The 104,492-nt window shown below is 54.7% G+C and carries 91 protein-coding genes and 5 pseudogenes; 37 read left to right on the top strand and 59 right to left on the bottom strand.

Annotation, left to right across the window (positions count from 1 at the left end):
* A partial coding sequence (gene lldD, locus P3C52_RS12095) for an FMN-dependent L-lactate dehydrogenase LldD (protein WP_275555247.1) occupies positions 1 to 1,152 on the top strand: 1,152 nt, incomplete at its 5' end.
* Between the two features lie 214 nt (positions 1,153 to 1,366).
* Here lldD and P3C52_RS12100 read toward each other — a convergent pair.
* From P3C52_RS12100 to P3C52_RS12110, 3 genes and pseudogenes are all read right to left on the bottom strand, one after another.
* On the bottom strand, positions 1,367 to 3,310 hold the full coding sequence (locus tag P3C52_RS12100) for a methyl-accepting chemotaxis protein (RefSeq protein WP_275555248.1): 1,944 nt from the start codon (positions 3,308 to 3,310) through the stop codon (positions 1,367 to 1,369).
* Between the two features lie 305 nt (positions 3,311 to 3,615).
* Entirely contained in the window at positions 3,616 to 4,527 is a 912-nt protein-coding gene (locus tag P3C52_RS12105; protein WP_275555249.1) for a bestrophin family ion channel, read from the bottom strand.
* Positions 4,527 to 5,761: pseudogene (locus tag P3C52_RS12110) on the bottom strand (MFS transporter). Before P3C52_RS12110 ends, P3C52_RS12105 begins: the two are co-directional and overlap by 1 nt.
* A gap of 429 nt (positions 5,762 to 6,190) precedes the next feature.
* Here P3C52_RS12110 and P3C52_RS12115 point away from each other — a divergent pair.
* Both P3C52_RS12115 and P3C52_RS12120 read left to right on the top strand, forming a co-directional pair.
* Positions 6,191 to 6,888, top strand: a protein-coding gene (locus tag P3C52_RS12115; RefSeq protein ID WP_275553408.1) for an IS1 family transposase whose coding sequence is annotated in 2 segments (ribosomal slippage) — positions 6,191 to 6,440 and positions 6,440 to 6,888 — 699 coding nt in all. Because the reading frame shifts where the segments join, the coding sequence is not laid out codon by codon here.
* A gap of 198 nt (positions 6,889 to 7,086) precedes the next feature.
* Positions 7,087 to 7,437: a YebF family protein gene (locus P3C52_RS12120; RefSeq protein WP_275555250.1), complete on the top strand. Its 351-nt coding sequence runs from the start codon at positions 7,087 to 7,089 to the stop codon at positions 7,435 to 7,437.
* Between the two features lie 500 nt (positions 7,438 to 7,937).
* Here P3C52_RS12120 and dnaC read toward each other — a convergent pair whose 3' ends face one another.
* From dnaC to P3C52_RS12135, 3 genes are all read right to left on the bottom strand, one after another.
* Complete coding sequence (gene dnaC, locus P3C52_RS12125; protein WP_275555251.1) at positions 7,938 to 8,678, bottom strand: DNA replication protein DnaC; 741 nt, start codon at positions 8,676 to 8,678, stop codon at positions 7,938 to 7,940.
* Positions 8,678 to 9,220, bottom strand: a complete 543-nt coding sequence (dnaT, locus tag P3C52_RS12130) for a primosomal protein DnaT (protein ID WP_275555252.1) — start codon at positions 9,218 to 9,220, stop codon at positions 8,678 to 8,680. Before dnaT ends, dnaC begins: the two co-directional genes overlap by 1 nt.
* A gap of 101 nt (positions 9,221 to 9,321) precedes the next feature.
* Positions 9,322 to 9,969: a hypothetical protein gene (locus P3C52_RS12135; RefSeq protein ID WP_275555253.1), complete on the bottom strand. Its 648-nt coding sequence runs from the start codon at positions 9,967 to 9,969 to the stop codon at positions 9,322 to 9,324.
* A 221-nt stretch (positions 9,970 to 10,190) separates the two neighbouring features.
* On the opposite strand from P3C52_RS12135, the gene P3C52_RS12140 reads away from it, so the two are divergent.
* The 7 genes from P3C52_RS12140 (at position 10,191) to ghrB (ending at position 17,088) form a co-directional block, all read left to right on the top strand.
* Entirely contained in the window at positions 10,191 to 10,757 is a 567-nt protein-coding gene (locus P3C52_RS12140) for a DNA-3-methyladenine glycosylase I (RefSeq protein WP_275555254.1), read from the top strand.
* A gap of 114 nt (positions 10,758 to 10,871) precedes the next feature.
* A complete protein-coding gene (locus P3C52_RS12145; RefSeq protein WP_275555255.1) occupies positions 10,872 to 11,534 on the top strand; it encodes an OmpA family lipoprotein in 663 nt (220 codons plus the stop codon).
* 128 nt (positions 11,535 to 11,662) lie between these two features.
* Positions 11,663 to 12,688, top strand: a complete 1,026-nt coding sequence (locus P3C52_RS12150; RefSeq protein ID WP_275555256.1) for a LacI family DNA-binding transcriptional regulator — start codon at positions 11,663 to 11,665, stop codon at positions 12,686 to 12,688.
* Positions 12,689 to 12,985: 297 nt separating this feature from the next.
* Positions 12,986 to 13,714: a sugar phosphate isomerase/epimerase gene (locus tag P3C52_RS12155; protein WP_275555257.1), complete on the top strand. Its 729-nt coding sequence runs from the start codon at positions 12,986 to 12,988 to the stop codon at positions 13,712 to 13,714.
* 3 nt (positions 13,715 to 13,717) lie between these two features.
* Complete coding sequence (locus tag P3C52_RS12160; protein ID WP_275555258.1) at positions 13,718 to 14,677, top strand: sugar kinase; 960 nt, start codon at positions 13,718 to 13,720, stop codon at positions 14,675 to 14,677.
* Between the two features lie 75 nt (positions 14,678 to 14,752).
* Positions 14,753 to 16,039, top strand: a complete 1,287-nt coding sequence (locus P3C52_RS12165) for an MFS transporter (RefSeq protein ID WP_275555259.1) — start codon at positions 14,753 to 14,755, stop codon at positions 16,037 to 16,039.
* Between the two features lie 74 nt (positions 16,040 to 16,113).
* Positions 16,114 to 17,088, top strand: coding sequence for a glyoxylate/hydroxypyruvate reductase GhrB (ghrB, locus tag P3C52_RS12170; protein ID WP_275555260.1), 975 nt, complete (start codon positions 16,114 to 16,116; stop codon positions 17,086 to 17,088).
* A 54-nt stretch (positions 17,089 to 17,142) separates the two neighbouring features.
* On the opposite strand, the gene P3C52_RS12175 is transcribed toward ghrB, so the two are convergent.
* Complete coding sequence (locus P3C52_RS12175; RefSeq protein WP_275555261.1) at positions 17,143 to 18,351, bottom strand: aldose 1-epimerase family protein; 1,209 nt, start codon at positions 18,349 to 18,351, stop codon at positions 17,143 to 17,145.
* 319 nt (positions 18,352 to 18,670) lie between these two features.
* Here P3C52_RS12175 and P3C52_RS12180 point away from each other — a divergent pair, with 319 nt between their 5' ends.
* Both P3C52_RS12180 and P3C52_RS12185 read left to right on the top strand, forming a co-directional pair.
* Entirely contained in the window at positions 18,671 to 19,924 is a 1,254-nt protein-coding gene (locus P3C52_RS12180) for a valine--pyruvate transaminase (protein WP_275555262.1), read from the top strand.
* A gap of 305 nt (positions 19,925 to 20,229) precedes the next feature.
* On the top strand, positions 20,230 to 21,144 hold the full coding sequence (locus tag P3C52_RS12185) for an EamA family transporter (RefSeq protein ID WP_275555263.1): 915 nt from the start codon (positions 20,230 to 20,232) through the stop codon (positions 21,142 to 21,144).
* 55 nt (positions 21,145 to 21,199) lie between these two features.
* On the opposite strand, the gene ibpA is transcribed toward P3C52_RS12185, so the two are convergent.
* Positions 21,200 to 21,616, bottom strand: a complete 417-nt coding sequence (gene ibpA, locus P3C52_RS12190; RefSeq protein WP_249892768.1) for a small heat shock chaperone IbpA — start codon at positions 21,614 to 21,616, stop codon at positions 21,200 to 21,202.
* A gap of 310 nt (positions 21,617 to 21,926) precedes the next feature.
* Between ibpA and P3C52_RS12195 the strand changes: the two genes are divergently transcribed.
* Positions 21,927 to 22,295 (top strand): YceK/YidQ family lipoprotein, encoded by a 369-nt coding sequence (locus P3C52_RS12195; RefSeq protein WP_275555264.1) that lies wholly within the window; start codon positions 21,927 to 21,929, stop codon positions 22,293 to 22,295.
* On the opposite strand, the gene P3C52_RS12200 is transcribed toward P3C52_RS12195, so the two are convergent.
* The 9 genes and pseudogenes from P3C52_RS12200 to yidA form a co-directional block, all read right to left on the bottom strand.
* The gene (locus tag P3C52_RS12200) at positions 22,276 to 23,538 is read right to left on the bottom strand and encodes a DUF3748 domain-containing protein (protein ID WP_275555265.1); all 1,263 of its coding nucleotides are present in this window, start codon (positions 23,536 to 23,538) and stop codon (positions 22,276 to 22,278) included. The two genes, P3C52_RS12195 and P3C52_RS12200, sit on opposite strands and share 20 nt — an antisense overlap.
* A 60-nt stretch (positions 23,539 to 23,598) precedes the next feature.
* Positions 23,599 to 24,534: a 2-hydroxyacid dehydrogenase gene (locus P3C52_RS12205; protein ID WP_275555266.1), complete on the bottom strand. Its 936-nt coding sequence runs from the start codon at positions 24,532 to 24,534 to the stop codon at positions 23,599 to 23,601.
* A 13-nt stretch (positions 24,535 to 24,547) separates the two neighbouring features.
* Positions 24,548 to 25,858 carry an MFS transporter gene (locus P3C52_RS12210; RefSeq protein WP_275555267.1) on the bottom strand — a complete coding sequence of 437 codons (1,311 nt, stop codon included), beginning with the start codon at positions 25,856 to 25,858 and terminating at the stop codon, positions 24,548 to 24,550.
* Between the two features lie 141 nt (positions 25,859 to 25,999).
* A pseudogene (locus tag P3C52_RS12215) lies at positions 26,000 to 27,336 on the bottom strand (MFS transporter).
* A 141-nt stretch (positions 27,337 to 27,477) separates the two neighbouring features.
* A complete protein-coding gene (gene dgoD / locus P3C52_RS12220) occupies positions 27,478 to 28,626 on the bottom strand; it encodes a galactonate dehydratase (protein WP_275555268.1) in 1,149 nt (382 codons plus the stop codon).
* Positions 28,623 to 29,240: a 2-dehydro-3-deoxy-6-phosphogalactonate aldolase gene (locus P3C52_RS12225; RefSeq protein ID WP_275555269.1), complete on the bottom strand. Its 618-nt coding sequence runs from the start codon at positions 29,238 to 29,240 to the stop codon at positions 28,623 to 28,625. The genes dgoD and P3C52_RS12225 overlap by 4 nt, the downstream gene beginning before the upstream one ends.
* Positions 29,224 to 30,108: a 2-dehydro-3-deoxygalactonokinase gene (locus P3C52_RS12230; RefSeq protein WP_275555270.1), complete on the bottom strand. Its 885-nt coding sequence runs from the start codon at positions 30,106 to 30,108 to the stop codon at positions 29,224 to 29,226. The genes P3C52_RS12225 and P3C52_RS12230 overlap by 17 nt, the downstream gene beginning before the upstream one ends.
* Positions 30,105 to 30,794, bottom strand: a complete 690-nt coding sequence (gene dgoR / locus P3C52_RS12235; protein WP_275555271.1) for a D-galactonate utilization transcriptional regulator DgoR — start codon at positions 30,792 to 30,794, stop codon at positions 30,105 to 30,107. The genes P3C52_RS12230 and dgoR overlap by 4 nt, the downstream gene beginning before the upstream one ends.
* 288 nt (positions 30,795 to 31,082) lie before the next feature.
* Positions 31,083 to 31,895 (bottom strand): sugar-phosphatase, encoded by an 813-nt coding sequence (gene yidA, locus P3C52_RS12240; RefSeq protein WP_275555272.1) that lies wholly within the window; start codon positions 31,893 to 31,895, stop codon positions 31,083 to 31,085.
* A 461-nt stretch (positions 31,896 to 32,356) separates the two neighbouring features.
* On the opposite strand from yidA, the gene P3C52_RS12245 reads away from it, so the two are divergent.
* Together P3C52_RS12245 and tssD are read left to right on the top strand one after the other, a co-directional pair.
* Positions 32,357 to 33,049, top strand: a complete 693-nt coding sequence (locus P3C52_RS12245) for a hypothetical protein (protein WP_275555273.1) — start codon at positions 32,357 to 32,359, stop codon at positions 33,047 to 33,049.
* A 238-nt stretch (positions 33,050 to 33,287) separates the two neighbouring features.
* On the top strand, positions 33,288 to 33,767 hold the full coding sequence (gene tssD / locus P3C52_RS12250; RefSeq protein WP_275555274.1) for a type VI secretion system tube protein TssD: 480 nt from the start codon (positions 33,288 to 33,290) through the stop codon (positions 33,765 to 33,767).
* A gap of 210 nt (positions 33,768 to 33,977) precedes the next feature.
* On the opposite strand, the gene P3C52_RS12255 is transcribed toward tssD, so the two are convergent.
* The 5 genes from P3C52_RS12255 to dnaA all read right to left on the bottom strand — a co-directional run bounded on the left by P3C52_RS12255 (position 33,978) and on the right by dnaA (position 40,739).
* On the bottom strand, positions 33,978 to 34,376 hold the full coding sequence (locus P3C52_RS12255; RefSeq protein WP_275555275.1) for a YidB family protein: 399 nt from the start codon (positions 34,374 to 34,376) through the stop codon (positions 33,978 to 33,980).
* Positions 34,377 to 34,467: 91 nt separating this feature from the next.
* A complete protein-coding gene (gene gyrB, locus P3C52_RS12260) occupies positions 34,468 to 36,876 on the bottom strand; it encodes a DNA topoisomerase (ATP-hydrolyzing) subunit B (RefSeq protein WP_275555276.1) in 2,409 nt (802 codons plus the stop codon).
* Between the two features lie 17 nt (positions 36,877 to 36,893).
* The gene (gene recF / locus P3C52_RS12265) at positions 36,894 to 37,979 is read right to left on the bottom strand and encodes a DNA replication/repair protein RecF (RefSeq protein ID WP_275555277.1); all 1,086 of its coding nucleotides are present in this window, start codon (positions 37,977 to 37,979) and stop codon (positions 36,894 to 36,896) included.
* A 251-nt stretch (positions 37,980 to 38,230) separates the two neighbouring features.
* Positions 38,231 to 39,331, bottom strand: a complete 1,101-nt coding sequence (dnaN, locus tag P3C52_RS12270) for a DNA polymerase III subunit beta (RefSeq protein WP_275555278.1) — start codon at positions 39,329 to 39,331, stop codon at positions 38,231 to 38,233.
* A 4-nt stretch (positions 39,332 to 39,335) separates the two neighbouring features.
* Positions 39,336 to 40,739: a chromosomal replication initiator protein DnaA gene (dnaA, locus tag P3C52_RS12275; protein WP_275555279.1), complete on the bottom strand. Its 1,404-nt coding sequence runs from the start codon at positions 40,737 to 40,739 to the stop codon at positions 39,336 to 39,338.
* A gap of 597 nt (positions 40,740 to 41,336) precedes the next feature.
* Here dnaA and rpmH point away from each other — a divergent pair.
* The 7 genes and pseudogenes from rpmH (at position 41,337) to P3C52_RS12310 (ending at position 46,854) form a co-directional block, all read left to right on the top strand.
* Complete coding sequence (gene rpmH, locus P3C52_RS12280; protein ID WP_003849659.1) at positions 41,337 to 41,477, top strand: 50S ribosomal protein L34; 141 nt, start codon at positions 41,337 to 41,339, stop codon at positions 41,475 to 41,477.
* Between the two features lie 16 nt (positions 41,478 to 41,493).
* Positions 41,494 to 41,851, top strand: a pseudogene (gene rnpA / locus P3C52_RS12285) (ribonuclease P protein component).
* Complete coding sequence (gene yidD / locus P3C52_RS12290; protein WP_275555280.1) at positions 41,815 to 42,072, top strand: membrane protein insertion efficiency factor YidD; 258 nt, start codon at positions 41,815 to 41,817, stop codon at positions 42,070 to 42,072. The pseudogene rnpA and the gene yidD overlap by 37 nt, the downstream one beginning before the upstream one ends.
* A gap of 2 nt (positions 42,073 to 42,074) precedes the next feature.
* A complete protein-coding gene (gene yidC / locus P3C52_RS12295) occupies positions 42,075 to 43,718 on the top strand; it encodes a membrane protein insertase YidC (protein ID WP_275555281.1) in 1,644 nt (547 codons plus the stop codon).
* 190 nt (positions 43,719 to 43,908) lie between these two features.
* Positions 43,909 to 45,273, top strand: a complete 1,365-nt coding sequence (gene mnmE, locus P3C52_RS12300) for a tRNA uridine-5-carboxymethylaminomethyl(34) synthesis GTPase MnmE (protein WP_275555282.1) — start codon at positions 43,909 to 43,911, stop codon at positions 45,271 to 45,273.
* Between the two features lie 254 nt (positions 45,274 to 45,527).
* A pseudogene (locus tag P3C52_RS12305) lies at positions 45,528 to 45,671 on the top strand (transposase); the annotation flags it as partial.
* Between the two features lie 442 nt (positions 45,672 to 46,113).
* On the top strand, positions 46,114 to 46,854 hold the full coding sequence (locus P3C52_RS12310; protein ID WP_275555283.1) for a 4'-phosphopantetheinyl transferase superfamily protein: 741 nt from the start codon (positions 46,114 to 46,116) through the stop codon (positions 46,852 to 46,854).
* Between the two features lie 19 nt (positions 46,855 to 46,873).
* On the opposite strand, the gene P3C52_RS12315 is transcribed toward P3C52_RS12310, so the two are convergent.
* Complete coding sequence (locus tag P3C52_RS12315; protein WP_275555284.1) at positions 46,874 to 48,187, bottom strand: NCS2 family permease; 1,314 nt, start codon at positions 48,185 to 48,187, stop codon at positions 46,874 to 46,876.
* 172 nt (positions 48,188 to 48,359) lie between these two features.
* Here P3C52_RS12315 and yieH point away from each other — a divergent pair, with 172 nt between their 5' ends.
* A complete protein-coding gene (gene yieH / locus P3C52_RS12320) occupies positions 48,360 to 49,022 on the top strand; it encodes a 6-phosphogluconate phosphatase (RefSeq protein ID WP_275555285.1) in 663 nt (220 codons plus the stop codon).
* Positions 49,023 to 49,078: 56 nt separating this feature from the next.
* Here yieH and phoU read toward each other — a convergent pair whose 3' ends face one another.
* The 10 genes from phoU to P3C52_RS12370 all read right to left on the bottom strand — a co-directional run bounded on the left by phoU (position 49,079) and on the right by P3C52_RS12370 (position 59,989).
* Positions 49,079 to 49,813, bottom strand: coding sequence for a phosphate signaling complex protein PhoU (gene phoU, locus P3C52_RS12325; protein ID WP_275555286.1), 735 nt, complete (start codon positions 49,811 to 49,813; stop codon positions 49,079 to 49,081).
* Between the two features lie 12 nt (positions 49,814 to 49,825).
* A complete protein-coding gene (pstB, locus tag P3C52_RS12330; RefSeq protein ID WP_275555287.1) occupies positions 49,826 to 50,593 on the bottom strand; it encodes a phosphate ABC transporter ATP-binding protein PstB in 768 nt (255 codons plus the stop codon).
* 46 nt (positions 50,594 to 50,639) lie between these two features.
* The gene (gene pstA / locus P3C52_RS12335; protein ID WP_275555288.1) at positions 50,640 to 51,527 is read right to left on the bottom strand and encodes a phosphate ABC transporter permease PstA; all 888 of its coding nucleotides are present in this window, start codon (positions 51,525 to 51,527) and stop codon (positions 50,640 to 50,642) included.
* Positions 51,524 to 52,486 carry a phosphate ABC transporter permease PstC gene (pstC, locus tag P3C52_RS12340; protein ID WP_275555289.1) on the bottom strand — a complete coding sequence of 321 codons (963 nt, stop codon included), beginning with the start codon at positions 52,484 to 52,486 and terminating at the stop codon, positions 51,524 to 51,526. Before pstC ends, pstA begins: the two co-directional genes overlap by 4 nt.
* 106 nt (positions 52,487 to 52,592) lie before the next feature.
* Positions 52,593 to 53,636 carry a phosphate ABC transporter substrate-binding protein PstS gene (gene pstS, locus P3C52_RS12345; RefSeq protein ID WP_275555290.1) on the bottom strand — a complete coding sequence of 348 codons (1,044 nt, stop codon included), beginning with the start codon at positions 53,634 to 53,636 and terminating at the stop codon, positions 52,593 to 52,595.
* A gap of 338 nt (positions 53,637 to 53,974) precedes the next feature.
* Positions 53,975 to 54,751, bottom strand: a complete 777-nt coding sequence (locus tag P3C52_RS12350; RefSeq protein ID WP_275555291.1) for a heme ABC transporter ATP-binding protein — start codon at positions 54,749 to 54,751, stop codon at positions 53,975 to 53,977.
* A complete protein-coding gene (locus tag P3C52_RS12355; protein WP_275555292.1) occupies positions 54,744 to 55,745 on the bottom strand; it encodes an iron ABC transporter permease in 1,002 nt (333 codons plus the stop codon). Before P3C52_RS12355 ends, P3C52_RS12350 begins: the two co-directional genes overlap by 8 nt.
* On the bottom strand, positions 55,738 to 56,565 hold the full coding sequence (locus tag P3C52_RS12360) for an ABC transporter substrate-binding protein (protein ID WP_275555293.1): 828 nt from the start codon (positions 56,563 to 56,565) through the stop codon (positions 55,738 to 55,740). The genes P3C52_RS12355 and P3C52_RS12360 overlap by 8 nt, the downstream gene beginning before the upstream one ends.
* On the bottom strand, positions 56,562 to 57,593 hold the full coding sequence (locus P3C52_RS12365) for a ChuX/HutX family heme-like substrate-binding protein (protein WP_275555294.1): 1,032 nt from the start codon (positions 57,591 to 57,593) through the stop codon (positions 56,562 to 56,564). Before P3C52_RS12365 ends, P3C52_RS12360 begins: the two co-directional genes overlap by 4 nt.
* 47 nt (positions 57,594 to 57,640) lie before the next feature.
* Positions 57,641 to 59,989: a TonB-dependent receptor gene (locus tag P3C52_RS12370; protein ID WP_275555295.1), complete on the bottom strand. Its 2,349-nt coding sequence runs from the start codon at positions 59,987 to 59,989 to the stop codon at positions 57,641 to 57,643.
* 490 nt (positions 59,990 to 60,479) lie between these two features.
* On the opposite strand from P3C52_RS12370, the pseudogene vapB reads away from it, so the two are divergent.
* Together vapB and P3C52_RS12380 are read left to right on the top strand one after the other, a co-directional pair.
* Positions 60,480 to 60,708: pseudogene (gene vapB, locus P3C52_RS12375) on the top strand (type II toxin-antitoxin system VapB family antitoxin).
* Positions 60,705 to 61,121, top strand: coding sequence for a type II toxin-antitoxin system VapC family toxin (locus tag P3C52_RS12380; protein WP_275555296.1), 417 nt, complete (start codon positions 60,705 to 60,707; stop codon positions 61,119 to 61,121). Before vapB ends, P3C52_RS12380 begins: the two are co-directional and overlap by 4 nt.
* Positions 61,122 to 61,199: 78 nt before the next feature.
* Here the strand turns inward: P3C52_RS12380 and P3C52_RS12385 are convergent, their stop codons facing one another.
* From P3C52_RS12385 to mnmG, 18 genes are all read right to left on the bottom strand, one after another.
* The gene (locus tag P3C52_RS12385; RefSeq protein ID WP_275555297.1) at positions 61,200 to 61,934 is read right to left on the bottom strand and encodes a molecular chaperone; all 735 of its coding nucleotides are present in this window, start codon (positions 61,932 to 61,934) and stop codon (positions 61,200 to 61,202) included.
* The gene (locus tag P3C52_RS12390) at positions 61,931 to 63,280 is read right to left on the bottom strand and encodes a fimbrial protein (protein ID WP_275555329.1); all 1,350 of its coding nucleotides are present in this window, start codon (positions 63,278 to 63,280) and stop codon (positions 61,931 to 61,933) included. Before P3C52_RS12390 ends, P3C52_RS12385 begins: the two co-directional genes overlap by 4 nt.
* Positions 63,281 to 63,294: 14 nt before the next feature.
* A complete protein-coding gene (locus P3C52_RS12395; protein WP_275555298.1) occupies positions 63,295 to 65,871 on the bottom strand; it encodes a fimbria/pilus outer membrane usher protein in 2,577 nt (858 codons plus the stop codon).
* A complete protein-coding gene (locus P3C52_RS12400; protein ID WP_275555299.1) occupies positions 65,871 to 66,566 on the bottom strand; it encodes a molecular chaperone in 696 nt (231 codons plus the stop codon). The genes P3C52_RS12395 and P3C52_RS12400 overlap by 1 nt, the downstream gene beginning before the upstream one ends.
* An 89-nt stretch (positions 66,567 to 66,655) precedes the next feature.
* Positions 66,656 to 67,204, bottom strand: coding sequence for a fimbrial protein (locus P3C52_RS12405; protein ID WP_275555330.1), 549 nt, complete (start codon positions 67,202 to 67,204; stop codon positions 66,656 to 66,658).
* Between the two features lie 1,774 nt (positions 67,205 to 68,978).
* Positions 68,979 to 70,808, bottom strand: a complete 1,830-nt coding sequence (gene glmS / locus P3C52_RS12410; protein WP_275555300.1) for a glutamine--fructose-6-phosphate transaminase (isomerizing) — start codon at positions 70,806 to 70,808, stop codon at positions 68,979 to 68,981.
* 106 nt (positions 70,809 to 70,914) lie between these two features.
* Entirely contained in the window at positions 70,915 to 72,285 is a 1,371-nt protein-coding gene (gene glmU, locus P3C52_RS12415; protein WP_275555301.1) for a bifunctional UDP-N-acetylglucosamine diphosphorylase/glucosamine-1-phosphate N-acetyltransferase GlmU, read from the bottom strand.
* A gap of 259 nt (positions 72,286 to 72,544) precedes the next feature.
* Entirely contained in the window at positions 72,545 to 72,964 is a 420-nt protein-coding gene (locus tag P3C52_RS12420) for a F0F1 ATP synthase subunit epsilon (RefSeq protein ID WP_275555302.1), read from the bottom strand.
* A 143-nt stretch (positions 72,965 to 73,107) separates the two neighbouring features.
* The gene (gene atpD, locus P3C52_RS12425) at positions 73,108 to 74,505 is read right to left on the bottom strand and encodes a F0F1 ATP synthase subunit beta (RefSeq protein WP_275555303.1); all 1,398 of its coding nucleotides are present in this window, start codon (positions 74,503 to 74,505) and stop codon (positions 73,108 to 73,110) included.
* A gap of 119 nt (positions 74,506 to 74,624) precedes the next feature.
* Complete coding sequence (gene atpG / locus P3C52_RS12430) at positions 74,625 to 75,491, bottom strand: F0F1 ATP synthase subunit gamma (RefSeq protein ID WP_275555304.1); 867 nt, start codon at positions 75,489 to 75,491, stop codon at positions 74,625 to 74,627.
* A 52-nt stretch (positions 75,492 to 75,543) separates the two neighbouring features.
* Positions 75,544 to 77,085, bottom strand: a complete 1,542-nt coding sequence (gene atpA / locus P3C52_RS12435) for a F0F1 ATP synthase subunit alpha (protein ID WP_275555305.1) — start codon at positions 77,083 to 77,085, stop codon at positions 75,544 to 75,546.
* A gap of 14 nt (positions 77,086 to 77,099) precedes the next feature.
* The gene (gene atpH, locus P3C52_RS12440; protein WP_275555306.1) at positions 77,100 to 77,633 is read right to left on the bottom strand and encodes a F0F1 ATP synthase subunit delta; all 534 of its coding nucleotides are present in this window, start codon (positions 77,631 to 77,633) and stop codon (positions 77,100 to 77,102) included.
* Positions 77,634 to 77,647: 14 nt separating this feature from the next.
* Complete coding sequence (gene atpF / locus P3C52_RS12445; protein WP_103060313.1) at positions 77,648 to 78,118, bottom strand: F0F1 ATP synthase subunit B; 471 nt, start codon at positions 78,116 to 78,118, stop codon at positions 77,648 to 77,650.
* Between the two features lie 118 nt (positions 78,119 to 78,236).
* Positions 78,237 to 78,479 carry a F0F1 ATP synthase subunit C gene (gene atpE, locus P3C52_RS12450; protein WP_038629267.1) on the bottom strand — a complete coding sequence of 81 codons (243 nt, stop codon included), beginning with the start codon at positions 78,477 to 78,479 and terminating at the stop codon, positions 78,237 to 78,239.
* A gap of 49 nt (positions 78,480 to 78,528) precedes the next feature.
* Complete coding sequence (atpB, locus tag P3C52_RS12455) at positions 78,529 to 79,347, bottom strand: F0F1 ATP synthase subunit A (protein ID WP_275555307.1); 819 nt, start codon at positions 79,345 to 79,347, stop codon at positions 78,529 to 78,531.
* A gap of 8 nt (positions 79,348 to 79,355) precedes the next feature.
* The gene (gene atpI, locus P3C52_RS12460) at positions 79,356 to 79,739 is read right to left on the bottom strand and encodes a F0F1 ATP synthase subunit I (protein ID WP_275555308.1); all 384 of its coding nucleotides are present in this window, start codon (positions 79,737 to 79,739) and stop codon (positions 79,356 to 79,358) included.
* A gap of 710 nt (positions 79,740 to 80,449) precedes the next feature.
* On the bottom strand, positions 80,450 to 81,067 hold the full coding sequence (rsmG, locus tag P3C52_RS12465; RefSeq protein ID WP_275555309.1) for a 16S rRNA (guanine(527)-N(7))-methyltransferase RsmG: 618 nt from the start codon (positions 81,065 to 81,067) through the stop codon (positions 80,450 to 80,452).
* 114 nt (positions 81,068 to 81,181) lie between these two features.
* A complete protein-coding gene (gene mnmG / locus P3C52_RS12470) occupies positions 81,182 to 83,071 on the bottom strand; it encodes a tRNA uridine-5-carboxymethylaminomethyl(34) synthesis enzyme MnmG (RefSeq protein ID WP_275555310.1) in 1,890 nt (629 codons plus the stop codon).
* Between the two features lie 265 nt (positions 83,072 to 83,336).
* Between mnmG and P3C52_RS12475 the strand changes: the two genes are divergently transcribed.
* On the top strand, positions 83,337 to 83,495 hold the full coding sequence (locus tag P3C52_RS12475; protein ID WP_275555311.1) for a hypothetical protein: 159 nt from the start codon (positions 83,337 to 83,339) through the stop codon (positions 83,493 to 83,495).
* 21 nt (positions 83,496 to 83,516) lie between these two features.
* On the opposite strand, the gene mioC is transcribed toward P3C52_RS12475, so the two are convergent.
* The 4 genes from mioC to ravA all read right to left on the bottom strand — a co-directional run bounded on the left by mioC (position 83,517) and on the right by ravA (position 87,677).
* Entirely contained in the window at positions 83,517 to 83,957 is a 441-nt protein-coding gene (mioC, locus tag P3C52_RS12480) for an FMN-binding protein MioC (RefSeq protein WP_275555312.1), read from the bottom strand.
* A 156-nt stretch (positions 83,958 to 84,113) separates the two neighbouring features.
* Positions 84,114 to 84,575, bottom strand: a complete 462-nt coding sequence (asnC, locus tag P3C52_RS12485) for a transcriptional regulator AsnC (RefSeq protein ID WP_275555313.1) — start codon at positions 84,573 to 84,575, stop codon at positions 84,114 to 84,116.
* A 148-nt stretch (positions 84,576 to 84,723) separates the two neighbouring features.
* Complete coding sequence (gene viaA, locus P3C52_RS12490) at positions 84,724 to 86,184, bottom strand: ATPase RavA stimulator ViaA (RefSeq protein ID WP_275555314.1); 1,461 nt, start codon at positions 86,182 to 86,184, stop codon at positions 84,724 to 84,726.
* On the bottom strand, positions 86,181 to 87,677 hold the full coding sequence (gene ravA, locus P3C52_RS12495) for an ATPase RavA (RefSeq protein ID WP_275555315.1): 1,497 nt from the start codon (positions 87,675 to 87,677) through the stop codon (positions 86,181 to 86,183). The genes viaA and ravA overlap by 4 nt, the downstream gene beginning before the upstream one ends.
* A 264-nt stretch (positions 87,678 to 87,941) precedes the next feature.
* Between ravA and kup the strand changes: the two genes are divergently transcribed.
* Positions 87,942 to 89,810 carry a low affinity potassium transporter Kup gene (gene kup / locus P3C52_RS12500; protein ID WP_275555316.1) on the top strand — a complete coding sequence of 623 codons (1,869 nt, stop codon included), beginning with the start codon at positions 87,942 to 87,944 and terminating at the stop codon, positions 89,808 to 89,810.
* 183 nt (positions 89,811 to 89,993) lie between these two features.
* On the opposite strand, the gene qseC is transcribed toward kup, so the two are convergent.
* Together qseC and qseB are read right to left on the bottom strand one after the other, a co-directional pair.
* On the bottom strand, positions 89,994 to 91,343 hold the full coding sequence (qseC, locus tag P3C52_RS12505; protein ID WP_275555317.1) for a quorum sensing histidine kinase QseC: 1,350 nt from the start codon (positions 91,341 to 91,343) through the stop codon (positions 89,994 to 89,996).
* On the bottom strand, positions 91,340 to 92,002 hold the full coding sequence (gene qseB / locus P3C52_RS12510) for a quorum sensing response regulator transcription factor QseB (RefSeq protein ID WP_275555318.1): 663 nt from the start codon (positions 92,000 to 92,002) through the stop codon (positions 91,340 to 91,342). Before qseB ends, qseC begins: the two co-directional genes overlap by 4 nt.
* Before the next feature lie 190 nt (positions 92,003 to 92,192).
* Here qseB and P3C52_RS12515 point away from each other — a divergent pair, with 190 nt between their 5' ends.
* Positions 92,193 to 92,588: a NirD/YgiW/YdeI family stress tolerance protein gene (locus tag P3C52_RS12515; RefSeq protein WP_275555319.1), complete on the top strand. Its 396-nt coding sequence runs from the start codon at positions 92,193 to 92,195 to the stop codon at positions 92,586 to 92,588.
* Here P3C52_RS12515 and P3C52_RS12520 read toward each other — a convergent pair.
* The gene (locus P3C52_RS12520) at positions 92,585 to 93,481 is read right to left on the bottom strand and encodes a LysR family transcriptional regulator (protein WP_275555320.1); all 897 of its coding nucleotides are present in this window, start codon (positions 93,479 to 93,481) and stop codon (positions 92,585 to 92,587) included. The two genes, P3C52_RS12515 and P3C52_RS12520, sit on opposite strands and share 4 nt — an antisense overlap.
* 104 nt (positions 93,482 to 93,585) lie before the next feature.
* On the opposite strand from P3C52_RS12520, the gene budA reads away from it, so the two are divergent.
* From budA to rbsR, 9 genes are all read left to right on the top strand, one after another.
* A complete protein-coding gene (gene budA, locus P3C52_RS12525; protein WP_275555321.1) occupies positions 93,586 to 94,368 on the top strand; it encodes an acetolactate decarboxylase in 783 nt (260 codons plus the stop codon).
* A gap of 21 nt (positions 94,369 to 94,389) precedes the next feature.
* Positions 94,390 to 96,066 carry an acetolactate synthase AlsS gene (alsS, locus tag P3C52_RS12530; RefSeq protein WP_275555322.1) on the top strand — a complete coding sequence of 559 codons (1,677 nt, stop codon included), beginning with the start codon at positions 94,390 to 94,392 and terminating at the stop codon, positions 96,064 to 96,066.
* A 31-nt stretch (positions 96,067 to 96,097) separates the two neighbouring features.
* Positions 96,098 to 96,871: a (S)-acetoin forming diacetyl reductase gene (locus P3C52_RS12535; protein WP_275555323.1), complete on the top strand. Its 774-nt coding sequence runs from the start codon at positions 96,098 to 96,100 to the stop codon at positions 96,869 to 96,871.
* A gap of 169 nt (positions 96,872 to 97,040) precedes the next feature.
* Positions 97,041 to 97,460: a D-ribose pyranase gene (gene rbsD, locus P3C52_RS12540; RefSeq protein ID WP_275555331.1), complete on the top strand. Its 420-nt coding sequence runs from the start codon at positions 97,041 to 97,043 to the stop codon at positions 97,458 to 97,460.
* Between the two features lie 7 nt (positions 97,461 to 97,467).
* Complete coding sequence (gene rbsA / locus P3C52_RS12545; RefSeq protein WP_275555324.1) at positions 97,468 to 98,979, top strand: ribose ABC transporter ATP-binding protein RbsA; 1,512 nt, start codon at positions 97,468 to 97,470, stop codon at positions 98,977 to 98,979.
* Positions 98,976 to 99,947 carry a ribose ABC transporter permease gene (rbsC, locus tag P3C52_RS12550; protein ID WP_275555325.1) on the top strand — a complete coding sequence of 324 codons (972 nt, stop codon included), beginning with the start codon at positions 98,976 to 98,978 and terminating at the stop codon, positions 99,945 to 99,947. Before rbsA ends, rbsC begins: the two co-directional genes overlap by 4 nt.
* Positions 99,948 to 99,976: 29 nt before the next feature.
* Entirely contained in the window at positions 99,977 to 100,852 is an 876-nt protein-coding gene (rbsB, locus tag P3C52_RS12555) for a ribose ABC transporter substrate-binding protein RbsB (protein WP_275555332.1), read from the top strand.
* Between the two features lie 61 nt (positions 100,853 to 100,913).
* Complete coding sequence (rbsK, locus tag P3C52_RS12560) at positions 100,914 to 101,843, top strand: ribokinase (protein WP_275555326.1); 930 nt, start codon at positions 100,914 to 100,916, stop codon at positions 101,841 to 101,843.
* 14 nt (positions 101,844 to 101,857) lie between these two features.
* Entirely contained in the window at positions 101,858 to 102,850 is a 993-nt protein-coding gene (gene rbsR / locus P3C52_RS12565) for a ribose operon transcriptional repressor RbsR (protein WP_275555333.1), read from the top strand.
* On the opposite strand, the gene mdtD is transcribed toward rbsR, so the two are convergent.
* On the bottom strand, positions 102,847 to 104,250 hold the full coding sequence (gene mdtD, locus P3C52_RS12570; protein ID WP_275555328.1) for a multidrug transporter subunit MdtD: 1,404 nt from the start codon (positions 104,248 to 104,250) through the stop codon (positions 102,847 to 102,849). The genes rbsR and mdtD overlap by 4 nt on opposite strands.
* Positions 104,251 to 104,492 lie beyond the last annotated feature (242 nt).

The following is a 104,492-nucleotide window of genomic DNA, read 5'->3' on the forward strand; positions in this document are numbered from 1 at the left end:
GCCGCAGCCAAAGCCAAAATTCCGCCATTCCTGTTTCACTATGCCGACGGCGGCGCCTATGACGAATATACGCTGCGGCGCAACAGCGAAGACCTGGCGCAAATTGCGCTGCGCCAGCGTATTTTACGTAACATGTCTTCGCTGAACCTGGAAACGCAGCTGTTTGGCGAAACGCTGTCGATGCCGGTCGCGCTGGCGCCGGTTGGGCTGTGCGGTATGTATGCGCGGCGCGGCGAAGTGCAGGCGGCAAGGGCCGCCGATAAAAAGGGCATTCCCTTTACGCTATCGACCGTTTCCCTTTGCCCGATTGAAGAAGTGGCACCCGCCATCCAGCGGCCGATGTGGTTTCAGCTTTACGTCCTGCGCGATCGCGGCTTTATGCGTAACGCGCTGGAGCGGGCACAGGCGGCGGGCTGCTCGACGCTGGTATTTACTGTCGATATGCCGGTGCCGGGCGCGCGCTATCGCGATGCCCATTCCGGCATGAGCGGCCCGAATGCAGCCATGCGCCGCTATCTTCAGTCGGCGCTGCATCCGCAGTGGGCCTGGGATGTCGGACTGAATGGTCGTCCGCACGATCTGGGCAATATCTCCGCCTACCGCGGCGAACCGACCAGCCTGGAAGACTATATCGGCTGGCTGGGCAATAACTTCGATCCGTCCATCTCCTGGCGCGACCTGGAATGGATCCGTGATTTCTGGAAAGGCCCGATGGTGATTAAAGGCATTCTCGATCCCGAAGATGCGCGCGACGCGGTGCGTTTCGGCGCGGACGGCATTGTGGTATCGAACCACGGCGGACGTCAGCTGGACGGCGTGCTTTCTTCGGCGCGGGCGCTGCCCGCAATTGCCGATGCGGTGAAGGGCGATTTGGCGATTCTGGCGGACGGCGGCGTGCGCAGTGGGCTGGACGTGGTACGCATGATCGCGCTGGGCGCGGATACCGTACTGCTGGGCCGCGCCTTTCTGTATGCGCTGGCTGCCGCCGGTGAGGCGGGCGTCACCAACCTGCTGAATCTGTTTGAAAAAGAGATACGCGTGGCGATGACGTTAACCGGCGCCCGCTCGATTGCAGAAATTACCCGCGATTCGCTGGTACAGGCGGTAGCGCCTATGCAGCCGGATGCGCTGGCTAACGCGGTAAACGGCTGAGATCAACGTATCGCCGCCTGCGTAGCAGGCAGCGAACCTGGCGACTTGCCGATGCCTGAGACGCCCCCTGAAAGCCTGGTTTTGCCGGGGCTCGCTTTACAGGCGCAAGCCGACGCGCGCATCAAGGATTATCGCGTCAGGTTTCAATGAAAGGATCGGCAGAACGGAAAAGGCGCCGTCTGGGCGGCGCCTGAGATGAAGCGGATTTCAGCGGTCAGAACTGTTCCCAGCCAGCCGTCGTTGACGACGCCGCCAGTTTAGCGGGAGCAGCGGCATAGCGCGTCTCGCTAACGGCCGCGCGAGGTGCTGACAGGCTCTGCGGCGCCGTTTTAAATACGGCTACCGTCTGCTCCAGCTGCTTCGCCTGTTCTTCCAGCGAAGAGGCCGCGGCGGAAGACTCTTCAACCAGCGCGGCATTCTGCTGCGTGGTGGTATCCATCTCCGTCATCGCCTGACCGATCTGCATGATCCCCCGGCTCTGTTCTTCAGAAGCGTGGGCGATTTCATTCATGATACTGCTCACCTGCGAAACCGAACGCACGATATCTTCCATCGCCTGACCCGCGCTGCTGACCAGCCGCGATCCGTTATCCACCTTGGTTCCGGCTTCGTTAATTAAGGTTTCAATTTCACGCGCGGCGGTGGCGCTGCGCTGCGCCAGGCTGCGCACTTCACCCGCCACCACCGCAAAGCCACGGCCCTGTTCACCGGCGCGTGCCGCTTCCACCGCCGCGTTCAGCGCCAGAATATTGGTCTGGAAGGCGATGCCGTTAATCACGTTAATAATGTCAGCGATTTTATTCGAGCTGCTGCTGATGTCCGCCATGGTGACCACCACATCCTGCACGATCTGGCCGCCGCGTCCGGCATTACGCGATGCTTCCTGCGCTAGGCTGCTCGCCTGATGAGCGTTATCCGCATTCTGCTTCACGGTGGAGGTGAGCTGCTCCATGCTGGCAGCGGTTTCTACTACCGCCGCCGACTGCTGCTCGGTACGTGAGGAGAGATCGATATTGCCTGCGGCAATTTCCGCCGAGGCGCGCGCCACGTTGTCCACGCCCTGGCGCACCTGAACGATAATCTCTTTTAGATTGTCGTTCATCCGCCCGACCGCCTGCATCAGCAGACCCGGCTCGTCAGCGCGATCGGTTTCAATGTGCGCGGTTAAATCACCGGCGGCGATTTTATCGGCCACCAGCAAGGTTTCGCGCAGCGGCTGGGTTATATTGCGGGTAATGCGCCAGGCAATGATTAAGCCTGCCAGCACGCCCAGCGCAGCGGCGCTGTACATAATGAAGTTGGCTTCGGTAATGGTTCGGCTCATCTGCGACAGCTGGAACTGATAAAGCTCGTTAACGGCGGTATTCAGCTTTTCCGCTGCGGCGGTCAGCAGGACGGACTCGCTCTCCTGCTGTTTAAAAACGGTTTGATACTGATTCAACGTGGCGCTCACGCGCGCGGTATCCAGCAGGAGTTCGGCGACCCATTCCGCTTCAGCGTCCGGCAGCATGTTTTTCAACAGCGCACCCGTTTCCGTAACTGCGCTCAGTCGGTTAACGATTTCTGTCTTCTTCGCCTCATCGGGTTTGGCGATAAAGTCGGGCCAAATCTTCATAACATGCAGGATGGCACTGTCCAGGCGAGCGGCCGTCAGCGACACGGCGGGATCGATCGCCACCTGATGGCTTAATGCTTCGCTGCGGTGACCATAATCGACCAGCGTATCGATACTGATCGCTTTTTGCTGCGCGCTACGCTGGTTCAGGGCGCGGACAAAACTGTCCCGTTGGGCGAGATAGGCTTCAATGCCCTGCTTTACTGTATCCAGCGTCGCTTTTCCCTGTGGCTGCCAGCTGAACTGATAAAGCGACTGGCCCAACTGTTGCAGCTTCTGTAAAGCACTCGCATTTTTCTCACCATAGCTGCTATCGCCCGTGTACTGAAAAAGGGTGCGGTTAAGGCGCGCCTGGTTTAGCTGACGCACCATTTGGACAGCGATTTCCTGCTTCCGGGCGTCATCATTGATATTGGAAAAACCGTGAATACCGGCACCTGCAATACTCACCATGATTAACAGCACCAACATAAAGCCGGAGGTCAGTTTTTTCCCTACGCTCAGGTTATTAAAACCGGTAATTAACGACGCCACACTGCTCATAGATCACCTTCAGATTAAAACAGGACGATAATTCTGTTATCGACATGGTTAAGCTCTGCTTTAGTGAATTTACAAAGGAACAGTGGAATATTTGAGCGGGAAGAAAAGCGTGAATCTCGTGAAAAGTCATCAACCTCGTTACTTATCAGCCTCTCTCATTTATTGCGGGAATAACAGTCGTCAGTAAGAAGGATAAATATTGTTAAACTTATTGGCAGGAAGTGACTAAAAGGTTATCGGCCCGTTTGCCTACTGAGGACGTCAGGCGAGCCGTCAGCGACTGAAGGCTGACGGCTCGGTGCGCCTCAGGTCAGAATATAATTCGCATCCGGGTGCATTTTCGGCGGGCCGGGCTGATCGATCATCTCACACAAAATAATTTCAATGCCATTGCATAACGCATTCAGCGGCAAATCGTTAGGCGAACTGCCGAAAGGCTCTTCCAGCTCCTCCGCCAGCGATTCCAGCGATAAGAAGGTGTAAGAGATAAATACTGACACCAGCGGCGTCAGATAATGCAGATCGTTAACCAGCGCGAACGGCAACAGCGTACAAAACAGGTAGACCGTGCGATGCAGAATAAGCGTGTAGGCGAAGGGAATCGGCGTGTTGGCGATCCGATCGCAGCCGCCCAGCACATCCGACAGCCGGTTAAGGTTGGCGTCGATGCTGGAGTAAAGCACATCGCTGATATGGCCCGCGCGCCGCTGTTCGCCCAGCCAGTCACCCATGCAGAGCAACAGCCGGTTAGTGGGCTGCGGGCTGTTTTCCACCTGCGATAAATAGCGTTCCGGCACCAGACGGCGAAAATCTTTTCGCCCGTCGGTGCGGCGCAACTGGTGTTTCAGGCTCCAGGCAAAGGCGATCAGCAGCCTGCTGAACTGATGGATTTGCTGCTCGTCGCTCAGCACGCTTTTTACCTGACGCAGCAGGGATCGTTGGGTAATCAGCAGCGAACCCCAAAGCTGACGCGCTTCGGTATAGCGCGCATAGCTGGCGTTATTGCGAAAGCCCAGGAAGATAGCGATAGCGATACCCAGCAGGCTGAAGGGCGCGGTAGTCAGGTGCAGCCCCATCCCTTCATACCAGTGATAGTAGATCACGGCGATTGCCGACATCGCCAGGTTGAGACTCAGGCGCAGCAGAATATCTGCCAGTACCGAGCCGTGCCAGACGAACAGGCGCAGAAACCAGTGTTGATAAGGACGGACAATCATCACGCCACCTCGTTCTCAAGGCGTTGACGACGACGCAGCCCAGAAACCAGTGCATCCATAATCCCACCACCACCAGCGTGCCGATGCCGCCAATGGCCGCCGCCGGTACTACGCCCAGCCAGGCCGCCAGCATGCCCGACTCAAATTCGCCCAGCTGGTTAGAGGTGTTGATAAATATTGAGTTGACCGCGTTAACCCGCCCGCGCATCTCATCAGGCGTATCGAGCTGCACCAGCGCGCCACGGATCACCATGCTGACCATATCGAAGCCGCCGGTGGCGAACAGCGCCACCATTGAGAGCCAGAAGCTGGATGAGAGCGCGAACACCAGCGTCGCCGCGCCGAAGCCCGCCACGCAGATAAACATAATCATCCCAACATGGCGCTCCAGCGAGCGGCGACTCAGCCAGAAGCCCACCAGCAATGCGCCTACCGCCGGCGCCGCGCGCAGCAGCCCTAAGCCGAGCGGGCCGGTATGCAGAATATCCTGCGCATAGATCGGCAGCAGCGCGGTCGCCCCGCCGAGCAGCACCGCAAAGAGATCGAGCGAAATCACGCCCAGCACATCGGGACGCTCGCGAATAAAACGCACACCCGCAAACAGGGTGGAGAGTGTGGCAGGCGTGCGCGGCGGCGGCGCCTGCTCGTAACGCAGGCGGCTCACCATAATGATAGAGATCAGATAGAGCAGGCCGGTCGCCATATAAACCACATCCGCGCCCGCCGCATACAGCAGGCCGCCCAGCGCCGGGCCCATGATCATCGCCGCCTGGCCGCCGACGGCGCTGGCGGCGGTGGCACGCGCCAGCAGACGCGGCGGCACCAGCGCGGGCAGCATCGACTGCATTGCTGGCGCTTCCATTACTTTCGCGACCGACAGCACGAAAACCAGCGCCAGAATGGTCCAGACATCGCTGTGATGCAACAGGGTCAGCAGCGTTAAGGCCACAATTGCCAGCCACTCCACCAGTTGGGAAAAAAAGACGATACGGCGACGATCGCGCTGGTCGGCAATATGCCCTGCCCACAGCGCCAGCGTCACCGACGGCAGGAACTGCACCAGGCCAATCAGGCCGAGATAGAAAGCTTTGCCGGTAATGGCATAAATCTGCCAGCCGACAATGATCGATAACATCTGAAAACCGAAGCTGGAGCAGGTACGCGCCAGCCAGAACGCAACAAACGAACGGTGCTGTAACAGCGATTCCGCCCGCGAATCAGCAGGTGAGGCCATAATCATCCCAGTTAGACAGCGAAACAGGCTGCGGAGCGAGAACGCCATAAAGGAAGCCCCTGCGATCTGGTTTTATAAGAGGGACTTCAGGCGCAGACGAAGCGGTAGCCTGGCAGGTGAGCGGCCAGTTTACAATAATTGACGAAATGGGGGCAGCACTGAGGAAGCGGAAAATATCAGTTAACCTGGCGGGAAAGCGATTTTAAGCAGCTGACCAGAAAACGGATACGAAACCTGACAGGTAAAATGGCTCAGTCTGCTGTCCAGTAAACGGTCGCAAAAACTAACCGGAATGGTCAACAGCACAGCTCCGTTCCAGCGCCATCACACGGAAACCTGGACCTCTTCAGGCAGGACAGCGCATAGTATTGGCGGGTAATGCTGCCAACTTACTGATTTAGTGTATGATGGTGATTTTAAGGTGCTTGCGTGGCTTCCATTTCCATCAGATGTCCTTCCTGCTCCGCTACTGAAGGCGTGGTGCGTAACGGCAAAAGCACTGCCGGACATCAGCGCTATCTCTGCTCTCATTGCCGTAAAACATGGCAACTACAGTTCACTTACACCGCCTCTCAGCCCGGTACGCACCAGAAAATCATTGATATGGCCATGAATGGCGTCGGATGTCGCGCCAGTGCACGCATTATGGGCGTTGGCCTCAACACGGTTTTACGTCACTTAAAAAACTCAGGCCGCAGTCGGTAACCTCGCGCATACAACCGGGCAGTGATGTGATTGTCTGCGCTGAAATGGACGAACAGTGGGGCTACGTCGGTGCTAAATCACGTCAGCGCTGGCTGTTTTACGCGTATGACAGGATACGGAGGACGGTTGTGGCGCACGTCTTCGGTGAACGCACTCTGGCCACACTGGAGCGTCTTCTGAGCCTGCTGTCGGCCTTTGAGGTCGTGGTATGGATGACGGATGGCTGGCCGCTGTACGAATCACACCTGAAGGGAAAGCTGCACGTTATCAGCAAGCGTTACACTCAGCGCATTGAGCGACATAACCTGAATCTGAGACAACATCTGGCAAGGCTGGGACGGAAGTCACTGTCGTTCTCAAAATCGGTGGAGCTGCATGACAAGGTCATCGGGCATTATCTGAACATAAAACACTATCAGTAAGTTGGAGTCATTACCGTATTGGCGTTATCGTTTCTATACGCGGAGGATCGTATTAACGTGCCTGTACGCATCGGATGAATTTATGGGTATATTCTTTTCCTGACCTAAAATAACCAAAAAGGTTGTGCTTATAAATAATTGAATTTAAAAATTATTCTTACTATATTTATCAGCGGATTTAAATTAGAGGGATTAATAATGCTGTTACGCAAGAAGCTAGCCATAATTATAACACTCGTTATCTTCGTATATATTGGGTATTCAATATATGTATTTATCAATGGTACAGGCCCTTCCTGCGATACATTGACCTACGAGCAAGCAACAAGCGTCATATCAAAAGATTACCTTGAGTACAGAATGCCGCGGTGGGAGCAAGCTTCTGCAAAATTAGGAACGAAAACGCCGACACTGGAATTCCATAAAAATAAATCACAGGTAACGAATGTTTTTTTTGTGCCTTTCACCGCAACGGGGCCAAAAGGGGCAATTGACTATTTTGCGACGTATGAATGTAAAACGAATAATATAGAGTACAGCTTTAAATAAATTTAATCCGCTATAAAAGATGGTTAAAAGAATCAACGTTTCCCTGAGCCAGAGACTTTCAACTGTCCGGGGAAGTTGTGCTTAATAATTCTCTTTTATAAACGTATGCTTTCTGCCCGCCATGTCCGCTTAAAATCATCATGTTTGGCTTATTTGCCCGTTTTTGCGACGCAGCATTGGCCTGTATTTCCAGCAGTCACCTTTTGAACATCAGGATCGCTCAAATTATGCGTTTTTACATAATTTGCCAGCCCATTCATACGGTCAATTAGCAGATCTACAGAGAACAGGACGAGTATGGCTTTGAAAGGAGTCATCAACAGGAAGCGAAAAAATGGTTTAGTCTGCCATTCGGCACACAGACGCCAGGCCAGGCAGGAAAAAGTAATAAGGCAGTAGGTTGGCAGAAAGGATCGAAATATCACCGATAAGCGGTGCGCAGGCAGCAAAAACGGTGGTACGCAGGAAAACAGACTGGCCGTTTCCCTGCGTAAACAAAATTAATATTCGTTGCCGGTAATACGGCCGCGATGGCTGTCCCAGTTAAAGGTCACCCACAGGCTTTGCCCCAAACGCATACGATCCATCACGCGCTCACCCAGCAGCTTGACCATATTGCTGTGATCGAGGTTGGTCAGCATACCGGTCGGGCGCTTCGAAGAGGAGCGGCGGTCAACGATCTGATTGATAATCACCTTTTCATAGCGCGATTCGGTCTGCATACCGATTTCATCAATCACCAGCAGATCGACGGTGCTGAAGTCGTGCAGCAGATGCTCTTCGGTGCGGTCGCTGTCGCCGCTAAAGGTGCCTTTAATGATCGACATCAGATCGGCAACCGTCACGATTAACACGCTTTTCCCGCGCAAAATTAAATGGTTGCCAATCGCCGCCGCCAGATGGTTTTTTCCGGTGCCGGGGCGCCCGGAAAAGACAAAGCTGGCGATGCTGTGATCGAACTCATCGGCATAGCGCCGCGCCTGCTCCAGCGCTTTGCGCTGTCCTTCGTTCTCCACGCGATAATTATCGAACGAGCAGTTCATATGCAGCTCGCGAATACCGGAGCGACCCAGAATACGCTGCATTTTCATGGCGCGGTTTTCACGCGCAATCGCTTCGGAACGCTGACGGCCCTGCTCCTGATTCCAGGCCAGCAGTTCTTCGCCGCTCTGAAATTTCGGCTTGATATGGGCAGGCATCATGCGTTGCAGACGGTTAAATAATTCAGCGGGCGTTTTCATTATTCACCTCGGAAACCATCAGGAATCGTGTGATCGGGTTCAGGCAGCTGATTGATGTCGCGTTGCGCCCGGCCGCCGTTAACCGCCCGGCTCTGCTGAACGCTGCGCGCCAGTTTCTGCTGCCACTGGACGTGATGAAAAGGCCGACCGTCAGCCTGCCACCAGGTGACGAAAGAGGCCAGCTCGGCAGGCGTTACCGGCTCGCTAAGCGCAATACCCCAAATCGCAGCCTGACGCTGGAAATCAGCATCAGGCCGCCAGCCAGCGTACATCATAAACTTGCCAGCCGGCACCGACATCGGTGATGACAGGGAATCGTTATAGAGTTGCTCATCCAGCGCCACATCGCTTTGCGGCTGGCGCGCCGCCGCTTCCAGCTCCAGAAGCTGAGCCAGCCGGTCAGGAGTTACCGCATACAGCACCGGCGCATTGTTATCGAATACGGCAACCGCACCCGCTTGTGCAGAAGCAAGCGCACCGAGCGGATCCTGACGGAACGCCTCAAGGCCAATGACAGTAGAGGTTAAAATCTTGACAGACATGGTAATTTCCGGGTTCTGTTGCAGGCAAAACATAACTGGCCGCCGCGGCAGCCATGATAGCCGCTATTCTAGCAAGTTTAGCGTCCAGGATCGCCTGTTGCTTAGTGTTGTGTCTGCCAGGCGATGCTTGTTTTTTCCTGTTTCAGGCGCCGTACCTCCCACAGATACTGCACGCTGGAAAGCAGGCAAAAACTGTAGCCCAGCAGCTCTGTGCCCTCTTCTGCCATGTTTTTCACCGTGCGGTTATAGCCGTCCAGCATCAGCGTTTCCCACAGTTCATGAACGCCGAACAGACGTGAAAAGACCAGAATGGTCAGCAGGCCAGCAGCCATCATGTTCCAGCTGGGATGATGCAGAAAATGAACCAGCCCGGACAGCGTGGCGGAAGGATGCAGTGCCGCACGCCACAGACAAACCGCCGCTACGGCTAACGCAAACCAGACCCAGGCGCCGTGCCTGATCTCATCAAACAGGAAATCCATTTCGCGAATCAGCATGCAGGTAAAAAAGCCGCCTATCAGCAGCAGGCTGTAGCGCAAATTCTGCTGACGAATAGCGCACAGGAAAAACATCAGCGCGATGGTGCCCAGCTGTATTTCCTGGAATGTTTCAGTAAAAGAAGTTTCATGTACCGCGTCGTGCATCCAGTAGACATCAATAAACACTAACCCCATCATCAGTGCCAGAAACAGTGCGCAGCCAAAGAAGCTGGCAAATTTTAAAGCGATAATTTTTATCTCGTCAGACATGTAATTTCCCTGAAAATTATTAGCGCGCTGATTATATGCTCACGTCTTCGCCAGATTTCTCATTTTATGCGTTAACCTCCGCGCCAGACGGCATGCCGCCTGGTCTAACGTGCCATTCGCCTTTGCGGCCAGACGGGATTGGGGGAGTCCGATGCGTTTGCCTGCAGCGGACGCATGATAAGATGGCGCCTTCATCTGCCTGAAAGGTAAGGAATATACGGATGCAACGATGCGGCTGGGTTTCAAACGATCCTCTTTATCAGACCTATCACGATCGGGAATGGGGACTTCCCCAAACCGACAATAAGGCGCTGTTTGAAATGCTGTGCCTGGAAGGTCAGCAGGCGGGACTCTCCTGGATTACCGTGTTGAAAAAGCGGGAAAACTATCGCGCCGCATTTCATCAGTTCGATCCGCAGGCGGTGGCGCAGATGACGGAAGCCGATATTGATGCGCTGATGCAGAACAGCGGGCTGATACGTCATCGCGGTAAGTTAACGGCGATTGTTACTAACGCGCGTGCTTACGGTGCGATGCAGGCAAACGGCGAAGATTTTTCGCGCTTTGTCTGGTCTTTTGTTGGCGGCCAGCCGCAGATCAATCATTTTGCCGCGCTGAATATGGTTCCGGCCCAGACGCCAGCTTCGCTTGCGCTCTCGAAAGCGCTGAAAAAGCGCGGTTTTAAATTTGTCGGTTCGACGATCTGTTACTCGTTTATGCAGGCCTGCGGGTTGGTTAATGACCATCTCACCGACTGTTTTTGCTATCCCGCGAATCAATCGCTTTAAAAGTGTACGCACCTAAGGAAATTCCTGGATATTTCCTAAAGCCAGACGCGGCATAATTGCCGACTTAAGCAGGCGCGGGTGCGCCTGTTGCAGCATTTTTTGAAGGATATAAAGATGAATAAAAGCATTATCGCCTTGTCACTTTTATTAAGCGGCACCCTTGCCCTTTCTGGCTGTACCACCAATCCCTACACCGGCGAATCGCAGGCGGGTAAATCTGGCATCGGCGCAGGCGTTGGCGCGCTGGTTGGCGCGGGCGTCGGCGTGCTTTCCTCGTCGAAAAAAGATCGCGGCAAAGGCGCGCTGATCGGCGCAGCGTCCGGCGCGGCGCTGGGCGGCGGCCTGGGTTATTACATGGATGTGCAGGAAGCCAAACTGCGTGACAAAATGCGCGGCACCGGCGTCAGCGTAACGCGCAACGGCGATAACATCACTCTGAATATGCCGAACAACGTAACGTTCGACAGCAGCAGCAGCACGCTGAAACCGGCAGGCGCGCAAACGCTGACCGGCGTGGCGATGGTGCTGAAAGAGTATCCAAAAACCGCCGTTAATGTCGTGGGTTATACCGACAGCACCGGCACCCGTGCGCTGAACATGCGTCTGTCGCAGCAGCGTGCCGACAGCGTCGCCAGCGCGCTGATCCTGCAGGGCGTCGCCAGCACGCGCGTGCGCACCGGCGGCATGGGCCCGGATAATCCGATCGCCTCCAACAGCACCGAAGAAGGCAAAGCGCAGAACCGTCGCGTTGAGATTACGCTCAGCCCGCTCTCCTGATTCCGCTTGTTCAGGGGCAGCCTGCTGCCCCTTTTTATTTCCTGCATGCGTCACTTCTCCGGCGTCAGACTAACGACCAACAACAAGCTGTGTTAGTCTCTGTGCGAATTCGCGGAGTGAACAAAGAGATGAAACAAAAGGCTGTACGCGCCACCATCAGCGATGTCGCCAGAGTGGCGAAAACGGGCAAAACCAGCGTTTCCCGTTACCTTAACGGTGAGCAGCATGCGCTCTCTCCTGATTTAAAACAGCGGATTGAGCAGGCGATCGCCGCGCTGAATTACCGTCCTAACCAAATGGCGCGCGGCCTGAAACGTGGACGTACGCGTCTGATCGGGCTGATTATCGCCGATATTACCAATCCCTATTCAGTCGATGTGCTGTGCGGCATCGAAGCGGCCTGCCGCGCTCACGGTTTTACCTTACTGGTGTGCAATACCAATAACGAAATCGACCAGGAGCAGCACTATTTACAGCTGTTCAGCAGCTATCAAGTCGAGGGGATCGTGGTCAATGCGGTCGGTATGCGCGAAGAGGCGCTGAACCGGCTTCAGCAGTCGCTGCTGCCGATGGTACTGATTGACCGTAAGATTCCTGATTTTTCCTGCGATGTGGTCGGCCTGAATAACGCGCAGGCGGCGACCGATGCCACCGAGCATTTAGTGAAGAACGGCTACTGTGCGTTGCTGTTTCTCAGTGAGCCGCTTGGCCTGGTGAATACGCGGCTGGAAAGGCTGCAGGCGTTCCGCCAGGTGTGCGCGCGCAGTAATAATTTGATTAGCGAGAATGCGGAAGTGGCGCTCAACGACGCTGCGACGATGGATCGCGTTATTGCTGATTTTTATCAGCGTCACGGCTACCAGCCTGCAGCGCTGGTGGTCGCGAACGGCGCGCTGACGCTTCAGGTCGCGCGATCGCTGCGGCGGCTCGGCCTTAACTGGGGCCAGCAGATTGGCCTGCTGGGCTTTGATGAACTGGACTGGGCCGAGCTGGCGGGCGACGGCATTACCACATTGAAGCAACCGACCTGGCAAATCGGCTATGCGGCGCTGGAGCGTGTGATTCAGCGTATCGAAGGCGAAGCCAGCGCGGTGGAAGAAAAAACCTTCGACGGCGAGCTGGTGATCCGCGGCTCTTCCCGACCTTTAGCCTGACGTTAATCCGCAGGTTTTTCCTTTGCAGGCGCTGGCGTCCCTACCGTATTAAGCCAGCGGCGGCGCGTCGCCTCCCTCCAGGCACGAACATCTACGCAATCAAACCAGCGGCAGCGCCTCGCCGCGCCTTCAACTGCCCACATCCAGCGCCGCCATCACAAATCAGACAATCCCTGGTACAAAATATCTACATCGTGAGCGCGATCATAATTTCATGCTTTCCGCCTTTGCTTTGGAACCGGTTCCAATTAGCTTTTCTTTATAGCGGGTTTACATGTTGTCGCCCCGGAGGAAAGAGTGAAACCAGAAATTATTGTGGTGACCGCCGCGTTCGGTCATCAAAAAGTGACAGAGCTGGGCGGACAGCGAGCGCTGTTGCCGATCATTGCTGAAGCGGGCGCGGACGGCGTGGAAATTCGCCGCGAGCTGCTTTCGCAGGCCGAGCTGCAAAGCCTGCCCCAGCTGGCTGAAGCCATTGCTGAACAGCGGCTCTGCGCCTGCTATTCAGCGCCTGACGCGCTGTTTACCGCGGACGGTGCGGTGAATCCGCTGCTGGAGCAATATGTGCAGGAGGCGGAACAGCTGGGGGCGCGTCTGCTTAAACTTTCGCTCGGTCACTATCGCGCCGGCACGGACATTCCTGCGCTGGCGACGCGCGGCGTAAAAGTGGTAGTGGAAAACGATCAGACCGACTGCGGCAAGCTGTCCGCTATCGCGCCGTTTTTTACCGAACATCCCGATGCGCCCGCCATGACGTTTGATATGGGCAACTGGCTGTGGACCGGCGACGATCCGCTTGCCGCCGCGCATCGCCTTGCGCGCTACGTCAGCTATATTCATGTGAAAGCTGCGATCCCTCATAAAGAGAGCTGGCGCGCCATTGCGCTCGACGAAGCGGATGACGGCTGGCGTAAGCTGTTAAACCTGCTGCCCGGCAATGTGCCGCGCGGTATTGAATTTCCGCTGCAGGGCGACGATCTGGTGGCCGTTACGCGCCACTACGTTGACCTGCTGCGCGAGGTGTAAATCATGAACAGCCATAGTCAACAGAACGGCATTCTGGATGTGGTCACCATCGGCGAAGCGATGGCGATGTTCGTCGCCAGAGAAACCGGCGATCTCGCCGCCGCCGAAACCTTTACCAAACGCATTGCCGGCGCAGAGCTGAATGTCGCCATTGGCCTGGCGCGGCTCGGCCTGAATGTGGGCTGGGTCAGTCGCGTGGGCAATGATGCCTTTGGCCGCTTTGTCCACCAGCAGCTGGAAAAAGAGGGCGTCGATCACCAGCGCGTGATGACCGATAAGCGCTATCCCACCGGTTTTCAGCTGAAATCGAAAGTGGAAGATGGATCCGATCCGGTCGTGGAATACTTCCGCAAAGGCTCCGCCGCCAGCCATCTTTCGGTGGAAGATTTTGATCGCGACTATTTCGGTGCCGCGCGACATCTGCACTTAAGCGGCGTCGCGGCAGCGCTCTCCGCCAGCTCGCTGGAACTCCTGAAGCACACGGCGCAGGAGATGCGCGCCATGGGCAAGACGATTTCTTTCGATCCTAATTTGCGCCCGGTGCTGTGGCCGAGCGAGCAGGAGATGGCTAATCAGCTTAACCAGCTGGCCGCGTATGCCGACTGGGTGCTGCCCGGTGAAAAAGAGGGATTGATCCTGACCGGCTACCGCCAGCCGGAAGCCATCGCCGATTTCTACCTCGATAAAGGCGTAAAAGCGGTCATCATTAAAACCGGCTGCGACGGCGCCTGGTATAAAACCGCCGACGGTGAAAAAGGCCAGGTGGAAGCTATCCGCGTGGAAAATGTCGTCGATACCGTGGGCGCGGGCGATGGTTTTGCCGTCGGCGTGATCAGTGCGCTGTTGGAAGGCAAACCGCTGGCGCAGGCGATTCGACGCGGTAACAAGATCGGCTCGCTGGCTATCCAGGCGATTGGCGACAGCGAAGGTTTGCCGACGCGCGCCGAACTGGGCGACTACTGAGCGACAAACGTACCCTATAACGCTGCATTCCGCTGACATCGCCAGCGGAATGCGCCCTCAACAGAGGATAAGCTCATGAACAAGCATACAATCGCGCCGAAACGCTGGTGGTATATCATCCCCATCATTTTCATCACCTACAGCCTGGCGTATCTCGATCGTGCAAATTTCAGTTTCGCTTCCGCAGCCGGGATTAATGAAGATTTAGGCATTACCAAAGGCATGTCCTCTCTGCTGGGCGCGCTGTTTTTCCTCGGTTACTTTTTCTTCCAGATCCCCGGCGCAATGTATGCCGAACGCCGCAGCGTGAAGAAGCTGGTGTTCTGGTGTCTGGTGCTGTGGGGCATTTGCGCTTCGCTGACCGGCGTGGTCAGCAATATTCCGATGCTGGCGGCGATCCGCTTTATTCTCGGCGTGGTCGAAGCGGCGGTAATGCCAGCGATGCTGATCTATATCAGCAACTGGTTTACCAAGTCGGAGCGCTCGCGCGCCAATACCTTTTTGATTCTCGGCAATCCGGTGACGGTGCTGTGGATGTCAGTGGTCTCCGGCTATCTGATTAACGCCTTCGGCTGGCGTGAAATGTTTATTTTTGAAGGCATTCCGGCGGTGATCTGGGCGGTGCTGTGGTGGTTTATGGTGCAGGATAAACCGTCCCAGGCGCGCTGGCTGAGCAATGAAGAAAAAGCCGCGCTGGAAGAACAGCTGCGCAAAGAACAGGAAGGTATTAAGGCGGTACGCAACTATCGTGAAGCCTTTAAATCACGCAACGTGATCATTCTTTGCGTGCAGTATTTCGCCTGGAGCATCGGCGTGTACGGCTTTGTGCTTTGGCTGCCGTCGATTTTACGCAACGGCACGCAAATGGGCATGGTTGAAGCGGGCTGGCTCTCCGCCGTGCCTTATCTGGCCGCCACCATTGCGATGATCGTGGTGTCCTGGGCCTCCGACCGGATGCAGAACCGTAAGCTTTTCGTCTGGCCTTTACTGCTGATCGGCGCGCTGGCATTCCTCGGCTCGTGGATGGTCGGCTCCAGTAATTTCTGGCTCTCCTACAGCCTGCTGGTGATTGCCGGTGCCGCGATGTATGCGCCTTACGGCCCGTTCTTCGCCATTATTCCTGAGATGCTGCCGCGCAACGTAGCTGGCGGCGCCATGGCGCTAATTAACAGCATGGGCGCGCTGGGTTCGTTTGTCGGCTCCTGGATTGTCGGCTACCTTAACGGTGCAACCGGTAGCCCGGCAGCTTCTTACATCTTTATGGGCGCGGCCTTGTTGGTTTCGGTTTTCCTGACGCTGATCGTCAAACCGGCGGAGAACAAGCAGCCCCCCTCGCCCCATCGCGCGGCCAGGCACGCCTGAGTAGTCGCGCGTAAAGGCCGGGCTTGCCCGGCCTGTTCCGTTTTTGCCTTTCCCCTTTTTAGATGGAGCCTGATATGAAGCCTGAAGTGGTACTGTACAAATCCCTGCCGGATGATTTACGCGCTCGCCTCGACGAGCATTTTACCGTGACGGCGGTTAAGGGCCTGACGCCGGAAACCGTACAGGCGCAGGCGGAGGCTTTTGCGCGTGCCGAAGGCATGATCGGCTCCAGCAGCCCGGTAGACGAAGCGCTGCTGGAGAAGATGCCGAAGCTGCGCGCCGCCTCGACCATTTCCGTGGGCTACGATAATTTCGACGTGGACGCGCTGAATCGCCGCGGCATCGTACTGATGCATACGCCTACGGTACTGACCGAAACCGTCGCCGACACCATGATGGCGCTGGTGCTGAGCAGCGCCCGCCGCGTGGTGGAAGTGGCTGAGCGGGTTAAAGCGGGCGAATGGCAGCGCAGCATTGGGCCTGACTGGTTCGGCGTCGATGTGCATCATAAAAAAATGGGTATTCTCGGTATGGGCCGCATCGGCCTGGCGCTGGCGCAACGCGCGCATCTCGGTTTCGGCATGCCCATTCTTTACAATGCGCGCAAGCATCACGAGGAAGCTGAATCACGCTTTAATGCGCAGTATTGCGATCTCGATACGCTGCTACGCGAATCGGATTTCCTCTGTATCAGCCTGCCGCTGACCGAACAGACGCACCATATGATTGGCCACGAACAGCTGGCGAAAATGAAGCCGAGCGCCATCTTAATTAATGCGGGCCGCGGGCCGGTGGTGGATGAGCAGGCGCTGATCGCGGCGCTGAAAGATAAAACGATCCATGCCGCCGGCCTGGATGTGTTTGAGCAGGAGCCGCTGCCGGTTGATTCTGAACTGCTGAAGCTGCCTAACGTGGTGGCGCTGCCGCATATCGGCTCTGCCACTCATGAAACGCGTTACGGTATGGCGCGCGATGCGGTTGAAAACCTGATTACCGCGCTGACCGGCAAGGTCGAGAAAAACTGCGTTAATCCACAGGTGCTGCGCTAAGCAGTTTGCCCTGCGGCAAGCGATCGCCCGCTGCGGCGATCGCGCTTATTACCTTTATTCCACCGCCAACGGTTTCTCGTCCAGCTGCGGTGCGCTGTCGCCCTGCAACGTTTTAACCCGCTGCTCTACCTTCTGTACCGCTTCGGCATCTTTCAACAGCGAATAAGTCAGCGTAAATGCCTGGCTTTGCCCCGGCTGCAGCTGTTTTACACGTCCCTGTTCTTTCTCGATGGTGACCGGATAAGCATAGTTTGTACCCGGCTCAATACCGGTTACATAACCCTGTTTCAGCGTATCGGTGTTTTTCCATAAGGTCAGCAGCGGCAGCTGATGCGTATCAAATTCAATGGCCGCGCCCTTATCGCCTTTACTGTTGATAACCGCCGCCACCGTTTTTCCCTGTGCATCCGCCAGCGGCGTCAGGTTAAAGACCATCTCATCGAAACCTTTGGTCGGCGCGTCGTAGCGGTTCCACGCTTTCAGGCCCTGCTTCGCATAGTCATTAAAGGGAGAAACGCTTTTTACCGGAGCGATAAAGCGGGCATCTTTTTCCAGAATCGGCGTGCCGAAGTTACTGTGATAGATGATTTGGTAATCCTGCGGATAGTCACTTTGGTTGGTCAGTTCATCATGAATGGTAAAGCTGTCGCTGCCCGGCACATAGCGCAGCTCGGTCCAGGTGCTGAGCTTCGCCTTTTTAAAGGTGTGTTCTTTCAGTAAGCCGCGAATACGAATTTCATGCGGTGCCCGATCATCAACCACGATCTCTATCCGTGAAGCAGGCGTGTTGCCCGCCTTGCCGTGCAGCGTGTACAGCATGCCATCTTTGTTAACCGGATGCCCCGTCCATTCAAAGCCGCAGCGCACCATCATTTCGTTGAAACCATCCAGCCAGCCGAGACCGTTACGGCTTTCCAGATTGATATAAGCGGGATTGACCACCTCATCGACCGGCGAATCCCAGCCCATACGTACGCCATGTCCATTCACATGCAGCAGATCCATGCCGCGGCTGGGGCTCAGAGCGATGGTAAGCCCGTTTTCACTGCGCAGTGTGATGACTTTGCTACCTTCCTGTTTACCGCCGTGCAGAACTTTCTGCTCAATGCTGAAGGACTGACCGTCCAGCTTCAGCTGTTGGCTGCTGATGCTCCAGTTACCCTTTTCCATGCCGCTTTCAGCATCCGTCAGCAACCATGACTGCGCCAGTACAGGCGTGGAAAACAGCATTGCTACCGTTACTGCCACCAGAGATTTTTTCATTTGTTCGTTCCTTTAGCTGAATTGATTTAGCCAAACAGCCCGCAGGTTACAAATGCAGGATCGGAAAAACAGTGATGACAGTCACCCGTGCGTTTTTCGCCCAACAATTCAACAAGAAAATGCGATTGTTAACACATTTTTAGATAAGTTGTTGCAGTTTATCGGTGTGAAAACGTGATCGAGGCTGGTTAAAGCTTTATACGTTTCAGCTTTTACTGACGTGGCTTATGGGTACGGCTGGCAGGGTAAGCCGTTTGCATCGCTCACCGCCTGGCGGTAAGGTATTTGCACACTTGCCCATTACATTTGATTTACAGCTATGAGCTTCTCTCTCTTCGGTGACAAATTTACCCGCCATACCGGCATCGCGCGCTTAATGGAAGACCTGGATGAAGGGTTACGCAATCCCGATGCGGTGATGCTCGGCGGCGGTAATCCGGCACAAATCCCCGCCATGGATGACTATTTTCATCAGCTTTTGCTGCAGATGCATCAGGACGGCAAACTGACCGGCGCGCTGTGCAATTATGATGGCCCGCGCGGCAAAGCCCTATTGCTGGAGGCGCTGGCGACGCTGCTACGGGAGGAATTGGGCTGGCAGATCACGGCGAAGAATATTGCCCTGACCAACGGTAGCCAGAGCGCCTTTTTCTATTTATTTAATCTGTATGCCGGTCGGCGCGCTGACGGTACGAAAAAGCGCGTACTGTTTCCGCTCACGCCGGAATATCTGGGCTATGCCGATGCCGGACTGGATGAAGATCTCTTTATCGCCGCGCGTCCTAATATTGAACTGCTGCCGGAAGGACAGTTTAAATATCATGTCGATTTCGATCATTTGTCGATAACCGAAGAGATTGGGCTGATTTGCGTTTCGCGCCCCACCAACCCTACCGGCAATGTGATCACCGATGAGGAGTTGCTCCACCTCGATATGCTGGCGCAGCAGCACGACATTCCGCTGCTGATCGATAACGCTTATGGTCTGCCTTTTCCGGGCATTATCTTCAGCGAGGCGCGCCCGCTGTGGAATCCCAACATTATTCTCTGCATGAGTCTGTCGAAGCTCGGGCTGCCGGGCGCACGCTGCGGCATTATCGTGGCGGATGAGAATGTGATCGACGCCATCAGCAATATGAACGGCATTATCAGCCTGGCACCAGGCAGTATTGGGCCTGCTATCGCCACGGAAATGATTCAGCGCGGCGATCTGCTTCGGCTGTCAGAAACGGTGATTAAACCTTTCTATCAGCAGCGTGTGCTGGATACCGTCGCCATTATTCGCCGCTATCTGCCGGAAGATCGCTGCCTGATCCATAAGCCGGAAGGGGCCATTTTTCTCTGGTTGTGGTTCAAAGATTTGCCTATTACGACTGAATTGCTTTATCAGCGTCTGAAGCAGCGCGGCGTATTGATGGTGCCTGGACACTTTTTCTTCCCCGGCCTGGCGCAAGACTGGCCGCATACGCACCAGTGTATGCGCATGAATTATGTGCCGGACGGCGAGAAGATTGAGCGGGCCGTGAAGATTCTGGCGGAAGAGATCGAGCGCGCCTGGACAGAACTGGCGTAGCGGATTCAGGTAGCCGTTAACCATCTAATACGATGAACCAGGGTGGAGAGTTCCACCCTTTATTTTTACGTCCGAAAACGGATAACCAGCCTGAGCCTTTGTCCGTTATCGTCTTCTCTTCCTTCTTACTAACAGAATATTATGCTCCTGCTTCACACAGGCTTCTGTTAAACCTTCTGCAGTTACGGTCCAATTCTTCGCCAGATCGCCGTTTTGCCGCTCTCCGCAAACTGCGCATAGTAAACCAGCTGGTTTGCGCGTAAGTTAATTAACAATTGATTAACGTCAGAAAAGCTGGAGAAAAAATGTCCGTCAAAGATCTGTTGCTGGCGCTGTGCGTGGTGATCGCCTGGGGTGTTAATTTCGTAGTGATAAAGGTCGGGCTGCATGATATGCCGCCATTTCTGCTGGCCGCCCTGCGCTTTGCGCTGGTGGCGCTGCCCGCGATCTTCTTTGTACGTCCCCCCAAAGTCCCGCTGCGCTGGCTGGCGCTTTACGGTCTGACGATCAGCTTCGGTCAGTTCGCCTTCCTGTTTTTGGCCATTAAGTTAGGTATGCCTGCGGGCCTGGCATCGCTGGTGCTGCAGGCGCAGGCTTTCTTTACGCTACTGCTCGGGGCGCTGTTTCTGGCGGAAAAGCTGCGCTGGCATCATGTCGCCGGCATTGTTATCGCCTCAGGCGGTATGTTTCTGTTAGCAACCACCAGCGATGACGTTCATACCACCAGCGGTTTGACGCTGACTACGCTGTTGCTGACGCTGGCCGCCGCGTTCTGCTGGGGAATGGGCAATATCACCAACAGGATCATTATGCGTAACGGTAGCGTGCCTATTATGTCGCTGGTGGTCTGGAGCGCATTAATTCCGGTTGGACCGTTTTTGGTCTGCTCATGGCTGTTCGAAGGGCCGGACGCCATTACTCACAGCCTGTTGAATATTCAGCTGGAAACGGTGCTGGCGCTGGTTTACCTGGCGTTTATCGCCACCATTGTAGGCTACGGCATCTGGGGTACGCTACTGGGGCGTTATGAAACCTGGCGCGTGGCGCCGCTCTCGTTGCTGGTGCCGGTGTTTGGCATCCTGAGCGCCGCGCTGCTGCTGGGCGAAACCCTCTCGATGCGCCAGATTATCGGCGCGCTGATTATTGTGATCGGACTGGTAATGAATGTTTTCGGCGGGCGCTTAATGCCGCTGCGGATCCGGCGCGCGCAGCACGATTAAGGGTTGGCGAAGTCAGAAACAATAACGCCGCGTTTCCGCGGCGTCAGGTTGGCGATTAGCTGAGGATTTCGATACGGCGCGGTTTCATCTCTTCCGGCACGATACGTTCCAGATCGATGTACAGCAGGCCGTTTTCCAGGCGGGCATCACGCACCACAATGTGGTCGGCCAGCTGGAATTTGCGTTCGAAATTACGTTCGGCAATGCCCTGATAGAGATATTTACGCTCGTTCTGCTCTTCGGGATGCGCGCCACGCACGATCAGCATGTTGTCGTGGGCGGTAATATCCAGCTCGTTCTGAGCGAAACCGGCCACGGCAATAGTAATGCGATAGTGGTTTTCCGCTACCAGTTCAACGTTGTACGGAGGGTAACCGCCGTTGCTTTGATTTTGATTGGATTCCAGCAGGTTGAACAGACGATCGAAACCGATGGATGAACGATAAAGCGGAGAAAGGTCAAAGTTACGCATAATGCAAAAGCTCCTGATTTTCAGCGAGTGGGTTAATCTCAGCCTTCCGTTATGGACAGGCTGTCAGGTCACGCAGGCGAACCCTTCCGGCGAATGCCGCGCTGACCGTGCTAATAAAATGGGGATAGCTGACAAACTTTCAAGCGCGCTTTTGCGATTTTTTTAAGCAAACAACACAGAATGTCATACACTCAGGGGAACATATCGTCATGCAACAGGCGTGAGCCACCACAGAGTGACCCGGATTTTCCCCGCCGCAGACGAAAAATCTCAGCCAGGCACCTCGCTATGACTGAAGGGATGGTAAAAGATGAAAGCAATTTATAAATACCGTTTGGCCGGGCTATTAGCCTGTAGCGCATTAGTCGGTACTTCCGGCTGCTCCAGCATGATGTCACACACCGGCGCCAGCCAGGGTTATTATCCCGGCACGCGCGCCAGCGCGGAAATGCTGACTGACGATCAAAGCAGCTGGGCGCTGAAGCCGCTGGCGCTGATCGATCTGCCTTTCTCCGCCGTTCTCGATACTGTTTTGTTGCCGTGGGATTATCTGCGCGCCGACGACAGTCAATCCATCGATTCGCCGCGCGCCCGCGTTATTGAGGCTGAGCGGTTGGCGAAAACTCAGGAAAACCTGGCGCAGGCCGCGCCGCTGGCGATTAACTCACCGCAACCGTAAATATCTGCCGATAGCCGTCAACCTCCTGCATAAAGGCGATCTGGCGGCCATCGGGCGAGAACACCACCGCGTCGCCTGACGGCGGCACGGCGCTGCGCGGCGTCAGGCGACGCATTTTACCGCTCTGGCTGTCGCACAGCGTCACGCTGTTGTCGCAGATAAACGCCAGCTGGCCGCCCGCCGGATGCCAGCTAAACGCCGACTGAATAGCGTGCGCGCTCCGGGTTATCTGCCGCGGTTCGCCGCCGCAGGGCGAAACGCTCCACAGCTGCACCACGCCCGCCTCATCGCACATCAGAAAAGCAATTTCGCTGCCGTCCGCGTTGCTGCGCAGCCAGTGGCGCGGCTGGGTCGCAAGGCCGGGATAGCGGCGCTGGTGGGTAAAGGTCAGCCGCCGCTGCGTTACGCCGCGCGGCGGCGCAGGCAGTTGGGTTTCCGTCCCTTCCAGGGGCGCGTCGCCAGGCTGCGCATAGTCGCTCAGCTTTTCCGGCAGATCGACTACAAACACTTCCGGCACGACATCGCCGTTTTCCGCCCGCGTATCGCCGATAAAGGCCAGCGCCCAGCGCTGGCGGCTGCCTTTCGGGCATAAATAACCCTGTTCGCCAATCCAGCCCTCTTCATACGCCCGATTAATCTCATCGCTGCCCGGCTGCGGCGCGGAGGTGGTTTTGCTCACCAGCACGCAAAAATGGCTGCCGTCATACTCGCGTGGATGCTGTTTTGGCGGGCAAACCGCATGCAGCGGCACGGCCACGCCGACGTTGCGTAAATCTTCCCGCGAGTCCCACTCGTGCATCACATGATCGTTATAGGTAAAGCTGATGCGGCTGCCGTCCGGGCTGAAAACATGAACGTGCGAGCCGCCGCGCAGCGCGCCCGGCGTAAAAGGCGGCGTAATATCGCAGGCGTCGAGATTTTCCGCCACGCCGTTCTGAATAATCACGCCGCGACGATGATGAAAGTCATAGCGCCAGCTGGCGTCGGGATGTTCCGGCCCATGAATGCAGACGTAGCGCGGCGGCATATCGGGGCTGACGGTTACCACGCCGACATGCGCGCCGTCGCGCGCCTGATAGAGGATCTCCGTCGCGCCGCTCTCTGCGTTGACGCGTTCGATGGTCAGGCCGGTAAAGGAGGCGCCGGAAGGACGCACGTCATAGACCAGCCACTGGCTGTCGCCAGTCCAGACATTGATGTTGGTCAGCTGATGGTTGCGCGGGGCGAAAGTAAGCTGTTTCATAAATAAAAACCCTGAGGCGACGAAGTATCGCTTCAGGGTAAAAGATTCACGGCTAAAAACCTATCGGGGAACCGGCGTAATCAATGGTTGGCCGCTAAACCACGCGTCGATATTTTCCAGCACCAGCTGCGACATAGCGCGTCGTGTCTCCCTGGTGGCGCTGGCCATATGCGGCGTGACGACGACATGGTCGCGCTGCCGCAGCGCGGCGGGAACGTGAGGTTCATTGGCAAACACATCCAGCCCGGCGCCGGCGATAGCGCCGCGATCCAGCGCGTCGATAAGCGCATCTTCATCCACTACGCTGCCGCGCGAAATATTGATTAACATGCCCTGCGGGCCCAGCGCGTCGAGGATCGGCCGGTTCACCTTGCCCTGCGTCTCTGCGCCGCCCGGCACGCACACCATCAGAAAATCGCTCTGCTGCGCCAGTGCGCGCAGGTCGTCGATATAACGCCACGGCAGGCTGCTATCCGGCCGACGACCGTGATAAGCGATATCCATAGCGAACGCCTCGGCGCGGCGGGCGATCGCCTGACCGATGCGTCCCATGCCGAAAATGCCAAGGCGCGCGCCGGAAACCTTGCGCGTCCAGGGAAAACCGCCGTCCGGCCAGCGTTCCTGCTCGATAAATTTATGCGCGGCGACGATATTGCGCGACGTCGCCAGTAGCAGGCCGATAGCGAGATCGGCCACGTCATCCGTCAGCACGCCCGGCGTATGGGTTACCGCCACGCCGCGATCGCGCGCCGCCGCCACGTCCACGCCGTCGTAACCGACGCCGAATACCGCAATCAGCTTCAGCGCAGGCAGCGAAGCGATAAGATCGCGCGTGACGACCGCTTCGCCATTGGTGACCAGCACCGTCACCTCCCCGGCGATGGCGGCTAAATCAGCACGCGACATGCGCGTCAGCTCATGCAGATCGTAGCGTTCGTTCAGCGCGGCGGTAAGCGCATCCGGCAGGCTGGCCTGTTTCAGTACTTTCTGGTTCATTTTTATTCCTGCGTTAAGAGGGATGGGAAGCGGTCTGTTCCGCGGCACGCGGGCGCGCCGGACGCGACACCAGCACGCCGATAACGCCGCCGAGTATCAGCGCCGCCGCCACGATCAGCAGACCATAGTGATAGCTGTTGGTCGCATCTTTGATTTTTCCCAGAATCGGCGGCAGTCCCAGCCCGACGAAGTTCGCCACGGTGTTAATAAAGGCGATCGAGGCGGCGGCGGCGACGCCTGCCAGCTTCTCGGTAGTGACCGCCCAGAAAATCGGCGTCAGCGCGAAATTAAAGCCCACGGTCAATACCAGCAGCAGATACGCTACCAGCAGGTTGCTGGTGTAGATGGCGATAGCGAGCGACACGCCGGAGATAATCAGCGGCAGACCGAGATGCCAGCGCCGCTCGCCAGTGGTGTCGGAATGGCGGCCGTTCAGGTACATAAACAAGCAGGCGGCGATAAAGGGCACGGCGGAGAGCAGGCTCACCACCAGGTTGCTCTGCTCATTCGCCATACTTTTAATAATCAACGGCAAAAACAGGGTAATGCCGATAGAGCCAAACGCCTGCAGAAACCAGACCAGGCTCAGCAGCAGCACGGTTTTGTTTTTCAGCGCGCTGTGCCAGCTGTGATGGCTGCCAACCTCAACGCTGGCGTTATCGCGCGCCAGCTGCGCGTTGAGCCAACTTTTTTGCGCGCTGGAAAGCCAGGCGGCATGATCGGGCGTTTGCGGCAGCCGCCACAGCACCAGAACGCCCAACGCTACCGCCGGCACGCCCTCAATAGCAAACAGCCAACGCCAGCCGGCGATATCGGCGATGCCATGCATATTCAGCAGCGTGCCGGAAAGCGGCAGGCCGATAATCGACGCCATTACTGAACCCATATAAAAGAAGGACATCGCCCGCGCGCGGTTGCTTTTCGGGAACCAGCAGGAGATGTAGTAGATAATGCCCGGCGTAAAGCCCGCTTCCGCCATGCCCAGCAGAAAGCGCATCACGTAAAGCTGGGTCGGCGTCTGTACCAGCGACATGCCAGCGCTGACGATGCCCCAGGTGATCATGATGCGTGCGATCCATACGCGGGCGCCTACCTTTGTCATAATTACATTGCTGGGAATTTCGAAAATAATGTAGGAGATATAGAACATCCCCACGCCCAGGCCGTACATGCTGGCGCTCAGGCCGAGGTCGGCGTTCATTTGCAGCGCCGCGATAGAAATATTGGTTTTATCGAGATTGGCAACAAAATAGCAGATGATAATAAAAGGAATAATTTTCGCGTTTAGCTGCCGTAAGGTTGTAGCGTACAGATCGCTATTCATAGCGTAATCCTCGCGATACCGTTTATAAGCGACTGATCAACGGTTAGGTTTTATCGTAATAACGTCGTTACCGTCCGCGGCTGCCGGACGGTAACGCGCCTGATGCGATCCGTCGCCTGCTGGTATGCTCCTCTGCCGGGCTTAGCCCACGCGCTTCACCTCCCCTACCAGCAGGATGTAAGAAAGCGCGCCGACCAGCGCCACCGCGGAGATATAGACCAGCGCCGGGCCAAAACCGTAGCCCTGCGCCAGATAGCCAATCACCAGCGGCACGGTAATGCCGCCCAGCCCGCCGACAAAGTTGAATACCCCGCCGGTCAGGCCGATCAGACGCATCGGCGCCAGCGAAGACACCAGCGACCAGGTAATCGACGCAAAGCCGTTGCCGAAGAAGGCGACCGCCATCAGCGTCATGATCCATACCGGGTCGTTGGTGTAGTTCGCGCCCATGATGCAGGTCGAAATAAGCAGCCCGCAGATAATCGGCGTTTTGCGGGCCATGCCGAGCGATCGCCCGTTACGCACCAGGCGATCCGCCACCCAGCCGGAGAGCAGCACGCCCACGAAAGCTGCCAAAAACGGCACCGTTGTCATAAAGCCCGCCTTCAGCGCGGTAATACCTTTTTCCTGCGTCAGGTAGTTGGGGAACCAGGTAAGGAAAAACCAGAGCGTAGAGGTAACGGCGAACTGGCCAAGATAGACGCCGATCAGCTTGCGGTGGAAAACCAGCTTCCAGTCAGCGCGCGAGAGCGGCTGGCGTTCCGCCTTTTGCGCCGGCGCATCGCCGTCCACCAGCCCGCCGCCGTCGCGAATGTAGTCCAGCTCCGCTTTGCTGAGGCTTTTCGTCAGGCGCGGCGGCTGGTAAACCTTCAGCCAGACCAGTGACCAGATAATGCCGATGCCGCCGGTGATGATAAACACCCAGTGCCAGCTGAGTACTTCCTGAATCCAGATGAGCAGCGGCGTCAGAAACGCCAGTCCGACGAACTGCCCGGAGGTGTAAAAGCCAACTGCCGAGGCGCGCTCCCGCTCCGGAAACCAGCTGGTTACCATGCGGTTGTTGGTGGGAAAGGCTGGCGCCTCAAAGACGCCGGTGATAGCGCGCAGGCCGATCAGCGACATCAGCCCGCTGGCGAAGCCCTGCAGTAGCGTAGCGACCGACCAGCCGAAAATAGCGATAAAGTAGGTCAGACGTGAGCCGACACGATCGAGAAACCAGCCGCCCGGGATCTGGCAAAGCGTATAAAGCCAGGCGAAGGCGGAAAAGACATAGCCCATTTCCGCTTTGCTGATGCCAAACTCTTGCTGAATATGAGCCGACGCCACCGCAAGATTGGCGCGGTCAACGTAACAGATAACGACAGTAATAAAGATCATTACCAGCGTCAGATAGCGGCGACGCCCGGTTTTAACCGCGGTTACGGGTATATCCATAATAACCTGTCTCCAGATTTTGGCATGGCGAAGCCGCTCACCATGCCCTGTGGTTTACAGAGGGTGTTGGAATAAGCAATTTTTTATTTATTAAGCGAGGGCGTTAAATAGTTCGCGTCGTTTTATCCTGACGCAGGAAATAAATGTCGCCTTGCCTTTTATATAACGTTAAATCGCGTGCGCGCTTACCATTCGGCGACGGAACCGTCATGATGACGCCATAACGGGTTACGCCAGTCGGCATTATTCTGGCTGCGCGCGATCACCTGTTCTTCGTCGATCTCCACGCCCAGGCCCGGCTTCATTAATGGCAGGAAGTAGCCGCCTTCCATTTTGAAGTCCTCTTTGTTTTTCACAAAGTCGAGCAGCTCGGCGCCCTGGTTATAGTGAATGCCCATGCTCTGCTCCTGGAAAACCGCGTTGCGCGAGACAAAGTCGATATGCAGGCAGGCCGCCAGCGCAATCGGTCCCAGCGGACAGTGCGGCGCCAGGCCGACATCGTACGCTTCCGCCATTGCAGCGATTTTGTAGCATTCGGTAATGCCGCCTGCATGCGACAGATCCGGCTGCAGAATGGCCAGCCCACCCGCCTCCAGCACGCGCTTAAACTCAAAGCGCGAGAACATGCGCTCGCCGGCGGCGACAGGAATCGAGGTCTGCGCCGCCAGGCGCGGATAATATTCCGCCTGTTCCGCCAGCACCGGCTCTTCAATAAATAGCGGACGATAAGGCTCCAGCTCTTTAATTAATATTTTCGCCATCGGCGCGCTGACGCGACCGTGAAAATCGAGGCCAAATTCAATATCCATGCCGAACGCCTCACGGATCTGCGCCACGGTATTTACCGCCGCATCTACTTTGCGCGCGTTATCAATCACGCCCAGCTCTTCGCAGCCGTTCAATTTAAAGGTGTCGAAGCCGATCTGGCGCAGCGTCTGAATACCGTTGATCACTTCCGCCGGACGATCGCCGCCGACCCAGCTGTAGGCTTTGATTTTGTCGCGCACCAGGCCGCCCATTAGCTGCCAGACCGGCGCGTTCAGTACCTTTCCTTTAATATCCCACAGCGCCTGATCGATACCGGCGATGGCGCTCATCAGGATCGGGCCGCCGCGATAAAAACCGCCGCGATACATCACCTGCCAGAGATCGTTGATGCGCGACGGATCCTGGCCAATCAGGTATTCGCCGAGTTCATGCACCGCCGCCTCAACCGTGCGGGCGCGTCCTTCAATTACCGGTTCGCCCCAGCCGACCACGCCTTCATCGGTTTCTATCTTGAGAAACATCCAGCGCGGAGGTAAACGCCAGGTGGTGAGTTTGGTTATTTTCATTGCACTGCCTCTCGATACGCTTTAACGAATGCTTGCGCCTGCTCCGCGGTACGGCTCAGAGGCTGCCCTGCGCGATAGAGATCGCTGCCCAACCCGGCACCGATACAGCCGGCCTTCAGCCACTGCGCCAGATTGTCCGGCGTCACGCCGCCCACGGCGAAGACCGGAATATCCGACGGCAGCACTGCTTTCAGCGCCTTGATGTAATCGGGCCCAAAGGCGGAGGAAGGAAAAATTTTCAGCGCCTGCGCGCCCGCTTCAATAGCGTTGAACGCTTCGGTCGCCGTGGCGCAGCCGGGGCAGACGCTCATGCCGTAATCGACCGCGCGTCGGATCAGCGCTGGCTGAATATTCGGCGTGACAATCAGTTTGCAGCCCATCTCCGCCAGCTCGTCGACCTGCTCGGGTTTCAGCACGGTGCCAGCGCCAATCAGCGCCCGATCGCCAAATGCCCTCACCATCGCCGGGATGCTGGCGTGCCACTCCGGCGAGTTGAGTGGGATTTCCACCGCCTCGAATCCGGCATCAATTACCGCCTCAACGTGATCGTGCGCCTCCGCTGGCGTGATGCCGCGTAAAATAGCGATAAGCGGAAGTTTATTCTGCCACTGCATGAACGATGCTCCTTATGCCTGCCTGAAATGCGGTATCGCCTTCCAGCACCTGCGCGTGGATGTTCAACACGCTGAGCGCCTGCCGGTAACGTTCGGCAAGCGCCTGACCGGCGACGATAGTAACCGGCTGCTGACTGTCTGGCCGCCACTGGCTTACCATGCTGGCCACTTCGTTGCCAATCAGCAGCCCTGAGAGAAATTCACTGACCTGCTCGCGCGCCAGCGCGCCCAGCACATGGGCGGCACGCACTTCAAACAGCCCGGCCAGCGGCGCATCGGTTTCCAGCCCCTGCGCCAGACCGGCCTGAAAAGCCTCGTGGCTTTTCTCCTGCGCGGGCAGCCCGGCGCCCACCAGCGAATGCGTCAGCAGCAGGTGGTGAAGCTCGCCGGTCATGACGGTGCGGAAATCGCTGACCTGCTCGTTATCGGCGCGTACCCATTTGCAATGGGTGCCAGGCATGATGTAGAGCGGCGCTGGCTGTAATGCGCGCGCGCCCAGCAGCTGCGTCTCTTCGCCGCGCATGACGTTGCGGTTGTTTTCATGCTGTACGCAAAGTCCGGGAATGATAAAAACGTTCGGCGCCACGGTAGTGAGCTGACGGCCGAAGTCGCTGAAGCGGGCCGGACAAGGAATATAAGGAGCCACTTTCCAGCCAGCGTTGCTGCCGACCATGCCGGCCATGATTACCGGCGTGGCGGCGTCGCGCCAGCCCTGGGTGATTTCCGCTAACACCGCGTCGGGGGAACGGCCGTTAAGGCGGGTAACGCCCGCCTCCGATTTTCTGCTCTCCTGACATTCGCCGTGCTGGAATAGCCAGGCACGCAGATTGGTCGAACCCCAGTCGATAGCGATGTAGCGTGATGTCATGTAATTTCCTTGAGTCTCCGGGTAGAGCTGGCGATCATCGTCAGCGCCGCCTGCTCCGCCGCCTGGCTGTCCTGATGCCGTATCGCATCGTACAGCGCCTTATGTTCCTGCAGGGTTTTCGGCATATTGGCCTCGTCGCCCATCCAGGTTCGTTCGAATACTGCGCGCTGCAGAGAGCTAATCGCCACGCTCAGCTGCTGCAGCAATGGGTTATGCACTGAAGCCAGCACCGCTTCGTGATAGCGGATATCCGCTTCGTTGAACGCTTCACGGTTCTGGTTGTTGGCGATCATCTCGTTCAGCGCCAACTCAATCTGCGCCAAGTCGCTGGAGGTAGCGCGTTCCGCCGCCCAGCGGGCGATGGCGGGTTCCACCAGATTGCGCACTTCGCTCATGGCGGCAATCAGCCGCGGGTCGTCGTCATGCTCCAGCACCCACTGCAACACTTCGGTATCCAGGTAATTCCACTGATTGCGCGGCGCGACAAATGCCCCGCGATAGCGCTTCATCTCAATCAGCCGTTTCGCCATCAGCGAACGAAAAACTTCGCGAATGATATTGCGCGAGGTAGCGAACTCTTCGCACAGCTCAGCTTCCGCCGGCAGCGCCGCGCCCGGAACATACTTGCCGCTGACAATCTGACGGCCCAGCGTAACGATGATGCGATCGGTTTTTGTGAGGGTCATGCTGCGTCCTTATCCAGAAAGGGAATGCCCTCTACTTTAACGCGGCTGTTCTTTTTCGCCTCTGTTTTGCAGTACAAACTTCACGCCTTCATCGCGGTTAACAGTGGCTAATGTAGTACAATAAATATAGGTTGTACTACAATCTTGATCACAAAAACGACAATATACAAAAAAGGATATTGCTGCGGGGAACGCGCATGGAAAGGGAAAGCGGCGGGATGAGGCAAAGCAGAGGGGCCGCCAGCGTTCAGGCTGACGGCCCCTTTCGTTACGATGGGCTAAGCGCGCTTAACGCAGGACGAACTTTTCAATGGCGTGCGCTACGCCATCTTCTGCATTGGTTTTGGTGACGAACTGGCTAACGGCGATAACTGAATCAATCGCGTTACCCATTGCCACGCCGGTGCCGGCATATTCAATCATCGCCAGATCGTTTTCCTGATCGCCAAGCGCCATAATTTCATCGCGCGACAGCTGCAGCTGCTCTGCCAGCGCATGGACGCCGGTGCCTTTATTGACTTTCTTATGGAGAATTTCCAGGTAGTAAGGCGCGCTTTTCATAATGGTGTAGTTCTGCTGCGCTTCCTGCGGCAGGCGGGCAATGGCCGCATCCAGCAGTTCCGGCTTATCAATCATCATCACTTTCGGGAAAGTCAGCGTACGATCCATCTCTTCGACTGCGCGGTAGCGCACCGGAATGCCGGTCAGATACGCTTCGTGAATGGTGTATTCGCTGATGTCTTTATTAGCGGTATAGAGCGAGGATTTATCCAGCGCCTGGAAATGGACGCCCAGCTCGCGCGCCAGCTGTTCAAACTTCAGGTAGTCATCAAAGGAGAGCGTGGTTTCCGCTACGCAGTCGCCGTTAACCGCACGTTGAACCAGGGCGCCGTTGTTGGTAATGCAGTACTGGCCTTCCTGCTGAAGATCCAGCTCCATCAGATAACGCTCTACACCGATGTAAGGACGTCCGGTAGTCAGCACGATATGCACGCCCTGGTCGCGCGCCCGGCCAATGGCTTCTTTCACGCGCGGGGTAATCTGGTGCTGCGGGTTAAGCAGCGTGCCGTCCATATCAATCGCAATCAGTTTTATCGCCATAGCGTCCTCGTCAGTTTTCGGTTTGCTTTAATGCTAGCGCGATCTCGCTCACGGCGGCCAGTTTGTTTCTGCATGGAAGGGAGAAATGGGAGGAAGGCTGACGTTACGACAGAGATGCATCCTGGATTAGTGTCACTCTCTGCATCATTAACAACGGGAATACGACGATTCCAATGGGAAAAGTTATTAATATGCTGGCGGCCTGCGCAGAATTCGCTGGCGATCTTATTTATTTTCATACAGGCAAAGGCGCGAGCAATAACCAGGATGGCAGGATCTTACGAAATAAATAACTTGATTTACACGCAGGCAGTAGAAAGCGTTATGTCGAATACATGAAAGCGGTTAGCTTTTGTTAAGCGATCTGGCTGAACGATTTTAGTTTCGCAGTCGTCTGTTTAGCAAATTCGTTAACGTAAAAAACATCGACTGGCGTTAATAACAATTAACATGGAGCAGTTATGTATTACAGTAATGAAGTCATCAGCTATCTTCAGGCCAACCGGATTCTGGTATTAAAGCTTGACCATGCAGTTTCTGCCGTCGGTCAGCAGATTACAAATCAAGTTGAAAACTTAGGTAATGGCGCTACCCGACTGCTGTACTATACGTCCTGTTTTACCGATGAATATAACGATATTTGTCAGCAGCAAAAGACGGAGGATCTGCGCTTCAAGAAAGCGGTTAGTCGCATTATCCAGCATGATGACGTTGTCTATGAAATGCTTCGAATTTATTTTGAAGAAATATTTAAATACAAAACTCATGATCAATTAGAGCATATCAAAAAAGCGCTTATGGCCGTGAATGTCCATATCGCTGCCAGCTCCCTTACAGGTGCAGGGTACGCTTTAGCGGTCGCTACCAGCGTCCGTATTGGATCGAATATAAGTATGCAACTTAGTACCCTCACAGGACGTGCCGCGAGTACAGTTGCCGCAGCTGTGGCTGCGTATGGCCTGGTTCAGAAAGCAGCGGATAGTGCCCATCGTCTACATGTCCAATACCCAGCCTATTACTCTGCACTTTATATTCTACAGCTGGAAATGATGTATTTCTTGATTGAACCGGTATTCGAACGCGCGGGCGCACATGAAGCGCAATGGTCGTCTGATTCCGGTATAGTAAACATCATCACTCGGATGATTCAATAAAAATGATTAGATCACTAAAGAAATTTCTTCTGTGGCAACTCAGGTTTTTATCATCGCTGTACGGGCCTGTAATTCTCACGATTATTTTCGCGCTGCTTGAGGAATATTTTTTCCCTGATAGCCCTGTCTGGCCTATAGGCGTATTCGCCATAGTTATGATTGTTATTTTTACGCGTTACTGTAAATGGTGACTGCGCAAATATAGCCGTTATTAAATCATCACTGATAAGGAAATAATATGTCTGCTCCCGCACATTTATGGCTTGAAGATGAAAACGGATCGCCAATTGTTGGCAGTTGTTTAATGCCACTGCGCTCAGGCTCCATCGAATTAAAATCTTTCTCCCATGGTGTCACTATTCCGGTAGATCCGAGCTGGGGAAAACTCACCGCAACGCGCGTTCATCGCCCTATTACCATCGTAAAAGAATTCGATCAGACGACGCCACTTTTGTATCGCGCTGTGTGTGAAGGCCGCACCATGAAGAAAGCGACAATTAAGATGTACCGTATTTTAGAATCTGGCATTGAAGCTGAATATTTCAATATCACCCTGGAAAACGTCAAAATCACGGCGGTTTCACCTTATCTGGCACCAAACGGCATGAGTAGCACTCACCTTGAAACGCTCGAAATGCGTTATGAGGCGATCACCTGGAAGTATACCGAAGGAAACGTTATCTACCGCGACACATGGAACGATCGCGCCTGTGCCTGACAAACGTAGGGTGTAGTCCGGCAGCAACAGCGTGCCATCCATATCGATAGTAATAAACTGGTGAGCTTAAGCGTCTTCGGGATGACAGGATGCGCTTTCATCCTGGCACGATCTTCAGGAAAAACCGTACTCACAATGCGGCAAGCGGGAAGAATGGAAGCACCGTTTCAACACGCCGCAGCATGATGATACGGTGTAAAAACACGCAGATTAGCTGAACAGTTTGCCTTTCAGCAGTTTCATCCCTGCGGTCAGCAGATCGTTATCGGCTGCTTCATGCAGTTCGCCTTTAGGCGAAAGCGCATCGATAATATTCGGCAAATATTGCGCCAACAGAGAAGATGCCGCCTGTGTATCAAGGCCTAATTTTGCGCCAAGCTGAGCCAGCGCCGGGCTGCCAAGAACGGCAAGCACCTGCTCAGCGCTGAGGAATTTGTTCGCCTCCGCGCTGCTCAGCCATGACATCACGATTTCGCCAAAGCCGCCCTGGCGAAATTTTTCCAGCAGCGTCTGGACGCCGCCCCGCTGGTTAACCCAGCTTAATATGGCCTGATATTTAGCCGCATCGCCGTTCAATAACATACCGGCAACCTGATCAAACAATCCCATTTAATGCTCCTTAATTACACTTCAAACGTCCTGTTACAGCCAATGGCTGGATAAAAAAATGCCGTGCAGACGCACGGCATAGATATTTCAGTTAAATATCGATGTTCGCCGCTTTCAGGGCGTTCTCTTCGATAAAGGCGCGGCGCGGTTCGACCGCATCGCCCATCAGCGTGGTAAACAACTGGTCGGCAGCGATCGCATCCTTAATGGTGACGCGCAGCATACGACGGCTGTCCGGGTCCATGGTGGTTTCCCACAGCTGCTCCGGGTTCATTTCGCCCAGACCTTTATAACGCTGTACCGACAGGCCGCGACGCGACTCTTTTACCAGCCACTCCAGCGCCTGCTCGAAGCTCTCTACCGGCTGACGGCGTTCGCCGCGCTCGATATAGGCATCTTCTTCCAGCAGGCCGCGCAGTTTGGCGCCCAGCGCGCAAATTTTGCGATATTCCGGCCCCTGAACAAATTCGCTATCCAGCGGATAATCGGTATCGACGCCATGCGTACGCACGCGCAGTACCGGTTCAAAAATGTTCAGCTCGCGGTTTTCACGCACGCTTGCGACGTAGGTGCTGCCGTGCGCTTCTTTTTCATTGAGCAGGGCAACCAGCGTCTCGATCCACTCGGTGACCGCCTGCTGGTTTTCCAGGCTTTCCAGCGTTGGGTGATAAACCAGCGCATTCAGCAGCGCCAGCGGGAAGCGGCGCTCCATACGTTTGATCATGCGCTGCGTGCTGTTGTAGTCGGAAACCAGGTTTTCCAACGGCGCGCCGCCCAGCGCCGGCGCGCTGGCATTGGTGTGCAGCGTGGCGCCGTCCAGCGCAATGGCGATTTGATACTGATCCATCGCCTCATCATCTTTGATGTACTGCTCCTGCTTGCCTTTTTTCACCTTGTAAAGCGGCGGCTGCGCAATATAAACGTGGCCGCGTTCGATGATTTCCGGCATCTGACGATAGAAGAAGGTCAGCAGCAGGGTACGGATGTGCGAACCATCGACGTCCGCATCGGTCATGATGATGATGCTGTGATAGCGCAGCTTGTCCGGGTTGTATTCGTCGCGCCCGATGCCGCAGCCCAGTGCGGTAATCAGGGTAGCCACTTCCTGCGAAGCGAGCATTTTGTCGAAGCGCGCTTTCTCCACGTTCAGGATTTTACCTTTCAGCGGCAAAATCGCCTGGTTTTTACGGTTACGGCCCTGCTTGGCGGAACCGCCTGCGGAATCACCCTCCACCAGGTAAATTTCAGAGTGCGCCGGATCGCGTTCCTGACAGTCGGCCAGCTTGCCCGGCAGGCCAGCCAGGTCGAGCGCGCCTTTACGACGGGTCATTTCACGTGCGCGGCGAGCCGCTTCACGGGCACGAGCCGCATCGATAATTTTACCGACCACGATTTTCGCATCGGACGGATTTTCCAGCAGGTATTCCGCAAGCAGTTCGTTCATCTGCGATTCCACCGCCGATTTCACCTCGGAAGAGACCAGTTTGTCTTTGGTCTGCGAAGAGAATTTCGGGTCTGGCACTTTCACAGAAACTACGGCGATCAGGCCTTCACGCGCATCATCGCCGGTGGCGCTGACTTTCGCTTTTTTGCTGTAGCCTTCTTTATCCATATAGGCGTTCAGCGTACGGGTCATCGCCGCACGGAAGCCCGCCAGGTGCGTACCGCCGTCGCGCTGCGGAATATTGTTGGTGAAGCAGTAGATGTTTTCCTGGAAACCATCGTTCCACTGCAGCGCCACTTCCACGCCGATGCCGTCTTTCTCGGTGGAGAAATAGAACACGTTGGGATGAATCGGCGTTTTGTTTTTGTTCAGATACTCTACGAACGCTTTGATGCCGCCTTCGTAGTGATAGTGATCGCTTTTATCGGTGCGCTTGTCGATCAGGCGAATGGAAACGCCGGAGTTCAGGAACGACAGCTCGCGCAGACGCTTCGCCAGGATTTCATATTCGAAATCGGTAACGTTGGTAAAGGTCTGATGGCTTGGCCAGAAGCGCACGCGCGTACCGGTCAGATCGGTTTCGCCGGTAATCGCCAGCGGCGCCTGCGGCACGCCGTGAACATAGGTTTGCTGATGGACTTTGCCTTCGCGACGAATGGTCAGCTCCAGCTTTTCAGACAGCGCGTTGACCACCGAGACGCCTACGCCGTGCAGACCACCGGAAACTTTATAGGAGTTGTCATCAAACTTACCGCCTGCGTGCAGAACGGTCATGATCACTTCCGCCGCCGACACGCCTTCTTCCGGGTGAATGCCGGTAGGAATACCGCGTCCGTCATCCTGTACCGAAACGGAGTTATCGGCATGAATGGTAACGACAATCTCTTTACAGTGGCCTGCGAGCGCTTCGTCGATGGCGTTATCCACGACCTCGAATACCATGTGATGCAGACCGGTGCCGTCATCCGTATCGCCGATATACATTCCAGGGCGTTTGCGTACCGCATCAAGCCCTTTCAGGACTTTGATACTTGAGGAGTCATAAGAATTCGACATCAACGTTTCTCGCTCATTTAATCTTCAGGTTGAACCGCTATTTTACCCTGTTCTACGCGGAACATCTTGCCCTTTTCGTCAGTCATATCGATGACATGATCGGCACCAATAGCGCTGACAAAAACCTGGGCATGCGTGGCTTTAAGCCGGTCCGCCAGCAGGCGGCGACGGCTCTCATCCAGTTCGGAGGCAAAATCATCGATCAGGTAGAGGCAACGGCGTCCGTTCTGACGAGTCAGAAACTCGCCCTGAGCCAGACGCAACGCGCACATCAGTAATTTCAGCTGTCCGCGAGACAGTAAATCTTCCACCGGCGTCCCTTCCGCGCGGATACGAAAATCCGCTTTGTGCGGGCCGCTGGCGGTATAAGTGAGCGCGCGATCGCGCTCAAACTGCCGTTCCAGCAGTTCCGCGTAATCGCTCTCTTTATCCCAGCCGCGCTGGAAAGAGAAATCCAGCGCAAACTCAGGTAAAAACTGGGCGCAGGTGGCAGTAATATCTTCGGCTATCGCCGCGCTGTATTCCGCCCGCCACTGGCTGATTTGTTCCGCCAGCGGCGCCAGTTCGCGATCCCAGGGTTCGATTTGCTGGTAACGCGAAACCTGACGTAGCGCGGCGTTGCGCTGCTTCAGCAGGCGCTTCATATTGCTCCACGCCAGAAAAAAGCCGGGCGTGTTGTGAAAGCAGCCCCAGTCAATGTAGGCGCGCCGGTATTTCGGCCCGCCGTTCAGCAACGTAAAGCCTTCTGGCGTAATCAACTGCATCGGCAGCAGCTGCGCCAGCTCCGCCACTTTATGGCCATCGCTGCCATCAATACGAACTTTGCTGTCGCCGGCGCGGTTTTTGGTCAAGCCGACCGCCGTTTCCCGCTCGGAGCCGTCAATTCGCCCATGCAGAACAAAGGCTTCCTGATCGTGGCGGATAACGCGCCCCGCCTGCAGGCTGCGAAAGGCACGTCCGTGGCCAAGCGTATAAATGGCTTCCAGCACGCTGGTTTTACCGCTGCCGTTAGCGCCAATCAGAAAGTTAAAACCCGGCGCCAGCGACAGGTCGGCTTGTTCGATATTACGGAAGTCTTTAATCAGCAGGCGGGTTAAAGCCATGAAATAATCCAAAGAGATGGCGTGACAGCAGTTGCCTTGTCGTCAGGCTGGCTTTGCTCATAACCGGAGCTAATCCAAACATAAGTAAATGCTTACTTGCCGTAACGATATGGGGGTGAATCGGCATTTTACAAGGGCTGAGCCCGCCTCTGTTGTCCCGAACGGCAATAATAATGTGCGGCAGTTAAGCGTACGGCGCCCAACCGCTAACCCGACGCTGGACACGCGGTTCCAGCGCCGGACCAATGCCATCAGAGACGCATCGGCATAACAACGTAAGCGGCGCTCTGGCTGGCTTCATCTTCAATCTGCACGCTGGAGACGGAATCGGTCAGCAACAGACGAACGTTTTCACATTTCAGCGCGTTCAGCACATCCAGTACATAACTGACGTTAAAGCCGATTTCCAGATCGCTGCCGCCGTAGGTGACGTCCAGGATCTCTTCCGCTTCTTCCTGTTCCGGGTTGTTCGCCGTGATTTTCAGCTGGTTCTGGCTGATATAAAGACGAACGCCACGGAATTTCTCATTAGAAAGAATCGCGGCGCGGGCAAAAGCCTGCTTTAACAGATCGCAGCCCGCTTCCAGCGTTTTGTCCGGGTTCTTCGGCAATACGCGACGGTAATCCGGAAAGCGGCCATCCACCAGCTTGGAGGTAAAGATGAAATCGCCCACGTGCGCACGGATATTGCTGCTGCCGATCTGAATTTGCAGCGGCGTATCGCCGCCGTCCAGCAGGCGCACCAGTTCGGTCACGCCTTTACGCGGCACGATAACCGAATGGTTCGGCAGCGGCTGCCCAACCGGCATCGAGCAAACCGCCAGACGGTGACCGTCGGTCGCCACGGTGCGCAATTCTTCACCTTCGGTTTCAAACAGCATGCCATTCAGGTAGTAACGTACGTCCTGATGCGCCATCGAAAACTGCGTGGCTTCAATCAGTCGCTTCAGCGTGGCCTGCGGCAGGGTAAATTCCACCTCGCTCTGCCAGTCGTCCAGGTTCGGGAAATCGCTGGCGGGCAGCGTGGAAAGCGAAAAGCGGCTGCGCCCGGAGCGCACCAGCATTCTGTCACCTTCCAGCACCACGCTGATCTCCGCGCCCTCCGGCAGGCCACGGCAAATATCTAAAAATTTACGTGCCGGCACCGTCGTGGCGCCCGGCTCATGCGGCTGCGTTAACGCGACGCGCGCCACCATTTCCATCTCTAAGTCGGTGCCGGTCAGCAACAGGCTGCCGTCGTTCACCTGAAGCAGCAGGTTGCCAAGGATCGGCAGCGTCGGACGGCCACCTAATGGACCGCTCACCTGCTGTAGCGGTTTAAGTAATTGCTCGCGTTCTACAATAAATTTCATAGCGTCAGGAAGATAAGGTTCTGATTAAATTTGAAAAATCTTCTTTAATGTCGTGACTTTCTTCACGTAGCTGCTCGATTTTACGGCAGGCATGCAGCACGGTTGTGTGGTCACGACCCCCGAAAGCATCACCGATCTCCGGCAGGCTGTGGTTCGTCAGCTCTTTCGCCATCGCCATCGCCATTTGACGCGGGCGCGCTACCGAGCGCGAGCGACGTTTTGACAGTAAATCCGCCACTTTGATCTTGTAATATTCCGCCACCGTTTTCTGAATATTGTCGATGGTCACCAGCTTTTCCTGTAGCGCCAACAGATCGCGCAGCGCTTCGCGCACGAAATCGATGGTGATGGCGCGACCGGTAAAGTTGGCGTTGGCGATAACGCGGTTCAGCGCCCCTTCCAGCTCACGCACGTTGGAACGCAGGCGCTTGGCAATAAAGAAGGCCACTTCACCCGGCAGGCGAATATCGTTTTCGTCCGCCTTTTTCATCAGAATCGCGACGCGCGTTTCCAGCTCCGGCGGCTCGATGGCGACCGTCAGGCCCCAGCCAAAGCGCGATTTCAGGCGATCTTCCACGCCGTTAATCTCCTTCGGATAGCGGTCTGAGGTTAAAATAATTTGCTGATTGCCCTCCAGCAGCGCGTTGAAGGTATGAAAGAACTCCTCCTGCGAGCGCTCTTTATTGGCAAAGAACTGAATATCATCGATGAGCAGCGCATCGACCGAGCGGTAATAACGTTTGAACTCTTCGATGGCGTTGTTCTGCAGCGCTTTCACCATATCCTGCACAAAACGCTCGGAGTGCATATAGACCACTTTCGCATTGGGCTTGCGGGCGATGATCCCGTTGCCGACCGCATGCAGCAAGTGCGTCTTACCTAAACCAGTGCCGCCATAAAGGAACAGCGGGTTATAGGCGCCGCCGGGGTTATCCGCCACCTGACGCGCCGCCGCGCGCGCCAGCTGGTTCGATTTACCTTCGACGAAGTTATCAAAGTTATGCTTGGCATTAACGTTAGAACGCCATGAGCGCTCGGCCGGCGCCGGTACGCTATCCCAGCTGGGGCGTGCCGCCGGCGCGGTTGGCGGTATGTTGCTCGCCATAACCGGCGCGGCCACGCTGGCGCTGCTTACCACAGGCTGTGGCATTGTCTGAACGACGGGTTTGCTGCCGACTTCAAAACGCAGCTGCGGCGCTTCGGTGCCGCAAAAGTCATTAAGCAGGGCATTGATATTATTGAGATATTTATCTCTTACCCAGTCGAGTACGAACCGATTCGGGGCATATAAGGCCAGCGTATTGTCGTTCAGTTCAGCCTGTAGCGGACGGATCCACATGCTGAATTCAGTGGCAGGTAGCTCATCCTGCAAACGGGCAAGACACTGTTGCCAAAGCGAAAGTGACACGGCGGACTCCACTCGAACAAAATCGATAAGAAAATAGGCGCTGAAACAGATCAATCATCATTGTTGACGCATGCCAGTGACAGACATACGAACCGCTATCCACGGTTGCTCCGATCCCGATCGCAGAGAGGATCGTTAGCGGAAGGGCGGATCATAGCGTAAAGCGAGACAGAGATCTTCACTTTCTACACAGTTTTGATCCATTTTATCCACAGGCATTGAACGAGGCTAAGTTTACTTCAGGCTGGATGAAAGGCATTCAGGATCCGGCGTATTGATGCAAATTTCCAGCGGCCGTCACGTTATTATCGCAACGTCACTGCAAACGATCGGCAGAAGATCCAGAGCGATCCTTGCGCTTTATTATGGACACCGTATAATTCCCGTCCCGGCGTGATGCGCCTTGTCGATTTCGACAGGATTTGCAGGTCGATTCGGGCAGCCAGGCGCGCGCAAATAAGCGAAGTAAATTGACTCCGGACTGTACAATTATTACAATCCCGCCTCTTTATTAAAGATACACTGAGGCGTCGGTCGTTTTACGGAACCGGGTACGCGTCACCACGTGAAATTTTTCAAGTTTAGGTAGAAATCGCCATGAAACGCACTTTTCAACCGTCCGTACTGAAGCGCAACCGTTCACACGGCTTCCGTGCTCGTATGGCAACTAAAAATGGTCGTCAGGTTCTGGCACGTCGTCGTGCTAAAGGCCGTTCTCGTCTGACCGTTTCTAAGTAATAAAGCTAACCCATAAGTGGTTAAGCTCGCATTTCCCAGGGAGTTACGTTTGCTAACTCCCACTCATTTCACTTTCGTCTTCCAGCAGCCACAACGGGCTGGCACGCCGCAAATTACCATACTCGGCCGCCTTAATTCGCTGGGGCATCCCCGTATCGGTCTTACCGTCGCGAAAAAATGTTAAGCGTGCGCATGAGCGTAACCGGATCAAGCGATTGACCCGCGAAAGCTTTCGCCTGCGCCAACACGAACTCCCCGCAATGGATTTTGTGGTCGTGGCAAAGAAAGGGGTTGCTGACCTCGATAACCGTGCGCTGATGGAAGCGTTGGAGAAATTATGGCGTCGTCACTGTCGCCTGGCGCGCGGCTCCTGATTGCGCTGATCCGCGTTTATCAACGCGTCATTAGCCCTCTTCTGGGTCCCCACTGCCGTTTTAACCCTACCTGCTCACACTACGGAGTTGTGGCATTGCGCAGGTTTGGGATGGTAAAAGGCAGTTGGTTGACGGTTAAACGCGTATTAAAATGCCACCCTTTAAACCCGGGTGGTGACGATCCGGTGCCGCCAAAAACCGACGATAACAGAGAACTTTAACGATGGATTCGCAACGCAATCTTTTTCTCATCGCTTTTCTGTTCGTGTCTTTCATGATCTGGCAAGCCTGGCAAACGGACCACGCTCCGCAGCCGCAGCAAACTCAGACCACGCAAAACACGACAGTAGCTGGTGATGCCGCTAATCAGGGTGTGCCTGCCAGCGGTCAGGGCAAAACCATCACCGTTAAGACTGATGTCCTGTCTTTGAACATCAATACCCGCGGTGGCGATGTGGAACAGGCGCAGCTGCTGACTTACCCGGACAAACTGGGTTCTTCTCAGCCTTTCCAACTGCTGGAAACGACACCAGCCTTTGTGTATCAGGCACAGAGCGGTCTGACTGGCCGAAACGGGCCGGATAATCCGAATAACGGCGCACGTCCGCTGTATACCACTACCCAGGATAGCTTCCAGCTGGCCGATGGTCAGAGCGAACTGCGTATCCCGATGACCTTTACCGCAGAAAACGGCGCGATCTATACCAAGACCTTTGTGCTGAAGCGCGGCGAATATGCCATCAACGTTGAATATCAGGTTAACAACACCACCCAGCAGCCGCTGGAAGTGGCGATGTTCGGCCAGCTGAAGCAGACCATCGATCTGCCGAAGCATCGTGATACCGGCAGCAATAACTTTGCTCTGCATACTTTCCGTGGCGCGGCGTACTCCACCAGCGACACCAAGTATGAAAAGTATAAGTTTGACACCATTGCCGATAACGAAAACCTGAGTACCACCACCACTAACGGTTGGGTTGCCATGCTCCAGCAATACTTTGCTACCGCATGGGTGCCGCGTACCGAAGGGACTAATACGCTGTATACCACTAATCTGGGCAACGGCCTGGCGGCGGTAGGCTATAAGTCCGCACCGGTAGCCGTGGCGCCAGGCAGCCAGCAAACGCTGGCTGCGACGCTGTGGGTCGGCCCGGAAATTCAGGATAAGATGGCGGCCATCGCTCCGCACCTGGATCTGACCGTTGATTACGGCTGGCTGTGGTTCATCTCTCAGCCGCTGTTTAAGCTGCTGAAATTCCTGCACAGCTTTATCGGTAACTGGGGCTTCTCCATTATCGTTATCACCTTTATCGTGCGCGGCATCATGTACCCGCTGACCAAAGCGCAGTACACCTCAATGGCGAAGATGCGCATGCTGCAACCGAAAATCCAGGCCATGCGTGAGCGCCTGGGTGACGATAAGCAGCGCATGAGCCAGGAAATGATGGCGCTGTATAAATCAGAGAAAGTAAACCCGCTGGGCGGCTGTCTGCCTCTGATTATTCAGATGCCGATCTTCCTTGCGCTTTACTACATGCTGATGGGCTCGGTAGAGCTGCGCCATGCGCCGTTCGCACTGTGGATCCACGATCTCTCTGCGCAGGACCCGTACTACATCCTGCCGATCCTGATGGGCGTAACGATGTTCTTTATTCAGAAGATGTCGCCGACCACCGTCACCGATCCGATGCAGCAGAAGATCATGACCTTTATGCCGGTTATCTTTACGGTGTTCTTCCTGTGGTTCCCGTCAGGTCTGGTGCTGTACTACATCGTCAGCAACCTGGTGACCATTCTCCAGCAGCAGCTGATTTATCGTGGCCTGGAAAAACGCGGACTGCACAGCCGCGACAAGAAGAAAGCGTAACGGCCTGAGTTTATTCAATTTCAGGCAGAACCTAACAGGGGCGGAATTTACCGCCCCTGTTTATTTGTTGTCTTCCGGTCATCATAATTGATGCGACGATCGAATAAACTCAACGTGGGAAGTGAAGGCACCTTTTAACTGAGGCGGTCAACCGACCTCCTTCTTTGATTACCGTACTGAGAGAGTTTCCATGAGCCACAGCGATACTATTGTCGCCCAGGCCACACCGCCAGGACGCGGCGGCGTGGGCATTCTGCGTATTTCCGGCAGCAACGCGGCGGAGGTTGCCCGGCAGCTGCTGGGTAAGTTGCCGAAACCGCGTTACGCTGATTATTTGCCGTTTAAAGCCGCGGACGGCAGCACGCTTGACCAGGGTATCGCCCTCTGGTTTCCTGGCCCGAATTCTTTTACCGGCGAAGACGTCCTCGAATTACAGGGACACGGCGGCCCGGTTATCCTCGATTTATTGCTGAAGCGTATTGCCGCCTTGCCGGGCGTGCGTATCGCCAAACCGGGCGAGTTTTCCGAGCGCGCGTTTCTTAACGATAAGCTCGATCTGGCACAGGCTGAGGCGATTGCCGATCTGATTGACGCCAGTTCTGAACAGGCAGCGCGATCGGCGCTGAATTCGTTGCAGGGCGCTTTTTCCACGCGCGTTAATCATCTTGTGGAAGCACTTACTCACCTGCGAATCTACGTGGAAGCAGCAATAGACTTTCCAGATGAAGAGATCGACTTTCTTTCTGATGGAAAAATCGAAGCGCAACTGAACGCCGTAATGCAGGATTTGAACGCCGTTCGCGCTGAGGCGCGTCAGGGCAGCCTGCTCCGTGAAGGGATGAAGGTGGTGATTGCCGGTCGTCCTAACGCCGGTAAATCGAGCCTGTTAAACGCGCTGGCCGGACGCGAAGCGGCCATTGTTACGGATATTGCCGGAACGACCCGCGATGTCTTGCGCGAGCATATCCATATTGATGGCATGCCGCTGCACATTATTGATACCGCTGGCTTACGCGACGCCAGTGATGAAGTTGAGCGCATCGGTATCGAGCGCGCCTGGCAGGAGATTGAGCAGGCCGACCGCGTTCTGTTTATGGTAGACGGCACCACGACCGATGCCACAGAGCCTGCGGCTATCTGGCCAGATTTTATCGCCCGTTTGCCTGCTTCTCTGCCGATTACGGTGGTACGTAATAAAGCTGACGTTACTGGCGAAACATTAGGCCTGGAAGAAGTGAATGGTCACTTACTTATTCGGTTGTCTGCCCGTACTGGTGAAGGTATAGATGTATTGCGCGATCACCTTAAGCAGAGCATGGGTTTCAATGACAATATGGAAGGTGGATTCCTGGCGCGTCGCCGTCATTTGCAGGCCCTTGAGTTAGCGGACACTCACTTACAACAGGGCAAAGAGCAGCTGTTAGGTGCCTGGGCAGGAGAATTATTGGCTGAGGAGTTGCGCCTGGCGCAGCAGGCGCTAAGCGAGATCACCGGCGAGTTTACGTCTGACGATCTGCTGGGACGTATTTTCTCCAGTTTCTGTATTGGCAAATAAGTGGGCCTCAGCTTTGTCTGGCTCAACCTTTCGCTTTTTTTGACCAAAAAAGGGGCCGGGCAATATGGCTTGCCCGGCCCCTTCTGGCTCATCAACCTTATCAGAAAGTATATTTTGCCCCCAGCATAAGGCTGGCATCCTGATAATGATAACGGCCACGTTGTAAAGCAACGCTACCATGCAGATGGAAATGAATCGCCACGGGTTTAACAGACACCTCAGAGTCATTTAAGATGGCTTAAAGAGAGATGCCCATGAGCGGTAAGCGTTATCCCGAAGAGTTTAAAACTGAAGCAGTCAAACAGGTTGTTGATCGCGGTTATTCTGTTGCCAGCGTTGCAACACGTCTTGATATCACCACCCACAGCCTTTACGCCTGGATAAAGAAGTACGGTCCGGATTCTTCCATTAATAAAGAACAGTCAGATGCCACCGACAGAATATGAAAACCAGTATTATCAACGGCTCGGAAGTGTCTGGATTATCCGTGGCGATTCAAGCCTTATTTTAATAATGCGCAAACTTCACAGAAAAATATAATCCGCTCTTTACTACATCTCCTGTGCCCACGCTAAAAGGCGCCATGCCATTAGATCTGGCATCGCCAGCATATTGTTACTGGCGCCCACCGGCAAATCTGCGCCTGAGCAGGGCATCAGCACACTGTATACGTTCCTGTATTCCCTTACAGATGCAGCTGTTGACGGCGCATTTTTTACTACAGTTACCTTTTAAACCTATTCCGAAAAGCGCCGCGCCTGGGTAAAGCCGGATGCAAACACATCAGAAAATTCTTACAATGTAAGTGATGATTATCCGACCATTTTCACGGAGCGACAGATGGCAAGTCATTTTGTACGCTGGACGCTTGCCCAATATCGGGTGGACGTACAGCGTATTCCGGCACATATCGTGGAAAAATCCCGATCTCTCAACGAAAAACAACGTAGCCGTTATCTGGCCTCGCGGATGTTGCTGGCTGAGTTAATGCTGCGGATTTATGGCATGCCCCAACTGCCCGCATTAACCACCAGCAGCAGCGGCCGCCCCAGCTTTATCGATCCCGAACTGCCTGATTTCAGCATCGCCTATGCAGGAAATGTCATTGGCGTTCTGCTGGCTGAAGAACAGAGTCGCGCCGGACTGGATATGGAAATCGTCCGCGCCCACAGCCGCCAAACGCTGGAACATCAGCTTCAGTATCTCTCCTCCGGGGAAAAAGCGTGGATTAATGCGCAGCAGGATCCTTTAGAAGCGATTACGCAAATCTGGACGCTGCGTCAAAGCATTCTGAAGCTGACCGGAGAGAACAACGAAAGCGAAGATGCCCTGCGCTTGCATCTCGCCTCAGGTCGTTTGCGCTCGCAGGCTTTTCCAGATGTGCAGGCTGTCTGTGACGTAGAGCCTTTACTTATCTGGTCCTGTGCCTTATCGCCAGCAACCAGCCGCTTACGCCTGTGGGAAATTGATGGTCAGCAGAACTGGAACGCCCTGCGTGATATTGAAATGACGAAAGCCAATATGGGGCCGAAAACGCTAAGACTGACCAGCATACCGGCAGAAAGGCAGCTGCAGTATTAAACTGCAGCGCCTTTTCTTTTTAATGAGAATCGATAAACGCGATTTTCAACACGAATAACAGCGCTACAACCACAACACAGGGGCTGATTTCACGCCAGCGTCCCGTTCCGGCCTTCATCACGCAGTAAGCGATAAAGCCCAGTGCGATGCCTTCCGTGATCGAGAAACTGAACGGCATCATGGCGGCCGTCACAAAAGCGGGCACCGCTTCGGTAAGATCTTCCCATTTCACGCGCGCCAGGCTTGAGGTCATCAGCACGCCAACATAAATCAATGCGCCCGCGGCGGCATATCCCGGCACCATCGACGCCAGCGGCGATAAAAACATCACCAGCAGGAATAAAATACCGGTAACCACGGCCATCAGTCCGGTTCGTCCGCCAACGGAAACGCCTGACGAACTTTCAATGTAGGCCGTTACGGAAGAGGTGCCGATAGCGGCGCCGGCAACGGAGCTGACGCTATCCACCAGCAGCGCCTGCTTCATGCGGGGAAACTTGCCATCTTTATCCGCCAGGCCTGCCTTATCGGTCACGCCGATCAGCGTACCAGAAGAGTCAAACAGGTTAACCAGCATAAACGAGAAAATCACGCCAGCCATATTAAGGGTAAACGCGCCGCTCAGATCGACCTGACCAAGAACAGAATTAATGGCAGGCGGAGCGGAAAAGACGCCGTTATATTTCACATCGCCCAGCAGCAGGCCCGCCAGCGTGGTAACCACAATCGAAATCAGCACGGCAGCATGGATATTGCGTGAAGCCAGCACGGCGATAATAAAGAAGCCCAGCGCACCCAGCAGAACGCTATGCGATGATAAATCGCCGACTGTTACCAGCGTCGCCTCATTCGGCACGATAATTCCGGCATTTTTCAGCCCCATCATGGCGATAAACAGGCCGATACCCGCGGTAATACCGGTACGCAGGGAAAGCGGAATATTGGCGATCATCCAGTAGCGCACGCGGAACAGCGTCAACAGCAGCAGACCTGTCGCGCCCCAGAAAATCGCGCCCATACCGACCTGCCACGAATAGCCCATTGCGCCGACAACAACAAAGGCGAAAAAGGCATTCAGTCCCATCGCAGGCGCCAGCGCCACCGGCAGGTTAGCCACAATGCCCATCAGGATGCTGCCTAAAGCGGCAATCAGACAGGTAGTAACGAATACCGCCTGCGTATCCATGCCTGCGGCACCGAGAATTTGTGGGTTTACAAAAACGATATAAACCATCGTTAGAAAAGTAGTAAAACCGGCAATCACTTCGGTTCGCACCGTGGTGCCATGCTCCTGAAGCCGGAACAGGCGCTGTAATAAGCCTTGTTTAGTCATTTGTTACATCCGAACGGGAAAAGAGGTCGCCGCGTATGCTAGCGATTTTGGCGCAACAGTACACTGATTTTTCGCAAACGGTTGCGGTTTGCAAAAATTCAGCGGCTGCAGGTCGTAATCTCAGCTCAGTCAGTTAAAGTGTGGCTAATAGCCCCTTTAAGGATGATGCAAAATGACCATTGAATGTCTGTTTTTTGACTGCGACGGCACGCTGGTGGATAGTGAGCGGCTTTGCACGCAGGCTTATGTCGATACCTTCGCCCGCTACGGCGCAACGCTTTCTCTGCAGGAAACCTTTGAAAAATATAAGGGCGTTAAGCTGTACGATATTATCGCCGACGTGAGCCGCCAGCAGCCGCTGTCTGCGCCGCCGGAAGAGATAGAACGGGAATATCGTCAGCAGGTTGCGCGCCTGTTTGATGCGCATCTTCAGCCAATTCCCGGCGCCAAAGCGCTGCTGGAGCAGGTTTGCGTCCCGATGTGCGTGGTATCTAACGGCACGGTGCCGAAAATGCAGCATTCGCTTGGCCTGACGGAGATGCTCTCCTTTTTTAATGACCGGTTGTACAGCGGCTACGATATTGGTCACTGGAAGCCGGAGCCGCAGCTGATGTTCCATGCGGCAGAGCAGATGCAGGTGCCGATCGATCGCTGCATTTTGATCGATGACTCCGAAGCGGGCGCTTATGCCGGCATCGCGGCGGGTATACCGGTGTTTTACTACTGTGCCGATGCCCATAATCGTCCGATCGATCATCCGCTGGTTACCGCTTTCGACGATCTGGCGCAGCTGCCTGACTTATGGCGTGCGCGCGGCTGGACGGTGACGCGCTGATGGCGTGACAAGGCAGGAAAGAGAACCGCGCCCTTCGGCGCGGTAAGAAAAGAGCATCAGGCAGGGTTGCTGTCGCTATCGCTGCCAGCCAGCAGTTTATCAAGGCGGTCGCCGCCCACATGGCGGAAATCCTGCCCCTTCACGAAATAAAAGATAATTTCGCAGATATTTTGACAGCGGTCGCCGATGCGCTCGATAGCGCGCGCGCAGAACAGCGCGGTCAGCACGCTGGGGATCGTGCGCGGATCTTCCATCATGTAGGTCATCAGCTGGCGCACAATGCCTTCATACTCCTGATCGACCTTTTTATCTTCACGATAGATTTCAATCGCCGCGCTTAAATCCATACGCGCAAACGCATCCAGCACATCATGCAGCATCTGAATGGTGTGATGTCCCAGTGACTCCAGGCTTACCAGCAATGGCTGATGCTGCTGGCTAAACTTCTCCAGCGCCGTGCGGCTGATTTTTTCCGCCACGTCGCCGATACGCTCCAGCTCAGAAATGGTTTTGATAATCGCCATCACCAGACGCAGATCGCTGGCGGTCGGCTGCCGCTTGGCAATAATGCGCACGCAGGCTTCATCAATTTCCACCTCCATCATGTTAACCTTCTGGTCACCATCAATAACCTGCTTCGCCAGCTCTGCATCCTGATTATGCATGGCGGTAATCGCATCGGTCAGCTGCTGCTCCACCATACCGCCCATAATCATCACCTGGGTGCGGATATGCTCAAGCTCAGCGTTAAACTGGCCGGAGATATGTTTGTTCAGATTCAAGTTGTCCATACAGCGCTCCCGTTAACCATAACGGCCAGTAATATAATCTTCAGTCTGCTTCTGATGCGGCTTGGTAAACAGCGTGTCGGTATCGCTGAATTCAATCAGTTCGCCCAGGTACATAAACGCGGTGTGATCGGAGCAGCGGGCAGCCTGCTGCATATTATGGGTAACGATCACCACGGTATAATCCTGCTTCAGCTCGGTAATCAGCTCTTCAATACGGCCGGTTGAGATAGGGTCCAGCGCCGAACAGGGTTCATCCAGCAACAAGACTTCCGGGCGAATGGCGATGCCGCGCGCAATGCACAGGCGCTGCTGTTGTCCACCCGAGAGACTGTAACCGCTCTGATGCAGCTTGTCTTTGGTTTCATTCCACAGGGCCGCTTTGCTCAGCGCCCACTGCACACGCTCATCCATATCCGCACGCGACAGCTTTTCAAACAGGCGCACGCCGAAGGCGATGTTGTCATAAATCGACATTGGGAACGGCGTTGGCTTCTGAAACACCATACCGACGCGCGCACGCAGCAGCGCAATATCCTGGGTTTCGGTAAGAATATTTTCGCCATCCAGGCGGATCTCGCCCTCGGCGCGCTGCTCTGGATAAAGCGAATACATTTTATTAAAGGTGCGTAGCAGGGTGGATTTACCGCAGCCTGAAGGCCCGATAAACGCGGTGACCTGATTACGGGCAATATCCAGATTAATGTTCTTCAGCGCATGGAATTTTCCATAATAGAAGTTCAGATCGCGCACCTGAATTTTGCCGGGAGTCTGATTAACCATAGTCTTCTCTTTCTCGTAACGCCGCGCCGCCAAAGCCACGCGGTAATTAGTTTTTCGATTTGGCGAAAATCACACGCGCCAAAATATTCAACATCAGCACGCAGAGCGTAATCAGTAATACGCCTGCCCAGGCCAGGCTCTGCCATTCAGCAAACGGACTCATGGCGAACTTAAATATGGTGACCGGAAGGTTCGCCAGTGGCTGCATCATGTCGGTACTCCAGAACTGGTTCGACAGCGAGGTAAACAGCAGCGGCGCGGTTTCTCCGGCGATACGCGCGACGGCCAGCAGCACGCCGGTGATAATGCCGGATACCGATGCCTTCAGCGTAATGGCGGAAATCATTTTCCATTTTGGCGTACCCAGCGCGTAAGCCGCTTCGCGCAGGCTATCCGGCACCAGCCTCATCATGTTTTCGGTGGTGCGGATCACGATGGGGATTTGCAGCAGCGCCAGCGCAATCACGCCGGCCCAGCCGGAGAAGTGCTGCATCTGCGCCACCACGATGGTGTACACAAACAGCCCGACCACAATCGACGGTGCTGATAACAAAATGTCGTTAATGAAGCGAATAACTTCCGCCAGCCAGGATTTACGGCCATATTCCGCCAGATAGATGCCCGCCAGGATCCCCAGCGGCGTACCTACCAGCGTGGCCCATAAAATAAGCAGCCCGCTGCCGGCAATGGCGTTTGCCAGCCCGCCGCCTGCGGTATTCGGCGGCGGCGTCATTTCGGTGAACAGCGCCAGCGAAAAGCCGTCGAAGCCGCGCGTAATGGTGGTAAACAGGATCCAGACCAGCCAGAACAGGCCAAACGCCATGGTCAGCATGGAAAGCGTCAGGGCCACCTTATTGCGCATACTGCGGCGCGCCTGCATCTTACGGCGTGACGCCTGCAGCGCGGTACGGGTATGTAAATCCAGCGTGGTCATGAGCGCGCCCCTTCATTTTTCGCCAGCCGTAAAATCATCAGCTTGGAGATCGCCAGCACGATAAAGGTGATAACAAACAGAATCAGCCCCAGTTCCATCAGCGCTGCGACATGCACGCCCGATTCCGCTTCAGCGAATTCGTTAGCCAGCGCCGAGGTAATGCTGTTGCCCGGCATATAGAGCGAAACGCTGTCGAGCTGGTAGGTGTTACCGATAATAAAGGTTACCGCCATGGTTTCCCCCAGCGCACGGCCCAGGCCCAGCATAATGCCGCCGATCACGCCATTTTTCGTAAAGGGCAGCACGATGCGCCAGATTACTTCCCAGGTGGTGCAGCCGATACCGTAGGCGGACTCTTTCATCATGACCGGCGTCTGCTCGAACACGTCGCGCATTACCGATGCGATATAAGGAATAATCATAATCGCGAGGATCACGCCGGCGGCGAGAATGCCGATACCGAACGCCGGGCCTTCGAACAACGCGCCGATAAACGGAATGCTGGACAGCACGTTGCCTACGGGCGTCTGGAAATACTCAGCAAACAGCGGCGCAAAAACAAACAGGCCCCACATGCCGTAAACAATACTGGGAATGGCCGCCAGCAGTTCAATCGCCACGCCCAGCGGACGCCGCAGCCAGCCGGGCGCCAGCTCGGTCAAAAACAGCGCGATGCCGAAGCTGACCGGAACGGCAATCAGCAGAGCAATAATTGAGGTAACAATAGTGCCGTAAATCGGTACCAGCGCACCGAAGTTTTCATTTGGCGCATCCCACTCTTTATTCCACAGGAAAGAGAAACCGAATTTCTCAATGCTGGGCCAGGAGGAGATAAGCAGAGAAATAATGATGCCGCCCAGTAACAAAAGGACTATCAGCGCTGCCAGCTTAACCAGCGCGCCGAAAATAATGTCACCTTGCTTTCCTGGGGCCTTAAAGGTCGGCCTGGATTCAGCCATAAAAGTCTCGACAGAAGAAATTCACAGGGGCGGCCTTCAGCCGCCCGGATACTGCGGGCCGACGTTCAGTCGACCCCTGCGACGGTGCGAACACCGTTAAAGCCAATTACTGATACAGCGCTTTACCGGAGCTGTCTTTAATCTGCGCTTTCCAGTCTGAGCGGATCTGCTCAACCACCGAATCCGGCAGCGTAGCGTAATCCAGGCTGGTAGCCGTCTTATCGCCATCTTTATAGGCCCAGTCAAAGAACTTCAGCACTTCTGCGCCTTTTGCCGCATTGGTCTGATTTTTGTACATCAGGATAAAGGTGGTGGTGGTGATCGGCCACGCGTCTTTGCCTTTCTGGTTAGTCAGATCCTGTGCGTAAGATTTGCTCCAGTCCGCACCTTTCGCCGCGTTGCTGAAGGTTTCTTCCGTCGGCGAAACCGGCTGTCCATCCGCATCGATCAGTTTGGTATAGCTCAGCTTGTTCTGTTTGGCGTAGGCATATTCCACATAGCCGATTGAGCCAGGCAGACGCTGAACGAAGGCGGCGATGCCGTCATTGCCTTTACCGCCGAGGCCGGTCGGCCAGTTAACGGTATTGCCTTTGCCTACTTTCTCGCTCCACTCCTGGTTAACTTTGGAGAGGTAGCTGGTGAACACGAACGAAGTGCCTGAACCGTCGGCGCGGCGTACCACGGCGATGTTGGTTTCCGGCAGCTTAAGGCCCGGATTCAGTTTAGCGATGGCCGGATCGTTCCACTTTTTAATTTTGCCGAGGTAAATATCACCCACGGTCTGGCCATCGAGCGTCAGCTGGCCTGACTGAATGCCCGGCAGGTTGACTGCCAGTACCACGCCGCCAATTACGGTCGGGAACTGGAACAGGCCATTTTTTTGCAGGTCTTCATCTTTCATCGGCGCATCGGACGCACCGAAATCAACTGTTTTTGCAATTATCTGTTTTACGCCGCCAGAGGAGCCAATGCCCTGATAGTTAACTTTACTGCCGGTCGCTTGTTGATAATCAGCTGCCCACTTGGCATAAACCGGAGCCGGGAAGGTGCCGCCTGCGCCGGTGAGATCGGTCGCTGCAAACGCAGAAACCGCGCTCAAAGAAAGGGTGGCGGCAACAAATTTGGCTACGGTGCTACGCATCAGTGTCATATTCCCTCCAGGGGATAAAAGTCAGGCTGTATGCCGTTGTAGTAAGAATCAGTATTGCTGCAGGTGGGAAAATAGGACAGTTTAATGACAGCGAGATGTCGCTAATATGACAGTTTTGTGACGAGCGGCAGAGACCACGAATAATGCGCTAAACGTTTTAAGAGAATAGTAAATAAACGTAGCCTGATTCATTATTTATACCTCTATTTCAATATGACGCGCTCTCTGCCTCCATTATTATCGCTGCGTTTATTACCGACCGGTAATTCAGAACGTCTTTGCTAATATAATTGATAAAAGCCCGCCTTAAATTAATTATCTTCGGCGGGTTATTTATCTTACTGATTTAACTGCACCTGCGGCCTGCCGCATTCACTGGCGGTAATAACGCTTAAATCCGCCCGATACCAGCGCGTTAAAACAGGTTCGGTAATCACCTCTTCCGCGCTGCCGGTCGCCACCAGTTTTCCCTGAGACATTAACAACAAGCGATCGGACCAGAGCGCCGCCAGATTCAGATCGTGTAATACGGCGCAGACCATCAGATTTCCTTTGCGCGTCAGCTGATGCAGCAGGCGCAACGTTTGCTGCTGGTAAAAGAGATCCAGCGCCGAGGTCGGCTCATCAAGAAAAAGCCAGCCCTGCGGCCCGTCATCGTGCCAGAGCTGCGCCAGAACCCGCGCCAGCTGAACGCGCTGCTGTTCGCCGCCGGAAAGCTGACGGTAATCGCGCCGGGCCAGCGGCAGTGCGCCGGTTAGGGTCATCACCTCATAAATGATCTCTTCACGGCGCACCGATGACCAGGGCGCGCGGCCCAGCGCAACCACATCAACAGCCTGCATGGGAAAAGACAGGTTGTGCTGCTGACGCATTACCGCCCGCTGGCGCGCCAGTTCAGCCGCCGCGATGCAGGTCAACGGTTTTCCCGCCAGCGTACAGCTTCCCGCGCTGGCAGGAAGAAAACCGGTCAGCAGGCGCAGCAGCGTAGATTTACCGGCGCCGTTTGGGCCGATGAGCGTCACCATTTCACCAGTGGACAGCGACAGGGAAACATCATCAACCAGCAGACGGCCATCGTACCGATAGCTTAGCTTTTCCGCTTGCAGTTCAGACATACGCGCTCCGCTGTTGACGAATTACCTGCCAAAGAAACCACGGGCCACCCAGCAGGCTGGTTAATAAGCCCACCGGCATTTCTGCCGGGATCACCAATGTTCTGGCCAGCGTATCGGCAATCAGTAGCAGAATGGCGCCAGCCAGTGCCGAACCCGGCAGCAGCCAACGGTGATCGCTGCCCAACAAAAATCGCATCAGATGTGGTACCACCAGGCCGACAAAGCCGATAATGCCGCTGACCGAGACCGCCGTTCCCACCAGCAGCGCGCTAAGAATAAGCAGCAGACGCTGCGCGCGCGCGACATCCATTCCTGCGTAGTGCGCATCTTCCTCTCCCAGCTGCAGCAGATTCAGCCGGGCGGCAAAGCGGCAAATCATCACCAGTGCAGGCAAAATCAATACGGCACAGAGGATAACCGCAGGCCATTGCGCCTGACTCAGGCTGCCCATACCCCATAACGACAGCTGGCGCAGCTGTTGATCGTTACTGAGCCAGGAAAGCACGCCGACCGCCGAGCCGCACAGCGCATTCAGCGCGATGCCCACCAGCAGCAAGCGTGACAGGCTGCCATAAGCTAACCGGCTCAGACTAAAAATCAGCAGCGTGGTCAGCAGACTGCCCGCAAAGGCTGCCGCCATCGGCAACCAAAGCGCCAGCAGCGCAGGCAAGCTAAGCGGCATAATTATCGCCAGCGCAACCGCCAGGCCCGCGCCGCTGCTAATGCCGAGCAGGCCGGGATCGGCCAGCGGATTGCGAAATAATCCCTGCATTACGCAGCCGGAAACCGCCAGCGCCATGCCAATAAGGATCGCCAGCAGCACGCGCGGTAAACGGATCGTCAGCCAGATCTGCCATTCCATGCTGTCGAGCGGCTGTAACCAGAGCTGCCGTAGCGAAAGCGAGACGGCGCCCTGACTCGCCGCCAGCACCAGCGCCATCAGCAGCATAAATATCATTCCCCACAGCCAGCGTAACGCCACGGCATTACTCATCTTGCGCGACGGCTTCCGCGGCCTGACGCAGCTTAACAATGGCGTCGGGCGTATCGATGCCAAAGCCCAGCAGCGCCATTTCATCCACTACCAGCAGGCGATGCTGCTTACCTGCAGGCGTCAGCGCCATGCCGGGCAACTGCCAGATATTCCCTTCCGATCCCAGATTTTTTATGCCCGCTTTGCCGACTACCACCAGTTGCGGCGCGGCGGCGATAATGCCTTCCTGCGACAGGGTTTGATAATGCGGCACATTGCCCATGGCGTTGATCAGCCCAGCGGCACGAATCGCTCCGTCGGCGGCGGTATCATTGCCTGCCGCCATGCTGCTCATACCGCTGTGGCTTAAGACAAACAGCACCCGCACCGGCAGCAGGCTTTTGGGTAACGCCGCCTGTTTCTTAGCGAGGTTTGCCGTCAGCGCTTCTCCTTCCTCGCTGCGCTGAAGCGCCGCGCTAATGGTCGCAATTTTCTGCGGAATCGCGTTAAGGCTGTTCTTCCCGGTTACCGTCACTACTTTTACGCCTGCACGTTCCAGCTGCGTCAGCACCTGCGAAGGCTTCGCCAGTTCGCTGACCAGCACCAGCGTAGGATGCAATGCCAGAATGCCTTCCGCATTTAGCTGTCGCATGTAGCCGACATCAGGCAGCTTTGTCGCCAGCGCTGGTCGCTGGCTGGTGCTGTCACGCCCAACCAGCTCCGCCTGTGCGCCCAGCGCATAAACAATTTGCGTCACGTCGCCGCCAACCGTCACTACCCGTTCCGCGCCCTGCGCAACCAAGGTTGCGCCAAGAGCGATCGCTAAAAGCAGCCATTTCATGCCGCTTCTCCACGATCGCTAAGTGCCATAATTTGCCTGCGCCACTGCGCCTGCTCCGGCATGCCTTCGGTTCGCTGGCCATAAAGCTGAGCAATCTGCGTACCGTCTTCCGCAAAAAGCTCCAGGCTGGTTACGATGCCATCCTTAGTTGGCTTGCGCGTTATCCAGCTTTCATGAATGCGATCGGACATCAAATGCAGGGTAAACGCGGCGTTAAAGACATTAAGCCAGCCTGCTGTGGGCATCAGCTTTTCAATAACGCCGGTGAATATTTGCGTGCAACCGCGATTGCCGACGAAGATCATGATTTCATTGCCATCCTGCTGCGCCTGCGTCAGCAGTTGCGCCAGCGCATCATTGCCGATCTGACAGGCCAGATCGTCGCTAACGGCGCGGAACGCCTGCTGGCGTGACAGCCGATGCCTTTTCAACAGGCCGAAGAACTGATGTACGTCGGTCATTGCACGCCACTCTTGTTCCAGCGCTACATGGTCGGTCTGTTCGGCCAGCTCCGGCATTGGTGCCGCGCTCAACATCAGCTCGCCAGGGGCGGTCTGGCGAAACCGCGCGATCGCTTCTGTCCACGCAGCCATATCCGTTTTTACCGTGGCATAAACCTTCAGTACCGCATCGCCCTGGCGATCGAAAAATTGCAGGCTGTGCCTTACGCCGCGATCCGTTTGCTCCGCCAGCGCAAAAGCGCTGTGCCACTGGGCGGGAAACAGGCGCAGATCCAGCGCACGCGGATTCAGTACCAGCCCGGCATGGCCGCCTAAATGCAGATTGCTGAAGGTACCGATCTGTTCATGCACTGCGTACTCATTGCGGGTAATGCTTTTAATCTCCCCCACGCTTTCCAGCGCGGCGAGAATCGCGGGTATATCCGCCTTCAGCGACAGAGCGTCGGCATCGGTGCGCGCCAGCGTCAGTTCCGCTTCACTCAGCCCCATTAAGGCAGCCAGTTCACGCGCATACTTCTTCGGATGCGCCATTTTCAGTGCGAGATAGTGTGAGTAATGTGGATTCATGGTGCGGCGTTCCCTGTTATGCCCTGCGTCAGGCGCAGGGCGGGTTATCAGAAATCAAGGTTCAGACCCAGCTGGAAAGTACGGCCCGGCATCACCGCCAGCGCGTTATCGTACCGATCCTGATTGGTCTCAGAGGTTAAGTTACGGCTGCTCAGATAATCGCGATACTTACGGTCGGTCAGGTTATAAATGCCGCCGCTCAGCTTCAGATTTCTGGTTACCTGCCACCAGGCGGTCATATCCACCATGCCGTAACCCGGGATGCGCAAATATTCATCATTGGCGCTGTTAATCGCCGTGCCATTATTGCTGTAGCTTTCACGACTGCTGGCTTCGGCGCGCTTGCCTTTGACAAAGGTGGCGGTAATGGCGCCGCCATATAGATGGTTCGGCGCATTCCACGCCAGTCCGACAATGCCTTTCATCGGCGCCACGCTGTCAATATCGATATATTTATCGCCGAGGTAGCTCGATTTCGCTTTGCCTTCGCTGTAGCCCAGCGCAAAGGTGGCGCTCAGTCCTTCAACCGGCGCGAACCAGGTGCCGAAATTCACCTTCGTGCTGATTTCACCGCCGTAGATATAGGCTTTATCACGGTTATCCGCCTGATAGGTAGTGTAGATGTTGCCCGGCACATTCTGGAACTGCTCCGGGTTTGCCGCGCGGGTATAGCGGGTATAGGCGATAAAGTTTTTATAGCTGTTGTAGAACAGCGACGTGCTTAAAGTAATGCCGTCGGTGACCTCACCTTTCAGTCCCCACTCAAAATTATTGCTGGTTTCCGTATCCAGATCGCTGTTGCCAATTAGCGCGTACTGCTGCGATCCCGCATAGGAGGAGGCCAGGTTCCATGAACCATAGAGCTGGCTGGCGTTCGGGAACTGCGCGCCGCGCTTATATTGCAGCCAGGTCATCAGGCTGGGCGTCAGCTCATACTGGAAAGTAAGTGAAGGCAACACCTGCGTATCGCTGTTGCTGCCGTACAGCGTCGCCACATCAGATTCGTCAATGGCGCTGCTGCCGCTGGCCAGGCTGGAGAGATTGCGCGACTCGGTGCGCTGATACATGACGCGAACGCCAGGGATAACTGCGAAGTCATGATCGTTCAGCGTAAAGTTGATTTTATCCTGCAGGAAGCCGCCTAACACATAACTGCGGCTGTCCGCTTCCGGCTGCATAATCGCGCTAAAAACGCTGGGCACCGGATCTTGCCGGAACGGGCGTTCGGTCGTTTCCAGCCTGGCGTTCAGGCCGGCGCTCAGCTCGTGTCGACCCTGCGTTTTATTCAGACGCGTCTCCATACCGGTGGTCAGCACGTTATAGTCTGACCAGACCCGTTCCATCGTGCGGGTAGTGCTGTCCGGCATATAGGTGTTGTCGTGCGCCTGAGTTTGCTGCAGGAAAACGCGCGTCGAGGCGCTGTCGATCAGGTTGTTATAGGGCGTATATTCGTCCGCCAGGCTAATTCCCCAGCGGCGCGTATCGCTCTGCTGCTGCGAGGTGCCGATCACGTTGCTGCCCGCACTGTTCCAGGCGTCATAATGGGTATGATTCGTTTTATGGTAATAATCGACGGTCGCGGTGAACTTATGCAGATCGTTCGGCTGCCAGATGCCGGATGCCATCAGCGCATCGGAGTGCCAGTTAGCTGGCCAGGCATCAACAAGATCGCTGTTAGTCCGCGTTTCCTGCCCATCGCGGCGGCTGTAGACAAAGATGCCGCGCAGCGTTTCATCCCCGATGGCGGCGGTAATACCGTTATGCCAGCTACGGTTTGATGAATCGTAGTCGCTCTGGTAGCCGAAATAGCTGTTTTTGCCCGGGCGCAGATAGTCGTCCGCCGATTTGTTGCGAAAGGAGACCGCGCCGCCCATTGAGGTGTTTGGCTGATCGACAGAAGTGGCGCCCGCTTCAATATCCACGCGGCCAAACAGATACGGATCGAGGTAATCGCGGCCAATACCAAAAGTATTAAGCCCGGCACGCCCTACGTAGCTACGGCCAGTCGCATTCGGCAACGGAATGCCATCGACATCAATGCCGACGCGGTTACTTTCCAGGCCACGGATGTTGTAACCGGTATAGCCGCTTCTGTCGAAGCCGCTTTTTCCCGCGCCCGAACCGCCACTGGTACCGGTTGCGCTAATCAACGGCTGATAGCGCATCACCGAGCCAAAATCATTGGCGCCTTTAGCCTGCATCTCTTCTGCAGTGATGGTGGTTTTGCTGCCCGCCTGTTTGGGTACCGGCGGCGAGACGACTGTCATTTGCGGATCGGCAGCAGGATTCTCGGTATTCGTGGAGGCGGCATAGCCGCAGGCTGCCTGTACGGAAGCCGCCAGCGCGGCCAGTTTGCATAGCGTAGGTAAAGTTAATCCCTGAGATAATGAGGACATGAGCGTTACAACCTGTTTATTGTTGGTATTAGCTCACTGTTGCTGCCATTTGAAACAAAACGACGTGAAAGGACGTCAAATTAAGCGATGATTTTTATAGTAAGTTTCAAGCTGATGAGAATTTAATGCAGTTGGTAATAATAATCAATATCATTTGAAGCGAAGTTGTTAACGCCGCATTTTTTAAAATGGCGTGATTGCTTTGATGTAACGGGGTTTGACGCTCAGTGGAACGAAAAACTCACGTTAAGCAATGTTTACTGATCGTCCTGACCGTCGGTATATCCTTTTCTTATCTCGCCTTTTTGACCGTGACAGATGGCGTTGGCAACTTATAACAATTCTATGCATAAGTTAGATATCTGCATATGCTGAACATATATATATCCATGCCATCTGCATATACTAAACCTATGCGGGGCTGTTCTGTCCGCAGACAAAAATAGCCGGTATCGGCACGGTGTCGGAAACACGACCGGAAGGAGTAATCATGAGAACTGTATCTGTATTCAAGAATGGCAATAACCGCGCCATCCGCCTGCCACGGGATATGGACTTTGAAGGCGTCAGCGAGCTGGAGATCGTCCGGGAAGGGAACAGCATTATCCTGCGTCCCGTCCGTCCGACTGGGCTCGTTCGCGACGCTGGAAAAGGCAGACCCGGACTTCATGGCGGAGCGTGAGGTGGTTGTCAGCGATGAAGGACGTTTTGATCTGTGAACAAAACCTATATGCTCGACACCTCTATCTGCTCGTTCATCATGCGCGCGCAGCCGGAAGCCGTACTGAAGCGCCTGGAGCAGGCGGTGCTGCGCAACCAGCGCATCGTTGTCTCGGCCATTACCTACTCCGAAATGCGCTTCGGCGCCACCGGCCCGAAGGCCTCGTCGCGCCACGTGCAGCTGGTCGATGAATTCTGCGCGCGCCTCGATGCCATCCTGCCCTGGGACCGCGCCGCGGTGGACGCCACTACGGACATCCGGGTCGCGCTGCGGCTGGCCGGTACGCCGATCGGGCCGAATGACACGGCGATAGCCGGTCATGCTATTGCCGCCGGCGCTGTGCTGGTGACGAACAATGTGCGGGAGTTTGAGCGGGTACCGGGGCTGGTGCTGGAAGACTGGGCAAAATAAAGTGAAAGGACTTAAGGTATGAGTGAACTGAAAATTAGTACGATGTTCTGCCCTGCGAATAGCCCCTATGATTGGCCTTTATAACTGGGAAGTATCATTTAAAATAGCACCACGTTCGTCTACATAGTAAAACTGGATGTGGCTTGCGCTGGTAACAGGTGCATTTCCCGGCAAAGCATAACGGCGCTGACTAAAAGGCGCGGTCATCATATCCATTTCCCGCTCAACATGACGCTCCGTTTTTCCATCACGAACAATAATGTCTGTAAACGATATATACCAGGGAGTAGGGTTATCGCATTCGACATACCAGCGGTCGCCTTCCTGTACGGCCCGAAATTTAAGACGTGACGCCGCGTTCTCGGGTGCAGGAGAGAGATCGTTTGGGCGGTAAAATATTTTTAACTGCGTATTCATTGCCAGCTGCAGCCTGGATTGTTCAGGCATATTTTTACTCACGGGTGGGATTTCATAGAGATTAATCCAGAATACGCTCTCGCGGTCCCGTGGCAAAGGCGACTGATTATAAACAATGCGTAGTCCCTGTATTCCCTCTGGCTGCAGGCGAAACACGGCAGGCAGCACGATGAAAGGTGTTCCCGCGTAGGCCGGGTTGCCGCTGCCGTCATCGACCCAGCTCTGCACAATGACGGGCCACGAGTTGGTATTGGCCAGCATCAGGCTGGTTTCGCGGGTCCCTTCGGTATATATCACCCGCGTCCCGCTGGCTATCAGCCCGGCATAAACGCGTAATGGCGCGAGGACAACGATCAGTAGAAAAGCGATCCAGCCCGCGCGATAAACGCTGCTCATTGAATTTTCACCAGAACATAGGCTGTGGCATAGACTTTACCGGGAGTAACCGTCTGCCCGTCAAGTTTCTGTAGGGTAGCTAAAAATGTGCTGCTGTAATGCGTATATCCCGCCATAGTGCTTCCTGCGGTATTTGCCGCCTCCAGTACCGGATACCATCCGGCATTTTCGCCACCGGGCGTGGTCAGAGATACCGTCCCCGGCTGGCCAACAAAATTCATTCTTTTTCCCTGCGCATTCTGCAAGGTAATCCCCACGCCCTTTGCCATGTTTTCGCCAAAATAATTATCAGAGAGCAGGTGCGTCACACCGCCGCTGCCGTTTACCAGCCCCAGCGTACTGGCCGCGCTATACGAGCCCGGAGATACCTGAATACCCAGCGCCGTCTGGCCTGCGGCGGTGCCTGACACCGCTGAATCACTGCATTCGATCTGCACGGTGAAACTGGCGCTGACGCTCCTCCCTTGTTCGAGCTCAGCGACGGAAACTGTCGGGAACAAAACCTGCGGCGTGGCATTACGCGCCACGCAGGTAGGAAGCGCATAGAGGGTATTCGCCAGCCTCATGCCGTAGCCAAAGCCATTGTCGGCGCCCCAGAAATCGAAGTGATAGGCGCTGTCTTCGCCAGCCAGATCGCGGCCGAAACGGAAAGTGACATTACTGTCGCCGGAAAGCTGAATATAGGCATTGGGCTGAGTCTGGACGGTGTTTTGACAGTAATAGTTACGCCCCGTCGCAGAAGCATAGCCAATACCGACGCCATCGGTATTGTTATTCCCACAGTAAGCCGATGCGGCGGACGTGCCCGGCAGGCTGCTGATCCGGTACAGTTCAGCAACCAGAGGCGGGATATCCTGAAGGCGGATCTGAATCTTACCCGTTGAGCTTGTGGCATATGAGGTGATGGGAACCTTCTGCCAGTGACGGGTCAGCGTGACGCCGGACATGCTTTGCCTGATACCGACGTAAGCAAACCATGTGGCGTAGACGTCGCTCAAACCGTCAATTCCGCCTATATCATAAAAACCGCCGACGCGGTCATCGCCATTGGTGGCAACCAAAAAATAGATATAGGGTAAATCTGCGGCATCGCATTCCCAGAGTACCGAAGCGCCGTTAGCTCCTCCCGTGGTGTAATTCGTGGGTGGCACCACAACGCTGGCCAGCTGCGTACCGACCGGCTGCAGATAAGTATCCGTCAGGTTAATTTTACCGAACGGGATTGGCGCAACATTGTAATCTTCGGTCTGGGTAACACGGGTATTGGTACAGGTGGCACCAGCCGGGACGCTGGCAAGCGCCAGGCAGGCAAGCAGCAGGTTAAACAGGAAAGTCCGTCTTTTCATCATCATTGTCTTCATCACTGCGCATTACGCGTCTGTTGGCATACTGCGCTGAGTTTTGTCAGGGGCTGAGTGGTTTCTTTTTGGGTCATGCGGTAGGACAGATAACAGCGATCCCGCTCGTCGTCTCCCCAACGAACGATCAGTTCTCCTTCAGGAAGCTCCGTACGTAAATACAGCTGCCCGTTCTGTCCGGCCATACCGATAATCGTCCCGTCCGGCCCGGTCACATCTGCCCCGAGCGGAACCGGCTCTCCATCTGGCAGGCGAGCCTGAATAAGCATGGCATGGCCTGTTCTGGTCCGGAATACAACCCTGACGGCGGCGCCTGCCACCGGCGCCACCCGGCGCTCGCTGTCGATCAGTTCCGCGTTGCCATCTATTCCCTGGGGATCGAGGGTTACCCTGCTGTAACGATAGGGAGTGACGGAAGGAACCAGGGCGTAACCATGGCTGTCAATAACCGACTGGCCAGAGTTATAAACGCTTGCGCCTGAAGCGCCTTTAGCCTCGACAAGCGCGAAGGTATCGCTCAGATAAGGTCCGAACGTCAGACCGCCAGAATGAATGGCGAGCCCCCCCTGCGCGTTACCCGACGCCTGCCAGTACCCCTCTCCCCGTGAGGCATTAAGCCCTATGCTGACATTGGGCAGCCGTTTCTGCAGGCTACCGTTTATCGTTGTCTGATGATACTGCTGGTCGCGCATCACCCCCAGGTTATAACTCAGCGTCTGGGCTTTATCGATCATGCCTGATGTATTGCTCTGAAACTGCTCCCTGCCACCGGAAGCGTGGGTCCAGGAGTTGCTCACAATCTGAGTGTTATTTTTATTACTGGATCCCAGAGGAAAGGAGACGGAGACAGCGGTAACGGTTTCCTTGTGGCCAGCCTCATAGTTCCCGCCTGTGTGCTGGCGGGAAAGGGAAATATTGAAACTTATGCCGTTATTGAAGCTGTTGCTGTAACCCGCCTGCAGTTGCGTATCCCGGCTCCGGCCATCCCGGTAATTCTGAGTGGAACCTGAGAGATAAATATTTCCGTATGAACCAAAACCCTGGTTAAGAGAGATATCAAAGCGGGACTGTTGCTGCCAGGAGATTGAGGTCCAGCGATCGTGGCCGCCCATGGCTTTCCTTACCCCCAGAACATCACCGAGTTCGCGATAGCCCGAAGTCGAGTAACGATATCCCGCAAGCGTCACGGTGGTTGCCGTCGGCTGGAAGGTTTTACTGTAGGAAATGTGGGCCATATAGCCCTTCACATCATCGCCTTCCGGCATCCCCGCATGCGAGCCGGTAATATCCAGACCCAAAGCCCCAAAAGAAGAGGCATATACCCCACCGGCAATAACCGACTGGTAGTCATCCGCTATCCGCAGGCCCGTGTTGAGCGACAGGGCATTGCTCAGCCCGTACTGCCAGGTGAAATCGCCGAACAGAGAGTTATCACCAGCATCGATAGTACGCCCGACGGCCAGCCCATAGCGTGAGATCCCCGGACGCATAGACTCCGGTACGGCGGAAAACGGTACGCTGAACCGGCTTACGCTGCCGTCGGCACCCGTGACTTCGACATCCAGATCACCGCTATAGCTGGTCGGATAGAGATCGTTAATATCAAACGGGCCGGGAGCAACCGTTGTCTGGTAAATCAGCCGTCCGTTCTGAGAGACAGTAACCTTCGACGTGCTGCCAGCCACCCCGCGAATGGCCGGGGCATACCCCCGCATGGAATCCGGCAACATTCTCTCATCGGTAGCCAGGCTTATCCCCTTATAGCTCAGACCTGAAAAAAGACGCCCGGTCGTGGTCAGTTCGCCAGCGGAGAGCTGGCTGTTAATTGCCGGCAGCGGGCGTTGTAGATACCGGCGGAGGGTATTCCAGTCTGTGCCCGAGTCGCGGTTCCACTGCACATTCGATAACTGGCGGAACTGCCACATCCATATATTTATTCCTCCGTTCAAAGACAGCCAGCCGGAATCCAGATCCCGGGCGTTATTACCAGAGTAAGAGACGTGATAATAGTTAGTGATGTAATTGATAAACCCCAGAGAGCTACCGGCCTCAAGTTCGCTGGGGTCAACATAGCCGCGCGGACGGATATTCATGTCAGCCTGCGGGATACTCAGTTCAAGCCGCAGCCGGGATGCGTCAAAGTGACTTCTGCTACCTTCGATCAGCGTGCTGAGAGGGAGACAGGCATTTTTCTCTTTTGCATCGGCAGGCAGGCCGCTCCGGGGCGCAATTCCGGCCACCGCCAGCTGGCCAGGTTTCAGGCACGGCTGTATCTGCCCCTTTTCCGTTTCACTGAAGGTAATATTATCGCTGCTGACGAATCCGCCATTCACATAGACATCAACTTTATAGTTACCCGGAGCAATATTTCCCGGTTTGCTCAGCCGCATAAGCGCGGTTTCACTGATCCGGCCTCCACGAAATAAGGCCGGATCAAAGATATAATCATTTTCTTCAGATATCCCGGGCGCTCCGGTAACATTTTCCCCGGAGGCAAACGTTGCGGAAGCGGGTATTAAAATTGTCAGGATAAATATCCTGATGCCTGACATGGGATATTCGCACAAATAAAAACGCATTACAGTCGACGCTCAGTCACAATATCCACCCCGTAATCGTTAACGAGTATGAGGCGTAAAATTCCCGTGCTGATGTCTGTAATTTCTGACGGCGGGGTAAATACCATGCTGGATTTAGGCGAAATCATCACCCCTTCCGCAAGGCGAATTTCTTTTCCGTTACGGACAAGCGTAGCCCGACGAACAGAGGCATGATATTCGCTCTGGTTTACTATCCTGATTTGCTTACCTTCCATTCTGAGGCTTATAAATTCTGATGTTTTTTCAGGATGACCGGACAACGCCGCCGGGCGGTAGAAAATTTTAACCCGATTAGTGATGGCAAAAATTAATTTATTCTGTTGCGCCGTTGCAGATTTTAATGACGGCAGCTGACTAAAACTAAAATAGAATACAGATTCCCGATCGCCTGGCAGCGGTTCACCGGAATAGGTCAAGCGGACAGACTGACCGCTATGAGGCTCCATACGAAAAACCGGCGGAGTGACAATAAACGGGGCAAAACCCTCCGGCGTTCCATTGTCAATCTGTACCTGTACAATATAAGACTGAGATTCGTGGTTGGTTAACTGGAGTGTTTTATCTTTGGCGCCTTCCGGATAAATAGTTCGCGTACCCGTTAATATCACGCCTGCATTTGCATAACCGGTAAAACCGAATATCAACAGAACAAACAATCGCAATATCAATCGCATCGGGGAAATATTCCGCAAGATTATTTTAATATTAATATCGTTTATTTTTTAAAACACAGGCCGGGTATACGGCCTGTGTTTTTATAAACTCAGAGGTAGCTCAGGGTATATTCCGCTACGGCAGTAATCGCACCCGGCGTAGCAGAAGCGGCATCAATAACATAATATTGTGCCCCAAAAGAGTGGCTGGTTGAGGTTTGACCCTCGGCTAAAGAGAGGCCTGCAACATCGGTTACCCCTGACAGCACGACAGGCGTTGTTCCGGCATCGGTGGTGGTCAGCTGGATACCATAACCGACCGCAGCATCAGTGGCTGCGCGGTTACCCAGCGTACCGCTGGCGCTGTCGACATCAAACCCCAGAAAACGGGTTTTAATCAGCTGAGGACCCTCGTCTGCCGCCGGGGCAGTACAGCCGCTGACTGTCACGGTAAATGGCGTCAGCCCGGCGGTCTGTCCATTCGCCAGGTTTCTGCCAAAGTCAGCGGTAGAGACCGTCGGTAACAGAACAACAGAGTTTGTATCTCCATTGATGCTGACCGAGCAGGTCTGGCTGGTGACTTCGCCCTGGAATGTGACCGTCGGCGTTACCGCAAATGCAGACCCAGATAATGCTGCAAATGAAAATAAAGTCAGTATTGATTTTTTAATTGATGATTGATGATTGATGATTGATGATTGATGATTGTGTGATCACTTTCCCTATCCCTTGTTTTTGATCTACATTGGATCCCGGGTATCTTCGGTAATTAGATTTCATTTCCTCAGAATACCAGATGCGCACCTGGTGGTACTGACACTTAGTCGTGATGAAAGCAATCTTACATTGGTCCATTATGTAATGTTCCTCGTTATTCCTCATGAGAAATAACAATGGGGTACAATCACCACCTGGATATAATGCAAAATAATTCAGAAAGGCTCAATTCAAATTTGTTTGAGAATTGACTCAAATCCTCTTCGGTACTTTATCATTCAATCCCGGAAGAATGTCTGGTCCGCATACAAATAGCATATTAATTCCCCTAAAAATATTACACATATCAATAACGGTAGCATAACATTTATGTCAAATTTATTTCCCTGTGACTCTTATTTCATCGTTTTTCCCTTATAGCAGATCCGGTAATGAAGTTTTTTATAATTTCTAATATACTTGTATCTCATTGATTATATTCAATTGTATTTGGAATTATGTGCAGTGGTTTTGTAAGTCAGCCTTAGTAGGCATTTTTAGCAAATAATTATAATGAATGGAAAAGCTTAAACACCCGTTACGATGACCTGTACTTATTTCGCAACAAAACCTTCAATCGAAAATATTTTAGTTTTTCTGACTGACTACCGGGTTTCACATTAACGCCTGTTTGTGGGAAATGACCGGCACCATAAAGATATTACGATTGAATACATTACTTCTGAGTAGAATAAACAACTGGAAAACAACAGCAATTGTAGTTTTTTATAATCACAAATATGTCTTATTGATAATGGATTTTATTTATATAGAATCCGCGCCATTGGTGAAAATTAATATCAAGCGAGAGGTATTCAGGTGATGACAAAAAACCGGGTCATTTACAGCAGTCGCTTTACGGCTACAGTATCGGAGATAATCTCCAGTATCGTATTTCCCCGACGCTGCTGATTAATACTCTCTCCGGCGTCAGTCTGCGTCTGAGACCCACCATGGCCCGACTGCTGCAGTATATTTTCAATCATGCCGGCAGCCGGATGATTGAAGACCGGGATATTATGGTTGAGGTTTTTGAGAATTACGGTCTGAAGTGCAGCAAGCAGCGCCTGTGGCTTACCGTAACCACCCTCAGGACCACAGCAAGTCTTTCGCGGAAATAATCGCGGAGATGTTCTGTTTGTTCCCGCTCCGCGAGTCGCTGTATTTCCAGCCCAAGTAGAACGAAAACTCACGTTAAGCAATGTTTACTGATCTTCCTGACCGTCGGTATATCCTTTTCTTATCTCGCCTTTTTGACCGCGGCAGATGGCGCTGGCAGCTTATAACAATAGCTCCGCTGTTTCATGCCAAAAAGCGTGTCAATTGAAGCCGATAAAAACGCGGGTTCGGAATGGTTATAACCTGTCCAGCAGAAGATGAAGAGCATGTTCGGAAGGTTAATCCCGGTTATCAAAGATTAGTGTTGTTGAAATAAACAATCAGCTGAAAGGTTCTTCCTGAGATCCTTTTTCTGGCGCGTAGTCCTTTGTAATCGCATTACCAAAATCCCTTAACGTGAGTTTTCCTTCCTCTGAGCATCAGACCCCTTTGACGGGGAAGAGCCTGCTGCTCTGCTGAAACGGAAGCCATAAAAAAGCCCGGCGAGCCTGTTAAACGGCAACACCGGACTTTTCTGATTAACGGGCTTGTCGGCCTGTAGCCGGACAGCGCAGCGCTTTACTCAACGGTAACTGATTTCGCCAGGTTACGTGGCTGGTCAACGTCGGTGCCTTTGATCAGCGCTACGTGATAGGAAAGCAGCTGCAACGGCACGGTGTAGAAAATCGGCGCGATAACCTCTTCTACATGCGGCAGAGAGATAATTTTCATACCTTCGCTGTCGCTAAAGCCCGCATCCCGATCGGCGAACACATACAGCAGACCGCCGCGCGCGCGCACCTCTTCGATATTGGATTTCAGCTTCTCCAGCAGCTCATTGTTCGGCGCCACCACGATTACCGGCATATCGGCATCAATCAGCGCCAGCGGGCCGTGTTTCAGCTCACCAGCGGCATAGGCTTCCGCATGAATGTAGGAGATCTCTTTCAGCTTCAGCGCACCCTCCATCGCAATCGGATACTGATCGCCACGACCAAGGAACAACGCATGATGCTTGTCGGAGAATCCTTCCGCCAGCGCTTCGATCAGTTTGTCCTGCGCCAGCATCTGCTCAATACGGCTCGGCAGCGCCTGCAGCGCATGAACGATATCATGCTCGATTTGCGCGTCGGCGCCTTTCAGACGGCCAATTTTCGCCACCAGCATCAGCAGAACGGTCAACTGAGTGGTAAAAGCTTTGGTAGACGCCACGCCGATTTCAGTGCCGGCTTTGGTCATTAACGCCAGGTCAGATTCACGCACCAGCGAAGATCCGGCCACGTTACAAATTGCCAGCGAGCCCAGATAGCCCAGCTCTTTTGACAGGCGCAGCGCGGCCAGCGTATCGGCGGTTTCGCCCGACTGCGACAGCGTAATCAACAGGCTGTTTTTACGCACTGCGGATTTGCGATAGCGGAATTCAGAGGCAATTTCTACGTCGCAAGGAACGTTGGCCAGTGATTCAAACCAGTAGCGCGCCACCATGCCGGAATTGTAAGAGGTGCCGCAGGCGATAATCTGGATATGCTCAACCTGGCTCAGCAGATCGTTGGCGCCCGCGCCCAGCTCGGAGAGATCAACTTCGCCGTGGCTAAAACGTCCACTCAGGGTGTTTTTGATCGCGTTAGGCTGTTCGTAGATCTCTTTCTGCATGTAATGACGGTAAACGCCTTTGTCGCCTGCGTCATACTGTACGTTCGATTCGATTTCGCTGCGTTTTACCGGCTGGCCGGCGCGATCGACAATCATCACTTCACGACGCGTCACTTCAGCAATGTCGCCTTCTTCCAGGTAGATAAAGCGACGGGTGACCGGCAACAGCGCCAGCTGATCGGAAGCGATAAAATTCTCGCCAACGCCGCAGCCGATTACCAGCGGGCTGCCTGAGCGGGCAGCCACCAGCAGCGACGGATCGCGGCTGTCCATAATCACCATGCCATAGGCGCCGCGCAGCTGCGGAATAACGCGCTGCACTACTTCACGCAGGCTGCCGCCCTGTTTCTGTTCCCAATGCACCAGGTGCGCAACAACTTCGGTATCGGTTTCGGAAGCGAAGCGATAACCGCGTTCGATCATCAGCTCACGCAGCGGCTCATGGTTTTCAATGATGCCGTTATGCACGATAACAATATGTTCAGAAACGTGCGGATGCGCATTCGCTTCGGAAGGCTCGCCGTGCGTCGCCCAACGGGTATGGGCAATACCGGTGCCGCCAATCAGCGGATGCTGCTCGGCAGCCTCAGCCAGTTTCTGTACTTTACCTACACGACGCAGGCGAGTGATGTGCCCTTGTCGATCCACCACCGCTAAACCTGCGGAGTCATAACCGCGATACTCAAGACGGCGTAAGCCTTCCAGCAGTATTTCGGCAATATCACGTTGCGCAACCGCGCCAACAATTCCACACATAGTTCTGTTCCTGACTCATGGCGCTCAGCGCCCAGCGTTGTCATCGACCTGATATGCCAGCGTTGCTGGCTCCCCCGAGCCTTGTAGAGAGTGGGGGTTTATTGTTTTATTTTTTCTTCACCGGGCGTTGCCAGCCCGATTTTTGAATCTGTTCTTTGCGGTTATAGACCAGCTCGCCGGCGGTAACATCTTTCATGATGGTTGTCCCTGCGGCGATAGTGGCGCCGCTGGCTACCGTAACCGGCGCCACCAGCTGCGTATCGGAGCCGACAAACACATCATCGCCGATGATGGTTTTTGACTTGTTCGCGCCGTCATAATTGCAGGTAATAGTACCCGCGCCGATATTAACGCCAGAGCCAATCTCCGCATCACCAAGATAGCTGAGATGTCCTGCTTTAGAGCCTTTGCCCAGCGTCGCCTTTTTCATCTCAACAAAGTTGCCGACGTGCGCCGCTTCGCCAAGCTGGCTGCCCGGCCGCAAACGGGCAAAAGGCCCAACGGTGCAGGATGCTTCCAGTACAGCATCCTCAATCACGCTGTACGGGCTGATTTCACAACCGTCGCCGATGGCGCTGTTTTTAATTACGCAGCCTGCGCCGATTTTGACGTTATTGCCTAAGGTCACCTGACCTTCAAGGATCACGTTGCTGTCGATCTCAACATCGCGGCCATGCTGTAAGCTGCCGCGTAGATCGAAGCGCGCCGGATCGCGCAGCATAACGCCCGCCAGTAATAATTTTTCGGCCTGCTCAGCCTGGTAAATGCGCTCAAGCGTCGCCAGCTGAAGGCGGTTATTTACCCCTTCCGTTTCGCTAATGCGTGACGGCTGTACGGTTGCGATCTGACGACCTTCCGCTGAGGCGAGCGCGATGATATCGGTAATGTAATATTCACCCTGCGCGTTGTTGTTGGTGAGCTGGTTCAGCCAGCGCTTCAGATCGCCGCCGTTTGCCACCAGAATGCCGGTATTAATTTCAGAAATCGCCAGCTGCGCCGGTGAGGCATCTTTCTGCTCAACGATACCGACAACCTCGCCGTTTTCACGCACGATACGGCCATAGCCGGTGGGATTGTCGAGCGTAACCGTTAACAGGCCAATGCCGCCTTCAGGCTTCGCCGCGCACAGACGCGTCAGCGTATCCACGGTAATCAGCGGCACATCGCCGTACAGCATCAGAATATCTTCGTCATCAGCAAAGAAAGGCGCGGCTTGCTGCATCGCATGCCCGGTTCCCAGCTGCTCAGCTTGCAGAACCCAGTTCAGCGCATCGTCACCCAGCGTGGCTTTCAGCCGATCGCCGCCGTGACCGTAAACAAGGTTAATCGCACGTGCGCCGACGCCTTTTGCGGCGTCAATAACGTGTTGAACCATGGGCTTTCCTGCCAGGGTATGCAGGACTTTGGGAAGATCGGAATACATGCGTGTTCCCTTGCCGGCAGCAAGGATCACCACACTTATTGCGCTGTTAGACATAACCATCCTGATTGAATTTTTGCAAATGAAAGTAAAACGGTTTCGCCCTGAGATTACTACATTTTTCTCACGGCAAAATTAACCGACTTTCCAGTTATTACCACCGCCAAGAATGTATCGCTGTTGATGATAAATACAACGAAAAATGAGGATTTTTGGTCGCTTAATTTTAGCTGTGTAGCAAGAAGGGAGCAGGGCAGGGAAGATAAAAAAATGCCAGCCCATTTGGGCTGGCATGATTAGCTGCTGTTAAGCCTGATTACATCGCTCTTTTGGTCAGCTCGATGACGCGCAGCTTAGCAATGGCTTTCGCCAGCTCTGCCGAAGCCTGAGCATAATCCACATCGCCGTGCGCTTTGTTGATATGCTCTTCCGCTTTGCGTTTCGCTTCTAACGCGCGCGCTTCATCAAGATCGGTGCCGCGAATCGCCGTGTCAGCCAGTACGGTAACCGTACCAGCCTGAACTTCCAGCACGCCGCCGGAGAGATAGATATACTCTTCTTCGCCGTGCTGTTTAACGATGCGCACCATGCCAGGCTTAATGGCGGTCAGCAGTGGCGTATGGCCAGGAAAAATACCCAGCTCGCCTTCGCTACCTGACACCTGAATTTTCTGTACCAGACCGCTGAACATCTGCTGTTCCGCGCTGACTACATCCAGGTGATAAGTCATAGCCATTTTTAACCTCCCGGAAAATCGCCCCGTTATCTTTCAGTCTGCCGCTGCGCCAGCAGCCTTCTTCATCCGAATCACTGATCAAATCAGCGATTCGGGATGCCTTTGCTTGACGTGGTTCAGCCTGAACGACGCCGGGGAGATCATTACAGTTTCTTCGCTTTTTCCACTGCTTCTTCGATGGCACCAACCATGTAGAAGGCCTGTTCTGGCAGGTGGTCAAACTCACCTTCCATAATGCCTTTAAAGCCACGGATGGTATCCTTCAGCGGAACGTATTTGCCCGGAGAACCGGTGAATACTTCTGCTACGAAGAACGGCTGAGACAGGAAGCGCTGGATCTTACGCGCACGGGCCACCAGCAGTTTGTCATCTTCAGACAGCTCGTCCATACCAAGGATGGCGATGATGTCTTTCAGTTCCTGGTAACGCTGCAGAATAGACTGCACGCCACGCGCCGTGTCGTAATGCTCCTGACCGACTACCAGCGGATCCAGCTGACGGCTGGTGGAATCCAGCGGGTCAACGGCCGGGTAGATACCCAGAGACGCAATCTGACGGCTCAGAGTAACGGTAGAGTCAAGGTGGGCGAAGGTGGTCGCCGGAGACGGGTCGGTCAAGTCATCCGCAGGAACGTAAACGGCCTGTACGGAGGTGATTGAACCGGTCTTGGTGGAGGTAATACGCTCCTGCAACACGCCCATCTCTTCTGCCAGCGTCGGCTGATAACCTACCGCAGAAGGCATACGGCCCAGCAGTGCGGATACTTCCGTACCGGCCAGGGTATAACGGTAGATGTTATCGATGAACAGCAGAACGTCACGGCCTTCATCACGGAATTTCTCCGCCATGGTCAGACCGGTCAGTGCTACGCGCAGACGGTTGCCCGGCGGCTCGTTCATCTGGCCATAAACCAGCGCAACTTTGTCGATTACGTTAGAGTCGGTCATTTCGTGGTAGAAGTCGTTACCCTCACGAGTACGCTCACCCACGCCGGCAAATACCGAGTAGCCTGAATGCTCAGCCGCAATGTTACGGATAAGCTCCATCATGTTTACGGTTTTACCTACGCCCGCACCACCGAACAGACCGACTTTACCGCCCTTAGCGAACGGACACATCAGGTCGATAACCTTGATGCCGGTTTCCAGCAGTTCCTGGGAGTTTGACTGATCTTCATAAGAAGGCGCCGCGCGGTGAATAGAGGCGATCTCTACTGCGCTGCCGTCTTCTTCTTTCAGCTCGCCTTTCATATCGATCGGCTCGCCCAGTACGTTCATGATACGGCCCAGCGTAGCTTTACCTACCGGAACCTGAATCGGTTTTTTAAGGTCGGTTACGTCCAGGCCACGTTTCAGGCCGTCAGACGTACCCATAGCGATGGTACGAACCACGCCGCCGCCCAGCTGTTGCTGCACTTCCAGCACCAGACGCGCATCACCATTGTTAACCTCAAGGGCGTTGTACACCTGCGGTACAGCGTCCTGAGGGAACTCGACGTCAACTACGGCGCCGATGATCTGGACAATCTTTCCAGTTGCCATCTTGAATCCTCTACCTAATTCGTTTCTACCCATCATCACCGTCGTTGCAGCACTTCAGCTGGCTGCGCTGCTGTTGCTGGTCAACGGCAGCCGCAGCATCAGTGACAGGGTATACCTGGTTAAACCGCGGAGGCCCCCGAGACGATCTCGGTAAGTTCCTGGGTGATGCTGGCCTGACGAGCTTTGTTGTACACCAACTGCAGCTCTTTGATCAGGTTGCCGCCGTTGTCGGTCGCCGCTTTCATCGCCACCATACGTGCGGCCTGTTCGCTGGCCAGGTTTTCCACAACGCCCTGATAAACCTGTGATTCGACATAGCGACGCAGCAGGGTATCCAGCAGCGACTTCGGATCCGGTTCGTACAGGTAATCCCAGGTTTTGCGCTTCAGCTCTTCTTCCCCTTCCGCTGGCGGTAACGGCAGCAGCTGGGTCACAGTCGGCGTCTGGGACATGGTGTTGTTAAATTTGTTGCTGACCACATACAGCTTGTCGAGACGACCTTCGTCATAGGCCTGTAGCATGACTTTTACCGGGCCAATCAGTTCTGACAGGGAAGGGTTGTCACCCATGCCGGTCACCTGAGCCACGACGTTGCCGCCTACAGCACCGAAGAAAGCCAAACCTTTGGAACCGATAATTGCCAGATCGCTCTGTACGCCTTTATCAGACCAGGTTTTCATCTCTGCCAGCAATTTTTTGAACAGGTTAATGTTCAAACCACCACAAAGCCCGCGGTCGGTAGAAACGACCAAATAGCCGACGCGCTTAACGTCGCGCTCTTCCAGGTAAGGGTGCTTGTATTCCAGATTACCCAGCGCAATGTGACCAATCACTTTGCGCATGGTTTCTGCATACGGACGGCTGGCCGCCATGCGTTCCTGCGTTTTACGCATTTTGGAGGCGGCGACCATTTCCATCGCTTTAGTGATCTTCTGCGTGTTTTTCACGCTTCCGATCTTGTTACGTATCTCTTTTGCGCCGGCCATTAGCTTCTCCTCAAAGCCTTGCGGCCTGCCTTTTCAGACAAGCCGCCAGACATTACCAGGACTGGGTTGCTTTAAACGTTTCGAGGAGGCCTTTCAGCTTCTCTTCGATCTCGTTGTTGTAGTTACCAGTTTGGTTGATTTCCTGCATCAGCTCGGCGTGTTCGCGATCGGCATACGCCAGCAGCGCAGCTTCAAAGCTACCGATTTTCGCCAGTTCGACGTCGTTCAGGTAGCCACGCTCGGCAGCGAACAGCACCAGACCCTGTTGGGCAACAGACATCGGCGCATACTGTTTCTGCTTCAGCAGCTCGGTCACTTTCTGACCGTGGCTCAGCTGTTTACGGGTTGCGTCATCCAGGTCGGAAGCGAACTGAGAGAAGGCTGCCAGTTCACGATACTGTGCCAGCGCGGTACGAATACCACCGGACAGTTTTTTCACGATCTTGGTCTGCGCGGCACCACCAACACGGGATACGGAGATACCCGGGTTAACAGCCGGACGAATACCGGAGTTGAACAGGTTAGATTCCAGGAAGATCTGACCATCGGTAATAGAGATTACGTTGGTCGGAACGAACGCGGAAACGTCGCCAGCCTGCGTTTCAATGATCGGCAGGGCAGTCAGGGAACCGGTTTTACCTTTCACTTCACCTTTGGTAAACGCTTCAACATATTCAGCGTTTACGCGGGAGGCGCGCTCCAGCAGGCGAGAGTGGAGATAGAACACGTCGCCAGGGAATGCTTCACGGCCCGGCGGACGACGCAGCAGCAGAGAAATCTGACGGTAAGCAACAGCCTGTTTGGACAGGTCATCGTATACGATCAGCGCATCTTCACCGCGGTCGCGGAAGTATTCACCCATAGCGCAACCGGCGTACGGCGACAGGTATTGCAGCGCGGCAGACTCAGACGCGGACGCAACCACCACGATGGTATTAGCCAGCGCGCCATGCTCTTCCAGTTTACGAACCACGTTAGCAATGGTGGACGCTTTCTGGCCGATAGCCACGTACACACATTTGATACCGGAATCGCGCTGGTTGATGATGGCATCGATTGCCAGAGCGGTTTTACCGGTCTGACGGTCGCCGATGATCAGCTCACGCTGGCCACGGCCGATTGGGATCATCGCATCGACAGATTTATAGCCAGTCTGAACCGGCTCATCAACGGACTGACGATCGATAACGCCCGGCGCGATAACTTCAACCGGAGAGAAACCGTCATGCTCAACCGGACCTTTGCCGTCGATTGGCTCACCCAGGGTGTTAACCACGCGGCCCAGCAGGCCACGGCCAACCGGAACTTCCAGGATACGGCCGGTGCATTTAACTTTCATGCCTTCGGCGAGGTCCGCATACGGACCCATAACCACTGCACCTACGGAGTCGCGCTCCAGGTTCAGGGCGATAGCGTAGCGGTTGCCCGGCAGCGCGATCATCTCACCCTGCATCACATCGGCCAGGCCGTGTACGCGGATGATGCCGTCGCTGACGGAAATGATAGTACCTTCGTTGTGAGCTTCGCTCACGACATTGAACTGAGCAATGCGCTGCTTGATCAGTTCGCTGATTTCGGTGGAATTCAGTTGCATATGCTCCAGTCCCCTTAAGACTGCAAGACGTCTGCCAGACGCTCAAGACGGCCACGAACGCTACCGTCAATGACCATATCACCCGCCTGGATGATAACGCCTGCCATTACAGACTTATCGATTTTGCAATTCAGCTTAACTTTGCGTGACAGACGCTTTTCCATTGCGGCGCTGATTTTACTCAGCTGCTCGTCGCTCAGCGCACTGGCAGAGATGACATCAACTTCAGCGGTCGCCTCCCAGGCGTCACGCAGGTGAATGTACTGCTCCAGTACTGCTGGCAGCGCGGACAAACGTCCGTTTTCCGCCATAACCTTGATAAGGTTCTGACCTGCTTCGTCGAGTTGGTCACCACAGACTGCGATGAACGAGGCAGATAAGGTTTCCGGTGCCATCGCACCGGAAATCAATTCGGCCATCTGTTCGTTGCGAGCGACTTCTGCAGCGAACGTCAGCATTTGCTGCCAACGGTCGATGCTTTGATGCTCAACGGCAAAGTCAAAAGCTGCTTTGGCGTAGGGGCGAGCTACAGTGATTAGTTCAGACATCAGCCCCTCCCTCCTTACAGTTCAGCGACCAGTTTATCTACGATGTCGCTGTTAGCAGCTTCATCCACGGAACGTTCGATGATTTTCTCGGCGCCGGCCACAGCCAGCATCGCGACTTGCTTACGCAACTCTTCACGCGCACGTTTACGCTCGGCGTCAATTTCCGCCTGCGCCTGTGCCACGATCTTGTTACGTTCCTGCTCAGCTTCAGCTTTCACTTCGTCCAGGATCTGAGCGCGGCGTTTGTTCGCCTGCTCGATGATGACCTGAGCTTCTTCTTTCGCTTTTTTCAGCTGGTCGGTCGCAGTTGCCTGTGCGAGATCCAAATCTTTTTTGGCGCGTTCTGCAGAAGCAAGGCCTTCAGCGACTTCTTTCTGGCGCTTTTCGATGGCAGCCATAATCGGCGGCCATACGTACTTCATGCAGAACAGGACAAACAGGACGAACGCGATGGCCTGGCCGAGGATTGTTGCGTTAAGGTTCACAGCACAATGCCTCTCGTTAAGTTAACTTACTCTGCCGTTATCGAAGACAACCCGCAGAATCCGCTCATCGTCTGGCGCTGACGCCCCAGGCCGATGAACTCTTGTTTGGCCCTGTCGCTTAACCCGCGACAGCAAACATCACGTACAGACCCAGACCTACAGCGATCATCGGGATTGCATCCACCAGACCCATAACAACAAAGAACTGCGTACGCAGCAGAGGGATCAGATCCGGTTGACGCGCAGCGCCTTCCAGGAATTTACCTCCGAGGATGCCGATACCGATCGCAGCACCGATTGCCGCCAGGCCCATCATCACAGCGGCAGCCATGTACAGCAGATCCATATTCAGGTTTTCCATGACAGTCTCCAGTTTGTTTCAGTTAAAACGCAGTAGTGTTAATAAAAAATCAATGCTCTTCGGATGCCATCGACAGATAGACAATCGTCAAGACCATGAAAATGAAAGCCTGTAGCGAAATGATCAGGATGTGGAAAATGGCCCAAGGCACACTCAGAACCCACTGTGACCACCACGGCAACAGACCCGCAATCAGGATAAAGATCAGTTCACCCGCATACATGTTGCCGAACAGTCGCAGACCGAGAGAAACCGGTTTGGACAGCAGGCTCACCCCTTCCAGAATCAGGTTGATTGGAATGAAAAGCGGATGATTAAAGGGTTGCAGGGTCAGCTCTTTAGCAAAACCACCAACACCTTTCATTTTGAAGCTGTAGAACAGAATCAAAATAAAGACGCCCAGTGCCATAGAGAGCGTGACGTTAACGTCAGCAGACGGCACCACGCGCAGCGCAGGCAGACCGAATACATGCTCACCAATGTATGGCAGGAAATCGATAGGCAGCAGATCCATAAAGTTCATCAGGAAAACCCAGACGAAAATGGTCAGCGCCAGCGGGGCGATAAGTTTGCTTTTACCGTGGTACATATCGCGGACATTGTTGTCGACGAAACCTACCACCAGCTCAATAGCAGCCTGTAATTTCCCCGGTACGCCGCTGGTGACGCTGTTGGCCACCTTACGGAACAGCACCAGGAAAATAAGACCCAGCACCACGGAGAAAAACATGGAATCAATATTTAATACCCAAAACGTCGCCGGAGCGTCGTGCGGATTCACCAGCTCGAAAGTACGCAGGTCCAGCTGAAGGTTATTCAGATGGTGACCTATGTATTCTTGCGGAGTAGAGATTTCTCCTGCAGCCATGATGCCTCTTACCCTTTGTTGTTAATTACAGCCGGTGCCACAATCTGAACCACCAGCACCGATAACCAGGTCAGCCCAACCGGCACGAACACCGCATCAAGCACGCCCAGCGCCAGAATGAGCAAAACAATGGTGACAAACACTTTCAGCGCTTCGCCGAGCGCGAAGCTCCAGGCAATACGCCCTTTAGCAGGTGCTTGCGCGCCCAGGCGCCAGGCCAAAATCACAAACAACACGTTTGGCAGCCAGGCTGCCAGACCACCAGCGATGGCAGATGCGCCCCACGTGAAATCTTTAAGGGCAAAAAACAGCGCGCCGATAACGAGCAAAGTCGCCAGCTGCCACAGCAGCACGGCTCGTGCTAATTTCACACTGTAAAGAGACACTGACATGACGCTGAAACTCCCCTGCCCCGATCGGGGTATGTCGCGTGTCGTATAAAACTGCCTTTACTCTTTTGAGTCAAGCAGCAAAAAACGAGCAAATTATACGGGCCGCACCTGCGATTTCAATCGATAAGTAGCGAAAAGGTGAACAATTATTTAAATTTCTTTCGACAGCCCTATTTTTTAAAAGTGGCGTATTGAAGAAAGCCCCAGCTTATTACAACAATTCCGTCAAATTTGCGCTCAGAAAGCGTGCGATAGATCACAATTTATTAATATGATGCTGACAAATTATGCAGGAATAATCTTAGAAAATCGGAAACCCTTCGTATAAAAAGCTTTTTAAATCATATAGATGTTAAAAATAAGCTATTATTATGCTGCGAAGAACAATAAAAAGCCTAATTTGACAACGCCATTAAAAATTTAAACAACAAATTATGGTTACTTTTGTTGAGTGATAAAGCCCATATATTTTCAACTGTGACTATTTGTTGGCAATTCGGCTTCTGCATAAGTGATCAATCTGATAATCATTTGTAAAATTACAGTTAAATATTGCTGAAAGTTTCAGATAATTTCCGTGCGCTGATTTAACGCCTTTGCAACAATAGTCGTCGCTAAATGGGCACAGAAATTCGAATCAACTGCTTATTTGTTAAACACCTCAAAGCGCAATAAATAACCGTTTGCCTGCCGCGCTTACGCACTAAAAGCTAAAGCATTTGGATAGTTACCAGATGTCGCTCCCCTTCCAGCTCAGGAACCGTTAAGGAAACGACATCAGTAACCTGATATTGCGGCGGCAAAGCGGCGATTTCTTCGACGGGATGTTGCCCTTTCAGGGCATAGAAGTAGCCATCCTTTTTAGGTAGATGATGGCACCAGCTCACCATATCATTCAGCGAGGCAAAGGCACGGCTGATCACGCCGTCAAATGCGGGCTCGCTATGAAAAGCTTCCACCCGGCTCTGTACGGGCTCAATATTATCCAGCCCCAGCGCGAACTGCACCTGACGCAAAAAGCGAATGCGCTTACCCAGGCTATCCAGCAGCGTAAAATGGGCATCAGGACGAACAATGGCCAATGGAACGCCTGGCAAGCCCGGCCCGGTGCCAACATCAATAAAGCGATCGCCGGTAAGGTAAGGATTCACCACGATACTGTCGAGAATATGGCGAACCAGCATCTCCTGCGGATCGCGTACCGATGTCAGGTTATAGGCTTTATTCCACTTATGCAGCAGTTCAACATAGCCTACCAGCTGCTGTTTTTGCTGATCGGACAGAGAAATGTTGGCTGCGCTGAGCAGCTGAGTAAGTTTATTAATCACGGCGTCTTCCAGTAGCTAAAGGCGGGGCAGGAGTCGGGCAAACCGTGCGGCCGGTAATTAGCCAGCAGCATGGTTCGCCCGTTTTGCAGCGTAAGGCGGTTTCCCGCCTTTTCATCAGGCGCTTTTACGCAGCAGCCCCTGCTTTTTCAGATAAATAAGCAAAATTGAGATCGCGGCAGGCGTAATACCGGAGATGCGTGACGCCTGGCCGATCGAGCTGGGTTTATGATCGTTAAGTTTGGCGATCACTTCGTTCGACAGCCCATTGACGTTGCGATAGTCCAGATCCACCGGCAACAGCGTGTTTTCATTACGCTGCTGGCGATCAATCTCTTCCTGCTGACGTGCAATGTAGCCTTCATACTTCACCTGGATTTCAACCTGTTCGGCAGCCTGCTCATCAGCCAGCGCCGGGCCAAAACCTTCCAGTTCCATCAAACGCTGATAAGTCATCTCAGGTCGACGCAACAGATCTTCGCCGCTGGCCTCTTTCGTCAGTGGCGTATTCAGCGCGGCGTTAACCTGTTCAATATCCGTCGATTTAGGATGAACGTGAATATCACGCAGGCGCTGACGCTCCTGTTCGATACTCTCCAGCTTCTGATTGAAACGTGCCCAGCGCGCATCGTCCACCAGGCCCAGTTCACGCGCCGTTTCCGTCAGACGCAAATCGGCATTATCTTCGCGCAGCATCAGACGGTATTCGGCACGCGAGGTAAACATACGGTACGGCTCTTTGGTGCCAAGCGTACACAGGTCGTCAACCAGCACGCCCAGGTAGGCCTGATCGCGACGCGGCGCCCAGCCCTCTTTTTCCGCCGAGAAACGACCGGCATTCAGACCCGCCAGCATGCCCTGCGCCGCTGCTTCTTCATAACCGGTAGTGCCGTTAATCTGTCCGGCAAAGAACAGGCCCTGGATAAACTTGCTTTCCAGCGTCGGTTTTAAATCACGCGGATCGAAGAAGTCGTATTCAATGGCGTAGCCCGGACGCACGATTTTCGCGTTTTCCATGCCTTTCATCGAACGCACGATCTGCATCTGCACATCAAACGGCAGGCTGGTGGAGATACCGTTCGGATAAATTTCGTTGCTGGTCAGCCCTTCCGGCTCAAGGAAGATCTGATGCGCATTACGATCGGCAAAGCGCATCACCTTATCTTCGATCGACGGGCAGTAACGCGGGCCGATCCCTTCGATCACCCCAGCATACATTGGGCTGCGATCGAGGTTATTACGGATCACCTCATGCGTCTGTTCGTTGGTATGGGTGATATAGCAGGGCACCTGCTGTGGATGCTGTGAAACATCGCCCATGAACGAGAAGACCGGCATTGGATCATCGCCGTACTGCGGCGCCAGCACGCTGAAATCGATAGTGCGCGCATCAATACGCGGCGGCGTACCGGTTTTCAGGCGGCTGACGCGCAGCGGCAGTTCACGCAAACGGCGCGCCAGCGGAATGGATGGCGGATCGCCAGCGCGGCCGCCGCTGTAATTATCGAGTCCGATATGAATTTTTCCATCAAGGAAGGTTCCCACCGTCAGCACGACTGCTTTGGCTTTGAACTTGAGTCCCATCTGGGTAACGGCGCCGACGACACGATCGTTTTCCACGATCAGATCCTCTACCGCCTGCTGGAAGATCATCAGTTTGGGCTGATTCTCCAGCGCAGTGCGCACCGCCTGACGATAAAGCACGCGATCGGCCTGAGCCCGGGTGGCGCGAACCGCCGGTCCTTTACTGGCGTTTAGTATCCTAAACTGGATGCCGGCACGATCGATCGCACTGGCCATCAGCCCGCCCATCGCATCCACTTCTTTCACCAGATGTCCCTTTCCGATGCCGCCGATCGCCGGATTACAGGACATTTGTCCCAGCGTATCGATGTTATGGGTTAACAACAGCGTTTGTTGACCCATCCGGGCCGCAGCCATCGCGGCTTCGGTGCCTGCATGACCGCCACCAATGACGATGACGTCAAAAGGATCGGGATAAAACATGGGAAAATACCTCGTTAATATTTGAACAGGGAGGGTTGCCCTGGGCCGTGGATTCTACTCAAATTCATAGCGTGACGAAAGCGTCGGGATCGAAGGGGTAATTAAAAGAAGATCTTTATTCTTTAAAGGATCTCTCTGTTAGATCTCTTATTAGGATCCGCCCTTTCTGTGGATAAGGCCGGGTTTAATCTGAAGATCAAGCAGTTGCTCAGGATCGCTTGCTGTGAATGATCGGTGATCCTGATCCGTATAAGCTGGGATCTAAATGGCTATTTATCCACAGCTGAAAAAAGCATCACGGGTTGTTCTTGGGATAACTACCGGTTATCAGACCTTATTGAGCATGGTTATCCACAGCTTTGCGGGCAATCCTGATAAAAAAAGAGTGGAAAAAACTGGGGATCCGACGAAAAAAGCGCAGTGATCCCAGCTTTGATCGCACGTTTTAGATCAGCGTACGCCAGTTTTCTAACCAAACCTCGGCTGGATCTTCAGGGATCTCATGTTCGAGGACATCAATTTCCAGCCGATCGCCGATGCGCTGCGCGCCCAGGCCGACCAGCAACTGCTCGAACTGCTTAATAGCTCCGCAGAAAAGATCGTATTCACGATTACCAATGCCCACCGCGCCAAAGCGTAATCCGCTAAGGTCCGGGCGCTGTTGTTCCAGCGCTTCATAAAGCGGCTGTAAATTATCAGGTACTTCGCCAGCGCCGTGCGTTGAGCTAACCACCAGCCACAGCCCCTGAAGAGAAAGCTCGTCCAGTGCCGGACCATGCAGCGTCTCGGTTGAAAAGCCCGCTTCTTCCAGCTTATCCGCCAGATGTTCAGCTACATATTCCGCACTGCCGAGAGTGCTGCCGCTAATAAGGGTAATATCTGCCATTGTGCGATCCTGCAACGCGCCGTCATCAAGAGCGAGCATTGTACGCTGTGATCAGGCTGGGATCTACCTGTGGAAAACAGGGTTATGAATAATGGACGATGGCGTGGATCCGCTTGGCAGACACGGCTCCACGGCTGGGATAAGGTTATGCACAGATCAGGGCTTGATGGTACGCATGATCGGGTTCTGTAACGAGATCAGCGTTTCGGTTGACTGAATTTCATCGATGGTTTGAATCTTGTTAATCAGCACCAGCTGTAAGGCATCGATTGAGCGGCACATTACCTTAATAAAGATGCTGTAGTGGCCGGTGGTATACCAGGCTTCCACCACTTCATCCAGTGCTTCCAGCCTGGCCAGCGCCGCCGGATAGTCGCGCGCGCTTTTTAGAATGATGCCGATAAAACAGCAAACGTCATAACCCAGCTGTTTGGGATCGATCTCAACGCGCGTGCCTTTAATAATCCCGGCCTGGCGCATTTTCTCTACCCGCACATGAATAGTGCCGGGACTGACATTAAACTGCTTGGCCAGTTCAGCGTAGGCGGTACGTGCATTATCCAGCAGCGCGTTAAGAATGCCGCGATCCAGATTATCGAGTTGTAGCGTTTCTGCCACGTTACGCTCCAGGGTCAGCTAACAATAAAGAAGAAAGAAAGCGGCCGGGCGGAATAAAAATGCGTCCGGCAGACCAGACGCATCCTACCGTTGCCGGAAAAGAAAGCAAAGCCAATCGCGGCCGTTACGGTGGCCATCCGCGATACCGCTAACGTTTCCAGCGGCGCAGCAGGCGCTGCTTTATGCCAGTATCGAAGCGCCAGATATGATCGAAGATACGCAGAATACCCGGTTTCCCGTGCGCGGACATGGCGACCGCATGAAAACGCTGTTGCTGGTGTTGTTGCTGCTGTTTCACCGCTTTGATCAGCGTTTCCGACAGCCGCTGAGCAATAAAATCGGAAACGATCACCGCATCGGCATCCTGCCAGGCTTTTCCCTGTAACTGCTGAAGCACGGCGTCCAGGCAGGCGGCAAGATCGGTACCGCCGCGAAAGCGCTGGCTGAGAAAGCGGATCGCCTGCGCAATGCCATCATCCGCCGTCAGCTCATAGCCAATAACGTCATGGGCGAACAGCATAATGTAGCAGCGCCGTTTATCGGCCAGCGCCACTTTCAGTAAGGCGAGACAAAAAGCCTTTGCGCAACGCTCGTTAAAACCACCCATCGAACCGGAAGTATCCACACACACAATAAAGGGGCCGCGTGGACAGGCTTCCTGTTGCTGATGAGTCACCGGACGCTGCGTTATTTTTTCATGCCAGGCTTCGCCCTCAAGTCGATAGGTCAGCAACCGTTTCTCTATCAGCCGCCGGTAAAACTCCAGCTCCAGCTCGCTGATGCCGATGGTGGCCAGTTCGGCAGGCAACAGACGCAGCATATCGTCGCTTTGATGCAGGCCGCTAACCTCTTCCGGCACATTCGCCGGTTCGCGTTCCAGCTGATGAAACGGCTCCAGTGGCGCGTCTTCTGCCGGGACCGCTTTGGCTTCGCGGCTGCGGCCCAGCTGCTGCGCCAGCTTCATTAGTTCCGGCTGACCGGCAAGAAACTCGCTATATTCCACAATCAGCTGATAATCGTCCTGGGTTAAAGAGGCACGGCTCATATCCCACAGGCGACCGGCAGAAGCTTCCTCTTCTTCCGCCAGTAGCGGCGCCAGTTGGCCGCTCAGCGCCATCCGCTGTTGCAGTTCCGCCAGCAGATTTTCCCGCTGCTGCTCCAACAGTTGTTCATTCAGCGTCATGGTTTGTAACGTCAGACTGAGCCGCCAGCGCTGCAGAAAAAGCGTATGCTGCGCGGGCGTCATCTGCTGGCGATCGCTGTTTTCCATCAGCGTGCGCGCCTGTTCAGCGAAAGGTGAAGCCAATTGCTCAAGCTCTGTCAGCAGCGTCGGCAGCGCGGCAGTGAAGGGGGACGAATCGAGCGTTTGATAATGCTGAAACAGATTGAATTCCTGATTCAGCGGCGCAGGCACCAGCGTCGTTTTTAAATGCTCGGCAATTTCCGCCTTCCAGCGCGGAATATCGCACATCAGCGCCTTTTTCATGCCGGGGAATTTTTCGAAAAACAGCACCAGCTGTGGCGAAGCGAGCAGCGCTATCACCAGATCTTCAATCAGATCGGCTTCGCTAATCGACAGCAGTGCGCTGAGCGTATCCAGAGATATCATTGTCTGGCTTGTTTTAGCTGCTCTGCTACATCCTGTAGGCTGTTTTCGATACGGGCCAGCCAGTCATCGCTGATAAACAGACAGCGTTGATACTGAGTAAATAGCGCCCGTTGCGCACGCAGCTGGCTTTCCAGTTCATCCAGTGCGGTGGTGATTTCCGGCGGCAGCGCGCTGTTATGCATATCACCCGGCAGCGCCAGCCGTGTTGACTGCAGGCTAATATCTCGTAGCGCCAGGCAATCGTTATTATCTACCTGTAAATCCAGCGCTTGCGCAAAGCCGATGCCGTTCAGTTTGCCGCGTACCTCGCCACCTTTTTGCAGCCAGTGCTGCAGCGCCTCTTTGGCGATAACCACATGAGTGACCTGCATATCGTGAAGTACCAGCGGTTGTTGCAGCATGAGCGTTAGCGTCTCTGTGTTAAGCGTTGCGGGCAGTTCGTAATGCGCTTTACGGCTAAATATACCGCCATGCTTTTCCAGCCTGATAGCCCGCTCAAGGCTTTGCTGCTGCTGAAGCGCCAGCCGGCGCGCTTTAATGTGCTGAAGCGCGATCAGCATGGGTTGCTGTTGCCACGCCTGTTGAGTGATTAATGCCTCAATTTCCCGATCCAGCAGCTTCATGGATGCGAGATCGTGCCACAGGCAATCTTTTAACAGGATCAGATCCACCGGCGCGATCGCCTGACGTCCGCTGTAAAAGGCGCTGGCCTGAAGCAGATGTATCGCTTTTTTCCAGCGACGATCGGAAATATAGGGCGCATCCGGCAGGATTTCCAGCCGCTGGCGCAGCTGAAAAATCAGCTCAAAAACCGGCTCTGGCAAAGAAACCTGGCTAATGCTGGCCTGCCACTGCTGATACTCTTCATCGCTGATACACAACGCGCTGTCTACTGGATTGGCGTTTTCATCCTGCTGATGAATCAGCATATTGCGAAAGTTATGTTTCTCGTGAACGTTATCCAGCCACAGGCGAATCAACATGCGGTCATACAAGGCTTCCAGTCCGCTATCGGCTTCGGGCAGTTCGTTGGAAGCGGTAACCAGCAGACGCATCGGAATGCGTTCTTCGCAATCGCCGTTGCGGAAACGGCGTTCATTAATGGCGGTCAGTAACGTATTTAAAATGGCCGGCCCTGCTTTCCAGATCTCATCCAGAAAGACAATTTCCGCATCGGGAAGGTAACCTTTGGTAAGCCGCTGATAGCGGCCTTCATCTTTTAACGCCTGAATGGAAAGCGGGCCGAAAACTTCTTCCGGCGTAGAGAAGCGCGTCATCAGGTATTCAAACGCGCGCGCGTGTTGAAAAGCATATTTCAGGCGACGCGCGATCAGGCTTTTGGCGATACCCGGCGGGCCCAGTAAAAATACGCTTTCGCCGCTGAGCGCGGCTAACAGACAAAGGCGAATGGCATGATGTCGCTCATATAAGCCTTTTTCCAACGCATTGCTGAGGCGTGAAATTCTTTCCGCCAGTAAATGTGGTTGAGCCATAATCAGTCAATTATCCTGTTACTACTGCACGCGCATACCTGATTAGCGAGCGCAAACACTACTGGCTATCATGCTTGAAAGCGTTGATAGCCGTCAGCTTTTTTATCGTGAAAGGGTGAAACGGCGCTTTTATTGCCTGATATTGTCAAAAGCCGTCAGCGCTCAGGGGTGGGCTTTTGCGGAAAATTAGGCATACTGTGCGCTTTTTGATGGCCTGAGCGGTACGCAGAGATGCGTCGCCACGCTCTAACAAAAGATGAAATTATGAGCTCTGAAAAGAAGCAGCCGCTTGCCGCGGTAACCCTGGCGGCAATAGGCGTGGTTTACGGGGATATTGGCACCAGTCCGCTTTATACCTTACGTGAGTGCCTTTCCGGGCAGTTCGGTTTTGGCGTAGAGCGCGACGCCGTCTTTGGCTTTTTATCTCTGATTTTTTGGCTGCTGATTCTGGTCGTGTCGCTGAAATACATTAGCTATGTTATGCGCGCCGACAACGCCGGCGAAGGCGGCATTCTGACGCTGATGTCGCTGGCGGGCCGCAATACTGGCGGACGCGCGACGGCCATTTTGGTCATTATGGGCCTGATAGGCGGCAGCTTTTTTTACGGCGAGGTCGTGATTACGCCAGCTATTTCGGTAATGTCAGCGATAGAAGGGCTGGAAATTGCCGCGCCGTCGCTCGATCCCTATATCGTTCCTTTATCAATTACCGTTCTGACGCTGCTGTTTATTATTCAAAAGCACGGTACCGGCATGGTCGGCAAGCTGTTTGCGCCGGTTATGCTGCTGTGGTTTGGCGTGCTGGCCATTCTCGGCGCCCGCAGCATTTTAAATAACCCAGAAGTGCTGCACGCGCTGAATCCTGCCTGGGCGATTCATTTCTTCCTGGAATATAAGCAGGTTTCCTTCTTCGCGCTGGGCTCTGTGGTGCTGGCGATTACCGGCGTCGAAGCGCTGTACGCCGATATGGGACATTTTGGCAAAACACCGATTCGCCTTGCCTGGTTTAGCGTCGTTGTTCCGTCACTGGTGCTGAATTATTTTGGCCAGGGCGCGCTGCTGCTGAAACATCCAGAAGCGATTAAAAACCCCTTCTTCCTGCTGGCGCCGGACTGGGCGCTGATTCCGATGCTGATCCTGGCGACGCTGGCCACGGTTATTGCTTCGCAGGCGGTGATTTCCGGCGTCTTCTCGCTGACGCGCCAGGCGGTTCGCCTGGGATATCTGCCGCCGATGCGCATTATCCATACCTCCGAAGAGGAGTCAGGTCAGATCTATATTCCCGTCATTAACTGGCTGCTCTATTACGCAGTGCTGATTGTCATTATCAGCTTTGAGCATTCCAGTAACCTGGCGGCGGCTTACGGTATCGCCGTCACCGGCACCATGATCCTGACCTCAATTCTGGTTTGTACGGTTGCGATTAAAAACTGGCACTGGAATCGTATGCTGGTGGCGCTGATCCTGGTAGGGCTGCTGTGCATTGATATTCCTCTGTTCTCCGCCAACCTGATTAAGGTTTTCTCCGGCGGCTGGCTGCCGCTCTGCCTGGGGTTAACGATGTTTATCATCATGACCACCTGGAAAAGCGAGCGTTTCCGTCTGCTGCGCCGGATGCATGAGCATGGCAATTCGCTGGAAGCGATGATCAACTCGCTGGAGAAATCACCGCCGGTGCGCGTGCCGGGTACGGCGGTATACATGTCGCGTGCGCTGAATGTGATTCCTTTTGCGCTGCTGCATAACCTTAAACACAACAAAGTCCTGCATGAACGCGTGGTGCTGCTGACGTTACGTACCGAAGATGCGCCTTACGTACATAACGTTCGCCGCGTCACCATTGAGCAGCTCTCGCCGACGTTCTGGCGCGTAGTCGCCAGTTATGGCTGGCGCGAGACGCCGAATATGGAAGAGATTTTCCACCGCTGCGGACTGGAAGGGCTTAACTGCCGCATGACGGAAACCTCCTTCTTTATGTCGCATGAATCGCTGATTATCGGCAAACGGCCCTGGTATCTGCACCTGCGCGGCAAGCTGTTTCTGGCATTGCAGCGTAACGCCCTGCGCGCGCCCGATCAGTTTGAAATTCCGCCGAACCGGGTTATTGAGTTGGGAACGCAGGTTGAAATTTAACGCTGCAGCGTCTGTTTGCGGCTGCCTTCCGGCAGGCTAACGGCCAATGTAAAGCGTGGGAAGGCGGACAAGAGTAACGTCTCCCGGCAAAGGACGCGCCGTCATAAATGGCGCGTTTTACCCTCGGTCTGCACTCTCTGTGCCGGCCTGTTACTGGCTGTTTGCCAACGCTTCCTGCCTTTCTTATGGCAGATCGAAAATTACGCTGAAGCCGCCCTGTGAACGATTCACCAGATGCATTTTCATGCCGTGTATGCTGGCGATATGCCGCACGATGGATAATCCCAGCCCGCTTCCTGATTTTTCCTGCCCCGGCGGGCGATAAAAGCGTTCGCCAATGCGTTGCAGCGCTGCTTCGCTCACGCCAGGTCCATCATCGCTAACCTCCAGCTGATGCGGTCGCAGGATTACCGAGACCGTGCCGCCTGGACGACCATAACGAATCGCATTGTCCAACAGATTGCGCAGCAACAGGGAGAGCAGCAAAGGATGCCCCCGGCAGAGATGTGCTTCACCGCTCTGGTTTTCCAGTCTCAGAATCATCCCGGCCCGCTGCGCTTCCGTATCATGTTCAATAATGGCCTGCTGCAACAGCTCAGTCAGATTGACCGTTTCGCTTTCAGTGAGCGCCCGCTGCGCATCCAGTCGGGAAAGCGTCAAAAGCTGATCCACCAGCCGGGTAGCGCGATGAATACCGGCATCAAGGTTAAGCAGCGCATGCTGGCGCATTTCCGCATCGTCGTGCGCCAGCTGCACCACTTCGCTTTGTACCTTTAGCGCAGCCAGCGGGCTGCGCAATTCATGCGCGGCATCGGAGGTAAAGCAGCGCTCGCGCTGCAGCATTTGGTGAATACGCGAAAACAAACCGTTTAACGCATCGACTATCGGCCTGACTTCAGAGGGCAGCTTGCTGGTGTTGAGCGTTGAGTCATCCTCTGGCGAACGCTGCTGTAGCTGGTGGGCGATCTGCTTTAACGGCGCCAGTTCGCGATGCAACAGCCAAAGCAACAGCACGATCATAACGGGAAGCGCAAACAGCCACGGCAGCAGGGTGCTTTGAACCACGTCGGTTGTCATTTCGTCGCGATATTCCCACTCCTGGCCCACAGCGACCACATACTGTCGGTCGGGCGTATCCAGCCACACAATACGCCAGAGATCGTCATCATCACGCAGCTTGCCGTCGTGAAAACCCCGAACATGAGGCTCAAACAGAAAATCTTTGCCGTTATCGCCATCGTCGAAAATCCGTTTGCCGTCACGGGTAAAAATGGCAAACGCCAGAGCATCATCCTCTTGCGCGCCGCGATGTTCAGTCAGGATCTTTTTGGTTTCAGGCAGGGATGAGCGGCTTAGCTCAGTGGGATCCAGCGCAATCAGGCGCTTTGCGAACAGCATTTGCTGAGTATCAAACAGCTCGTTAATCGTGTGGCGCGCCTGATACCAGGCGCTGACGCTGGCGGCTCCCCAGCATATTGCCGTTAACAGCAAAAAGCCGATGGCTAACCGGGTGCGCAGGCTTAGCCGCTTCATTCCGCAGCTCCCAGCGTATAACCCACGCCATGCACGGTGCGAATGGCGGCGCTGCCGAGCTTCTTACGCAGATGATGAATATGCACTTCCACCGCGTTGCTGGAGACATCCTGTTCCCAGCTATACAGCTTTTCTTCCAGCTGCGCTCGCGTCAGCACCCGCGACGGATTAAGCATAAACAGCTCCAGAAGCGCCAGCTCACGAGGCTTAAGCTCGACAGGTTCATTGTTAAGCATTGCCGTGCGGGCGGCGGGATCGAGCGTCAGCGCGCCGTGCGTCAGCATCGGCTGCAGCTGGCCGTGACGGCGGCGAATCAGCGCCTGCAAGCGAGCCGCAACTTCGCTAAGGGCAAACGGCTTACAGAGATAATCATCCGCGCCCTGCTGCAGCCCTTCTACCCGCTGTGCTACTGCGTCGCGCGCCGTTAATATCAGTACCGGAATATCTTCGCCCCGGTGCCGCCAGCTCCGTAAAATTTCCAGGCCGTCCCGTTGCGGCAACGTAAGATCCAGCACCACGGCGTCATAAGTAACAGCATCCAGTGCCGCCATGCCCTGTTCACCGTCGGTCAGCCAGTCAACGCTGAAGCCCAGCTTTCCCAGCCCGGCTTTAATGCCGTCACCAATCAAACGATCGTCTTCAATTAACAGAATTCGCATAGATACTTCCCTGTTGGCTTCGCTGTCGCCGTTATACGGAAAAAGTGATTCGCTTGTACAGAAGAAGGCGGCAATTGTTGCTGACGAGCCGCAAACTGACAAAAAAGTTGTTTTCCTTAAGATCCTGTTAAGAACCCTGTGCTGTACTTATAAGCGTCTATCCGAGTCATTTACTAAAGAGGGAAATCTGATGAAAAAGCATGCTGCAATGGTTGCGATTCTTGCTCTGTTTACAATGCCGGCATTAGCGGCGCAAACCGGCGGCTTTGTCGATCCGAACGCGCCTGCGACCCAGGTTCAGAAGGGCGGCTTCAAAGGACCGGAAAATGTGGTCACGGTAAAAGAAGCGAAAGAGATGAAGGATGACAGCTGGGTGACCGTACGCGGACATATTGAGAAACGCCTCAGCGATGATGACTATCTGTTCCGCGATGAAACCGGCACGCTTTCCGTAGAAATCGATGACGAAGACTGGAAAGGCCAGAGCGTAGCGCCAGGCGATAAAGTTGAACTGCAAGGCGAACTGGATAAAGCCTTTAACGATGCACAGCTGGAAGTTAAACAGGTGCGTAAAATTAACGGCTAATCCTTCTCGCTCAGCTGCTTTGCCAGCGTCTCCAGCAGATGCTGTAATGTAGGCGAACGATCCCAACGCCGCCAGGCCAGCGCAATATCGGTGGTCAGCGAAGCTTCCAGACAGGGATGAAAACTGACGTTTGGCATGGCAATGCAACTGAGCGATTGCGGCACTAAAGCAAAGCCGAATCCAGCGGCGACCATGCTAATAATGGAAGACAGCTGGGGCGCCTGCGGGCCGGTTTGCGGCTGAAAGCCCGCCCGCACGCAGGCGCTGATAATAGATTCATACAGGCTGGGCGCGATGTCGCGTGGAAACATAACCATTGGCGTATCGCTTAACTGTGATAACGGAATTTGCGGTTGCGCGCTAAGCGGATGGGAATCGTGCAGGACAATCTGCATCTTTTCGCTGGCGATCAGCTTCAGATGAAACGCCTTGCTGGTTTCACAGGGCAGGCGCACAAAAGCGGCGTCCAGCAATCCTTCCTGCAAATCCTGCATCAACGAGGACATACTGGCTTCGCGCGGTAACAGCGTTACCGATGGAAACTGCTGCTGAAAGCTATGCAGCAGGCGAAATATATCCTGATGAAAAGCGACCGAGCTGGCAAATCCCAGCGACAGCTTTCCCGTTACGCCGCGTGCGATCCCTTTCGCTTTCTCCAGTGCATGCCCGGTCAGATCGAGGATCTGGCAAGCGTCCTGATAAAATGCTTCTCCCGCCTCCGTGAGTTCTACACCGCGCGTAAGTCGTTTAAGCAACGGCGTACCAATCTCTCGCTCCAGCCGCAAGATTTGCTGGCTTAGTGGCGGCTGAGAAATGCCCAACAGCTCCGCTGCGCGCGTGAAATTGCGGGTTTGTGCAACGGCAACGAAATAACGCAGATACCGTAGTTCCATATCTAAAACGTCTCAAAGTGAACTGCTTTCTATATTGGATCCTCCCACTGAATCGAGTCAACATATAGTTAATCGGTGTTAACCTTTTATGCAGAGGGAGAATTATGTCACATTCTGTAAGTGATTGTTTATGCGAGAAAGAGCTAACTGAAACCATCAGTAAGCTGCGCACTGAACAACCAGAAAGTGTAATCTATCAGACCTCGCTGATGAGCGCCCTGCTGAGCGGCGTTTATGAAGGTTCAAAGACCATTGCTGACCTGCTGAAAAAAGGCGATTTCGGTCTGGGAACCTTTAACCATCTCGATGGCGAAATGATCGCCTTCAATAGTCAGGTTTATCAGCTGCGCGCCGACGGTAGTGCCAATGCCGCGCAACCGAACCAGCGGACGCCCTTTGCGGTGATGACTTTCTTCCGGCCTCAGTATCAGCATCGTTTTGACGGCGTCGCCGATCGGGATGCGGTGCATGAAATCATTAATCAGCATGTCACCTCAGATAATCAGTTTTGTGCCTTACGTATCGATGGCCGCTTTCGGCTGGTGGAAACGCGCACCGTGCCCTGTCAGCACCGCCCTTATAAACCGATGATGGAAGCGGTTGCCCAGCAGCCTACCTTCCATTTTGAGCAGCGCGACGGCGTGCTGATTGGTTTTCGCACGCCGCAGTATATGCAGGGCATCAACGTGGCGGGCTACCACGAACATTTCATTACTGACGATCGTCAGGGTGGCGGTCACGTTCTTGATTATAGCCTGGAGTCCGGCGTGCTGACCTTCGGCGCCATCAGCAAGCTGGTGGTCGATTTGCCGGAAGATCGTGACTTTTTGCAGGCCAACCTGAATCCGGCCGATCTCGATAGCGCTATTCGCGCCGTAGAAAGCTAACCGCTCGCCAAAGGAGAAATAATGAAAAGCGATATGCAGAAAGAATGGGCGCACGGCGCCGATTTAATTGTCGCCCAGCTGGAGGCGCAGGGCGTGAAACAGGTTTTCGGTATTCCCGGCGCGAAGGTCGATAAAGTTTTCGATTCGCTGGTGGATTCCTCGATTCAGACCATCCCGGTTCGCCATGAAGCCAACGCGGCCTTTATGGCCGCAGCGGTAGGACGCCTGACCGGTAAAGCGGGTGTGGCGCTGGTGACCTCCGGTCCCGGCTGTTCCAACCTGATTACCGGTATGGCGACCGCCACCTCAGAAGGCGATCCGGTGGTCGCGCTGGGCGGCGCGGTGAAACGCGCGGATAGCGCCAAGCTGGTGCATCAGAGCATGGATACCGTCGGCATGTTCCGACCGATCACCAAATATGCAGTAGAAGTCGGCGCGCCGGATGCGCTGGGCGAAATTATCGCCAATGCCTTCCGCTATGCGGAGCTGGGACGTCCGGGCGGGGCATTTATCAGCCTGCCGCAGGATATTGTCGACGGGCCGGTGCGCGGTAATGTGCTGCCACCTGCAGGCGATTTGCTGCTGGGTTCTGCGCCAGACAGCGCCATAAACGCCGTGGCCGATAAGATCGCCAAAGCGAAAAACCCAATTATCCTGCTTGGCCTGATGGCCAGCCAGCCGCAAAACGCGACGGCGCTGCATCGCCTGCTGGAGCGCAGCCATATTCCGGTGACCAGCACCTATCAGGCTGCCGGTGCGGTATCGCAATCTCACTTCTCGCGCTTTGCCGGACGCGTGGGCCTGTTTAATAACCAGGCGGGCGATCGCCTGCTGCGTCAGGCCGATTTAATTATCACCATCGGCTACAGTCCGGTGGAGTATGAACCGGCGAAATGGAACAGCGGTAACGCTGAACTGGTGCATATCGATGTTCTGCATGCGGAAACCGACAACTGCTATCAGCCGGACGTTGAGCTAATTGGTGACATCGCCGCCACGCTGGAAAAACTTGCCGCCCGTATTGAAGCGCCGCTGCACCTGAGCGCGGAGTCGGCGGAAATCCTGAAAGATCGGCAACAGCAGCGCGAACTGCTGGCAATGCGCGGTCATCAGCTGAATCAGTTTGCCCTGCATCCGCTACGTATCGTGCGTGCCATGCAGGACATCATTAACAGCGACGTGACGCTGACCGTGGATATGGGCAGCTTTCATATCTGGATCGCCCGTTACCTTTACAGCTTCCGCGCTCGTCAGATCATGATCTCCAACGGCCAGCAGACCATGGGGGTTGCGCTGCCGTGGGCGATTGGCGCCTGGCTGGTGGATCCGAGCCGTAAAGTGGTTTCGGTTTCCGGCGACGGCGGCTTTATGCAGTCGAGCATGGAGCTGGAAACTGCGGTGCGTCTGGGCGCTAACGTGCTGCACATTATCTGGGTCGATAACGCCTACAACATGGTGGCGATTCAGGAAGAACAGAAATATCAGCGCGTGTCCGGCGTGAAGTTCGGCCCGATTGATTTTAAAGCCTATGCGGAAGCCTTTGGCGCAGCGGGGTTTGCGGTGGAAAGCGCCGATCAGCTGGAGCCAGTGCTGCGTAAGGCGATGGATGTTCAGGGGCCTGCGGTCGTTGCGGTGCCGGTGGATTATGCCGACAACCCCAAATTGATGGGGCAGCTGCATCTGAGCCAGATCCTGTAATCAGGTTTTATCAACTCAGCAAGGAGCAGTTATGGAAAGCAAAGTTGCATTAGTGACCGGTTCCGGTCAGGGCATCGGGAAAGCCATTGCGCTACGGCTGGCGAAGGATGGATTTGCCGTTGCGGTAGTGGATTACAATGCGGAAACGGCGCGTCAGGTTGCCGATGAGATTACGCAGCAGGGCGGCAAAGCCGTCGCGCTGCGGGCGGACGTCTCCGATCGCGAGCAGGTTTTTGCGGCGGTTGAACAGGCGCAACAGCAGCTGGGCGGCTTTGACGTGATTGTTAATAACGCTGGTGTGGCGCCTACAACGCTTATCGAAGATATTACGCCGGAAATCGTTGATAAGGTTTACAACATCAATGTGAAAGGTGTGATTTGGGGCATTCAGGCGGCGGTAAAAGCCTTTAAAGCGCTGGGCCACGGCGGCAAAATCATTAACGCCTCATCCCAGGCCGGCCATGTTGGTAACCCGGAACTGGCGGTCTACAGCTCCAGTAAATTTGCGGTACGCGGCCTGACGCAGACCGCCGCGCGCGATCTGGCGCCGCTGGGCATTACGGTAAACGCTTACTGCCCCGGTATTGTGAAAACGCCGATGTGGGATGAAATCGACCGTCAGGTTTCTGCCGCTGCGGGCCAGCCGCCGGGATACGGCACCGCTGAGTTTGCCAAACGCATTACCCTTGGTCGCCTTTCTGAGCCGGAAGATGTCGCCGCCTGTGTCTCTTTCCTGGCTGGGCCTGATTCTGACTATATGACCGGTCAGGCGCTGCTGATCGATGGCGGTATGGTCTTCAGTTAATCCCTTCTTTGCGGGCCTTTTTCGGCCCGCCTCATCGCTTAAATCAAATTTTTTTCGCAGCGAGCGAAACGTTTCGATAACGATCACAATTCCGTTACCTTCCTGTTGTCTTATTCACCGCTTTTTCTGAGAATCGCGCTCAGCGAAACGTTTCGCCCAGGAGCGCATGATGAAAAAAGGCACCTTACTCAACGCGGATATTTCCGCCGTAGTTTCCCGCCTCGGGCATACCGATAGCCTGACAATTGGCGATGCCGGACTACCGATTCCGGCAGGCCCGCAGCGCATCGATCTGGCTGTCACGCACGGTATTCCCAGCTTCTTGCAGGTGGCGCAGGCCGTCACACATGAAATGCAGGTGGAAAGCGCCGTTATTGCCGATGAGATCCGCAGCCATAATGCGGCGCTCCACGTTGAACTGGTCGCGCTGTTAAAGGCGCTGGAAAAACAACAGGGCAACGTCATCACGATTGATTATGTGCCGCACGAGCAATTCAAAACTTTAACGCAACGCAGCCAGGCCGTGGTTCGCAGCGGGGAATGTACGCCCTACGCGAATATTATCCTGACTGCTGGCGTGACCTTCTGAGGCTGCCATGCAACCGCTACTGCAATTAAAAGGCATCGAAAAGTCCTTTCCGGGCGTGAAGGCGCTTAACGGCGCGTCGCTTTCCGTCTATCCGGGCCGCGTGATGGCGCTGGTGGGTGAAAACGGCGCGGGCAAATCCACCATGATGAAGGTGCTGACCGGCATCTATAGCCGTGACGCCGGATCGCTGCAGTGGCTGGGCGAAGAAACGCATTTCAGCGGGCCAAAAGCATCGCAGGAAGCGGGTATTGGCATTATTCATCAGGAGCTGAACCTGATTCCGCAGCTGTCGATTGCGGAAAATATTTTTCTGGGGCGTGAGTTTACGAAAGGCCTGGGCCGCATTGACTGGAAAAAGATGCATGCTGAAGCCGATGCGCTGTTGAAGCGACTAAACCTGCGGTTTAGCAGCCACCGGCTGGTGGGCGATCTCTCTATTGGCGATCAGCAGATGGTGGAAATCGCCAAGGTGCTGAGCTTTGAGTCAAAAGTGATTGTGATGGATGAGCCGACCGACGCCCTGACCGATACCGAAACCGTATCGCTGTTTCGGGTGATCAATGAGCTTAAAGCGGCGGGCTGCGGCATTGTGTATATCTCCCATCGCATGAAAGAAATTTTTGAAATTTGCGATGACGTAACGGTTTTCCGCGACGGACAGTTTATTGCCGAACGCAGCGTCGATTCGCTGACGGAAGCTTCGCTGATCGAGATGATGGTTGGGCGTAAGCTGGAAGATCAATATCCTCGCCTGGATAAAGCACCGGGCGATGTGTGTCTGGAAGTGAAAAACCTCAGCGGGCCGGGCATCAATAATGTCAGCTTTACGCTGCGCAAAGGTGAGATCCTCGGCGTGTCCGGGCTGATGGGCGCCGGACGTACTGAACTGATGAAGATGCTGTACGGCGCGCTGCCGCGTAGCGCGGGCCAGGTGTTGCTTAATGGCCGCGAACTGGCTATCCGCACGCCACAGGATGGTCTGGCAAACGGCATCGTCTATATCTCGGAAGACCGCAAGCGCGATGGCCTGGTGCTGGGCATGTCGGTAAAAGAAAACATGTCGCTGACCGCGCTGCGCTATTTCAGCAACGGCGGCGGCGCCTTAAAGCACGGCGCCGAGCAGCTGGCGGTCAACGATTTTATACGTCTTTTCAACATTAAAACGCCGGGCATGGATCAAACCATCGGCCTGCTTTCCGGTGGCAACCAGCAGAAAGTCGCCATTGCGCGCGGCCTGATGACGCGGCCCAACGTGCTGATCCTTGATGAGCCGACGCGCGGCGTTGATGTAGGTGCCAAGAAAGAGATTTATCAGCTTATTAACCAGTTCAAAGAAGAAGGGCTGAGCATCATTCTGGTCTCTTCGGAAATGCCGGAAGTGCTGGGCATGAGCGATCGCATTCTGGTTATTCATGAAGGCCGCCTGAGCGGCGAGTTTTCCACTGAACAGGCTACGCAGGAAGTCCTGATGGCCGCCGCCGTTGGCAAGCAACACAGCGAGGAGTTAGCCCATTTATGAGTACGCAAACCTTACCAGCCCGCCGCCGCTGGTTCAGCAAGGCCTGGCTGCTGGAGCAGAAATCGCTGATTGCCCTGATTGTGCTGATTGCAGTGGTTGCCAGCCAAAGCCCGAACTTTTTTACCGTTAATAACCTGTTTAACATTCTGCAGCAGACATCGGTGAACGCCATTATGGCGGTCGGTATGACGCTGGTTATCCTTACCTCCGGCATCGATCTTTCCGTCGGTTCGCTGCTGGCGCTGACCGGCGCGGTGGCCGCGTCGATCGTTGGGCTGGAAGTTAACGCTTTAGTCGCCGTCGCCGCCGCGCTGGGGCTGGGCGCCTTCGTCGGAGCCATCACCGGCACCATTGTCGCCAAAGGCAAAGTGCAGGCCTTTATCGCCACGCTGGTGATGATGCTGCTGCTGCGCGGCGTCACCATGGTTTATACCAACGGCAGTCCGGTCAATACCGGCTTTAGCGATAACGCCGATCTGTTTGGCTGGTTCGGCATCGGCCGTCCGCTGGGCATTCCGACGCCGGTATGGCTGATGGCGATCGTCTTTTTCGCCGCCTGGTACATGCTGCACCATACGCGCCTCGGTCGTTATATCTATGCGCTGGGCGGTAACGAAGCCGCAACGCGTCTGTCGGGCATTAACGTTAATCGCGTCAAAATCATTGTTTACGCGCTGAGCGGTATGCTGGCGGCGCTGGCTGGCACCATCGAAGTGGCGCGTCTTTCCTCGGCGCAGCCGACCGCAGGAACCGGCTATGAGCTGGACGCCATCGCGGCGGTGGTGCTGGGCGGAACCAGCCTGGCCGGCGGCAAGGGCCGTATTATGGGCACGCTGATCGGCGCGCTGATCCTCGGCTTCCTGAATAACGGCCTGAACCTGTTGGGCGTTTCCTCCTACTATCAGATGATCGTCAAAGCAGTGGTGATTTTGTTGGCGGTGCTGGTGGATAACAAAAGCAGTAAATAGCGCTTACCTCTAAGGATATAAAGATGAAAATGAAAAAACTGACGGCACTGGCGGTATTGCTCGGCGCCACGCTTAGCGCCAACGCGCTGGCAAAAGATACTATCGCGCTGGTGGTGTCTACTCTGAATAACCCATTCTTCGTTTCGCTGAAAGATGGCGCACAAAAAGAGGCGGATAAGCTGGGTTACAACCTGGTGGTGTTGGATTCGCAAAATAACCCGGCGAAAGAGCTGGCGAACGTGCAGGATCTGACCGTACGCGGCACCAAACTGCTGCTGATCAACCCGACCGATTCAGATGCGGTCGGCAATGCGGTTAAAATGGCCAACCAGGCGAATATTCCGGTGATTACGCTGGACCGCGTGGCGGCGCAGGGTAAAGTGATCAGCCATGTCGCATCCGATAACCGTTTCGGCGGTAAAATGGTCGGTGACTTTATCGCGAAGAAACTGGGCGATAACGCGAAAATTATCGAGCTGCAGGGCATCGCCGGTACGTCTGCCGCGCGTGAACGCGGTGAAGGCTTTAAGCAGGCGGCCGATGCGCATAAATTCCAGATTCTGGCCAGCCAGCCAGCTGACTTCGATCGCACCAAAGGGTTGAACGTCATGCAGAACCTGCTGACGGCGCATCCGGATGTGCAGGCGGTGTTTGCCCAGAACGATGAAATGGCACTGGGTGCATTACGAGCATTGCAAACTGCCGGCAAATCTGATGTGGTGGTCGTGGGCTTCGACGGCACCGCAGACGGGGTTAAAGCCGTTGAAGGCGGCAAACTGGCCGCGACCGTAGCGCAGATGCCGGAAAAAATTGGTCAAACAGGCGTACAGATCGCTGACAAAGCGTTAAAAGGCGAGAAAGTACAGGCGATCAATCCGGTCGATCTGAAGCTGGTTACCAAATAACAAAGAAAAGCAGGGCAACGCGCCACCGTTCAGGTGGCGCACTTTTCTGGATGAACCCCGAATGACGCAATCCGCTAAACTCGCTGTACTTGGCAGCATCAATGCCGATCATATTTTAAATCTGGCGCAGTTTCCCCGTCCGGGCGAAACGGTGATCGGGAAACAGTATCAGGTCGCTTTTGGCGGCAAAGGAGCAAACCAGGCGGTAGCTGCCGGTCGCAGCGGCGCTGATATTGCGTTTATCGCCTGTGTGGGCGCCGATGATATTGGCGAGCGTATTCGGCAACAGCTGGCCGTCGATCGTATCGATATCTCTTCCGTCTCGGTTATTGAACAGGCTACCACCGGCGTCGCGCTGATCTTCGTTAACGGCGAAGGCGAAAACAGCATTGCGATTCATGCCGGTGCCAATGCCGCGCTGACGCCGGACGTCGTGGCGCAGCATCAACAGGTGATTACCGATGCGTCCGCGCTGCTGATGCAGCTGGAATCCCCGCCGGAAAGCGTACTGGCGGCGGCGAAAATTGCGCATCAGCATCAAACGAAGGTCATCCTCAATCCGGCTCCCGCTGCGCCATTATCCGATGAACTGCTGGCGCTGGTGGATATGATTACGCCCAATGAAACCGAAGCGGAAATGCTGACCGGCATTGCGGTAAAAAACGATGAAGATGCCGCGCGCGCCGCTGCTGTACTGCATGCGAAAGGGATCGGGCAGGTGCTGATTACCCTGGGCAGACGTGGCGTCTGGCTGAGCGAAAACGGTAAAGGCCAGCGTATTCCCGGCTTCCGCGTACAGGCGGTTGATACCATCGCCGCGGGCGATACCTTTAACGGCGCTTTAATTACCGCGCTGTTGGAACAGCAGCCGATGCCGCAGGCGGTGCGTTTCGCCCATGCGGCGGCGGCGATTGCGGTAACACGTCCTGGCGCGCAGCCTTCGGTGCCGTGGCGCGAAGAGATTGACCGCTTTTTGCAGCAGCAGGAGTAAGCGGATTGGCCACGATGAAGGATGTCGCCCGGCTGGCGGGCGTCTCGACCTCAACGGTTTCGCACGTCATTAATAACAACCGTTTTGTCAGCGCTGCGATACGCGAGAAAATCGAAGCGGCGATCCGTGAGTTAAATTATGCGCCGTCAGCGCTGGCGCGCAGCCTGAAGATCAACCAGACGCATACTATCGGCATGTTGCTCACCGCCAGCAGTAACCCCTTTTATGCTGAAGTGGTGCGCGGGGTGGAAAACAGCTGTTATGAGCGCGGTTATAGTCTGGTGCTGTGCAATACCGAAGGTGATGAAGACCGCATGAATCGTAGTCTGGAAACGCTGCTGCAAAAGCGCGTTGATGGTCTGCTGATTATGTGTACGGAAAGCCATCTGCCCTCTGCCGATATCCTGACGCGCTATCCGGGCATCCCGTCCGTCATGATGGACTGGGCACCCTTTGAAGGTGGCAGCGATATTATTCAGGATAATTCGCTGCTCGGTGGCGAGCTGGCGGCTAATTACCTTATTGCGCGCGGCTATACGCGCATTGCCTGTATCGCCGGGCCGCTGGATAAAACGCCGGCGCGGTTGCGTCTGGACGGCTTTAAAAAAGCGATGGCCGCTGCCGGTCTCGCTTTACCGCCGGACTATATTATTGATGGCAATTTTGAATTTCAGGGCGGCTTTAACGGAATGAATGCCCTGCTGGCGTGTAAAACGCGTCCGCAGGCGGTATTTACCAGCAATGATGCAATGGCAGTGGGCGCCTATCATGCGCTTTACCAGGCCGGACTGCGCATCCCGGAAGATATTGCGGTAATGGGTTATGACGATATTGAGCTGGCGCGTTATATGACGCCGCCGCTGACCACTATCCATCAGCCAAAGGATGAGCTGGGCGAACTGGCTATCGATACCTTAATTCATCGCCTGAAATCGCCCGGCGGCAGCCAGCAAAGGCTGGTGCTGACGCCGGAACTGGTTGAGCGTCAATCGGTCGCTCAGCGTTAAGCTTTTTTACGGCGCTTCTCGCGATCGCTAATCAGGTGGCGACCGTCGCCCGGTTTGAGCAGCATAAACACCAGCGCGGACAGAATGGTCACTACGCCCATCGTCAGGAAGGTGGAATGGAACTGCTCAACAGTGGTTCCGCCGAAGTTTTCATAGAAGCGCAACACGGCGGCGCTGACGGCAACGCCAAAGCTGATAGCCAGCTGCTGCGTTACCGCCAGCATACTGTTACCGCTGCTGGCGTTCTCATCAGTTAAATCGGCCAGCGTAATGGTATTCATCGCAGTAAACTGCGTCGACATCGCCATCCCCAACAGGAACAGCGGCAACAGCAGAACGGCGATTTGTTCGCCCGGCGACTGAAGCGCAAAACTGGCGATGAACAGGCCGATAATCATCGTAATCGCAACCAGCGTGGTGCGGTAACCCAGCCGGCGTAAGACGCTGGTAACCGTCGATTTTGCCAGCATCGATCCAATTGCCGTTGGCGCCATCATACAGCCCGCCACAATCGCCGAATAACCAAAGCCGACCTGCAGCATCAGCGGCATTAAAAACGGCACGCAGCCGGTGCCCAGGCGGGAAGCGATATTCCCCAGTATGCCGATAGAAAAGGTACGCGTTTTAAACATCGGTAGCCCTATCAGCGGCGTTGGATGGCGGCGGGCATGGGCAATATAAAGTAGCAACAGCAGGATGCCGGTCAGCAGAACAGCGGCGGCAATGGCGCTGGAAACCACTTTCTCGCCGAATAGCTCAATGCCGCAGGAAAGCAGCACCAGACCAAAACCAAACAGGATAAAGCCCAGCAGATCGAAGCGACGACGCGGCGTGGTGAAGTCCGGCATATATTTACGGGCGTAAACGATGCCGAGAATGCCGATAGGAATATTAATCAAAAAGATCCAGTGCCAGGTGGCGTAAGTCACTAAAACGCCGCCCAGCAAAGGGCCGACAACCGGACCGACCAGGCCCGGCAGCGTCACGAAATTCAATACCGGCAACAGTTCGCTGCGCGGATAGGCGCGCAGTAATGCAAGACGAGCCACCGGCATCATCATGGCTCCGCCAATCCCCTGGATAATACGTGAGATGACCAATACCGTCAGGGTGCCGGACAAGGCGCAAATCAGCGATCCAAAGGTAAAAAGCGAAACGGCAACGATAAAGACTTTACGTGTGCCGTAGCGGTCGGCCAGCCAGCCACTGACCGGAATTAACATCGCGACTGTCAGGGTATAGCTGATCACGGCTGACTGCATGGCGAGCGGAGAACGTTGAAGACTATCGGCAATCGCCGGAAGAGCAGTATTCAGTATGGTTGCATCAAGCGACTGCATGAAAAAGGCCATCGCAGCAATCCAGGGCAAACCGGCCATACTGCGTGCAGATTTGATCATTAAGCATCCTTCTTCTTTTATTGTTAACGCAGCCAAAAAGAAAAGCGGCAGAGAATAGAGAATAGCATCAGGCAAAATTAGGCACTTTGCTAAAAACGGGCTGGAAAATACGGAGCTTGGGCTAAGAAAGCAGCAATGGTAGCGTGCTTTTTCGTCTGTTGTTCAAAAAAGAAACGCTCGGTTATTTTTTTGCAATTAATACTTGTCAGCCCGGAAGAACTCCCTATAATGCGCCTCCACTG

Origin of the sequence: Mixta sp. Marseille-Q2659, assembly GCF_940807255.1 — a bacterium.
In the GTDB taxonomy this organism is placed as follows: Bacteria; Pseudomonadota; Gammaproteobacteria; order Enterobacterales; family Enterobacteriaceae; genus Mixta.

What these genes read in the sequence shown, in the direction of transcription:
- dgoR (WP_275555271.1), bottom strand. Translation starts at nt 30,794, where the DNA reads ATGACCCTCACAAAAACCGATCGCATCATCGTTACGCTGGGCCGTCAG.
- P3C52_RS12365 (WP_275555294.1), bottom strand. Translation starts at nt 57,593, where the DNA reads ATGAATCCACATTACTCACACTATCTCGCACTGAAAATGGCGCATCCG.
- P3C52_RS12370 (WP_275555295.1), bottom strand. Translation starts at nt 59,989, where the DNA reads ATGTCCTCATTATCTCAGGGATTAACTTTACCTACGCTATGCAAACTG.
- P3C52_RS12245 (WP_275555273.1), top strand. Translation starts at nt 32,357, where the DNA reads ATGTATTACAGTAATGAAGTCATCAGCTATCTTCAGGCCAACCGGATT.
- ghrB (WP_275555260.1), top strand. Translation starts at nt 16,114, where the DNA reads ATGAAGCCTGAAGTGGTACTGTACAAATCCCTGCCGGATGATTTACGC.
- P3C52_RS12200 (WP_275555265.1), bottom strand. Translation starts at nt 23,538, where the DNA reads ATGAAACAGCTTACTTTCGCCCCGCGCAACCATCAGCTGACCAACATC.
- rpmH (WP_003849659.1), top strand. Translation starts at nt 41,337, where the DNA reads ATGAAACGCACTTTTCAACCGTCCGTACTGAAGCGCAACCGTTCACAC.
- mnmG (WP_275555310.1), bottom strand. Translation starts at nt 83,071, where the DNA reads ATGTTTTATCCCGATCCTTTTGACGTCATCGTCATTGGTGGCGGTCAT.
- rbsC (WP_275555325.1), top strand. Translation starts at nt 98,976, where the DNA reads ATGAGTACGCAAACCTTACCAGCCCGCCGCCGCTGGTTCAGCAAGGCC.
- yidA (WP_275555272.1), bottom strand. Translation starts at nt 31,895, where the DNA reads ATGGCGATAAAACTGATTGCGATTGATATGGACGGCACGCTGCTTAAC.
- P3C52_RS12475 (WP_275555311.1), top strand. Translation starts at nt 83,337, where the DNA reads ATGGCTATTTATCCACAGCTGAAAAAAGCATCACGGGTTGTTCTTGGG.
- P3C52_RS12140 (WP_275555254.1), top strand. Translation starts at nt 10,191, where the DNA reads ATGCAACGATGCGGCTGGGTTTCAAACGATCCTCTTTATCAGACCTAT.
- atpA (WP_275555305.1), bottom strand. Translation starts at nt 77,085, where the DNA reads ATGCAACTGAATTCCACCGAAATCAGCGAACTGATCAAGCAGCGCATT.
- P3C52_RS12165 (WP_275555259.1), top strand. Translation starts at nt 14,753, where the DNA reads ATGAACAAGCATACAATCGCGCCGAAACGCTGGTGGTATATCATCCCC.
- P3C52_RS12150 (WP_275555256.1), top strand. Translation starts at nt 11,663, where the DNA reads ATGAAACAAAAGGCTGTACGCGCCACCATCAGCGATGTCGCCAGAGTG.
- P3C52_RS12310 (WP_275555283.1), top strand. Translation starts at nt 46,114, where the DNA reads ATGGCAAGTCATTTTGTACGCTGGACGCTTGCCCAATATCGGGTGGAC.
- P3C52_RS12175 (WP_275555261.1), bottom strand. Translation starts at nt 18,351, where the DNA reads ATGAAAAAATCTCTGGTGGCAGTAACGGTAGCAATGCTGTTTTCCACG.
- alsS (WP_275555322.1), top strand. Translation starts at nt 94,390, where the DNA reads ATGAAAAGCGATATGCAGAAAGAATGGGCGCACGGCGCCGATTTAATT.
- P3C52_RS12225 (WP_275555269.1), bottom strand. Translation starts at nt 29,240, where the DNA reads ATGCAGTGGCAGAATAAACTTCCGCTTATCGCTATTTTACGCGGCATC.
- P3C52_RS12120 (WP_275555250.1), top strand. Translation starts at nt 7,087, where the DNA reads ATGCTGTTACGCAAGAAGCTAGCCATAATTATAACACTCGTTATCTTC.
- ibpA (WP_249892768.1), bottom strand. Translation starts at nt 21,616, where the DNA reads ATGCGTAACTTTGACCTTTCTCCGCTTTATCGTTCATCCATCGGTTTC.
- dnaN (WP_275555278.1), bottom strand. Translation starts at nt 39,331, where the DNA reads ATGAAATTTATTGTAGAACGCGAGCAATTACTTAAACCGCTACAGCAG.
- tssD (WP_275555274.1), top strand. Translation starts at nt 33,288, where the DNA reads ATGTCTGCTCCCGCACATTTATGGCTTGAAGATGAAAACGGATCGCCA.
- atpE (WP_038629267.1), bottom strand. Translation starts at nt 78,479, where the DNA reads ATGGAAAACCTGAATATGGATCTGCTGTACATGGCTGCCGCTGTGATG.
- rbsB (WP_275555332.1), top strand. Translation starts at nt 99,977, where the DNA reads ATGAAAAAACTGACGGCACTGGCGGTATTGCTCGGCGCCACGCTTAGC.
- pstB (WP_275555287.1), bottom strand. Translation starts at nt 50,593, where the DNA reads ATGGTTAATCAGACTCCCGGCAAAATTCAGGTGCGCGATCTGAACTTC.
- yidD (WP_275555280.1), top strand. Translation starts at nt 41,815, where the DNA reads ATGGCGTCGTCACTGTCGCCTGGCGCGCGGCTCCTGATTGCGCTGATC.
- rbsA (WP_275555324.1), top strand. Translation starts at nt 97,468, where the DNA reads ATGCAACCGCTACTGCAATTAAAAGGCATCGAAAAGTCCTTTCCGGGC.
- P3C52_RS12255 (WP_275555275.1), bottom strand. Translation starts at nt 34,376, where the DNA reads ATGGGATTGTTTGATCAGGTTGCCGGTATGTTATTGAACGGCGATGCG.
- pstS (WP_275555290.1), bottom strand. Translation starts at nt 53,636, where the DNA reads ATGACACTGATGCGTAGCACCGTAGCCAAATTTGTTGCCGCCACCCTT.
- viaA (WP_275555314.1), bottom strand. Translation starts at nt 86,184, where the DNA reads ATGATATCTCTGGATACGCTCAGCGCACTGCTGTCGATTAGCGAAGCC.
- qseB (WP_275555318.1), bottom strand. Translation starts at nt 92,002, where the DNA reads ATGCGAATTCTGTTAATTGAAGACGATCGTTTGATTGGTGACGGCATT.
- budA (WP_275555321.1), top strand. Translation starts at nt 93,586, where the DNA reads ATGTCACATTCTGTAAGTGATTGTTTATGCGAGAAAGAGCTAACTGAA.
- P3C52_RS12420 (WP_275555302.1), bottom strand. Translation starts at nt 72,964, where the DNA reads ATGGCTATGACTTATCACCTGGATGTAGTCAGCGCGGAACAGCAGATG.
- P3C52_RS12535 (WP_275555323.1), top strand. Translation starts at nt 96,098, where the DNA reads ATGGAAAGCAAAGTTGCATTAGTGACCGGTTCCGGTCAGGGCATCGGG.
- mdtD (WP_275555328.1), bottom strand. Translation starts at nt 104,250, where the DNA reads ATGATCAAATCTGCACGCAGTATGGCCGGTTTGCCCTGGATTGCTGCG.
- P3C52_RS12350 (WP_275555291.1), bottom strand. Translation starts at nt 54,751, where the DNA reads ATGTCTGAACTGCAAGCGGAAAAGCTAAGCTATCGGTACGATGGCCGT.
- kup (WP_275555316.1), top strand. Translation starts at nt 87,942, where the DNA reads ATGAGCTCTGAAAAGAAGCAGCCGCTTGCCGCGGTAACCCTGGCGGCA.
- atpH (WP_275555306.1), bottom strand. Translation starts at nt 77,633, where the DNA reads ATGTCTGAACTAATCACTGTAGCTCGCCCCTACGCCAAAGCAGCTTTT.
- P3C52_RS12360 (WP_275555293.1), bottom strand. Translation starts at nt 56,565, where the DNA reads ATGAAATGGCTGCTTTTAGCGATCGCTCTTGGCGCAACCTTGGTTGCG.
- atpG (WP_275555304.1), bottom strand. Translation starts at nt 75,491, where the DNA reads ATGGCCGGCGCAAAAGAGATACGTAACAAGATCGGAAGCGTGAAAAAC.
- P3C52_RS12205 (WP_275555266.1), bottom strand. Translation starts at nt 24,534, where the DNA reads ATGAACCAGAAAGTACTGAAACAGGCCAGCCTGCCGGATGCGCTTACC.
- atpB (WP_275555307.1), bottom strand. Translation starts at nt 79,347, where the DNA reads ATGGCTGCAGGAGAAATCTCTACTCCGCAAGAATACATAGGTCACCAT.
- ravA (WP_275555315.1), bottom strand. Translation starts at nt 87,677, where the DNA reads ATGGCTCAACCACATTTACTGGCGGAAAGAATTTCACGCCTCAGCAAT.
- recF (WP_275555277.1), bottom strand. Translation starts at nt 37,979, where the DNA reads ATGGCTTTAACCCGCCTGCTGATTAAAGACTTCCGTAATATCGAACAA.
- P3C52_RS12160 (WP_275555258.1), top strand. Translation starts at nt 13,718, where the DNA reads ATGAACAGCCATAGTCAACAGAACGGCATTCTGGATGTGGTCACCATC.
- mnmE (WP_275555282.1), top strand. Translation starts at nt 43,909, where the DNA reads ATGAGCCACAGCGATACTATTGTCGCCCAGGCCACACCGCCAGGACGC.
- P3C52_RS12180 (WP_275555262.1), top strand. Translation starts at nt 18,671, where the DNA reads ATGAGCTTCTCTCTCTTCGGTGACAAATTTACCCGCCATACCGGCATC.
- P3C52_RS12515 (WP_275555319.1), top strand. Translation starts at nt 92,193, where the DNA reads ATGAAAAAGCATGCTGCAATGGTTGCGATTCTTGCTCTGTTTACAATG.
- dnaT (WP_275555252.1), bottom strand. Translation starts at nt 9,220, where the DNA reads ATGTCTGTCAAGATTTTAACCTCTACTGTCATTGGCCTTGAGGCGTTC.
- pstA (WP_275555288.1), bottom strand. Translation starts at nt 51,527, where the DNA reads ATGACCACGCTGGATTTACATACCCGTACCGCGCTGCAGGCGTCACGC.
- rbsR (WP_275555333.1), top strand. Translation starts at nt 101,858, where the DNA reads ATGAAGGATGTCGCCCGGCTGGCGGGCGTCTCGACCTCAACGGTTTCG.
- P3C52_RS12185 (WP_275555263.1), top strand. Translation starts at nt 20,230, where the DNA reads ATGTCCGTCAAAGATCTGTTGCTGGCGCTGTGCGTGGTGATCGCCTGG.
- yieH (WP_275555285.1), top strand. Translation starts at nt 48,360, where the DNA reads ATGACCATTGAATGTCTGTTTTTTGACTGCGACGGCACGCTGGTGGAT.
- P3C52_RS12230 (WP_275555270.1), bottom strand. Translation starts at nt 30,108, where the DNA reads ATGACATCACGCTACATCGCTATCGACTGGGGTTCGACCAATCTGCGT.
- rbsK (WP_275555326.1), top strand. Translation starts at nt 100,914, where the DNA reads ATGACGCAATCCGCTAAACTCGCTGTACTTGGCAGCATCAATGCCGAT.
- dgoD (WP_275555268.1), bottom strand. Translation starts at nt 28,626, where the DNA reads ATGAAAATAACCAAACTCACCACCTGGCGTTTACCTCCGCGCTGGATG.
- rbsD (WP_275555331.1), top strand. Translation starts at nt 97,041, where the DNA reads ATGAAAAAAGGCACCTTACTCAACGCGGATATTTCCGCCGTAGTTTCC.
- dnaC (WP_275555251.1), bottom strand. Translation starts at nt 8,678, where the DNA reads ATGAAAACGCCCGCTGAATTATTTAACCGTCTGCAACGCATGATGCCT.
- gyrB (WP_275555276.1), bottom strand. Translation starts at nt 36,876, where the DNA reads ATGTCGAATTCTTATGACTCCTCAAGTATCAAAGTCCTGAAAGGGCTT.
- atpD (WP_275555303.1), bottom strand. Translation starts at nt 74,505, where the DNA reads ATGGCAACTGGAAAGATTGTCCAGATCATCGGCGCCGTAGTTGACGTC.
- P3C52_RS12315 (WP_275555284.1), bottom strand. Translation starts at nt 48,187, where the DNA reads ATGACTAAACAAGGCTTATTACAGCGCCTGTTCCGGCTTCAGGAGCAT.
- P3C52_RS12145 (WP_275555255.1), top strand. Translation starts at nt 10,872, where the DNA reads ATGAATAAAAGCATTATCGCCTTGTCACTTTTATTAAGCGGCACCCTT.
- phoU (WP_275555286.1), bottom strand. Translation starts at nt 49,813, where the DNA reads ATGGACAACTTGAATCTGAACAAACATATCTCCGGCCAGTTTAACGCT.
- glmU (WP_275555301.1), bottom strand. Translation starts at nt 72,285, where the DNA reads ATGTCTAACAGCGCAATAAGTGTGGTGATCCTTGCTGCCGGCAAGGGA.
- P3C52_RS12100 (WP_275555248.1), bottom strand. Translation starts at nt 3,310, where the DNA reads ATGAGCAGTGTGGCGTCGTTAATTACCGGTTTTAATAACCTGAGCGTA.
- qseC (WP_275555317.1), bottom strand. Translation starts at nt 91,343, where the DNA reads ATGAAGCGGCTAAGCCTGCGCACCCGGTTAGCCATCGGCTTTTTGCTG.
- P3C52_RS12355 (WP_275555292.1), bottom strand. Translation starts at nt 55,745, where the DNA reads ATGAGTAATGCCGTGGCGTTACGCTGGCTGTGGGGAATGATATTTATG.
- P3C52_RS12195 (WP_275555264.1), top strand. Translation starts at nt 21,927, where the DNA reads ATGAAAGCAATTTATAAATACCGTTTGGCCGGGCTATTAGCCTGTAGC.
- P3C52_RS12385 (WP_275555297.1), bottom strand. Translation starts at nt 61,934, where the DNA reads ATGAGCAGCGTTTATCGCGCGGGCTGGATCGCTTTTCTACTGATCGTT.
- P3C52_RS12395 (WP_275555298.1), bottom strand. Translation starts at nt 65,871, where the DNA reads ATGCGTTTTTATTTGTGCGAATATCCCATGTCAGGCATCAGGATATTT.
- P3C52_RS12105 (WP_275555249.1), bottom strand. Translation starts at nt 4,527, where the DNA reads ATGATTGTCCGTCCTTATCAACACTGGTTTCTGCGCCTGTTCGTCTGG.
- P3C52_RS12400 (WP_275555299.1), bottom strand. Translation starts at nt 66,566, where the DNA reads ATGCGATTGATATTGCGATTGTTTGTTCTGTTGATATTCGGTTTTACC.
- P3C52_RS12210 (WP_275555267.1), bottom strand. Translation starts at nt 25,858, where the DNA reads ATGAATAGCGATCTGTACGCTACAACCTTACGGCAGCTAAACGCGAAA.
- atpI (WP_275555308.1), bottom strand. Translation starts at nt 79,739, where the DNA reads ATGTCAGTGTCTCTTTACAGTGTGAAATTAGCACGAGCCGTGCTGCTG.
- P3C52_RS12520 (WP_275555320.1), bottom strand. Translation starts at nt 93,481, where the DNA reads ATGGAACTACGGTATCTGCGTTATTTCGTTGCCGTTGCACAAACCCGC.
- mioC (WP_275555312.1), bottom strand. Translation starts at nt 83,957, where the DNA reads ATGGCAGATATTACCCTTATTAGCGGCAGCACTCTCGGCAGTGCGGAA.
- pstC (WP_275555289.1), bottom strand. Translation starts at nt 52,486, where the DNA reads ATGGCTGAATCCAGGCCGACCTTTAAGGCCCCAGGAAAGCAAGGTGAC.
- glmS (WP_275555300.1), bottom strand. Translation starts at nt 70,808, where the DNA reads ATGTGTGGAATTGTTGGCGCGGTTGCGCAACGTGATATTGCCGAAATA.
- P3C52_RS12390 (WP_275555329.1), bottom strand. Translation starts at nt 63,280, where the DNA reads ATGAAAAGACGGACTTTCCTGTTTAACCTGCTGCTTGCCTGCCTGGCG.
- yidC (WP_275555281.1), top strand. Translation starts at nt 42,075, where the DNA reads ATGGATTCGCAACGCAATCTTTTTCTCATCGCTTTTCTGTTCGTGTCT.
- P3C52_RS12135 (WP_275555253.1), bottom strand. Translation starts at nt 9,969, where the DNA reads ATGTCTGACGAGATAAAAATTATCGCTTTAAAATTTGCCAGCTTCTTT.